This is a genomic window from Bradyrhizobium sp. LVM 105 (genome assembly GCF_003957705.1).
Classification (GTDB): Bacteria; Pseudomonadota; Alphaproteobacteria; order Rhizobiales; family Xanthobacteraceae; genus Bradyrhizobium; species Bradyrhizobium frederickii.
Map to the genome: position 1 here is coordinate 112576 of NZ_QZMV01000013.1, position 115343 is coordinate 227918.

At 64.3% G+C, this 115343-nt stretch carries 100 protein-coding genes (2 of these 100 only partly in view); 42 read left to right on the forward strand and 58 right to left on the reverse strand.

Going from position 1 to position 115343, the window contains the following annotated elements; all coding sequences use genetic code 11:
- From D6B98_RS29140 to D6B98_RS29155, 4 genes are all read left to right on the forward strand, one after another.
- Nucleotides 1–578 carry the end of a DUF4159 domain-containing protein gene (locus D6B98_RS29140; protein WP_126260478.1) on the forward strand. 2227 nt of this gene lie to the left of the window's left edge, so 578 of the gene's 2805 nt are visible here — the last part of the coding sequence; its start codon lies beyond the left edge, outside the window; the stop codon is at nt 576–578.
- 124 nt (nt 579–702) lie between these two features.
- The gene (locus D6B98_RS29145; RefSeq protein ID WP_126260479.1) at nt 703–2766 is read left to right on the forward strand and encodes a hypothetical protein; all 2064 of its coding nucleotides are present in this window, start codon (nt 703–705) and stop codon (nt 2764–2766) included.
- Between the two features lie 154 nt (nt 2767–2920).
- Nucleotides 2921–3337: a DUF2946 family protein gene (locus D6B98_RS29150; protein WP_126260480.1), complete on the forward strand. Its 417-nt coding sequence runs from the start codon at nt 2921–2923 to the stop codon at nt 3335–3337.
- 149 nt (nt 3338–3486) lie between these two features.
- The gene (locus D6B98_RS29155; protein ID WP_126260481.1) at nt 3487–5865 is read left to right on the forward strand and encodes a TonB-dependent receptor; all 2379 of its coding nucleotides are present in this window, start codon (nt 3487–3489) and stop codon (nt 5863–5865) included.
- A 54-nt stretch (nt 5866–5919) separates the two neighbouring features.
- Here the strand turns inward: D6B98_RS29155 and D6B98_RS29160 are convergent, their stop codons facing one another.
- Entirely contained in the window at nt 5920–6435 is a 516-nt protein-coding gene (locus D6B98_RS29160; protein ID WP_126260482.1) for a GNAT family N-acetyltransferase, read from the reverse strand.
- 149 nt (nt 6436–6584) lie between these two features.
- Nucleotides 6585–7076 carry an NUDIX domain-containing protein gene (locus D6B98_RS29165; protein ID WP_126260483.1) on the reverse strand — a complete coding sequence of 164 codons (492 nt, stop codon included), beginning with the start codon at nt 7074–7076 and terminating at the stop codon, nt 6585–6587.
- 107 nt (nt 7077–7183) lie between these two features.
- Here D6B98_RS29165 and D6B98_RS29170 point away from each other — a divergent pair, with 107 nt between their 5' ends.
- Nucleotides 7184–8065: a metallophosphoesterase family protein gene (locus D6B98_RS29170; RefSeq protein ID WP_126260575.1), complete on the forward strand. Its 882-nt coding sequence runs from the start codon at nt 7184–7186 to the stop codon at nt 8063–8065.
- Nucleotides 8066–8184: 119 nt separating this feature from the next.
- Here the strand turns inward: D6B98_RS29170 and D6B98_RS29180 are convergent, their stop codons facing one another.
- From D6B98_RS29180 to D6B98_RS29190, 3 genes are all read right to left on the reverse strand, one after another.
- Nucleotides 8185–8739, reverse strand: coding sequence for a hypothetical protein (locus tag D6B98_RS29180; protein ID WP_126260484.1), 555 nt, complete (start codon nt 8737–8739; stop codon nt 8185–8187).
- Nucleotides 8740–8922: 183 nt separating this feature from the next.
- Nucleotides 8923–9132, reverse strand: coding sequence for a DUF4170 domain-containing protein (locus D6B98_RS29185; RefSeq protein WP_100176335.1), 210 nt, complete (start codon nt 9130–9132; stop codon nt 8923–8925).
- Between the two features lie 30 nt (nt 9133–9162).
- The gene (locus D6B98_RS29190; RefSeq protein ID WP_126260485.1) at nt 9163–10797 is read right to left on the reverse strand and encodes an isocitrate lyase; all 1635 of its coding nucleotides are present in this window, start codon (nt 10795–10797) and stop codon (nt 9163–9165) included.
- Nucleotides 10798–11199: 402 nt separating this feature from the next.
- Between D6B98_RS29190 and D6B98_RS29195 the strand changes: the two genes are divergently transcribed.
- The gene (locus D6B98_RS29195) at nt 11200–12645 is read left to right on the forward strand and encodes a helix-turn-helix domain-containing protein (RefSeq protein ID WP_126260486.1); all 1446 of its coding nucleotides are present in this window, start codon (nt 11200–11202) and stop codon (nt 12643–12645) included.
- A 163-nt stretch (nt 12646–12808) separates the two neighbouring features.
- Here D6B98_RS29195 and D6B98_RS40165 read toward each other — a convergent pair whose 3' ends face one another.
- Entirely contained in the window at nt 12809–13102 is a 294-nt protein-coding gene (locus tag D6B98_RS40165) for an antibiotic biosynthesis monooxygenase (RefSeq protein WP_035676462.1), read from the reverse strand.
- A 216-nt stretch (nt 13103–13318) separates the two neighbouring features.
- Between D6B98_RS40165 and D6B98_RS29210 the strand changes: the two genes are divergently transcribed.
- A complete protein-coding gene (locus D6B98_RS29210; protein WP_126260487.1) occupies nt 13319–14119 on the forward strand; it encodes a hypothetical protein in 801 nt (266 codons plus the stop codon).
- Between the two features lie 165 nt (nt 14120–14284).
- Nucleotides 14285–14632 carry a hypothetical protein gene (locus tag D6B98_RS29215; protein WP_126260488.1) on the forward strand — a complete coding sequence of 116 codons (348 nt, stop codon included), beginning with the start codon at nt 14285–14287 and terminating at the stop codon, nt 14630–14632.
- Nucleotides 14633–14867: 235 nt separating this feature from the next.
- On the opposite strand, the gene D6B98_RS29220 is transcribed toward D6B98_RS29215, so the two are convergent.
- From D6B98_RS29220 to htpX, 3 genes are all read right to left on the reverse strand, one after another.
- On the reverse strand, nt 14868–15260 hold the full coding sequence (locus D6B98_RS29220; RefSeq protein ID WP_126260489.1) for a DUF3551 domain-containing protein: 393 nt from the start codon (nt 15258–15260) through the stop codon (nt 14868–14870).
- 211 nt (nt 15261–15471) lie between these two features.
- Complete coding sequence (locus D6B98_RS29225; protein WP_205680531.1) at nt 15472–16113, reverse strand: tetratricopeptide repeat protein; 642 nt, start codon at nt 16111–16113, stop codon at nt 15472–15474.
- Between the two features lie 135 nt (nt 16114–16248).
- Nucleotides 16249–17196, reverse strand: a complete 948-nt coding sequence (htpX, locus tag D6B98_RS29230) for a zinc metalloprotease HtpX (RefSeq protein WP_126260491.1) — start codon at nt 17194–17196, stop codon at nt 16249–16251.
- 286 nt (nt 17197–17482) lie between these two features.
- Here htpX and D6B98_RS29235 point away from each other — a divergent pair, with 286 nt between their 5' ends.
- From D6B98_RS29235 to D6B98_RS29260, 5 genes are all read left to right on the forward strand, one after another.
- Nucleotides 17483–18829, forward strand: coding sequence for an HlyD family secretion protein (locus D6B98_RS29235; RefSeq protein WP_126260492.1), 1347 nt, complete (start codon nt 17483–17485; stop codon nt 18827–18829).
- A complete protein-coding gene (locus D6B98_RS29240; RefSeq protein WP_126260493.1) occupies nt 18823–20763 on the forward strand; it encodes a glycosyltransferase in 1941 nt (646 codons plus the stop codon). Before D6B98_RS29235 ends, D6B98_RS29240 begins: the two co-directional genes overlap by 7 nt.
- 120 nt (nt 20764–20883) lie before the next feature.
- On the forward strand, nt 20884–22176 hold the full coding sequence (locus D6B98_RS29245) for a lytic murein transglycosylase (RefSeq protein WP_126260494.1): 1293 nt from the start codon (nt 20884–20886) through the stop codon (nt 22174–22176).
- A 241-nt stretch (nt 22177–22417) separates the two neighbouring features.
- Entirely contained in the window at nt 22418–22921 is a 504-nt protein-coding gene (locus D6B98_RS29255) for a DUF1993 domain-containing protein (protein WP_126260496.1), read from the forward strand.
- A 174-nt stretch (nt 22922–23095) separates the two neighbouring features.
- Nucleotides 23096–24196: an alkene reductase gene (locus D6B98_RS29260; protein WP_126260497.1), complete on the forward strand. Its 1101-nt coding sequence runs from the start codon at nt 23096–23098 to the stop codon at nt 24194–24196.
- Between the two features lie 231 nt (nt 24197–24427).
- Here D6B98_RS29260 and D6B98_RS29265 read toward each other — a convergent pair whose 3' ends face one another.
- The 7 genes from D6B98_RS29265 to glpD form a co-directional block, all read right to left on the reverse strand.
- Entirely contained in the window at nt 24428–26170 is a 1743-nt protein-coding gene (locus D6B98_RS29265; protein ID WP_164718948.1) for an ABC transporter substrate-binding protein, read from the reverse strand.
- A 130-nt stretch (nt 26171–26300) separates the two neighbouring features.
- Nucleotides 26301–26630 carry a DUF2160 domain-containing protein gene (locus tag D6B98_RS29270; RefSeq protein WP_126260499.1) on the reverse strand — a complete coding sequence of 110 codons (330 nt, stop codon included), beginning with the start codon at nt 26628–26630 and terminating at the stop codon, nt 26301–26303.
- Between the two features lie 13 nt (nt 26631–26643).
- Nucleotides 26644–27450 carry a carbohydrate ABC transporter permease gene (locus D6B98_RS29275; RefSeq protein ID WP_126260500.1) on the reverse strand — a complete coding sequence of 269 codons (807 nt, stop codon included), beginning with the start codon at nt 27448–27450 and terminating at the stop codon, nt 26644–26646.
- Nucleotides 27450–28424 (reverse strand): carbohydrate ABC transporter permease, encoded by a 975-nt coding sequence (locus tag D6B98_RS29280; protein WP_126260501.1) that lies wholly within the window; start codon nt 28422–28424, stop codon nt 27450–27452. The genes D6B98_RS29275 and D6B98_RS29280 overlap by 1 nt, the downstream gene beginning before the upstream one ends.
- Nucleotides 28424–29509 (reverse strand): ABC transporter ATP-binding protein, encoded by a 1086-nt coding sequence (locus D6B98_RS29285; RefSeq protein WP_126260502.1) that lies wholly within the window; start codon nt 29507–29509, stop codon nt 28424–28426. The genes D6B98_RS29280 and D6B98_RS29285 overlap by 1 nt, the downstream gene beginning before the upstream one ends.
- Nucleotides 29510–29519: 10 nt before the next feature.
- On the reverse strand, nt 29520–30596 hold the full coding sequence (locus D6B98_RS29290) for an ABC transporter ATP-binding protein (RefSeq protein ID WP_126260503.1): 1077 nt from the start codon (nt 30594–30596) through the stop codon (nt 29520–29522).
- Nucleotides 30593–32143 (reverse strand): glycerol-3-phosphate dehydrogenase, encoded by a 1551-nt coding sequence (glpD, locus tag D6B98_RS29295; protein ID WP_126260504.1) that lies wholly within the window; start codon nt 32141–32143, stop codon nt 30593–30595. The genes D6B98_RS29290 and glpD overlap by 4 nt, the downstream gene beginning before the upstream one ends.
- A gap of 291 nt (nt 32144–32434) precedes the next feature.
- On the opposite strand from glpD, the gene D6B98_RS29300 reads away from it, so the two are divergent.
- Both D6B98_RS29300 and D6B98_RS29305 read left to right on the forward strand, forming a co-directional pair.
- A complete protein-coding gene (locus D6B98_RS29300) occupies nt 32435–32686 on the forward strand; it encodes a type II toxin-antitoxin system prevent-host-death family antitoxin (RefSeq protein WP_126260505.1) in 252 nt (83 codons plus the stop codon).
- On the forward strand, nt 32686–33102 hold the full coding sequence (locus tag D6B98_RS29305; RefSeq protein WP_126260506.1) for a type II toxin-antitoxin system VapC family toxin: 417 nt from the start codon (nt 32686–32688) through the stop codon (nt 33100–33102). The genes D6B98_RS29300 and D6B98_RS29305 overlap by 1 nt, the downstream gene beginning before the upstream one ends.
- A 3-nt stretch (nt 33103–33105) precedes the next feature.
- Here the strand turns inward: D6B98_RS29305 and D6B98_RS29310 are convergent, their stop codons facing one another.
- On the reverse strand, nt 33106–33951 hold the full coding sequence (locus tag D6B98_RS29310; protein ID WP_126260507.1) for a DeoR/GlpR family DNA-binding transcription regulator: 846 nt from the start codon (nt 33949–33951) through the stop codon (nt 33106–33108).
- A 93-nt stretch (nt 33952–34044) separates the two neighbouring features.
- A complete protein-coding gene (locus tag D6B98_RS29315) occupies nt 34045–34719 on the reverse strand; it encodes an HAD family hydrolase (protein ID WP_126260508.1) in 675 nt (224 codons plus the stop codon).
- A 154-nt stretch (nt 34720–34873) separates the two neighbouring features.
- Between D6B98_RS29315 and D6B98_RS29320 the strand changes: the two genes are divergently transcribed.
- On the forward strand, nt 34874–35323 hold the full coding sequence (locus D6B98_RS29320; RefSeq protein WP_126260509.1) for a nuclear transport factor 2 family protein: 450 nt from the start codon (nt 34874–34876) through the stop codon (nt 35321–35323).
- A gap of 122 nt (nt 35324–35445) precedes the next feature.
- On the opposite strand, the gene D6B98_RS29325 is transcribed toward D6B98_RS29320, so the two are convergent.
- From D6B98_RS29325 to D6B98_RS29370, 10 genes are all read right to left on the reverse strand, one after another.
- On the reverse strand, nt 35446–35637 hold the full coding sequence (locus tag D6B98_RS29325; RefSeq protein ID WP_028134810.1) for a hypothetical protein: 192 nt from the start codon (nt 35635–35637) through the stop codon (nt 35446–35448).
- Nucleotides 35638–35870: 233 nt separating this feature from the next.
- A complete protein-coding gene (locus tag D6B98_RS29330; protein ID WP_126260510.1) occupies nt 35871–36281 on the reverse strand; it encodes an acyl-CoA thioesterase in 411 nt (136 codons plus the stop codon).
- Between the two features lie 7 nt (nt 36282–36288).
- Nucleotides 36289–38385, reverse strand: a complete 2097-nt coding sequence (locus D6B98_RS29335) for a 3-hydroxyacyl-CoA dehydrogenase NAD-binding domain-containing protein (protein ID WP_164718939.1) — start codon at nt 38383–38385, stop codon at nt 36289–36291.
- Between the two features lie 2 nt (nt 38386–38387).
- A complete protein-coding gene (locus D6B98_RS29340; protein ID WP_126260512.1) occupies nt 38388–39671 on the reverse strand; it encodes an acetyl-CoA C-acetyltransferase in 1284 nt (427 codons plus the stop codon).
- Nucleotides 39671–41938 (reverse strand): acyl-CoA dehydrogenase, encoded by a 2268-nt coding sequence (locus tag D6B98_RS29345; RefSeq protein ID WP_164718940.1) that lies wholly within the window; start codon nt 41936–41938, stop codon nt 39671–39673. The genes D6B98_RS29340 and D6B98_RS29345 overlap by 1 nt, the downstream gene beginning before the upstream one ends.
- A gap of 277 nt (nt 41939–42215) precedes the next feature.
- Nucleotides 42216–42839 (reverse strand): flavin reductase family protein, encoded by a 624-nt coding sequence (locus D6B98_RS29350; RefSeq protein WP_126260514.1) that lies wholly within the window; start codon nt 42837–42839, stop codon nt 42216–42218.
- A gap of 177 nt (nt 42840–43016) precedes the next feature.
- On the reverse strand, nt 43017–43616 hold the full coding sequence (locus tag D6B98_RS29355) for a TetR/AcrR family transcriptional regulator (protein WP_126260515.1): 600 nt from the start codon (nt 43614–43616) through the stop codon (nt 43017–43019).
- A 34-nt stretch (nt 43617–43650) separates the two neighbouring features.
- Nucleotides 43651–46788, reverse strand: coding sequence for an efflux RND transporter permease subunit (locus tag D6B98_RS29360; RefSeq protein ID WP_126260516.1), 3138 nt, complete (start codon nt 46786–46788; stop codon nt 43651–43653).
- Between the two features lie 265 nt (nt 46789–47053).
- On the reverse strand, nt 47054–48160 hold the full coding sequence (locus tag D6B98_RS29365) for an efflux RND transporter periplasmic adaptor subunit (protein WP_126260517.1): 1107 nt from the start codon (nt 48158–48160) through the stop codon (nt 47054–47056).
- A gap of 243 nt (nt 48161–48403) precedes the next feature.
- Complete coding sequence (locus tag D6B98_RS29370) at nt 48404–49741, reverse strand: MFS transporter (protein WP_126260518.1); 1338 nt, start codon at nt 49739–49741, stop codon at nt 48404–48406.
- Nucleotides 49742–49871: 130 nt separating this feature from the next.
- Between D6B98_RS29370 and D6B98_RS29375 the strand changes: the two genes are divergently transcribed.
- Nucleotides 49872–50303 carry a ribosomal maturation YjgA family protein gene (locus D6B98_RS29375; protein ID WP_126260519.1) on the forward strand — a complete coding sequence of 144 codons (432 nt, stop codon included), beginning with the start codon at nt 49872–49874 and terminating at the stop codon, nt 50301–50303.
- 37 nt (nt 50304–50340) lie between these two features.
- On the opposite strand, the gene D6B98_RS29380 is transcribed toward D6B98_RS29375, so the two are convergent.
- From D6B98_RS29380 to D6B98_RS29390, 3 genes are all read right to left on the reverse strand, one after another.
- Nucleotides 50341–51507, reverse strand: coding sequence for a winged helix-turn-helix domain-containing protein (locus tag D6B98_RS29380; protein ID WP_126260520.1), 1167 nt, complete (start codon nt 51505–51507; stop codon nt 50341–50343).
- A 104-nt stretch (nt 51508–51611) separates the two neighbouring features.
- Nucleotides 51612–51857 carry a hypothetical protein gene (locus D6B98_RS29385; RefSeq protein WP_126260521.1) on the reverse strand — a complete coding sequence of 82 codons (246 nt, stop codon included), beginning with the start codon at nt 51855–51857 and terminating at the stop codon, nt 51612–51614.
- Between the two features lie 119 nt (nt 51858–51976).
- Nucleotides 51977–52213 (reverse strand): hypothetical protein, encoded by a 237-nt coding sequence (locus tag D6B98_RS29390; protein ID WP_126260576.1) that lies wholly within the window; start codon nt 52211–52213, stop codon nt 51977–51979.
- A gap of 370 nt (nt 52214–52583) precedes the next feature.
- Here D6B98_RS29390 and D6B98_RS29395 point away from each other — a divergent pair, with 370 nt between their 5' ends.
- On the forward strand, nt 52584–53225 hold the full coding sequence (locus tag D6B98_RS29395; protein WP_126260522.1) for an OmpA family protein: 642 nt from the start codon (nt 52584–52586) through the stop codon (nt 53223–53225).
- Nucleotides 53226–53279: 54 nt separating this feature from the next.
- Here the strand turns inward: D6B98_RS29395 and D6B98_RS29400 are convergent, their stop codons facing one another.
- Nucleotides 53280–54710: a phospholipid carrier-dependent glycosyltransferase gene (locus tag D6B98_RS29400; protein WP_126260523.1), complete on the reverse strand. Its 1431-nt coding sequence runs from the start codon at nt 54708–54710 to the stop codon at nt 53280–53282.
- Nucleotides 54711–54761: 51 nt separating this feature from the next.
- Here D6B98_RS29400 and D6B98_RS29405 point away from each other — a divergent pair, with 51 nt between their 5' ends.
- Nucleotides 54762–55463, forward strand: a complete 702-nt coding sequence (locus D6B98_RS29405; RefSeq protein ID WP_164718941.1) for a FecR family protein — start codon at nt 54762–54764, stop codon at nt 55461–55463.
- Between the two features lie 2 nt (nt 55464–55465).
- Entirely contained in the window at nt 55466–56638 is a 1173-nt protein-coding gene (locus tag D6B98_RS29410; protein ID WP_164718942.1) for a hypothetical protein, read from the forward strand.
- Nucleotides 56639–56787: 149 nt separating this feature from the next.
- Here D6B98_RS29410 and D6B98_RS29415 read toward each other — a convergent pair whose 3' ends face one another.
- From D6B98_RS29415 to D6B98_RS29425, 3 genes are all read right to left on the reverse strand, one after another.
- Entirely contained in the window at nt 56788–57276 is a 489-nt protein-coding gene (locus D6B98_RS29415) for a VOC family protein (protein WP_126260526.1), read from the reverse strand.
- A 40-nt stretch (nt 57277–57316) separates the two neighbouring features.
- Nucleotides 57317–57745: a VOC family protein gene (locus tag D6B98_RS29420; RefSeq protein WP_126260527.1), complete on the reverse strand. Its 429-nt coding sequence runs from the start codon at nt 57743–57745 to the stop codon at nt 57317–57319.
- 127 nt (nt 57746–57872) lie between these two features.
- Nucleotides 57873–58385, reverse strand: a complete 513-nt coding sequence (locus D6B98_RS29425) for a cupin domain-containing protein (protein ID WP_126260528.1) — start codon at nt 58383–58385, stop codon at nt 57873–57875.
- A 129-nt stretch (nt 58386–58514) separates the two neighbouring features.
- Here D6B98_RS29425 and D6B98_RS29430 point away from each other — a divergent pair, with 129 nt between their 5' ends.
- Nucleotides 58515–58733 carry a CsbD family protein gene (locus D6B98_RS29430; protein ID WP_126260529.1) on the forward strand — a complete coding sequence of 73 codons (219 nt, stop codon included), beginning with the start codon at nt 58515–58517 and terminating at the stop codon, nt 58731–58733.
- 166 nt (nt 58734–58899) lie between these two features.
- Here D6B98_RS29430 and D6B98_RS29435 read toward each other — a convergent pair whose 3' ends face one another.
- From D6B98_RS29435 to ggt, 5 genes are all read right to left on the reverse strand, one after another.
- Nucleotides 58900–59364 (reverse strand): FKBP-type peptidyl-prolyl cis-trans isomerase, encoded by a 465-nt coding sequence (locus D6B98_RS29435; protein ID WP_018323238.1) that lies wholly within the window; start codon nt 59362–59364, stop codon nt 58900–58902.
- 60 nt (nt 59365–59424) lie between these two features.
- Nucleotides 59425–61716, reverse strand: a complete 2292-nt coding sequence (locus D6B98_RS29440; protein WP_126260530.1) for a xanthine dehydrogenase family protein molybdopterin-binding subunit — start codon at nt 61714–61716, stop codon at nt 59425–59427.
- A 2-nt stretch (nt 61717–61718) separates the two neighbouring features.
- A complete protein-coding gene (locus D6B98_RS29445; protein ID WP_126260531.1) occupies nt 61719–62735 on the reverse strand; it encodes an FAD binding domain-containing protein in 1017 nt (338 codons plus the stop codon).
- Nucleotides 62736–62739: 4 nt separating this feature from the next.
- On the reverse strand, nt 62740–63303 hold the full coding sequence (locus D6B98_RS29450; RefSeq protein ID WP_126260577.1) for a (2Fe-2S)-binding protein: 564 nt from the start codon (nt 63301–63303) through the stop codon (nt 62740–62742).
- Nucleotides 63304–63520: 217 nt separating this feature from the next.
- Nucleotides 63521–65107, reverse strand: a complete 1587-nt coding sequence (ggt, locus tag D6B98_RS29455; protein ID WP_126260532.1) for a gamma-glutamyltransferase — start codon at nt 65105–65107, stop codon at nt 63521–63523.
- A 196-nt stretch (nt 65108–65303) separates the two neighbouring features.
- On the opposite strand from ggt, the gene trhO reads away from it, so the two are divergent.
- Complete coding sequence (gene trhO / locus D6B98_RS29460) at nt 65304–66071, forward strand: oxygen-dependent tRNA uridine(34) hydroxylase TrhO (RefSeq protein WP_126260533.1); 768 nt, start codon at nt 65304–65306, stop codon at nt 66069–66071.
- The gene (locus D6B98_RS29465) at nt 66061–66279 is read left to right on the forward strand and encodes a SlyX family protein (RefSeq protein ID WP_126260534.1); all 219 of its coding nucleotides are present in this window, start codon (nt 66061–66063) and stop codon (nt 66277–66279) included. Before trhO ends, D6B98_RS29465 begins: the two co-directional genes overlap by 11 nt.
- A 5-nt stretch (nt 66280–66284) precedes the next feature.
- On the opposite strand, the gene D6B98_RS29470 is transcribed toward D6B98_RS29465, so the two are convergent.
- Nucleotides 66285–68189, reverse strand: a complete 1905-nt coding sequence (locus D6B98_RS29470) for a diguanylate cyclase (RefSeq protein WP_126260535.1) — start codon at nt 68187–68189, stop codon at nt 66285–66287.
- 174 nt (nt 68190–68363) lie between these two features.
- Nucleotides 68364–68579, reverse strand: a complete 216-nt coding sequence (locus D6B98_RS29475) for a hypothetical protein (protein WP_164718943.1) — start codon at nt 68577–68579, stop codon at nt 68364–68366.
- 107 nt (nt 68580–68686) lie between these two features.
- Here D6B98_RS29475 and hemE point away from each other — a divergent pair, with 107 nt between their 5' ends.
- On the forward strand, nt 68687–69721 hold the full coding sequence (hemE, locus tag D6B98_RS29480) for a uroporphyrinogen decarboxylase (protein WP_126260536.1): 1035 nt from the start codon (nt 68687–68689) through the stop codon (nt 69719–69721).
- Between the two features lie 254 nt (nt 69722–69975).
- Here hemE and hemC read toward each other — a convergent pair whose 3' ends face one another.
- Genes hemC through D6B98_RS29495 form a run of 3 tightly spaced genes read right to left on the reverse strand, consistent with a single transcriptional unit; the run spans nt 69976 to nt 73249 of the window.
- Nucleotides 69976–70956: a hydroxymethylbilane synthase gene (gene hemC / locus D6B98_RS29485; protein ID WP_126260537.1), complete on the reverse strand. Its 981-nt coding sequence runs from the start codon at nt 70954–70956 to the stop codon at nt 69976–69978.
- Nucleotides 70957–70980: 24 nt separating this feature from the next.
- On the reverse strand, nt 70981–72606 hold the full coding sequence (locus tag D6B98_RS29490) for a GMC family oxidoreductase (protein ID WP_126260538.1): 1626 nt from the start codon (nt 72604–72606) through the stop codon (nt 70981–70983).
- A 52-nt stretch (nt 72607–72658) separates the two neighbouring features.
- Complete coding sequence (locus tag D6B98_RS29495; protein WP_126260539.1) at nt 72659–73249, reverse strand: TetR/AcrR family transcriptional regulator; 591 nt, start codon at nt 73247–73249, stop codon at nt 72659–72661.
- Nucleotides 73250–73349: 100 nt separating this feature from the next.
- Between D6B98_RS29495 and D6B98_RS29500 the strand changes: the two genes are divergently transcribed.
- Nucleotides 73350–73715, forward strand: a complete 366-nt coding sequence (locus D6B98_RS29500; protein ID WP_126260540.1) for a nuclear transport factor 2 family protein — start codon at nt 73350–73352, stop codon at nt 73713–73715.
- A gap of 19 nt (nt 73716–73734) precedes the next feature.
- Here D6B98_RS29500 and D6B98_RS29505 read toward each other — a convergent pair whose 3' ends face one another.
- Nucleotides 73735–74727: a hypothetical protein gene (locus tag D6B98_RS29505; protein WP_245481482.1), complete on the reverse strand. Its 993-nt coding sequence runs from the start codon at nt 74725–74727 to the stop codon at nt 73735–73737.
- Between the two features lie 703 nt (nt 74728–75430).
- Between D6B98_RS29505 and D6B98_RS29510 the strand changes: the two genes are divergently transcribed.
- Nucleotides 75431–77392, forward strand: a complete 1962-nt coding sequence (locus D6B98_RS29510; protein ID WP_126260541.1) for a putative bifunctional diguanylate cyclase/phosphodiesterase — start codon at nt 75431–75433, stop codon at nt 77390–77392.
- A gap of 202 nt (nt 77393–77594) precedes the next feature.
- On the opposite strand, the gene D6B98_RS29515 is transcribed toward D6B98_RS29510, so the two are convergent.
- The 4 genes from D6B98_RS29515 to pgm form a co-directional block, all read right to left on the reverse strand.
- Nucleotides 77595–78575, reverse strand: coding sequence for a PDR/VanB family oxidoreductase (locus D6B98_RS29515; RefSeq protein ID WP_126260542.1), 981 nt, complete (start codon nt 78573–78575; stop codon nt 77595–77597).
- A gap of 11 nt (nt 78576–78586) precedes the next feature.
- The gene (locus D6B98_RS29520; protein WP_126260543.1) at nt 78587–79339 is read right to left on the reverse strand and encodes a GntR family transcriptional regulator; all 753 of its coding nucleotides are present in this window, start codon (nt 79337–79339) and stop codon (nt 78587–78589) included.
- 3 nt (nt 79340–79342) lie between these two features.
- Complete coding sequence (locus D6B98_RS29525) at nt 79343–80392, reverse strand: aromatic ring-hydroxylating dioxygenase subunit alpha (protein ID WP_126260544.1); 1050 nt, start codon at nt 80390–80392, stop codon at nt 79343–79345.
- A 319-nt stretch (nt 80393–80711) separates the two neighbouring features.
- The gene (gene pgm / locus D6B98_RS29535; protein ID WP_126260545.1) at nt 80712–82358 is read right to left on the reverse strand and encodes a phosphoglucomutase (alpha-D-glucose-1,6-bisphosphate-dependent); all 1647 of its coding nucleotides are present in this window, start codon (nt 82356–82358) and stop codon (nt 80712–80714) included.
- 221 nt (nt 82359–82579) lie between these two features.
- Here pgm and D6B98_RS29540 point away from each other — a divergent pair, with 221 nt between their 5' ends.
- Together D6B98_RS29540 and D6B98_RS29545 are read left to right on the forward strand one after the other, a co-directional pair.
- Nucleotides 82580–83716 carry an alpha/beta hydrolase family protein gene (locus D6B98_RS29540; protein ID WP_126260546.1) on the forward strand — a complete coding sequence of 379 codons (1137 nt, stop codon included), beginning with the start codon at nt 82580–82582 and terminating at the stop codon, nt 83714–83716.
- A gap of 49 nt (nt 83717–83765) precedes the next feature.
- Nucleotides 83766–84518, forward strand: a complete 753-nt coding sequence (locus D6B98_RS29545; protein ID WP_126260547.1) for a transglycosylase SLT domain-containing protein — start codon at nt 83766–83768, stop codon at nt 84516–84518.
- 9 nt (nt 84519–84527) lie between these two features.
- Here the strand turns inward: D6B98_RS29545 and D6B98_RS29550 are convergent, their stop codons facing one another.
- Nucleotides 84528–85364: a response regulator transcription factor gene (locus D6B98_RS29550; protein WP_126260548.1), complete on the reverse strand. Its 837-nt coding sequence runs from the start codon at nt 85362–85364 to the stop codon at nt 84528–84530.
- A gap of 275 nt (nt 85365–85639) precedes the next feature.
- On the opposite strand from D6B98_RS29550, the gene D6B98_RS29555 reads away from it, so the two are divergent.
- Complete coding sequence (locus D6B98_RS29555) at nt 85640–86800, forward strand: acyltransferase family protein (protein ID WP_126260549.1); 1161 nt, start codon at nt 85640–85642, stop codon at nt 86798–86800.
- Between the two features lie 308 nt (nt 86801–87108).
- Nucleotides 87109–87957 carry an MBL fold metallo-hydrolase gene (locus tag D6B98_RS29560; RefSeq protein ID WP_126260550.1) on the forward strand — a complete coding sequence of 283 codons (849 nt, stop codon included), beginning with the start codon at nt 87109–87111 and terminating at the stop codon, nt 87955–87957.
- A gap of 48 nt (nt 87958–88005) precedes the next feature.
- Here the strand turns inward: D6B98_RS29560 and D6B98_RS29565 are convergent, their stop codons facing one another.
- Nucleotides 88006–88881: an aldose 1-epimerase family protein gene (locus D6B98_RS29565; RefSeq protein ID WP_126260551.1), complete on the reverse strand. Its 876-nt coding sequence runs from the start codon at nt 88879–88881 to the stop codon at nt 88006–88008.
- 164 nt (nt 88882–89045) lie between these two features.
- On the opposite strand from D6B98_RS29565, the gene D6B98_RS29570 reads away from it, so the two are divergent.
- The 7 genes from D6B98_RS29570 (at nt 89046) to D6B98_RS29600 (ending at nt 101439) form a co-directional block, all read left to right on the forward strand.
- Nucleotides 89046–90149, forward strand: a complete 1104-nt coding sequence (locus tag D6B98_RS29570) for a glycosyltransferase family 4 protein (RefSeq protein ID WP_126260552.1) — start codon at nt 89046–89048, stop codon at nt 90147–90149.
- Nucleotides 90150–90409: 260 nt separating this feature from the next.
- A complete protein-coding gene (locus D6B98_RS29575; protein WP_126260553.1) occupies nt 90410–91549 on the forward strand; it encodes a glycosyltransferase in 1140 nt (379 codons plus the stop codon).
- Nucleotides 91549–92889 carry a hypothetical protein gene (locus tag D6B98_RS29580; RefSeq protein WP_126260554.1) on the forward strand — a complete coding sequence of 447 codons (1341 nt, stop codon included), beginning with the start codon at nt 91549–91551 and terminating at the stop codon, nt 92887–92889. The genes D6B98_RS29575 and D6B98_RS29580 overlap by 1 nt, the downstream gene beginning before the upstream one ends.
- A gap of 31 nt (nt 92890–92920) precedes the next feature.
- Nucleotides 92921–94198: a glycosyltransferase family 4 protein gene (locus D6B98_RS29585; protein ID WP_126260555.1), complete on the forward strand. Its 1278-nt coding sequence runs from the start codon at nt 92921–92923 to the stop codon at nt 94196–94198.
- Nucleotides 94195–95586, forward strand: coding sequence for a hypothetical protein (locus D6B98_RS29590; protein ID WP_126260556.1), 1392 nt, complete (start codon nt 94195–94197; stop codon nt 95584–95586). The genes D6B98_RS29585 and D6B98_RS29590 overlap by 4 nt, the downstream gene beginning before the upstream one ends.
- 568 nt (nt 95587–96154) lie before the next feature.
- Complete coding sequence (locus tag D6B98_RS29595; RefSeq protein ID WP_126260557.1) at nt 96155–100063, forward strand: RHS repeat domain-containing protein; 3909 nt, start codon at nt 96155–96157, stop codon at nt 100061–100063.
- A 251-nt stretch (nt 100064–100314) separates the two neighbouring features.
- Complete coding sequence (locus tag D6B98_RS29600) at nt 100315–101439, forward strand: acyltransferase family protein (RefSeq protein ID WP_126260558.1); 1125 nt, start codon at nt 100315–100317, stop codon at nt 101437–101439.
- A 25-nt stretch (nt 101440–101464) separates the two neighbouring features.
- Here D6B98_RS29600 and D6B98_RS29605 read toward each other — a convergent pair whose 3' ends face one another.
- Nucleotides 101465–102931 (reverse strand): lipopolysaccharide biosynthesis protein, encoded by a 1467-nt coding sequence (locus D6B98_RS29605; protein ID WP_164718944.1) that lies wholly within the window; start codon nt 102929–102931, stop codon nt 101465–101467.
- A gap of 124 nt (nt 102932–103055) precedes the next feature.
- Between D6B98_RS29605 and D6B98_RS29610 the strand changes: the two genes are divergently transcribed.
- Both D6B98_RS29610 and D6B98_RS29615 read left to right on the forward strand, forming a co-directional pair.
- Nucleotides 103056–103889, forward strand: a complete 834-nt coding sequence (locus tag D6B98_RS29610) for a polysaccharide pyruvyl transferase family protein (RefSeq protein ID WP_126260560.1) — start codon at nt 103056–103058, stop codon at nt 103887–103889.
- Between the two features lies 1 nt (nt 103890).
- Nucleotides 103891–105006 carry a glycosyltransferase family 4 protein gene (locus D6B98_RS29615; RefSeq protein ID WP_235884988.1) on the forward strand — a complete coding sequence of 372 codons (1116 nt, stop codon included), beginning with the start codon at nt 103891–103893 and terminating at the stop codon, nt 105004–105006.
- Nucleotides 105007–105023: 17 nt separating this feature from the next.
- On the opposite strand, the gene D6B98_RS29620 is transcribed toward D6B98_RS29615, so the two are convergent.
- From D6B98_RS29620 to D6B98_RS29635, 4 genes are read right to left on the reverse strand one after another with little or no spacing between them, the layout of a single operon-like run.
- On the reverse strand, nt 105024–106115 hold the full coding sequence (locus tag D6B98_RS29620; RefSeq protein WP_126260562.1) for an acyltransferase family protein: 1092 nt from the start codon (nt 106113–106115) through the stop codon (nt 105024–105026).
- The gene (locus D6B98_RS29625) at nt 106112–107218 is read right to left on the reverse strand and encodes an acyltransferase family protein (protein ID WP_126260563.1); all 1107 of its coding nucleotides are present in this window, start codon (nt 107216–107218) and stop codon (nt 106112–106114) included. The genes D6B98_RS29620 and D6B98_RS29625 overlap by 4 nt, the downstream gene beginning before the upstream one ends.
- Nucleotides 107219–107227: 9 nt before the next feature.
- Nucleotides 107228–108565 (reverse strand): hypothetical protein, encoded by a 1338-nt coding sequence (locus D6B98_RS29630; RefSeq protein ID WP_126260564.1) that lies wholly within the window; start codon nt 108563–108565, stop codon nt 107228–107230.
- A 7-nt stretch (nt 108566–108572) separates the two neighbouring features.
- Complete coding sequence (locus D6B98_RS29635; protein WP_235884987.1) at nt 108573–109784, reverse strand: acyltransferase family protein; 1212 nt, start codon at nt 109782–109784, stop codon at nt 108573–108575.
- 651 nt (nt 109785–110435) lie between these two features.
- Here D6B98_RS29635 and D6B98_RS29640 point away from each other — a divergent pair.
- The 3 genes from D6B98_RS29640 (at nt 110436) to D6B98_RS29650 (ending at nt 113899) form a co-directional block, all read left to right on the forward strand.
- Nucleotides 110436–110948: a hypothetical protein gene (locus tag D6B98_RS29640; protein WP_235884986.1), complete on the forward strand. Its 513-nt coding sequence runs from the start codon at nt 110436–110438 to the stop codon at nt 110946–110948.
- Nucleotides 110949–110979: 31 nt separating this feature from the next.
- Nucleotides 110980–113211, forward strand: coding sequence for a Wzz/FepE/Etk N-terminal domain-containing protein (locus D6B98_RS29645; RefSeq protein WP_126260565.1), 2232 nt, complete (start codon nt 110980–110982; stop codon nt 113209–113211).
- Nucleotides 113212–113608: 397 nt separating this feature from the next.
- Nucleotides 113609–113899, forward strand: coding sequence for a hypothetical protein (locus tag D6B98_RS29650; RefSeq protein WP_126260566.1), 291 nt, complete (start codon nt 113609–113611; stop codon nt 113897–113899).
- Nucleotides 113900–113943: 44 nt separating this feature from the next.
- Here D6B98_RS29650 and D6B98_RS29655 read toward each other — a convergent pair whose 3' ends face one another.
- On the reverse strand, nt 113944–115343 hold the 3' portion of the coding sequence (locus D6B98_RS29655) for an undecaprenyl-phosphate glucose phosphotransferase (protein WP_126260567.1). 31 nt of this gene lie beyond the right edge of the window; only the last 1400 of its 1431 coding nucleotides appear in the window; the start codon falls outside the window, past its right edge; its stop codon occupies nt 113944–113946.

The window sequence follows — 115343 nt, forward strand, 5'->3', positions numbered from 1 at the left end:
TCCCGCTGATCTACTGGCCGATCGTGCCGGGCGCGCGCAAGCCGCCGCAGGATGCCATCAACAAGATCGACGCCTACATGAAGCAGGGCGGCACCGTGCTGTTCGACACCCGCGACGCGATCGAAGCGCCGCCCGGCGCGAACGGCGCCGCGCAGACCCCCGCCATGCAGACGCTGCGCGAGATCCTGTCCTCGCTCGACGTGCCCGAGCTCGAGCCGGTGCCGCGCGAGCACGTGCTGACCAAGACCTTCTATCTGCTGCGCGACTTCCCCGGCCGCTTCGTCACCGGCCAGACCTGGGTCGAGACCCTGCCGCGCGACGAGGACGAGGACAGCGCGCAGCGGCCGGCGCGCGGCGGCGACGGTGTCTCGCCGATCATCATCACCTCGAACGATCTTGCCGGCGCCTGGGCGGTGCGGCCCGACGGCCAGGCCATGCTGCCGGTGACCGGCGGCGACACCCGCCAGCGCGAATTCGCCTACCGCGCCGGCGCCAACATCGTGATGTACACCCTGACCGGCAATTACAAGGCCGACCAGGTGCACGCACCGGCCCTGATCGAACGGTTGGGGCAGTGATGCGAGTAAGCCTGAGCCATACGCTCCGTCATTCCGGGATGGTCCAAAGGACCAGACCCGGAATCTCGAGATTCCGGATTCGGTCCTGCGGACCGCTCCGGAATGACGTTGATAGGTTGGTCTGATGAATTACGGCATCGCCTTCACGCCGCTTGTTCCCGCGATCGTGCTGTGGCTCGCGCTGGCCGCGATCGTCATTGTCGCACTGGTGCTGCTGGTTGCGCGCGCGCGCGGCGCTGCCGTGCGCGTGGCCGCGCTGGCGCTGTTCCTGCTCGCGCTCGCCAATCCCTCCTTCACCCGCGAGGACCGCGAGCCGCTCACCTCGGTCGCCGCAATCGTCGTCGACAAGAGCCCGAGCCAGAATTTCGGCAACCGCAATCGCGAGGCCGCAGCTGCGCAGGAGGCGCTGGTCGACAGCCTGAAGAAGATCAAGGGGCTGGAGGTGCGCGTCGTCGATGCCGGACAGGCCGATGGCGAGACCGACGGCACCAGGCTGTTCGGCGCCCTCGCCTCGGCCTTGGCGGACGTGCCGGTCGACCGCGTCGCCGGCGCGTTCCTGATCACCGACGGCCGCGTCCACGACATCCCAGCGAACGCCGCCGCGCTCGGCTTCCAGGCGCCGGTGCATGCGCTTGTTACCGGGCAGAAGGACGAGCGCGACCGCCGCATCGCGATCACGGCCGCACCGCGCTTCGGCATCGTCGGACAGACCCAGACCATCAGCTACCGCCTCGACGACCAGGGCGTCACCGGCGAGCGCGCCAGGGTCACGATCCGCAGGGACGGCGAGGTCATCAACGAGCGCACGCTGGGAAGCGGCCAGGCCGCGAGCGTCGACGTCGACATCAAGCACGCCGGTCCGAACATCGTCGAGATCGAGGCCTCCCCGCTCGAGCGCGAGCTGACGCCGGTGAACAACCGCGCCGTCGTCGCCATCGACGGCGTGCGCGACAAGCTGCGCGTGCTCCTGGTCTCCGGCGAGCCGCATTCCGGCGAGCGCACCTGGCGCAACCTCTTGAAGTCCGACGCCAGCGTCGACCTCGTGCACTTCACCATCCTGCGTCCGCCGGAGAAGCAGGACGGCACGCCGATCAACGAATTGTCGCTGATCGCGTTTCCGACCCGCGAATTGTTCCAGCAGAAGATCAACGAATTCCAGCTGATCATCTTCGACCGCTACGCCCGTCAGGGCGTGCTGCCGATCGCGTATTTCGACAACATCGCGCGCTATGTCCGCGCGGGCGGCGCGGTGCTGGTCTCGGCCGGCCCCGACTACGCCTCCAACACCAGCATCTGGCGCACGCCGCTGGATACGGTGCTGCCGGCCGAGCCGGTCGGCGTGACCGAAAAGCCGTTCTATGCGCATCTGTCCGACCTCGGCAAACGCCATCCCGTCACGCGCGCCCTGGAGGGCTCGGCCTCCGAGCCGCCGCGCTGGAGCCGTTTCTTCCGCACCGTTGACACCCGCAATTCCGTCAACCCGCCGGTGATGACGGGCGCCGACGGCAAGCCGCTTCTGTTCCTGTCGCGCTTCGGCGAGGGCCGCGTCGCGCTGCTGCTCTCCGACCACATCTGGCTGTGGGCGCGCGGCTATGAGGGCGGCGGCCCGCATCTGGACCTGCTCCGGCGGATGTCGCACTGGCTGATGAAGCAGCCCGACCTCGACGAGGAGGCGCTGCGCCTCCAGGTGCAGGGCAAGAATCTGGTGGTGGTGCGCCAGACCATGGCGGACAGCGTCCAGCCGGTGAACGTGACCTCGCCGTCCGGCGTGTCGCAGGATCTGACGCTGAGCCAGGGGGAGCCCGGCGAATGGCGCGCCAGCCTGCCGGCGAGCGAGCTCGGCCTGTGGCAGGCCACCGACGGCACGCTGAAGGCGTTGATCAATGTCGGCCCGACCAATCCGAAGGAGTTTTCGGAAGTCACCTCCACGGTCGAGACCTTGAAGCCGCTGACGCAGGCGACCGGCGGCAACGCCGTGCGCGTGGCGAATGGCGCCAGCATCGAGCTGCCGCGCATCCTGCCCGTGCGTTCGGCCAGCGTCTTTGCCGGCGACGGCTGGATGGGAGTGCGGATGCGCGATGCCAGCGTCGTCAAGGGCGTCGGCGTGCTGCCGATCTTTGCCGGCCTGATCGGCCTGTTGCTGCTGCTCGGCGCGTTTGCGGCGACGTGGGTGCGCGAGGGGCGCTGAACGCTCCGTTGCTCGAACGCCACATCGGGCTGCCACGCGTGCTGGGCGGGTTGGAGCGCCGTTGACATCGGCTGACGATTAGAGCGATGTTACATTATAACATCGCGACGCCCTCGGACTTGGCGCCTCGCGGTGTTGGGGGTGGCATTTTCCGATGAAGTGGTTCCGGTCGAATCTCAGGCACGGTGCCCGGCTCGCGTTGCTCGCGATGCTGGTGCAGTTCGCGCTGACATTCGGTCACAGCCATTGGTTTGCCCAGGCCGCACCGCTGGCCCAGGCCACGCTCCACCAGACCGACGGCCCCAAAGACAGTGCCAAGGATCAAGCTGCGGGCGACCGCGCGGCGGTTCACAAGCAATCGCCCTCAAGCCCAGATCGCGAGCAGCCGGGCGAGGACAATTGCGCGATCTGCGCCGTGGTCGCGATGGCAGGCACGATCCTGTTCGCGACGCCGCCTCTGTTGCAGCTGCCGCAGGCGATCGACCTGCTCTACCGCACCACCGATGCCGAATTCCTCCATCTGAAATCGGCCGCCACGGCGTTCCAGCCGCGCGCCCCTCCCGCGTCCTGACTCCCGACACCACTTGATCACGCCCGCCCCTCGCCGCTTTCAGGCGATCGGCCGGAAAAAGTTGAAGTCGAATTCCGTCGCGCCGCGACGGCAGGCCGCCTCCGATCAGCAAACCATCATGCGGACGGCGCCTGACTGGAATCAGGACCATGTCATTTCAATCGCGACACGCGCAGCGTCTTGGTGGAGCAAGCCTGCTCCTGCTCGGTGCCGCCGCCACGCCCGCTTTCGCCCAAACGCCTGCACAGGGCCAATCGTCGACCGAGATTCCCGCCGTCACGGTGACGGCACCAAGCCCGATCGTGCGCAGGGCGGTGGTGCCGTCCCGCAACGCAGGCCGCGGTGCACGGACCGCACGGGTGCGCAGCCGCGAGCAAGCGGCGGAAGCAACGCCGGCAGCTCCGGTGCCTGCCGCGCCTCAGCAGGGCGTGCTGCCTGTTGTGACCGATCAGTTCGCGACCGTCACCGTGGTGCCGAACGAGGAGATCCGGCGTAACGGCGGCGGCACGCTCGGCGATCTGCTGTTCTCCAAGCCCGGCATCACCGGCTCCGAATACGCTCCCGGCGCATCCAGCCGCCCCATCATTCGCGGGCTAGACACCAACCGTGTCGGCATCGTCGAGAACGGGACCGGCAGCAACGGCGCGTCCGATCTCGGCGAGGATCACTTCGTGCCAATTGATCCGCTGGCAGCCAACCAGGTCGAGGTCATCCGCGGACCGGCGACGCTGCGCTACGGCTCCACCGCGATTGGCGGCGTGGTCAGCGCAACCAACAATCGAATTCCGGATGCCTTGCCGTCCTGCACGGTGCCCTTTGCGACTTACGGACTCCCGACCAAGGCGCCGCTGGCAAACGTCGGATCGCCGGGCTGCATCACCGCGGAAACACGGACGGCCGTGACTTCGGTCGATCGCGGGGCCGAAGGTGCCGTGCTGCTCGACGCCGGCGGCGGTAACTTTGCCGTGCACGCCGATGCCTTTGGCCGCAAGGCCGGCGACTACAGCATCCCGAGCTACCCGTTTTTGACCGACCCGACGCTGCCGTTCAACGGTCGCCAGCCGAATTCGGCATCGCAGGCCTACGGCGGATCTGTCGGCGGCTCCTACATCTTCGATGGCGGATACGTTGGCGCGGCGATCACGCAGCACAACGCGCTCTACCACATTCCCGGTATCGAGGGCAGCGAGTTCCTGACGCGGATCGACGGACGACAGACAAAGTTCACGACAAAAGGCGAATATCGGCCGGACGCTGCGGCAATCGATGCGATCCGGTTCTGGGCTGGGGCCACCGACTATAAGCACGATGAGGTCGGGCTCGCCGACTCTGCCGATCTCACCTCCCTCGGCGTGAGACAAACCTTCACCAGCAAGGAACAGGAAGGCCGCGTCGAGGTGCAGCTTGCGCCGTTCGACGTCCGCTTTGCTGCGCTGACCACCGCCGTAGGCGTTCAGGCGTCGCACCAGAAGCTCACCGCGCCGAGTCCGGACGATCCAGGCAGCCCGATCAACGGTCTGTTCGATCCGAACAAGAACACGAAGGTCGCCGGGTACATCTTCAACGAGTTCAAGTTCAGCGAAGCGACCAAGGCTCAGATCGCCGGACGCGTCGAGAGCGCAAGGTTGAGCGGCACGGCGCCAGCCTTCGTCCCCGATGTGTTCGACCTCACCGTCGATCCCGCCGCGATCGGCCCCGCAACGGCGGTCAACCGCAACTTCACGCCGGTGAGCGGGAGCGTCGGCCTGATTCACAACCTTCCTTGGGATCTGGTCGCGAGCATTACCGGCCAATATGTCGAGCGTGCGCCGAAACCGGCGGAGTTGTTTTCGCGCGGCGGCCACGATGCCACCACCACTTTCGACATAGGCAATCCCAATCTCGGCATCGAGACCGCCAAGTCGGTCGAGGCGGGACTGCGGCGGGCGGTAGGGCCGCTTCGCTTCGAAATCACCGGCTACTACACCAAGTTCAACGGTTTTATCTACCGGCGCCTGACCGGCAACACGTGTGAGGACGGCGCTTGCCAGCTCGGCCCGGGCCTCGAACTGAATCAGGCGGTCTATTCGCAGCGCGACGCGACATTTCGTGGCGGCGAATTCCAGTTCCAGTACGACGTGATGCCGGTCTGGAACGGGATCTGGGGCATCGAGGGTCAATACGACATCGTGCGCGCGACCTTCGACGACGGCACCAACGTGCCGCGCATTCCGCCCCAGCGGCTGGGCGGTGGTCTGTACTATCGCGACGCCGACTGGTTTGCGCGGATCAACCTGCTGCACGCGTTCGCGCAAAACGACATCGCACCGATCGCGGAGACGCCGACGCCTGGCTACAACCTGCTAAGGGCCGAGGTCAGCTACAAGACGAAGCTCGATCAAAGTTGGTTCGGCGCGCGCGAGATGCATGTTGGGCTCGTCGGCAACAACCTGCTGAACGAGAACATCCGCAATGCCGTCTCCTTCAACAAGGACCAGGTGCTGTTACCCGGCATCGGCGTGCGGGCGTTCGCGAACTTCAAGTTCTGAGCGTCGCTTGTGTCGGGGTCTGAAGGCCCCGGCACACACCGTCTTTGCGAGTGCCTAGCCCCGCGCCTTGCTCCAGTCGGGCGCAACCTGACCTGACACGCCCTCGAAGGCGCCGTCGACGAGCTCGAATACCAGGATACGGGCGGCGTCGACCGGGCCCGGCATGGTGACTCGTCCCTTCGGCACCTGCTTGAAGCCGACGCGGCTGTAATAGGGCTCGTCGCCGACCAGCAGCACGATGGCGTGGCCCTTCGCTTTCGCGTCCTTGAGCGCGCGCTCCATCAACAACCGTCCGATGCCGCGGTCGCGGAACGGCGGCTCGACGGTGAGCGGGCCGAGCAGCAGTGCCGGTGTCTCGCCGATCAGGATCGGCAATTGCCGGACCGAGCCGACCAGCAGCGTGCCGATGCGGGCGGTGAACGACAATTCGAGCAGATGGTCGACGTGCTCGCGAATCCGATAGGCGCTGAGCACGAAACGGCCTGGACCGAAGGTGCGTTCATGCAGCCGCTCGATCGACTGGGCGTCGCCGGCGGCCTCGGGAAGGACGGTGAGTGAAAGGTCGGTCATGTCAATCGCGGGATAGCATTGGAACGCGGCGCGGTCCATTGGGCAGCGAAGCCGCTCAGGTCCATTTTTGGGTGCCGATCCGACAGGTTTCCGAGACCTCGGCTTGCTCGTGTCGAATGACAATGCTCAGGCGCAAGCACAGCCCGCCCTCACCGCCACGTCGCAATCAGGGGCCGGCCGTCGAGCACTTCCGCGATCCGCAGCCGCGTACCGGGCGTGGTCCCTTCGGGCAGCGCATTGATCGCGAAGAACCCGCATTCCACGATCTCGCGGTTGGGCGCAGGCAGCCGGTCCAGGCTGAATCGCCTGACCACGTAGACGGCGACATGGTCGCGGCGGGAGACGTGACTGTTGAGGAAGATGCCATGCAGCTCGGCTGCACCGGTGAGGTCGATATCGCCCTCCTCCTTGAGCTCGCGCCGCATCGCCTGTTCCAAGCTCTCGCCGTGGTCGACGCCGCCGCCGGGCAGGTACCAGCCGCTGACGTAGCTATGCCTGACCAGGAACACCCGGTTGTCGGCATCCAGCACCACGGCGCGGACGCCGAGCGTCATGCCGCGGACGATCAGGAAATAGGCGTGGAAGATTCGCCGCAGCAGCGGCTCGCATGCCCGTCGGATCCGATTCAGACGTTCTCCCATCAGGCTTCCTCGACGCCGCGGCCCAGGCTGCGCTTGCGCGTTCCTTGCGAGCTTGCCATTACAGCGGAGCAATAGCGAGGCAATCGCGCCCCATGACGCACAACAGGCTGGCTCCCTTCACGCTCGCCCATCTGTCCGATCCGCATCTCGCGCCCCTGCCGAAGCCGCGGCTGATCGAGCTCGCGGGCAAGCGCGCGTTCGGCTACGTCAACTGGACGCGCAACCGCCACAAGTACCAGCGCCGCGAGGTGCTCGACGCGCTGGTCGCCGACATGAAGGCGCAGGCGCCCGACCATATCGCGGTGACCGGCGACCTCGTCAACCTCGCGCTGGAGGCCGAGTTCGCGCCTGCCCGCGCCTGGCTCGACGATGTCGGTCCGCCCGACCGCGTCACAACTATTCCCGGCAATCACGACGCCTATGTCCGCGCCACCTCGCACCGCTTCGGCGAGACCTTTGCACCCTATCTTACGGGCGACGACGGCAGCATCGGTTTTCCCTCGGTGCGCCGGCGCGGGCCGCTCGCGCTGATCAGCCTGTCGACGGCGGTGCCGACGCTGCCGTTGATGGCAACGGGCACGCTCGGACGCGATCAGCTCGCCTCGCTCGAAGGAATCCTCGAACGGCTCGCGACCGAGGACGTCTTCCGCGTGCTGCTGGTGCATCATCCACTGAAATCCGACGCTCGTCAGAAGCGGATGACCGACGCAGCCGCGCTGCTGGCGCTGCTCAAGCGCCACGGCGTCGAGCTGATCCTGCACGGGCACGACCACGTTCATTCGACCGTGTGGGTCGAGGGTCCCAACGGCGACATTCCCGCCCTCGGCGTACCCTCGGCCTCCGCGCTTGCGCACGGACGCTATCCGGCGGCGGCGTATAATCTGTTGAGTATCGAGAAGGACAATGCCGGCTGGCGCTGCGAGCAGACGGTGCGAAGCCTTGGGGCGGGTTTTCAGGTCGGGCAGATCAAGCATGTGCGGTTGATTTAGACGCTGTCATTCCGGGGCATACGAAGCATGAACCCGGAATCTATCGGGCCGCAGCACGTGACGATGAATGGATTCCGGGTTCGCGCTTCGCGCGCCCCGGAATGACGGCGGAGGATGCTTCACCAGCTTCGCAAGGCCGCCACTACGGCAACCCCGAACAGCGCGGCCGCACCCAGCACGAAGCCGAACACGAACGGCCAGAAGCGCGAGCGTCGCGGTGGCGCGACGACCGGTGCCTGCGGTTCCGGAGGAACGACCATGGCACGCTCGCGCTCGACCATGCGGCGCGCGACATAATCGGTGACGGCCTCGACGATTGCCGCGGTGTCGTGCGATTCGGCGAGCACGATGCGGCCGAAACGGGTATCCTGCACGAAGCGGTACATCCGCTTGTCGCGCCCCATCACGATGTGGGCGACGACGTCGATCCAGAGCCTCGGCGTATCGCCCTGGCTGACGCCGCGGTCAAACAGGTCGATCTGATCAGGCACCTGCGCGAACAGGGGATCGAGCGCATCATTGAGGATCTCGAGCCGCGCCACCTCGGCGTCCCTGAGATCGACGACGACGCCGGTCCGGTCGGCGGCCTCGATCCGCGCACGCAGCAGCGCATCGCGCAGCCGCACCGGGCGCGGCTGGCCGGGATGGGTCCCGCTGGTCTCGGGCTCTGACATTGTCGGCCTCGTCCTCGACTTTCCGCCATTAACCTATCAGCAACCAAACCCTCCGCAAAGGCCTACAATTCCAGATACTTACGGCGCCCACACCCTTTCACCTGTGCCAAAAACAGACGATCCCACCCAGGCAGAGCCTGGATGGGACCGTCCGTCCTTGGACGTCTTCTTAAGTGAGGGCGATCAGGCCGAGACCCGCGCGGGCTCTTCCACGATCGAGAAGCGGACGCCGGCCTTGTGGCGGCTCTCTTCCGAGACTTCCTTCCAGCAGTCCTCGGCTTCCTTGCGGGTCTTGAACGGACCCTTGACCTGGGCGGAGCCTTCCACGAGCTTGTGGAAGTTCATCGACCCGAACTCGCCGCCGATCACCCAGAAATTGCTGCCTTTGGTCATTGTCAGTCTCCTGTCGAATGGCGTGATGCGTTAGCCGAACTGGTTCATCGTGTTGTGGGCACCGCCCGCCTTCAGGGCGGCTTCACCCGCGAAGTACTCCTTGTGGTCGTCGCCGATGTCGGAGCCGGCCATGTTCTGGTGCTTCACGCAGGCGATGCCCTGACGGATCTCGGCGCGCTGGACGTTCTTGACGTAGCCCAGCATGCCCTGTTCGCCGAAATACTCGCGAGCGAGATTGTCGGTGGAGAGCGCCGCCGTGTGATAGGTCGGCAACGTGATCAGGTGGTGGAAGATGCCGGCGCGCTTGGCCGAATCCGCCTGGAAGGTACGGATGCGCTCGTCGGCTTCCTGCGCCAGCGGCGTCTCGTCGTACTCCGCCTTCATCAGCTCGGCACGGTTGTACTTGCTGACGTCCTTGCCGGCGTCCTTCCAGGCGTCATAGACCTGCCAGCGGAAGTTGAGGGTCCAGTTGAAGGACGGCGAGTTGTTGTAGGCGAGCTTGGCGTTCGGCACGACCTTGCGGATGCGGTCGACCATGCTGGCGATCTGCTCGATATGCGGCTTCTCGGTCTCGATCCAGAGCAGGTCGGCGCCGTTCTGCAGCGAGGTGATGCAGTCGAGCACGCAGCGGTCCGCGCCGGTGCCGGGGCGGAACTGGTAGAGGTTCGACGGCAGCCGCTTCGGACGCATCATCTTGCCGTTGCGGTTGATGATGACGTCACCGTTGCGGGCGTTCTCCGCCGTCACTTCCTCGCAATCCAGGAAGCTGTTGTACTGGTCGCCGATATCACCGGGCTTGTGGCTGACGGCGATCTGCTGCGTCAGGCCGGCACCGAGCGAGTCGGTGCGGGTCACGATGATGCCGTCTTCAACGCCGAGCTCGAGGAAGGCATGGCGGCAGGCGCGGATCTTCGCGAGGAAGACCTCGTGCGGCACGGTGACCTTGCCGTCCTGGTGACCGCACTGCTTCTCGTCCGAGACCTGGTTCTCGATCTGCAGGGCGCAGGCGCCCGCCTCGATCATCTTCTTGGCGAGCAGATAGGTCGCTTCCGCGTTGCCGAAGCCGGCATCGATGTCGGCGATGACGGGGACGACATGGGTCTGGAAGTTGTCGATCTTCGCGATCAGCTCCTGCTCGCGGGTCTTGTCGCCTTCCTTGCGCGCCTTGTCGAGCAGCCGGAAGATGTCGTTGAGCTCACGGGAGTCCGCCTGACGCAGGAAGGTGTAGAGCTCCTCGATCAGCGCCGGCACCGAGGTCTTCTCGTGCATCGACTGGTCGGGCAGCGGGCCGAACTCGGAGCGCAGCGCCGCGATCATCCAGCCCGAGAGGTACAGATAGGTGCGATCGGTCTTGCCGCCGAAGTGCTTCTTGACCGAGATCAGCTTCTGCTGGGCGATGAAGCCGTGCCAGCAGCCCAGCGACTGGGTGTACTTGGTCGGATCCTTGTCATAGGCCGCCATGTCGGCCCGCATCAGCGCCGCGGTGTAGCGGGCGACGTCGAGGCCGGTCTTGAAGCGGTTCTGCAGGCGCATGCGGGCGACGGCCTCGGCCGACACGCCGTTCCAGGTCGGCTGGGTCTCGAGAAGCGCCTGGGCCGCCTTGACCTCGTCCTGATACGAGGACGGGCCCTGGAGGGTGCTGATGCCGCGCGGCTGGTAGTTCATGTGCCTGATTCCTTTCGCTGACGATGGCGATGGCAGCCATCGACATTCTTGACACTGCATTGCGAGATGCGTGTCAGGAGCTAAACGCGAAAACGGAAACTTCGTATAGATGGCTTGTTTTTTATTGGTGATGTCATGTAACATCAGAACATGTAATAGATGTTATTTTGTAAAGTTTGTAAATAATAGGTCAGCAAGACTGTCCTGATGGAGATCGAAAGACATGGCCGCCGAAACCGACCTTTTCTCCCTCTCCCCGTTCTTACGGGGAGAGGGTCGGGGTGAGGGGCTCTCTCCTCGACTTCGGCACTCACCTCCCCTGCGGAGGCTCCCCCTCACCCGCCACGCTTCGCGTGTCGGCCTCTCCCCGCAAGCGGGGAGAGGCAAAGAGAGGAGCCGCTGATGGCCGCCGAGTCCGGGAAGAAACTGTTCGTCGGCCCGCGTTTCCGGAGAATCCGGCAGCAATTGGGGCTGTCGCAGACCCAGATCGCCGAAGGGCTCGGAATCTCGCCGAGCTATGTCAACCTGATCGAGCGCAACCAGCGCCCGGTGACGGCGCAGATCCTGCTGCGGCTGGCCGAGACCTATGACCTCGATCTGCGCGATCTCGCCACGGCCGACGAGGACCGCTTCTTCGCCGAGCTCAACGAGATCTTCTCCGATCCCCTGTTCCGCCAGATCGACGTGCCCAAGCAGGAGCTGCGCGATCTCGCCGAGCTCTGCCCCGGCGTTACCCATGCGCTGCAGCGGCTCTACGCGGCCTATGCCGAGGCGCGCCAGGGCGAGACGATGGCCGCGGCCCAGATGGCCGACCGCGACGTCGGCACGCGCTATGAGGCCAATCCGGTCGAGCGCGTGCGCGAGCTGATCGAGGCCAATCGCAACTATTTTCCGGAGCTGGAGCAGGCCGCGGAGAATCTCCGCGACGAGCTGAACGTGCCGGCCGAAGGGCTCTATGCGGCGCTGGCCGCGCGGCTGCGGGAAAAGCATTCGATCCAGACCCGCATCATGCCTGTCGACGTGATGCGCGAGACGCTCCGGCGTTTCGATCGCCACCGCCGCCAATTGCTGATCTCGGAGCTGGTCGACCCGCCGGGCCGCGCCTTCCAGCTCGCCTTCCAGCTTGGCTTGGGCGAATGCGCGCAAGCCCTGGAGAGCATCATCGGCCGTGCCGGACCGCTCGACGATACGCCGCGCCGCCTGTTCCGCATCACGCTCGGCAATTACTTTGCAGCGGCGGTGATGATGCCCTATCCCTCTTTTCTCGCCGCGGCCGAAGCGCTCAATTACGACATCCACGTGCTGGCGCAGCGCTTCAATTCCGGGTTCGAGCAGGTCTGCCATCGCCTCACCACCCTGCAGCGGCCGAACGCGCGCGGCATTCCGTTCTTCCTGCTGCGCGTCGACAATGCCGGCAACGTCTCCAAGCGCTTCTCCTCCGGCACGTTCCCGTTCTCGAAGTTCGGCGGCACCTGCCCGCTGTGGAACGTGCATTCGACCTTCGACACGCCGGACCGCCTGCTCAAGCAGGTGATCGAGCTGTCCGACGGAACGCGCTATTTCTCGATCGCACAGATGGTGCGCCGCCCGGTCGCGCCGCACCCGCTGCCGCAACCGCGCTTCGCCATCGGCCTCGGCTGCGAGATCCGTCACGCCGCGCGCCTGACCTATGCTGCCGGCATGGACCTCGAGAAGGCCGAAGGCACGCCGATCGGCGTTAATTGCCGCCTGTGCGAGCGCGAAAACTGCGCCCAGCGCGCCGAGCCGCCGATCACGCGCACGCTGATCCTGGACGAGACGACGAGAAGGGTGTCGAGCTTCGCGTTCTCGAATGCGCGGGAGTTGTGACGTTTGACGGAAGGCACATGCCACTCGTTCCGCTGTCATGCTCCGCGAAAGCGGGGCATCCAGTACGCCGCGGCCTATCGGCTCCATCACTGCCGCCACGGAGTACTGGATCGCCCGGTCAAGCCGGGCGATGACAGTTGAATGCGTGGCGACAGCCAGCGCCTCACGCCAGCGTATGCACGATCACCGGCCCCGCCACGGCGCGCGCGTCGCCGGCCAGCAGCGGGCCCAGATTCTTCTCGATCCAGGCAATGGCGCGTCGGTTCGCCTCCTCGGCCTGCTCGAACTTGTCGAAGATCGAGATCGCAGTGACGGTGTCGTCGCCGGCATAGACGACGTAGTAGGCGCGAAAACCGTCGACGTCGCTGATGATCGGAACGGCGCCGTCCTTGATGCGACGCGCCAACTCCTCCGCGCTCCCGCTCTTCGCCTTGGCCTGACGGATGGCGGCATACATGGCGTCCTCCCTTGTGGGCCCGGTGCCCGGAGAGGATGTTACGCCGAAGCGCGCCGCCGATCCATGCTTGGTTAACCCGGCCCTAATCCGCGCGCACGATCTGCAACCAGCGGTTAAGCACGCCTCAACGTCGGCGCCTTAGTCTTGCCCCACTCACTTTTCGCAAACAACGGTGGCCTATTCTGCCGGGCGAAGTGACATCAGGGGGTTTTCATCATGCGCATTGCGTTGCTGCTGACCGCAACCATCGTCGGCGCGCTCTTCGCCAGTCCATCCGGTGCCGGATCGCTCGATGCCGACGCGGCGCAGCCGCTGCCGCCGGGCTTCCAGAGCTATCGCGGCTACATGTTCGACCTCTCGGAGAATTCCGAGCGCAAGGACGTCGACAAGCTCACCGACAATCTGAAGCAGCAGATCGACCTCGTCGAAGGCGCCGGCCTGTCGCCGCGCGTGTTGCGCTTCTTCCATACCGTGCCGATCGTCGCGAGCGAGCTGGCCTGCCTCGACGAAGGCGCCGCGACCGCGTGCTACGGCCGGGTCACGCCGGACATCCGCCGCACCGCGCCGCGAACCCTCACGGTGTGGGATCCGGACAAGCAGCGCTGGACCAATCCGAACGCCGTCGACCTCGCGGTCGATTCGGGGCTCGGCGTGATCATGCTGCGCCCGGACATGATGCGCTACGAAAAGGAGGCCGTGCTGCTGCACGAGCTGCTGCACGCCTATCATGCGCGGCTGCTGCCGGACGGCTATGCCAACAAGGGCGTGATCGCCTATTACGCCCTTGCCAAGTCCAAGGATCTGTTGCCCAAGGACAGCTATGCGATGAAGAATCCCATGGAGTTCTTTGCGGTGACCGCCAGCATCTTCCTGGCCGGAAAGAGCGAATTCCACGACCCGAAGTCGCGCGAGACGCTCAAGGAGAAGATGCCGGACTATTACAAATACCTGGTCGGCGTGTTCGGATTCGACCCCGAGCCGGCGGCGGCGAACGGTCCGGTTGCCTCGCTGAAGTGAGGCGCCTCGCCGAGACGTTCAAAGAGCCGCGCGACATGCGCGGCTTTTTCAGTTTTGGCCCGCTGGAAGCTGCGGATGACGTACAGCCGGGAATTGCCAAGGCGGGGTCCGATCTGCATAGTCCGGCCCGCATCGATAGCGTTTTTTCGAAGGGGATAAGAGAACATGGCGGACGCCGACCTGGATGTCGTGATCCGGCAACTGGCCAGACAGCTGCATACGGGCCTGATGACCCGCGCCAAGGAGCGGCGGGATCGCTTCAACGGCCTGGCGGCCAAGGCCAAGAGCAAGGAGACCGCCGACCGCTTCAAGATGATGGCCAAGGCCACCCTTGAGCAGGCCACCGCCGCCGCCAAGCGCCTCCAGATGTCCGCCGACAACGTCGCCGACAGCTACGCGCGGTCGATGCGGATTGCCGCCAGCACGCCGGTTGCGGTGAAGGTGGCGAAAACGGCGAAGGAAAAGCCGGAGAAGAAGGCCGCGAAGAAAGCCAAAGCGAAGAAGACGAAGTAGCCGTTGCTCGTCCCGGCTCCCGCTGCTCGTCGTCCGGAAGAACTCGTCCGGTTTGTCGGGTCATCTCCGGCGTAATCGGCTCGCGGGCCTCCACCGCAGCAATGTTCGCGTACGATCTTGCCATCCGGACGACGTGCTCTCGAAGTGCGATAGGGTCGGCCAAGACGTGCGAAGCGGCGGCCCCATCCCCCGGGGCTGGCACACGTGCGCTAATACGTGGTCGATTCCTCATCCGTCACATGTAGCGCCTCACACTTTCGAGAAACCGTTGTTTCTCGCCCGGCGCGTAGCCTTGGGACGCTCCATAGTACGGTTCATAGAACTGATTGTACGGTGAGGCCCGGTAGTGGACCGGCGGCCGTGGTGGCACGAAGGTTTGACGGTGCTGACGCCGTTTGTTTCCTCTGGCCGCCGCACTAACGTAGTAGGGATTGAGGACGCACATCTGACCGTTCGCCGACGCCCTGCATTGGTCCATCGTCATGTAGTTGCATCGGTAGTATGGGGTCGTTCCGTAAGAAACGACGTTCAGGCAAACCGGAAAAGCCGGGTCGTATCTTTGGGCCCGGGCGTGCCCCGCTGTCAGGGCGAGACTCAAGGTCAAGATCGTTAAAGCCCATTTCCGCATTGGAACCTCCTCCTAGTCCGCACGACACCGGTGCACTCTGGCCGCGGTCGGCGTTGATCCAAATCAATTCCGGGAGATTGGTTCGAAAGCGCGCCGTGAGTTGGCCGCGACATTATTGATCGGCGGCCGTATCAGTCACAATTCTACGGCGAGCCACCTCTCTCAGACACGGAGCGGGAAGGTGCGGGCGGCGACCGCTGCTCCAGACCCGTCACCTTCTCGACGCGGCAATCGGTGCCGGCTCGGCGCTCGCGAGTTCGGCGAGCTTGGCGCGCGCGGCTTCGCGCGCGCGACTGTCCTTCCCGGGGGGCAGCGCCAGCGCCGCCTCGAAATCGGCGCGCGCGTCATCGGCCTGGCCACGGGCGAGGAACGCCAGGCCACGGTCGAGACGGGCCTCGGCATCCCTGGGATCGAGGCGGACCGCCGTGTTGTAGCTCAGGATGGCGCGATCGAGATCGCCGGTGGCGGCGAGCGCGAGACCGCGCTGGTGATAGGGCGCAGCGACCTTGGGATCATGCGCGATCGCCTCGTCATAATCGGCGATGGCGAGCTCGAAGTCGCCGTTCAGGCGGCGCGCGAGCGCACGGTCGCGATAGAGCGCAGCGCGGTTGGGATTGAGGTGAAGGGCTTCGTTGAAATCGGCGATCGCCCGCCTGAAGTCGCCACGGCGCAGCGCGATCCGTCCGCGCCCTTCATAGGCAAAGGCGATCAGCGAGCCGCGCAGCGGCGAGAAGCCGATCACGGCCGAGCAGATGTCGGGATCGTCCTCGTCACCGCAATTGACGACCATGTGCGTGGACAGTCCGACGAGCACAGCCAGGACGATCAGCAATGGCACGGCAGTTCTGGTCATCTTCGACGGCGGCCGACACTGGGCCGGCCACGCATCCCCTTTCGAAGAAAGCATCATCCGTGCGTGTTAGCACCGGCTCTGGCGATCCTGTGTGCGCCAGGTCACAAAGCCGGTCTCGAATTCTGGCCGGTTCCGTCAGCCCCAAGGACCAGGAGAAGGGCGGCGCGGGGATGAGCGCCCCCACGGGCTGCGAGCGGGATAATTCTCGTTGGCGCCGACCGACGGCGCGGCCCGCGTGCCAAGCTCGGCCGCCAGCTGCTGAAGCGCGGCGATGCGGTTCTGCGTCGACGGATGGGTGGCGAACAGATTGTCCACGCCATGGCCCGACAGCGGATTGATGATGAACATGTGCGCGGTCGCGGGGTTCCGCTCGGCCTCGTAGTTCGGGACCTGGTGCGCGGCGCCCTCGATCTTCACCAGCGCGGAGGCCAGCCACATCGGTTGTCCCGCGATGCGCGCGCCGAGATTGTCCGCGGCGTATTCACGCGTGCGGCTGATCGCCATCTGCACCAGCATGGCGCCGAGCGGGGCCAGGATCATCATCAGGATCGAGCCGACGACGCCGAGACCATTGTTGTTGTCGCGATTGCCGCCGAAGAACATGCCGAACTGCGCCAGCATCGAGATCGCGCCGGCGATGGTCGCGGTGATCGTCATCAGCAGCGTGTCGTGATTCTTGATATGGGCGAGCTCGTGCGCGATCACGCCGGCGAGCTCCTCGCGGCTGAGCTGGCGCATCAGGCCGGTGGTAACGGCGACCGCGGCATTTTCCGGGTTGCGGCCGGTCGCAAACGCGTTGGGCTGCGGCTCATCCATCAGGAAGACCCGCGGCATCGGCAGGCCCGCACGGCCGGCAAGCTCGGCGACGAGCCCGACCAGCTCCGGCGCGCTCGAACGGTCGACCTCATGGGCGCCGTACATCGAGAGCACCATGCGGTCGGAGTTCCAATAGGTGAAGAGATTGGTCGCGGCGGCAATGACGAGCGCGATCATGGCGCCCGAGGCGCCGCCGATCAGATAGCCCACGCCCATGAACAGGGCGGTCAGGCCTGCGAGCAGCATTGCGGTACGAAAATAGTTCATGGCCGTCTCCCGAGACCGGCCGCGGGCGAACCTCCGGCCGGCGTCCACGAGGTATGAATGCGGTGGGAGACCGCAAGGTTCGTGCGTCGCCCCGCCGCACACCTCTGGCGAAGGGCCAGTCTTTCGGCCCTCGCTAAAGCTTGACGGGGATTTGCGCGAAAACATGCGCGGAAGCTTAGCAACCTGGAAAGCGCAATTTCGGATTGAGCCATAGTACCCCGGCACGCAGCACGGTTCCGGCGCATTGACCCCCTCTCGTCGGCATTCCGTCCGCAAGGTGACCATTATGATGGACCGCTCGCGCGCCGCCTCCGTCGATCCCGCACCTGCCCCCTCCCTTGGCCAGACGGCTGATGCGAAAGGCTTGCAGGAGGCGTTGCACGAGCAGCTGTTCGCCAATGACGAGCCCAGCCATGCGCCGGACGGGCAGACGGCGCCGGAATCCGGACGTCGCTGGTCGTATCTGCGGCGCGGTGCCAAGATCGCCATCGGGCTCGCCATCGTCGCCGTGTTCGGCTGGCTGCCGCTGCGCGCGATCTGGGAGAATTCGAGCGTCGAGGCGGTGCTGAATTCCCGCCTCGTCACCTTGCGCACACCCATCGGTGGGCGCGTCGCGGCCGCCCAGCGCCTCACCGACCAGACCGAGTTGGATGCCGGAACCGTCGTCCTGCGCGTCGTCAACTCGCGCGGCGATCGCACCCTGCTCGACAATCTCCGGCGGCAGAAATCGCGCCTGGAGAACGAGCGGCCGAGTCTTGCCGCCAAGCTTGTCTCGGCGCAGGCCGCGCAAAAAGACCTGGCGCGGCAGGCTGCGCAATTCCGCGACGGACGCGTGCTCCAGCTCGAGGCCCGCATCGCCGAGATCCAGACCTCGATCGAGGCGGCGGCGGCGCGGCGCGAGGAGGCCAGCGCCGCCGTCGAACGGGCCTCGTCGCTGGCCAAATCCGGCAATGTCTCGACCGTCGAGCTGTCACGGCTGACGCGCGAGCTCTCCGTGTCGCAGCAGACCGAGCTCGGCGCGCGCAAGCGGCTGGATGCCGCCAGGGTCGAGCTCGCCGCGGCGCAGAACGGCTCGTTCCTCGGCGACAGCTATAACGACCGGCCGAGTTCGGTGCAGCGCGAAGAGGAGATGCGTCAGCGCGCCGGCGACCTCGAAGCCGATCTCGCCCGCACCGACACCGACATCGCCTGGCTTGCCAACGAGATCATCGTCGAGGAGGTCCGCTTCGCCGATCTGTCCGAAGCCAACATCACGACACCCGTCGCGGGGCGCGTCTGGGAGATGATGACCTCGCCCGGCGAGGACGTACAGGCCGGCCAGCCCCTGCTCAAGGTGCTCGATTGCAGCGGCACCGTCATCACCGCCAACGTCACCGAGGCCGTCTACAACCGCCTGCAGCTCGGCGATCGCGCGACCTTCGAGCCGAATGACGGCGGCAAGCCGATCTCCGGGACCGTGGTCAATCTGACAGGCGCCGCCGGCGCACCCGCCAATCTCGCCATCAATCCGGATGCGCTGAGCAAGGAGCCCTATCGGGTGACCGTGGCATCGCGCGATGCCGCGGCCCGCGCCTGCACCGTGGGACGCACCGGCCGCGTCGTATTTGCCCGGCACGAGACAGCGCCGTGGTGATGGCGCTGACGCCCGGCCTGATAGCGCTCGGCGCCTTCATGGCGATCGTGCCGCTGCTCAGGCGCGACAGCACGATGGCGCGCTCGTTCCTGACCATCATGTCGGTGGCCCTGCTGCTGCGTTATCTCTATTGGCGTGTCACGTCGACGCTCCCGCCGCCGCAGCTGACCCTCGATGCCATGGTCGGCTACCCGTTCCTGCTGCTGGAAGCGGCCTCGCTCGTCGGGGTCGCGTTGTCGCTGCTGTTCCTGAGCCGGACGCTCGACCGCACCGGCGCAGCGAGAGTCGACGGCCGTGCCACCGATCCGCGTGCGCCGTTGATCGACGTCTTCATCTGCACCTACAACGAGGAACGGTCGATTCTGGAGCGCACCATCATCGGCGCGACCGGCATGGCCTACGGCCACTACCGCGTCTGGGTCCTGGACGACGGACGGCGGCCCTGGCTGCGGCGCCTTTCGGGCGAGCTCGGCTGCCATTATCTCACGCGGCCCGACAACCTCCACGCCAAGGCCGGCAACATCAACCATGCACTCAGGCATGTCGGCGCGCTGTCGGAGCGGCCGGAATTCGTCGCCATTCTCGATGCGGACTTCGTGCCGCGGCCCGATTTCCTTGCGCGTACCACCTCGCTCATGGACGACGAGTCGATCGGCGTGGTGCAGACGCCGCAGCACTTCATCAATCCAGATCCGATCCAGACAAACCTTGCCGCGACCGATGTCTGGCCCGACGAGCAGCGCTTCTTCTTCGACATCCTGCTGCCGGCCAAGGACGCCTGGGGCGTCGCGTTTTGCTGCGGCACCTCGTCTCTCATTCGCTATGCCGGGCTGATGCAGATCGGCGGATTTCCGACCGACTCGGTGACCGAGGACTACCTGGTCACGCTGCGCCTCAAGGAATGCGGCCTCAACACGATCTATCTCAACGAGCGCCTGACGATCGGGCTCGCGCCGGAGGGGCTGAAGGAATACATCACCCAGCGCGCCCGCTGGTGCCTCGGCTTGATGCAGATCGTGCGCGGTCGCAGCGGACCGTTGTCGCGAGACTCGAAGCTGTCCTTCATCGACCGGCTCTCGCTGACCGACGCCTTCATGAGCTGGTCGGCGGTGTACGCGTCGAAGGTGGCGGGCCTCGTCGTGCCCTGGTTGTTCCTGCTGTTCGGCATCAAGGCGGTTCAGGCCGACCTCACCGAGCTGTTGCGCTTCTTTCTGCCCTTCTATGTCTGGCATAGTCTCAGCATGGCCTGGCTGTCGCGCGGCCGCTCGCTCGCGATGATGACGGACGTCTCGCAGCTCATCGCGGCGCCTGCGGTGCTCCAGGCGGTGGCGGCCGGCCTGTTGAATCCGACAGGACACAAGTTCAAGGTCACCGCGAAAGGCGGCGACCGCAACAGGCGATTCGTCGAATGGCCCCTGCTGCGGCTCTATGGCGGCGCGCTCGTCATCACGCTCGCAGCCATCGCCTATGCCTTCATCCTGCACCTGCGCGGCGAGAACATCGCCTATGGCGGACTGGCCCTGGCCTGGAGCCTCTACAACGCGGTCATCCTCACCGTGGTCTGCTTCGTCTGCATCGAGCAGCCGCGCAAGCGAAAGGCGGAGCGGTTCAGCCGCAATGAGACCGTCCTGCTGCGCCACGACGGCAGGTCGCATCTCGCGCGGCTCGCCGACATCTCCATCACGGGCGCGCGCCTGATCGACCCCGATCCGCCGGCGCCGGGCAGCACAATCGAATGCCGGATCTACGGCCGCCCGATCGCGGCCATCGTGGTGCGGCGGACCGCGGACGGATTCGCCGTGCGGTTCGAGGAAGGCATGGACACGCGCGTGCACGCGATCAGGGCATTCTATGCCGGCGAGTATGTTCGCGCCTTTCAGGGAGTGAGGGCGCTCCCGGTCGGGAAAGCGCTGCTGATGCGGCTGTTCGGCTAGGCCGATGCAGCATCACCCGCATTCCCTCTGCTGGCGGAGCATCGAAAGGATGGCTTGAGGCCGTCACTTCACCTAAACTTCGGGCGAATCCACGCCCGTCCTTTCCCCGCCGGAACTCCCATGGTCCAGACCCGATTTCTGATCGCGGCCGTCACGCTTGTCGCGTGCACCGCCACCGCTTCCGCCCAGATGCTTCCACCTCCCGCCAGGCCCGCAGCGCCCAAGGCCCCCTCGCCGCGCGCCGCCTCGTGCCACAATGGCGCGAGCTTCGATCGCTTCCTGGCCGAGGTGAAGCAACAGGCGGTGGCGGCCGGCGTGTCGCAGCGGACGATCGCGGAAGCTTCGCCCTACCTCGTCTACGACCAGGGCATCGTCAACCGCGACCGCGGCCAGCGCGTGTTCGGCCAGCTCTTCACCGAATTCGCCGGCCGCATGGCCGCGCCCTATCGCATGCAGAACGGCCAGCAGCACACCAAGCAATACGCGCCTGCGTTCGCGCGCGCGGAGAAGGAATATGGCGTGCCGCCGGCGGTAATCGCCGCGTTCTGGGGGCTGGAGAGCGACTTCGGCGCCAACATGGGCAATCTGCCGACGCTGAAATCGCTGGTGTCGCTCGCCTATGACTGCCGCCGCTCCGAGATGTTCGTGGGCGAGACCATCGCCGCACTGAAGATCATCGACCGCGGCGATCTGCATCCCGACGAGATGATCGGCTCCTGGGCCGGCGAGCTCGGGCAGACCCAGTTCCTGCCCGTGCATTACGTCAACTACGCCGTCGACTATGATGGCGACGGTCGACGCGATCTGTTGCGGTCGCCAGCCGACGTGATCGGTTCGACCGCGAACTACATCGCCAACGGCTTGAAGTGGCGGCGCGGCGAGCCGTGGCTGGAGGAGATCAGGGTGCCGCCAAACCTGCCGTGGGAGAAGACCGATCTCACGGTGCGGGAGCCGCGCTCGACCTGGGCGCAGCTGGGGGTGACCTATCCCGACGGACGGCCGCTGCCGAATGACAATCTTGCGGCTTCCGTGCTGCTGCCGATGGGCCGCTTTGGTCCCGCCTTCCTCGCCTATCCGAATTTCGCGGCCTACACCGAATGGAACAACTCGCTGATCTATTCGACCACCGCCGGCTATCTCGCCTCGCGCATCGCCGGCGCCGCGCCGATGCGCAAGCCCTCCACGCCGGTCGCGCAGCTGCCGTTCAACGAGCTGAAGGAATTGCAGCAACTGCTGGTGCGTGCCGGATACAATGTCGGCAAGGTCGACGGCGTGCTCGGCCAGCAGAGCCGCACTGCCGTGAAGGCGATGCAGATCAAGTACGGCCTGCCGGCCGATTCCTGGCCGACCGCCGAGCTGCTCGCCCGCATGCGCGGCAGCACGGCGCAGGCGCCCCAGGCGACGATCCGCTAAACCCTCCTCTGTCATGCCCCGGCTTGACCGGGGCATCCAGTACGCCGCGGCCTATCGGTTCAACCAAAACTGTCTCGGCGTACTGGATCGCCCGGTCAAGCCGGGCGATGACAGCGAGGATGACGCCGTAGAGAACTTTCGCATCGCACAAGCCGCTTTCGCGATTGAAGTTTTCCACGAGGCTCCCATGTGAGTGGCTCAGGTTTTCTCCTGAGATTTCCCATTCACAAGCGAGCATCACATGTCCTTCTACGACGCGGTCGTCCCCGCCTATTTGCAAATGCTGAACAGCGTAACCGGGCTGCTGACCAAAGCCGAGGCGCATTGCGCGGCCAAGAAGATCGATCCCAGCGTCCTGCTCGGCTCGCGCCTCTTTCCGGACATGCTGCCGCTGTCGAAGCAGGTCCAGCTCGTCAGCGATTTCGCCGCCAAGGGCTGTGCCCGGCTGACCCATAGCGAGGTCCCCTCAACGCCCGACACCGAGACGAGCTTTGCGGAGTTGAAGCAGCGGCTGGCGAGGACGATCGACTACGTGAAGTCGTTCAAGCCCGAGCAATTTGAGGGCGCCGATGCCAAGGACGTCACCTTCCCGACCGGCCCCGACAAGACCACGACCTTGAAGGGCCAGCAATTCCTCAGCGCGTTCTCGCTGCCGAACTTCTATTTCCACTGCGCGACCGCCCACGGCATCCTGCGTCACAACGGCGTCGAGATCGGCAAGCGCGATTTCATGGGCTTGAGCTGACTTGCCAATCGCAAGCGGCAGTCGAAGTCTGCTGCCGCGGCCGGAATTGCACATGAATTATGCTACGCGGGACTTGCCGCGTAGCTCGCCTGCACTTTCCGTATGGCTCGTCTCTTGCGCATGATGCCGCGATGCACAAGTGTTCCTGACCTTTCACTGTCTGGAACATCCCAAATGAGCCGTTCGACCAAATTGTTTGAGACCTACAAGCTCGGCCCGATCACGCTTGCGAACCGTTTCGTGATGGCGCCGCTGACGCGCAACCGCGCCGTTCCCGGCACGTTCGTCCCCGGCGCGCTCGCCGCCGAATATTACAGCCAGCGCGCCTCCGCCGGCCTTCTGATCACCGAAGCAAGCCAGGTTTCGCAACAAGGGCAAGGCTACCAGGACACTCCCGGTATCTACAGCAAGGACCAGGTCGCCGGCTGGCGCAAGGTCACCGACAAGGTGCATGAGCGCGGCGGCAAGATCTTCATCCAGCTCTGGCATGTCGGCCGCATCTCGCACGTCGATCTGCAGGAAGGTGGCGCAGCGCCGGTGGCGCCGAGCGCGATCCGCGCCAAGGGCAAGACCTTCGTGAACGGCGGCTTCGCCGACGTCTCCGAGCCGCGCGCACTCGAGCTTTCCGAGATTCCAGGCATCATCGACGATTTCAAGCGCGCCACGAAGAATGCGCTCGAAGCGGGCTTCGACGGCGTCGAGATTCACGGCGCCAATGGCTACCTGCTCGACCAGTTCGCCAAGGACGGCGCCAATAAGCGCAGCGATGCCTATGGCGGCTCGATCGAGAACCGCGCGCGGTTGATGCTGGAAGTGTCCAAGGCCGTCGCCGCCGAGGCCGGCGCGGACCGCACCGGCATCCGCATCTCGCCAGTGACGCCGGCCAACGACATCTCCGACAGCAACCCGCAGCCGCTGTTCGATCACATCGTCGACGGGCTCAGCGCGCTCAAGCTGGTCTATCTTCACGTCGTCGAGGGCGCCACCGGCGGGCCGCGCGACATTGCGCCGTTCGACTATGCGTCCTTGCGCAAGCGCTTCTCCGGCGCCTACGTCGCCAACAACGGCTATGATTTCGAGCTTGCCACCAAGGTGCTGGACGCGAACGCGGCCGATCTCATCGCCTTCGGCAAGCCGTTCATCTCCAACCCCGACCTCGTCGAACGGCTGAAGCAGGGCGCGCCTCTGAACGACTGGGACAAGAACACCTTCTACGGCGGCGGCGCCAAGGGCTACACGGACTACCCGACGCTGGCGGCCGAGCCGGCGGAGTGAGGGACCATCCACCCACGACGCTGTCATGCTCCGCGAAAGCGGGGCATCCAGTACGCCGCGGCCCCTCGTTCAATCACGACCGCCTCTGGAATACTGGATTGCCCGCCTTCGCGGGCAATGACACCGGGTATGTGGGACGCGCGTCCCCACAAGCTCGTCACCACAAGCACAAAACAAAAAGGCCGGGATCGCTCCCGGCCTTTCATCGTGATGATGCGCTCTGCGCGAGGTTTACTTCGCTTCCGCGCGCTTCGGGGGCTGCGCCGGCCACGACTTGATCAGGGTGTCGTAGTCCACCGTCTCGCCCTTCGGCTTCTCGTTGGCGAGCTTGCGCTGGGGCGCGATGGTGCCGTCCTTCTCGGCCTTCGCGAACCAGTATTCCGGCTTCTCCTTCTTGTGCAGCTTCGGACCGCAGGCGCCCTGCACGCCGGACTTCTCGAGGCGCTCCATGACGGAGTCCTGAGCGGCCGCGAGGGCATCCATCGCCTGTTGCGGCGTCTTCGCACCGGACGACGCATCGCCGATGTTCTGCCACCACAGCTGCGCGAGCTTCGGATAGTCGGGCACGTTGTTGCCGGTCGGGGTCCACTGCACGCGGGCGGGCGAGCGGTAGAACTCGACCAGGCCGCCGAGCTTCGGCGCACGTTCCGTGAACGACTTGTCCCAGATGTCGGATTCACGGACGAAGGTGAGACCGACATGGCTCTTCTTCAGCGACACCGACTTGGAGACGATGAACTGGAGATACAGCCACGCTGCCTTGCGACGATCCGGCGGGGTGGACTTCAGCAGCGTGAGCGATCCGGCGTCCTGATAGCCGAGCTTCATGCCTTCCTTCCAGTACGAGCCGTGCGGCGACGGAGCCATACGCCATTTCGGCGTACCGTCCGCGTTCATCACGGCGATGCCCGGCTTCACCATGTCGGCGGTGAAGGCGGTGTACCAGAACATCTGCTGGGCGATGTTGCCCTGCGCCGGCACGGGGCCGGACTCGGAGAACGTCATGCCCTGGGCCTGCGGCGGAGCATACTTCTTCATCCACTCGAGGTATTTGGTGATCGAGTAGACCGCGGCCGGTCCATTGGTGTCGCCGCCGCGTTCGACCGAGGAGCCGACGGGGCGGCAGCCTTCCATGCGGATGCCCCATTCGTCGACCGGCAGACCGTTCGGAATGCCCTTGTCGCCATTGCCGGCCATCGACAGCCAGGCGTCGGTGAAGCGCCAGCCGAGCGAGGGGTCTTTCTTGCCATAGTCCATATGGCCATAGACCTTGACGCCGTTGATCTCCTTGATGTCGTTGGTGAAGAACTCGGCGATGTCCTCATAGGCGGACCAGTTCACGGGCACGCCGAGCTCGTAGCCATACTTGGCCTTGAACTTGGCCTTGAAGTCGGGGTTAGTGAACCAGTCGTAGCGGAACCAGTAGAGGTTGGCGAACTGCTGGTCGGGCAGCTGATAGAGCTTGCCGTCCGGCCCGGTGCCGAACGACTTGCCGATGAAGTCGTTGACGTCGAGCATGGGGTCGGTGACGTCCTTGCCCTCACCGGTCATGTAGTCCGACAGCGCGATGGTCTGGCCGTAGCGGAAGTGGGTACCGATCAGGTCGGAATCGTTGATCCAGCCGTCATAGACGTTCTTCCCGGACTGCATCTGGGTCTGCAGCTTCTCGACGACGTCACCTTCCTGGATGAGGTCGTGCTTGAGCTTGATGCCGGTCAGCTCGGAGAACGCCTTGGCGAGCGTCTGCGCCTCGTATTCGTGGGTCGTGATGGTCTCGGAGACGACGTTGATCTCCATGCCCTTGAAGGGCTCGGCGGCCTTGGCGAACCACTCCAGCTCCTTCTTCTGGTCCTCCTTCGACAGCGTCGAGGGCTGGAACTCGGCGATCCACTTCTGGATCGTGGCCTCGTCGGCGGCGCGAACCGGAGCCGAGAGGGCGAACGAGACCGCAACAATCGCGGCAGCGCTCGACATGGTCAGAAAACTGCTCTTGGTCAATGGACCTTTCCTTCTCCTAAACTGTCGCATGGTGTTCCTCCGTTGCAGCGACAAACTTTTATACAGGTCCGGGTTGTCCCCGGATCTGGCCGTCCCTTCGCCAGCTTCAGACCGTGCGAAAAATAAGCACGGCCGTGGCCAGCGAAATTCCACTTGCGAGCCACAGGCTCGAGATCTCAAACCCCTCCTCGCCGATCGGCAGCGTGGCGAGCGGATCAGTACCGACGAGACCGATCCACACGAGGTGGATGACGGCAGCCACGATCAACGAGACGAAAAGGCGATCGCCGCGCGTGGTCGGGATGCGCAGCACGCCGACGCGCTCGGCCTCGGGATAGACCGCGGCGAGCCAGGTCATCACCGCAAGCGTGCAGGCGAGCGCGGCGAAGAAGATCGCAGTCGGCAGCGTCCAGGCCATCCATGCGATTGATTCCATCCTCGCCTCCCCCTCAGACCCGGCCGAGCGCGAAGCCGCGCGCGATGTAGTTGCGGACGAACCAGATCACCAGCGCACCCGGAATGATGGTGAGCACGCCGGCGGCCGCGAGCAGGCCCCAATCCATGCCGGCCGCCGACACCGTGCGCGTCATGATCGCGGCGATCGGCTTGGCATGCACCGACGTCAGCGTGCGCGCGAGCAGGAGCTCGACCCAGGAGAACATGAAGCAGAAGAAGGCGGCGACACCGATGCCGCTCGCGATCAACGGCACCAGGATCTTGATGAAGAAGCGCGGGAAAGAATAGCCGTCGAGGAAGGCGGTTTCGTCGATCTCGCGCGGCACGCCGGAGACGAAGCCTTCGAGGATCCACACCGCCAGCGGCACGTTGAAGATGCAGTGCGCGAGCGCAACGGCCCACGGCGTATCGAACAGCCCGATCGCCGAATAAAGGTTGAAGAACGGCAGCGCATAAACCGCGGCCGGCGCCATGCGGTTCGACAAGAGCCAGAAGAACAGGTGCTTGTCGCCGAGGAAGCGGTAGCGCGAGAAGGCGTAGGCCGCGGGCAGCGCCACCGAGATCGAGATGACGGTGTTGAGGATGACGTATTGGAGCGAGTTGATGTAGCCGGAATACCAGCTCTCGTCGGTGAAGATGCGCTTGTAGTGCTGCAGCGTCGGGGTGTGCGGCCACAGCGTCATCGTCGAAACGATCTCGCTGTTGGTCTTGAAGCTCATGTTGACGAGCCAGTAGATCGGCAGCAGCAGGAAGATCAGGAACAGCCCCATGATGAGGCGGCGGCCGGGGATCGAATGCATCAGGCCACTCCTTCCTTTGGCTTGAGCGCGGGCACGGTGTTGAGCGCGGCCGCAGGCTTCGGCTCCGCCGCCGGTTCACTTTCCGCCTGAACCTTCCGTTCGACACCGGCATTGGTCATGACGGTGTAGAAGATCCAGCAGACGATCAGGATGATGAGGTTGTAGACCAGCGACAGCGCGGCGGCCTTGCCGAGATCGAACTGGCCGAGTGCGATCTTGACGAGCTCGATCGACACGAAGGTCGTCGAGTTGCCGGGTCCGCCGCCGGTGACGACGAACGGCTCTGTGTAGATCATAAAGCTGTCCATGAAGCGGAGCAGAACGGCGATCAGCAGCACGCGATTCATCTTCGGCAGCTGGATCGCCTTGAACACGGCCCAGCGCGAGGCGCCGTCGATCTGCGCGGCCTGGTAATAGGCCTCGGGAATCGACTTCAGGCCGGCGTAGCAGAGCAGCGCGACGAGACTGGTCCAGTGCCAGACGTCCATCACGATGACGGTGACCCAGGCATCGAACTCGTTGGCGACGTAGTTGTAGTCGATGCCGATGGCGTTGAGGGTATAGCCGAGCAGGCCGATGTCGGGCCGGCCGAAAATCTGCCAGATCGTGCCGACCACGTTCCAGGGAATCAGCAGCGGTAGCGCGAGGATGATCAGGCAGGCTGCAACCGTCCAGCCCTCGCGCGGCATCGACAGCGCGACGACGATGCCGAGCGGCACCTCGATCGCGAGGATCACCAGCGAGAAGAACAGGTTGCGACCGAGCGAGGCGAGAAAACGGCCGCCGAGATCGGTCGAGGGATCGAGCAATTCCTTGAACCAGCCGACGCCGTTCCAGAAGAACTGGTTGTTGCCGAAGGTGTCCTGCATCGAATAGTTCACCACCGTCATCAGCGGCAGCACCGCCGAGAAGGCGACCACCAGGAACACCGGCAGCACCAGGAACCAGGCTTTTTGGTTGATGGTCTTGTCCATCAGGCGGCTCCCTCCACCAGAAGGCTGTCGGCATAGACGTGGACGTGCGACGGATCGAATTTCAGTCCGGCCATGCCATCCGAACTGGCGAAGCCCGCCGGCGCGCGCGCTGCGAGCTTGGCGTCGCCGAAGCGCGCGCGCGCAAAACGGATGCGGCCGAGATCGTCGAGGCGCTCGATCTTCGCCGTGAGCAGGCCGGGCGCTGGCGCGACGACCTCGACGAATTCGGGTCGGACGCCGATCTCGATCTTCGCGCCGGCCGGCAGGTTGTCGTAAGCGCGGTTGAGCGCGATGACGTTGCCGCCGACCCTGGCCTCGCGTCCCCTCACCTCGGCCGGCAGGATGTTCATGCCGGGCGAGCCGATGAAATAGCCAACGAAGGTATGCGCCGGCTTGTCGAACAGCTCGGCCGGCGTGCCGCTCTGCACCACGCGGCCGTCATGCATGACGACGACGGTGTCGGCAAAGGTCAGCGCCTCGGTCTGGTCGTGGGTGACGTAGATCATGGTGAGGTCGAGCTCGCGATGCAGCGCCTTCAGCTTGGAGCGCAGCTGCCATTTCAGCTCAGGATCGATCACCGTCAGCGGCTCGTCGAACAGCACGGCGGCGACGTCGGAACGGACAAGGCCGCGGCCGAGCGAGATCTTCTGCTTGGCGTCGGCGGTCAGCCGCGTCGCCTTGCGGTTCAGATAGGGCTCGAGGTCGAGCAGGCGGCCGATCTCGGCCACGCGCTTGTCGATCTCGGCCTTCGGCACGCCGCGATTCTTCAGCGGAAACGCCAGGTTCTGCCCCACCGTCATGGTGTCGTAGATCACCGGAAACTGGAACACCTGGGCGATGTTGCGCTTCTGGGTTGACAGCGGTGTGATGTCCTTGCCGTCGAACAGGATTTTCCCCCGCGACGGGGTGATGATCCCGGAGATGACGTTGAGCAGCGTGGTCTTGCCGCAGCCGCTCGGCCCGAGCAGCGCATAGGCGCCGCCCTGCCGCCAGGTCATCGTCACCGGCTTCAGCGCGAAAGTCTCCTGCGGCGCGTTGTTGCCAGCGTAGGAATGGGCGAGATCAACGAGGTCAATGCGGGCCATGGCGCACTCCTCAGGAGCTCGGTGCTGCGACGAGGCGATCCGCCGCGTCGAACACGAAGACATCGTTGGGATCGAGCACGGCGTCGAGCGTCTGGCCGGGCTCGAACTCGTGCACGCCATGCAGCACCGCCACCCAGTTCGATCCGTCGCGGGTCAGATGCACGAAACTCTCCGAACCGGTGATCTCGGTCACCGTGACAGTGGCGTGGAACGCATGGCGGTCGGCCTCGCCATTGGCGAGTGCCAGCTGATGCGCGCGGAAGCCGACACGATAGGCCCCGTCGGCGAGGCCGGAATAGAGACCGGAGGCCGGCGAAGCCGTGCCGCCGGCATATTGCACGGAGCCGTTCTTCTTCTCGATGCCGACGAGGTTGAGCGGCGGATCGGAAAACACCTGCGCGACGCGCAGCGTCTGCGGCCGGCGATAGACACTGGTCGTCTCGCCCATCTGCAGCGCCTGGCCTTCCCACATGCAGACCGTGTTGCCGCCGAGCAGCAGCGCCTCGGTCGGCTCGGTGGTGGCATAGACGAAGATCGCACCCGAGGCCTCGAAGATGCGCGGCAGCTCGGCGCGCAGCTCCTCGCGGAGCTTGTAGTCGAGATTGGCGAGCGGTTCGTCGAGCAGCACGAGATCGGCGCCCTTGACCAGGGCGCGCGCGATCGCGGTGCGCTGCTGCTGGCCGCCGGAAAGTTGCAGCGGGGTGCGCTTCAGGAACGGCTCGAGCCGCAGCAGCTTTGCGGCCTCCGCCACCCGCGCCTCGATCTCGCTGCGGGGCTTGCCCTGCACGCGCAGGGGCGAAGCGATGTTCTCATAGACCGTGAGCGAGGGGTAATTGATGAACTGCTGGTAGACCATGGCGACCGAACGCTGACGCACGTCGGCGCCGGTGACGTCCTTGCCGTTCACCACCACCTTGCCCGTGGTCGGCTTGTCGAGACCGGCGAGCAACCGCATGATCGAGGTCTTGCCCGATAGCGTCGGCCCGAGCAGCACGTTCAGCGTGCCGCTCTCGAACGTCAGCGAGACATCGCGGATGTGGGGAATTCCATCGACGGTCCGGGTCACGCGGTCGAGTGTCACGGTCATGAGCGTCCTCCCGCTTCCAGCAGGGGACTTTGCGGCACGGCGTGGGTCCTGATCCAGTCGTCAAGCGCGGCGATCTCGTCGGCAGATAGTCGCAGGCCGAGCTTGGAACGGCGCCAGACCACGTCCTCGGCGGTCACGGCCCATTCATTGGCCATGAGGTAGCGAACCTCGCGCTCGGTCAGCGTCGCGCCAAAGGACTGGCCGAGATCGGCCGCCGATTTCGCGTCGCCGAGCAGCTTGACGGCCATCGTGCCATAGGCGCGCGCGAGCCGCCGCGCATGCTCGTGGCTGAGGAAGGGATAGCCACGCTGGAGCTCGGCGATCAGCCCGTCGATATCGGACACGTTCATGTCACCGCCGGGCAGCGGCCATTTGCCGGTCCAGCCCTCGCGCGCCTTCGCGCTGCGCAAGTAAGGCGCGAGCCGCTCCAGCGCCTCTTCGGCGAGGCGGCGATAGGTCGTGATCTTGCCGCCATAGATCGACAGCAGCGGCACCCCGCCGGGCGTGTCGAGCTCGAACACATAGTCGCGCGTCGCGGCCTTGGCTTCGCTGGCACCGTCGTCATAGAGCGGGCGCACGCCGGAATAGGTCCAGACCACGTCATCCGGCCTTACCGGCTTGGCCAGATATTCGCTCGCCGCCGTGCAGAGATACTGAATCTCCTCGGTCGTCGCCTTCACCTTGGCGGGATCGCCGTCATAGTCGCGGTCTGTGGTGCCGATCAGCGTGAAATCATCCTGATAGGGGATCACGAAGATGATGCGGCCGTCGGCATTCTGGAACATGTAGGCGCGGTCGTGGTCGTAGAGCTTCCTGACAACGATGTGCGAGCCTTGCACCAGGCGCACCTTGGCCTTGGCGTTGACGCCGGCGCCGCGGCCGAGCACGTCCTCGACCCAGGGGCCGCCGGCATTGATCAGCGCCTTGGCCTGGATCTGCGAGCGCTCGCCGGTCAGCGTGTTGACCATGCCGACGGTCCAGAGGCCGCCGGACTGGCGGATCTCGGTGGCGCGGGTGCGGGTGCGAATCTCGGCGCCCTTGTCGGCAGCATCGCGCGCATTGAGCACGACGAGACGGGCGTCATCGACGAAGCAATCCGAATATTCGAAGGCGCGGCTGTAGCGATTCGGGATCAGCGGCTTGCCGACCTCGTCACGCCCGAGATCGACCGAGCGGGTCGCCGGCAACAGATGGCGGCCGCCAATGTGGTCGTAGAGGAAGAGGCCGAGGCGCAGCAGCCAGGCCGGCCGCAGGCCGGCATGATGCGGCAGAACGAAACGTAGCGGGCGGATGATGTGGGGGGCGATGCCCCAGAGAACCTCGCGCTCGATCAGCGCCTCCCGGACCAGGCGAAACTCGTAATATTCGAGATAGCGCAGGCCGCCGTGCACAAGCTTGGTCGACCAGGACGATGTCCCGCTCGCCAAATCGTTCATTTCGCACAGGAAAACGGTATTGCCGCGGCCTACCGCGTCGCGCGCGATGCCGCAGCCGTTAACACCGCCTCCAATGATGGCGAGATCGAAAATACGCTCCAACAGACGCATCCCCCGGCGACCGCCCGTTCCTTCGAGCGGCTACTTTCGCTTTTGATTAGATCATACCGGAAAACGAAAGCAAGATGAAAGAGAAGCGAAAGGAAGCGAAAGCAGACATTTTTCCACGGCATGACGGCGTAAAAATCGGCAGCAAAACCGACAGATTTTAAGGCACCCGGCTCCATCGAGGCGCACGGAACCCGTTTCCCCGCACTCTCTCCATGCCAAGAGCTTGCATGTAGCAACATATCTACATATGCTTACGAGCGATGTGGCGCTGCGACCAATGAGACGCTGACGATGGTGACCACCCTAACCAGCCGAGAGTTCAATCAGGATACGAGCGGCGCCAAGAAGGCGGCGTCGAAGGGGCCTGTCTTCATCACCGATCGTGGCCGCCCGGCCCATGTCCTGCTGACAATCGAAGACTATCTACGCCTGAGCGGCGGGCACATGAGCCTCGCCGAAGCTCTGGCACAAGCGAATGCGGCGTTCGATTTCGATCCACCTCGCATCGCCGGCGGAATCTCCAGGCCCGCCGATCTCGACTGATGTTTCTGCTGGACACCAATGTCATTTCCGAACTGAGGCGGCCGGACAAGGCCGATCGCAAGGTCCTCGCTTGGGCCAATGCGCTGCCCGCGGCAAATTTCTTCATATCCGCCATCTCGATCCTTGAAATTGAACTTGGCGCACGACTGATCCAGCGCAAGGACGCGGCGCAAGGTGCCGTCCTGCGCGCCTGGATCGACGATCACATTCTGGTCCACTTCGAGGGGCGAATCCTGGCGATTGATACGGCTGTGGCGCAGCGTTGCGCGCAATTGCACGTTCCCAACCCGAGGGCTGAGCGCGATTCACTTATTGCAGCAACCGCGCTTGTTCACGGCCTGACCGTCGCCACGCGTAATGTGGGGGATTTCGAACCAACTGGCGTGGCACTGCTTAACCCATGGAGCAGTCCGTAAGCCTCAGCGCAGCCGCACCACCGGCGCGGCTTCAGGCACCGCATCCTGGGCGTCGGCCGGCGCATCGTCGATGTCCGCGTCCTTCGGCATCGCCGCGACCACTTCGATGCCCTTGCTGTGGCAGATGGTGGCGAGGCGCTCGGGAAGCTCCTGATCAGTGACGAAGGTCTGGATCTGCGTGATATGGGCGATGCGCACCGGCGCGCTGCGACGCAGCTTGGTGGAATCGGCGACCAGCATGACGCTGCGGGCGTTGGCGATGATGGCCTGCGCGACCTGGACCTCGCGATAGTCGAAGTCGAGCAGCGCGCCCTCCTCGTCGATCGCGGACGCGCCGATGATGGCGTAGTCGACCTTGAACTGGCCGATCAGCTGCGTCGCGGTCGAGCCGACCACCGCGCCGTCGGCGCGCCGGACCGTGCCGCCGGCCACGACCACCTCGATGCGGGGATGGCGGTAGAGCAGCATCGCGACATTGAGATTGTTGGTGATGACGAGGAGATCCTCGTGCGAGGTCAACGCGCTCGCGACCTCCTCCGTCGTGGTGCCGATATTGATGAAGAGCGAGCAGCCGTTCGGGATCAGCGAGGCGGCTGCAGCTCCGATCGCCTTCTTCTCGTCGGCGGCGACGAAGCGCCGCGCCTCATAGGCGAGATTCTCGACGCCGGAGGCGATGATGGCGCCGCCATGGATGCGGGTGAGCGATCTGCGCTCGCAGAGATCGTTGAGATCCTTCCGGATGGTCTGCGCCGAGACCTCGAAGCGGCGCGCGAGCTCCTCCACCATGACGCGGCCCGAGGCGCGCGCGATGTTGAGGATTTCGGCTTGGCGATGGGTCAGTCCGGTCACGGCAAGGGCCTCAAATCAGGAAGCTGCATGGTGCGGCGGTTCGCAGCTGCGGTCAATGCGCGCGCCGATCACGGTTAACGGATGAGGCGGAGCTCACCACGCCATCGCGGCGGCAAGGCGCGCGAGCAGATCCGGGTCGTCGAAGGCGCTTGCAGAGGCAACGGCCCCGGCACCGACAAGATCGTCATGACTGAGGCTGGTCCGGATTCCGATCGTCGGAATGCCGGCGGCGGCGGCCGATTGCACGCCGGAGCGGGAATCCTCGAACGCTATCGAGGATTCGGCACTGGCCCCGACGAAGCGCAACCCTTCCTGATAGGGCAGCGGATGCGGTTTGCCGTAGGGCAGCTCGTCGCCGATCACGATGGCCTTGAACCGCTCGGCGATGCCGAGGCCCGACAGCAGCAGCTCGGCGTTGAGACGCGGCGCATTGGTCACGGCAACCATGGGAACGCCGGCCGCGTCCGCGCGGTCGAGCAGCGCCAACAGCCCCGGCAACGGTTCGACCTGTCCGGCCACGAGCGTGCGGAAGATCTCTTCTTTCTCGGCGAGAATCGCGGCGCGCCGCGCCGGCGTTTCGTCGGGCAGAAAGCGGTCGCCGATCGACACATTGGCGAAACCCTGCAGCTCCCTGGAGAATCGCGCGTGGTCGAACACATGGCCGCGCGGCCCCAGCACCTGGTTGAAGGCCTTGAGATGCAGCGGGTCGGTGTTGGCGAGCGTGCCGTCGATGTCGAACAACAATGCCCTGCCGATTGCCTCGATCATTTCCCTACTTTCCCAAATCCGCGACGCATCAATGCGGAAGACGTATCAATACGGGTTCGAACGCGCAATGACGCATCGACATGACGACAATGCACCACTCGACAAAGCCGGGCGCGGCTGCAACACTCCTTGCAAGATCAAAAAGGAGGAAACGATGATCAACCGACGCGACCTTGCTCTTTCGGCTCTCGCGGTCTCCGCGCTTGCGCTCGCGGCACCGGCGCTCGCCGCCTCGGCAGACGAAGAGGCGGTGGCGAAAAAGGTCGAGGCCTTCCGTCTCGCCCAGATCGCGGCCGACCCGAAGGCGCTCGCGGGGCTGTGCTGGGACGATCTCAGTTACAGCCATTCCAGCGGCAAGGTCGAGGACAAGGCGACCTTCATCGCCAACGCCACCGACGGCAAGTCGAAGTTCCTCTCGATCGAATACAAGGACCCCACCCTCAAGATCGTCGGCCCCGCCGCCATCGTGCGCTTCCATTGGCTCGGCGAGCAGGAAATGGCGGCCGACGGGAAGAAAGTGTCGACCAATCTTCACATCCTGATGAACTGGCAGAAGCAAGGCGACGAGTGGAAGCTTCTGTCGCGGGCGGCGACAAAGCTGTGATGAATGGCGTCATTCCGGGACGCGCCGAAAGGCGCGGGCCCGGAATCCATTGGTCGGCAATTTCTGCAGCATGATAGATTCCGGGTTCGCGCTTCGCGCGCCCCGGAATGACCGGCAGGCGCCTACGCCGCCTCCTTCACGTCGCCGTTCACCAGCTTGCGCGCAGCGCGCTCGGCTTCGCGGGCGTTGCGAAAGAGCTGGCCTTCGAGACGGTTGAAGCGGTGCGATGAGGCGAAGAAGCAGTAGCCTCCCTGAGAACGAACGACGATACCTGCGGTCTGCGAATCGACTTCGATAATGTAGCTGTCCGGCATGGTCCGTGGTTTCCTCAGTGCGGGCAAATAACGGTGCTCCTGCCCAATGGTTCCCAGGCATTTGAGGCCGTTTCCACCCCGAATCGACACGCAATGGAGTACGCTGGGACCTCATCCGTTTTATGACTGGTTCTTGACTGGTTCTTGGCGAAGCCGCGACGAAGATGACCTGCTGGCGCCGCGTTTGGCGGCGGGGCACACATTCGCGAGATGAGGCAGCGCGTCGCGCGCGATTACGTCGCGATCGTCGTCTCGGTCGCGCGGACCGCTTGCGGACGGCCGTGCTCGTCGATCGAGACATAGGTAAAATTGCCGTCGGTGACGAGGAACGGATGCTCCTCGCCGCGACGCAGCGCCCAGGCTTCCAGATGCACGGTGAGGGAGGTCCGTCCGACGCGGACGAGATTGGCATAGACCGAGACGAGATCGCCGACATAGACCGCCTTGCGAAAATTCATCGCCTCGATCGCGACTGTCACGGTACGCGACTTCGCGACCTTCGAGGCAAACACGCCGCCGCCGACGTCCATCTGGCTCAGCAGCCAGCCGCCGAAGATATCACCATTGGCATTGGTGTCGGCCGGCATCGCCAGCGTGCGGATGCAGAGATCGCCGCGCGGCACGGTATTCGGCTGTTCGTTCATGTCTCTCTCACTTGAAACTGTCCCAGCCCGGATCGGGCGCGAACCGCTGGCCGAACCTTTCGGCGAGCCCGCGCAAGGCGGATACGACATTCTCCACACCACGGGTGCGCGCATAGTTCAGCGGACCGCCACGGAACGGTGCATAACCCGTGCCGAAGATCATGGCACCGTCGACCGCGTCGGCGTCGTCGACGATGCCTTCGCGAAGCGCAGCAACGCAGACGTTGGACATCGGCAGCACCAGGCGGTCGATCATCTGGTCGGTGACGCGCGGACCGGTCTCGGGGAGCGGCGCCTTTTCCGCCTTGCCATCCTTCCAGGTGTAGAAGCCCTTGCCGGTCTTGCGGCCGAGCTCGCCCCTGGCGACCTTGTCGCGCAGCCAGGCCGGCGTCGGCGGCAAGAGATCGCCGAACTTGGTGCGCAGCATGTCGCCGACGTCGAGGCAGATGTCGAGCCCGACCTGGTCGGCGAGCTCGATCGGCCCCATCGGCATGCCGAACTGCTCGGCCGCGGCGTCGATCAGGCGCTGGTCGATCTTCTCGTCCAGCATCACCATGGCTTCCAGCATGTAGGGCGTCAGCGCCCGGTTGACGAGGAAGCCGGGCGAGCTCTTCACAGGCAACGGCAGGCGGTCGATCGCACCGACGAAGGCGAGCGCGTCCTTCAATACCTGCGCGTCGTTGCCGTCGTGACTGACGACTTCGACTAATTGGAGCCGCGACACCGGATTGAAGAAGTGCAAACCGACCAGCCGCTCCGGCCGCGCCAGTGTGGTGCGCAGGTCCTGAAGCGGAATGCTCGACGTGTTGGTGGCAAGGATCGCACTCGGCTTCATCCGCGGCTCGAGCCCCGCATAGACCTTCTGCTTGAGCTCGAGCTTTTCCGGGACCGCCTCGATGATGAGATCGGCGTTGCGGACGCTCTCCCCGTCCATGTCGGGGATGAGGCGATCGAGTGCGTCGCGTACCTCGATCGGCTGGCGGATGATCTTGCCGTAAAGCTCGGCGGCGCGCTTCACCGCGCCCGCGATCGGCTCGGCCTTCATGTCGGCGAGCGAGACGCGCAGCCCCTGCCCCGCTACCCAAGCCGCGATATCGCCGCCCATGGCGCCGGCGCCGATGACGTGGACATGCTTGATGGTGTTGCCGGAGCCTGCCGCCTTCTTCATCTGCTCGCGCAGGAAGAACACGCGGATCAGGTTCTGCGCGGTCGGCGTCACCATCAGCCTGGCGAAGGACGCCTGCTCTGCCTTCAGCATCGCGGCCTTGCTGCCGCCATGGCTCTCCCAGAGGTCGATCAGTGCATAAGGCGCGGGATAGTGCTCGCGGGAAGCGGCCTTTGCCGCCTCGGAGCGCATGCGCTTTGCCAGGAGCCCGCGCACTGGGCCGAGTTTGGCGGCGCGCGTCAGAAGACCTGGACGCGCGCGCTTCAGGCGTCCGAACAGCGCATCCTTCACCGCGCCCGAGACATGACGCTCCTGCGTGACGGCGTCGACGAGGCCGAGCGACTTGGCGCGGCGCGCATCGATGGTGCGGCCGGTCAGCATCAAGGCCATCGATTGGGTCGGATTGACCAGCGCCGTGAACCGCGCGGTGCCGCCGAGGCCGGGGTGCAGACCGAGCAACACCTCCGGGAAGCCGAAGCGCGCGCCGTCGATCGCGATGCGCGATTGGCAGGCCAGCGCAACCTCGAGCCCCCCGCCGAGGCAGAAGCCGTGGATCACCGCGACCGTCGGCAGCTTCAACGCCTCCAGATGATCGACCACAGCGTGCGCGGCGCGGATACGGCTCTCGACCATGCCGGGGTCGGAGGCACCGCGGAATTCGTTGACGTCGGCGCCGGCAATGAAGCCCGACGATTTTGCGGAGCGGATCACGAGGCCGGCCGGACGCTCGGTCTCGATCGCCGCGAGCACCGCGTCGAACTCCTCCATGACGTCGGAGGACAGCGTGTTGGCACTTGCGTCAGTGCGGTCGAACAGCAGCCAGGCGACGCCGTCGGCGTCGCGCGTCAGCTTGAAGTGCTTGTACGGGCTGTCCGGCGCGGGCTGGGGCCCGAGCGTCAGGACGCGACCGGCGAGTGCGGTCATGATCTTGGAATCCATGGTCACACCGCCTCGATCAGCATGGCCCCGCCGAGCCCGCCACCGATGCATTCGGTGGCGACGCCGCGCCGCGTACCAAGCCGCTTCATCGCGTTGACGAGATGCAGCACGATGCGGTTGCCGGACGTGCCGACGGGATGACCGAGCGAGATCGCCCCGCCATCGACGTTGAGCTTGTCGCGGTCGATCTCACCGGCCGCGCCGTCGAGTCCAAGGATTTCGCGGCAGAATTTGTCGTCGTTCCAGGCCGCGAGACAGCCGAGCACCTGGGTGGCAAAGGCCTCGTTGAGCTCCCAGGTCTCGACATCCTTGATGGTGAGGCCATTGCGTTGCAGCAGCGGCGTCACTGACATCACCGGACCGAGCCCCATGATGCCAGGATCGAGCGCGGCCCAATGGCTGTCGACGATCGCGGCTTTCGGCGTGAGCTTGTACTTTGCCACCGCCGCGTCGGAGGCGAGGATCACCCAGGAGGCGCCGTCCGTGATCTGCGAGGAATTGCCGGCCGTGACCTGGCCCCACGGCCGCTCGAACACCGGCCGGAGTTTCGCGAGCGTCTCCGTCGTGGAGTCTGGCCGCACGCCATCGTCATGGTCGAAGAACTTGCCGTCGCGCGCGAACGCTGTCTCGACCTCGCCCTTGAGAAACCCAGCACCTTGCGCATGCGCGAGCCGGCGATGGCTCTCGGCTGCGTAGGCATCGGATTGTGCGCGCGTAATGCCGAAGAGATGGCCGACGACCTCGGCGGTCTGGCCCATGTTCAGATCGGTGATCGGATCGGTCAGCCCGCGCTCCAGGCCGATGATCGGCTTGAGATCGCGCGGGCGGAGCCTGAAGGCCGCGGCGAGCTTCGCGGCGACGCCCCTGGCGGTGGCAAGGCCGGCGAACCAGCGCACGCCGGAATTGGGCCAGACCAGCGGCGCGTGGCTCAGCGCCTCGGTCCCCCCGGCGAGGATCATGTCGGCATGGCCTTCGCGAATGTACCGGTAGGCGGTGTCGATCGACTGCATGCCCGAGCCGCAATTGATCTGCACGGTGAAAGCGACCATGTCCTCGCCCATGCCGAGCCGGAGCGCGGCGACCCGGGCCGGGTTCATCTCGTCGGCGATGACGTTGACGCAGCCGAGAATGACCTGGTCGAAGCTATCGGGCGCAAACGGCTGACGCGCCAGCAGCGGCCGGCCGCATTGCACGGCGAGATCGACCGGCGTGAACGGTCCGGGCCCCGAGCGCGCCTTCAGGAACGGCGTCCGGCTGCCGTCGATAATGAATACCGGTCGTGCCATCAGCCCGCCGCCCTCTGTTCACCGAGTTCCTGGAAGAACTGATGCACATTGACGGTTTTCTTGTAAATCGGCGACAGCGCCTCCGGCGCAAAATCGTCGACTTCGATCACTTTTGTGACGGCTTCATGAGCAGCGGCCAGTTGCTCGCCCTCGGCCTGCGTGATCACGCCCTTGGCGACGGCATCCTTCCAGTCGCGGATATGAGCGGCGCGCATGCGCTTGGCGATAGCCTCAGTGCCGGTGACCAATTTGAAAGCACGCTCCAGCCGGGCAAAGCCGCCGTCGTCATCGACATGAGCCAGATCCGGCGTGAGGCGGTCGCGCGCGGCAGAGGGCTCCAGCACGATGCTTGCGCACTGATGCACGACGCGGTCGGACGGGCCGAGCACGCGGGCGCCGAACGGCTGGACCACGAGCTTGAGAAACATTGCGACGAAGCGGTTGGGCAGATTGGCGAGGATTTCGGCGAGCCGGTTCTCGATCGTCCTGAAGCCGCTCGCCATGCACCATTCCAGAGCGGCAAAGTCCTCCTTCTGCCGACCCTCATCCTGCCAGCGCTTCAGCGCGGCGGAGAGCAGATACAGCTCGGACAGGATGTCCCCGAAGCGCGCCGACAGCATCTCCTTGCGCTTGAGCGCGCCGCCGAGCGTCAGCAGCGCCATGTCGGCGCAGAGCGCAAACGCCGCCGAATAGCGCGAGAGCTGCCGATAGAACGGCGTGGCGTCGCCCGCATCCGGCGCAAGCGCGAAGGCGCCAAACGTCCAGCTCCGGCCGAAGGCACGAAACAGTGTCTGAAAACTGTGGCCGACATGCTTCCAGAAGGCTTTGTCGAACGCGGTGAGACCACGCTCGCGGTCGGTATCGGCGAGTGCATTCATCTCGTCGAGCAGATAGGGATGCGCGCGGATCGCGCCCTGCCCGAACACGATGAGATTGCGCGTCAGGATGTTGGCACCCTCGACCGTAATCCCGACCGGAACGGCGCGGTGCAGATTGCCGAGATAGTTTTGCGGGCCGTCGATCACGGCCTTGCCGCCGTGGATGTCCATGGCATCGTCGATCGCGGTGCGCATCCGTTCGGTCGCATGCAGCTTCATGATGCCGGAGATGACGGCGGGATGGACGCCGGCATTCAGCGCCGCGCAGGTCAGCCGGCGCGCCGCATCGAGTTGGTAGGCGGTCGCGACGATGCGCGCGAGCGGCTCTTCGACGCCTTCGAATTTCGAAATGGAGATGCCGAACTGCTCGCGGATGCGGGCGTAGGCGCCGGTGGTGCGCGCCGCATAGGCGGCCCCCGCGGCAGAGAGCGACGGCAGCGAGATGCCGCGGCCGGCGGCAAGCGCGGTCATCAGCATCTTCCAGCCCTGCCCGAGCCGCTCCTTGCCGCCGATGACATAGTCGAGCGGAATGAAAACGTCGCGGCCCCGGTTTGGGCCGTTCTGGAACACCTGCATCGACGGCAGATGGCGCTGGCCGATCTCGACGCCGGGCAGATCGGTCGGGATCAGCGCGACGGTGATGCCGAGCTCTTCCTGAGGGCCGACGAGATGATCAGGATCATAGGCCTTGAAGGCAAGGCCGAGCAGCGTCGCGACCGGGCCGAGCGTGATGTAGCGCTTGTGCCAGTTGAGCCTGAGCCCGACGACCTCGCGGCCCTCGAACTCGCCCTTGCAGATGATGCCGCTGTCGACCATCGAGGCGGCATCGGAGCCTGCCTCCGGACTGGTGAGGCCGAAGCAGGGAATGTCGCGGCCGTCGGCGAGCCGCGGCAGCCAGCGCTCCTGCTGCTCTGTGGTGCCAAAGCGCATCAGGAGCTCGCCGGGGCCGAGCGAGTTCGGCACCATCACCGTGACCGCGGCTGCGATTGAGCGGGTCGAGATCTTGCGCACCACCTCGGAATGGGCATAGGGGGAGAAGCCGAGGCCACCGAACTCCTTCGGGATGATCATGCCGAAGAATTTCTCGCGCTTGACGAAGTGCCAGACGTCCTGCGGCAGGTCCCGCCATTCCCAAAAGATCTTCCACTCGTCGAGCATGGCGCAGAGCTCGTCGACGGGTCCGTTGAGAAAGGCCCGCTCCTCCTCGGTCAATTTGGCTGGCGCAATTTTCAGCAGCTTCGACCAATCGGGATCGCCGGTGAAGAGATCGGCGTCCCACCAGACATCGCCCGGCTCCAGCGCCTCGCGCTCGGTGTCGGACATCGCCGGCAGCACGCCGCGCGCCCAGGAAAAGATCGGCTTTGTCAGGGTGTCGCGGCGGAAGCTCATGGCTGACCTCATGCATCGGCGCGGTTCGCGGGTATTTTAGCGGAAAGTGGGTGGCGGATGTGAAGACTTCGGCTGCGATATTGACGCGGCCGGGCGGCCCCGGACCATAACGGCCAGGGTGCTGGGGCGGTTCCGGAGGGGCAATGGGGAGATATCATTCCGGGGCACGCGAAGCGTGAGCCCGGAATCCATCGTGCGGCAGCGTCGGCGGATGAATGGATTCCGGGCTCGACGCTACGCGTCGCCCGGAATGACATGTGGAGAGAGAAGCGCCGGCCTAATCTGGCCGGATCATCTCGAACATGTTTTCCGGCTTGATCTCGAAATAATCGCCGCGGCGGCCGGCGCGGACGATCGGGCGAGCAGCGGCGGTCTGGTAGACGCCGTCCTTGATCATGGCCTTGTCGATGTGCACGGCGACGACCTCCCCTAACGTCAGCCAGGCGTCGGCCTCTTTGCCATCGGCGCCCTTGAGGCGGACGATGTCCGACACCTTGCATTCGAAGGCGACCGGACTTTCGCCGACGCGCGGCACGTTGACGAGCTTGCCGGGCACGGCGGTGAGCCCCGCAAGCTTGAACTCGTCGACCTCGGGCGCGACATGCGCGGCGGTCGCGTTCATGTGCTTGGCGAGGTCCATCGTGGTGAGATTCCAGACGAACTCGCGGGTCTGCTCCATGTTCGACACCGTGTCCTTCCAGTTGGTGGAGGAGAAGCCGATGATCGGCGGCACGTAGCAGAAGGCGTTGAAGAAGCTGTAGGGCGCGAGGTTGACGTGGCCCTTGCTATCGCGAGAGGAGATCCAGCCGATCGGCCGCGGCGCGATGATGGCGTTGAAGGGATCGTGCTTGAGGCCGTGGCCCTTGGAGGGCTCGTAGAAGTACAGATCTTTGTCGGTCACGCGGGTGCTTCCTTTTCGTCATTGCGAGCGCAGCGAAGCAATCCAGAATCCCTCCGCGGAGACAGTCTGGATTGCTTCGCTGCGCTCGCAATGAGGAGTTTGTTGGTCCGTCCTGTCCGCCTCCAGCCGGTCAGCCCGGGGCGGCCGGCTGCTTATAGAAGGAAACCCGCCGCCTCGTCAGTGGCGCGGCGACAGACCCGCGATGACGAAATCGATCATCTGGTCGATGGTCGGGCCCGGCTTGGTGGCGCACTGGGCGATCATCTGGGGGTGGAAGAACCGCATCATCGCGGTGCAGGCGCACAGCGAGGCCAGCTGGAGGTCGGGAGCCTCGAACTCGCCAGAGGCGACGCCTTGCGCGATCATCTGGCCGACCACGCCGGCGATACACTCCATATGATTGACGCAGACCTCCCAATCCTCCTGCATCGCGATCTCGACCATCTCGTGCAGCTTGTTGTCGCCGACATAGCGCTCGGTGTTCATGCGATGGATGGTGGTGAGCAGCTCGCGGAAGCGCTCCGGCACCGGGCCCGGCCTTGCCACGATCCGCTGCGCCTCGAGCTCGACCTCGCCCATGAGCGAGCGGGCCACCGCCTGATGGATCGCCTTCTTCGATTCGAAGAAGCGATACACGTTGGCGGGGCTCATCCTGAGCTCCTTGGCGATGTCGCCGACCGTGGTCTTCTGGTAGCCGATCTGGCGGAACAGCCGCTCGGCCACCTCGAGGATACGATCCCGGGTGTCGCCTTCGATATGTTCCGAAATAAGGGCCATCAGTCAGGACTCATCGATCAGCACTTCATCTCACTTATTCAGCCGCTTCAGCAAGCGGAATTGCTGGATGGTCATCGCTGCCATGCTGCGGCGCGGCAGGCTGCTCGGGGTTACCCGCCTCGTCCAGGCTCTTCCTGAACCACAGCGCATAGAGGCCCGGCAGGTACAAGAGGGTGAGGAAGGTCGCAACGAACAGGCCGCCCATGATGGTGATCGCCATCGGGCCCCAGAACGCCGAGCGCGACAGCGGGATCATGGCAAGGATGGCGGCGAGCGCCGTCAGCACCACCGGACGGGCGCGGCGGACGGTGGCCTCCACGATCGCCTCGCGCCGGGTCAGGCCGTGGGAGACGTCGGTCTCGATCTGGTCGACCAGGATGACCGTGTTGCGCATGATCATGCCGGCGAGCGCGATCAGGCCGAGCAGCGCCACGAAGCCGAACGGGGCATTGGCGACGTTGAGGCCGAGCGAGGCGCCGACGATGCCGAGCGGCGCGGTCAGGAACACCAGGATCAGGCGCGAGAAGCTCTGCAGCTGGATCATCAGCAGCGTCAGCATCACCATGACCATCACCGGGAAGAGGATGAAGATCGAGGCGTTGCCCTTGGCGGATTCCTCGAACGCGCCGCCCGCCTCGATGCGGTAGGCCGGCTCGAGGTGGTCAATGATCGGCTTGAGCTTCGGCGTGATCTGGCTGGTGACATCAGGGGCCTGCACGCCATCGACGACGTCGGAGCGCACGGTGATGGCCATGTCGCGGTTGCGCCGCCACATAATCGGGTCCTCGTGGGCGTACTCGATCTTGGCAATCTGCTGGAGCGGCACAGCGACGCCGTTCCGCGAGGTGATGGTGAGATCGCCGACTGAGCCGAGGTCGAGACGCTCGGACGAGACGGCGCGGGCGACCACGGCCACCTTCTCGATGCCGTCGCGGATGGTCGTGACCTGCGCGCCGGAGATCAGCATCGCCAGCGCCTGTGAAACGTCCTGCGGCGTCAGGCCCATGGCACGGGCGCGGTCCTGGTCGACGACGAGCTTGAGGTAAGGCGACTGCTCGTTCCAGTCGAGCTGGACGTCCTTGACGCTCTTGTTCTGCCGCATGACGTCGCGGACCTGATAGGCGATCTCGCGCACCGTATTGGCGTCGGGCCCGATCACGCGGAACTGGACGGGGAAGCCGACCGGAGGACCGAAATTGAAGCGGTCGACGCGGACGCGCGCCTCGGTCAGCATGCCGTCGGCGACCGCGTTCTCGATCTTGGCCTTGATGCGCTCGCGCGCCTCGACCCCCTTGGCGACGATGACGATCTCGGCAAAGGCCTCGTTCGGCAGCTGCGGATTGAGGCCGAGCCAGAAACGCGGCGAGCCCTGGCCGACATAGGACGTATAGGTCTCGATGTCCTTGTCGTCCTTGAGCAGCGTCTCGGCCTTCTTCACCGTTTTTTCGGTGACGTTGAAGGCGGTGCCCTCGGGCAGGCGGAGCTGGAGGAACAGCTCGGGCCGCTCCGACAGCGGGAAGAATTGCTGCTGGACCTGGCCGAACCCGACGATCGAGGCGATGAAGACGCCGACGGTCGCGGCCACCACGGTGATGCGGTGGTTGACGCACCATTGCACCATGGCGCGCAGGCCGCGGTACATGCGGGTCTCGTAGACCGCGTGCGGATCGTGGTTGTGGTGCGCCTTCATGTCAGGCAGCAACATGACGCCGATATAGGGCGTGAAGATCACCGCGACGAACCAGGAGGCGACCAGCGCGATCGCCACGATCCAGAAGATGCTGCCGGCATATTCGCCGACCGCGGAATTGGCAAAGCCGATGGGGAGGAAGCCAGCGGCCGTGACCAGCGTTCCCGTGAGCATCGGAAACGCAGTTGATTCCCAGGCAAAGGACGCCGCGCGCATGCGGTCCCAGCCCTGCTCCATCTTCACCACCATCATCTCGACCGCGATGATGGCGTCGTCGACGAGCAGGCCGAGCGCGATGATCAGCGCGCCGAGCGTGATGCGATGCAGGTCGAGCGACATCGTGTTCATGACGATGAAGACGATGCCGAGCACCAAGGGCACCGACAGCGCGACCACGATGCCGGTGCGCCAGCCGAGCGCCAGGAACGAGACGAACAGCACGATGACGAGCGCTTCCATGAAGGAGTGCACGAACTCGCCGACGGCGTGCTCGACCACCTTGGGCTGGTCGGCGATCAGCTTGACGTCGATGCCCTGCGGCACCGCCTTCATGAAGTCAGCCGTCGCCTTCTCGACCTCCTTGCCGAGCTCGAGGATATTGGCGCCCTTGGCGGTGACGACGCCGACGCCGATCGCCGCCTTGCCTTCCTGGCGGACGACGAAGCTCGGCGGATCGACGTAGCCATGCGTGACAGTGGCGATATCACCCAGGCGGAACACGCGGCCATTGCTCTCGACCGGCGTCTCGGCAACCGCCTTGACGCCGTCGAGCGCGCCGGTGACACGCAGCGGCACGCGCTGCGAGGAGGTCTCGACCGTGCCGGCCGGCGTCACGTTGTTCTGCTTGGCGAGCGAATCGAACAGCGCCTGCGGCGTGATGCCGAGGGTGGCGAGCTTGGCATGGCTGAACTCGACGAAGATGCGCTCGTCCTGGTTGCCGTAGACGTCGACCTTGGTCACGCCAGGCACCTTGAGCAGGCGCTGACGGAAGCCTTCCGAGACCTTCTTGAGCTGGGCGTAATCGGCGCCGTCGCCGGTCATCATGTAGAGGATGGAATCGACGTCGGAGAACTCGTCGTTGACGACAGGTCCCAGAATGCCCGACGGCAGCTGGCCCTGCACGTCGACCAGCTTCTTGCGCAGCAGATAGAACAGATAAGGCACCTCCTTCGGCGGCGTGTTGTCGCGGAAGGTGACCTGGAGCGCGGTGAAGGCGGGCTTGGAATAGGTCTGCACCTTCTCGAAATAGGGCAGCTCCTGGATCTTCTTCTCGATGGGATCGGCGACCTGGGTCTGCATCTCCTGCGCGGTCGCGCCCGGCCAGATCACGGAGACGTTGACCACCTTCACCGTGAAGAACGGATCCTCGGCGCGTCCGAGCTTCTCATAGGAGAAGAAGCCGGCGACGCCGAGAATGATCATGAGGAAGAGAACCAGCGTCGGATGGCTGACGGCCCAGGCCGAAAGGTTGAAGCGCTTCATCGCTCTCTCCGAAAAGACGATCCAATTGCCAAAGACACGACAGCCACTCTGTTCAACCCATCATCGCGAGGCAGCGAAGCAATCCAGGGGGCTGGGCAGGTTCTGGATCGCTTCGCCGCTTCAGCCCAAGCATTTGCGCCGGGGCCGAAACTCGCCTTGCAACGAGGAACTCGATTTCTCCAGTCATTCCGGGGCGCCCGCAGGGCGAACCCGGAATCTCGAGATTCCGGGTCTGGTCCTTCGGACCATCCCGGAATGACGGGAATTAGAAAGTCAGTGACGACACGACCCGCACCCTCTGGCCCGGATCGAGCTTCTGCACACCGAGGGCAACGATCTTGGCGCCCTCTTCGACGCCGCCGGTGATGACGACGTCGTTGCTCTCGTAGGACTTCACCGTCACCGGCTTCAAGGTGAGCGCGCCGTTGTCGTCGACGACGTAAAAGGACGGCTTGCCGCCTTCGTTGAACAGCGCCGACAGTGGCAGTCGCGCGACGCGCTCGGTCGCGGCATCCGACAGTGTCAGCGTCGCGGTCATGCCGAGCGAGACCTTGTCGTCGGCCTCGGGCAGCGAGAATTTCGCAAGATAGGTGCGCGTGGCCGGATCGGCCGTCGGCGCGATCTCGCGCAGCTTGGCCGTGTACTTCTTGCCCGGCTCGGACCAAAGAGTGACGCTGGCGGCGCCCGACTTGGCACGTCCGACCAGCGTCTCAGGGATCGCGACGACCGCTTCCTTCTCGGCAAAGCGGGCGACACGGATCGAAGCCTGGCCCGCGGCGACCACCTGGCCGGGCTCGATCAGCGTTGCGGTGACGACGCCACGGGCATCGGCAACGAGCGTCGCGTAGGAAAGGGAGTTCTTGGTCAGTTCGACCGAGCGCTCGGCGCGGTTCAGGCGGGCGCGGGCTTCGTCCGCCGCAGCGCGGCTCGAATCCATCTGCGCGTCCGTCGTCCAGCCCTTCGCCTTCAAATCCTTGGCGCGCTGCTCGGCAGCGGCAGCCTGGGCCAGCACGCCGGTCGCAGCCGTCTGTTCGGCAACCGCCTGCTCGGCCTGGAGCTTCAAATCGACCTCGTCGAGGGTGGCGAGCGGCTGGCCGATTTCGACGGTCTGCCCGACTTCCACGAGGCGCCTGGCGACCTTGCCGGCGACGCGGAAGCCGAGGTCACTCTCGATCCGGGGCCTGATGGTGCCGACGAAGCTCCGCTCCGGCGTCTCGGCATCATAATGCGCGGTTGCGACCAGAACCGGCCGCGGCGGCTCGGCCTTCTCGGCGACGGTGTCATTGCACCCGGCCAGGGTCGCGGCCATCAGGGCCAGCGACGCCCCTGCCAACAGCCTGGAATAGCTCGATAAAACCGACCGGACGAACATCGAAGGACACTCCTGCATCTCGAATGAGAGGAATATCGACTAATCACTGATGAAAGTCAATAATCGTCAGTCATCAGAAATCCGTGATCGTTAGAGATGGTGAGGATGGGAATGGCGGAATGGCGGGGCTCTAAGGGTGCTATTGTAGGGTAGGCAAAGCGGCAGCGTGCCCACCAACCTGGCCAGCGTAGGGAAAGATGGTGGGCACAGCGCGCAAGGGCGCGCCTTGCCCACCCTACAAGACTAATGCCCTACCCGCTCCTGCCCGGCGAACTCGTGCTTGCTGTCGTGGCCGCCGACGAAGACCAAAATACCGGCAAGCAGCGGCAGCACGGCGAGCACGAGCAGGCCGGTCGAGGTCTGGCCCGTGGCTTCCTTGACCCAGCCGATCAGATACGGCCCGCCGAAGCCGGCAAGGTTGCCGATCGAGTTGATCAGGGCGATGGCGCCAGCGGCCGCGGTGCCGGAGAGCCAGGCGGTCGGCAGGGTCCAGAACACGCCGAAGCAGCAGAACACGCCAATGGCCGCGATCGTCAGCACCACCATCGTCAGGGCGGGATCGGAAAGAGAGGAGGACACGCCGAGTGCGACCGCCGTCAGCAGCAGCGGCGCGCCGACATGCATGACGCGTTCGCGCGTCGCATCGGAGTGCCGCGCCCACAGGATCATGGCGATGGTGCCGAACAGATAGGGAATCGCAGTGACGAAGCCGGTCTGGGTGTTGGTCAGCCCGAACGCCTTGACGATCTGCGGCAGCCAGAACTGCATGCCGTAGAGCGCCCCGACGAAGCCGAAATAGATCAGGCTGAGCGCAATCACCTTGGGCGAGGACAGCGCTTCGCCGAGCGAGACATGCTTCACCGCCTGCTTGGCAGCAATCTCCGAATCGAGCTTCGCCTTGAGCCAGGCCTTTTGCTCGGCCGAGAGCCAGTCCGCCTTCTCCGGCCTGTCGGTGAGATAGAACCAGGTGACGATGCCGAGCAGCACGGAGGGGATGCCCTCGATGATGAACAGCCACTGCCAGCCCTTCAGGCCCATCCAGCCGTCGAGCCCGAGCAGCAGGCCTGAGATCGGCGCACCGATCACGGTCGAGACCGGCACCGCGATGGCGAAGGCCGCGAGGAAGCGGGCACGATATTCGGCCGGATACCAGTAGGTGAGATAGAGGATGATGCCGGGGAAGAAGCCGGCCTCGGCGACGCCGAGCAGGAAGCGTAGGACGTAGAAGCTCGTCACGCCGCTGACCATCGCCATCAGCGCCGAGATGATGCCCCAAGTCACCATGATGCGGGCGATCCAGCGGCTGGCGCCGAATTTCTCCAGCGCCAGATTGCTCGGCACCTCGAAGATGAAATAGCCGATGAAGAAGATGCCGGCGCCCCAGGAGAAGATCAACGGCGTGAACTTCAGGTCGGCATTCATGGTCAGAGCTGCGAAGCCGAGATTGACGCGGTCGAGATAGGAGAAGAAGTAGGCCAGCACCAGGAAGGGAATCAGGCGCCAGGAGATGGCGCGAATGGTCGAGGTTTCGATCTCCGACTTGATGGCTCCGGCGGAACCGGCATAGGTGGTCTGGCTCATGTCATCTTCCCGGGGTTGTTGCTTTTTTTCGGGTCAGCGGCCGTTTTCAGCATCGCGGGCAAAGAGTCAATGGAGCGAGCAATGCACGGGACGCAGCCGGATCAAGCCATTGCGCCGATGCAGAAGGGCGATGATCCGCGCCGCTCTCGCCCTGATCGTCATCGCCTGCGGACTTTCCTTGCGCTGGTACGGCTTTCCGCTCGGGCTGCCTGCGTTCGTGGTGAAGTATGGCGGCTCGCTGCTATGGGCGACCATGGTGCTTCTGCTGGTCGGAGCTTTGCTGCCACGACTGACGCGTGCGCAGATCGCGGCGATTGCGGTAGCGATCGCGGCGGCGGTCGAATTCTCCCGGCTGGTGCACACGCCATGGCTCGATGCGTTCCGGCTGACGACGGCCGGCGCGCTGCTGCTGGGGCGCATCTTCTCGCTGTGGAATCTGGTGGCGTATGCTGTGGGGATTGCGTTCGGCATCTGGATCGATCGGCTCGCCACGACGCACGCTCTCGTGTGGTGGGCAAAGCGAAACGCGCCCACCACAAGCAGATGGTGGGCACGGCGCTAACGCGCCTTTGCCCACCCTACGAGACCGATGCCAAGCCTCACTCCGCGAGCTGAAACCGCTCGAACCGATCGAGCTCCTCCTCGATCCCCTGCTTCAACTCCTTGCGGCCCGCGGACTTCTTCCCCTGCCCGACCCAGGTCCATTTCTGCATCAAGAGCTTCTTGGCCTGCCGGTCGGTCTTCAGATCGAGCGCGGCGACGATCTCGTCGCCGACCAGCACCGGCAGCGCGAAATAGCCGAGCTTGCGCTTGGCCTTCGGCACATAGGCCTCGAACAGATGGTTGTAGCCGAAGAAGAGATTGGTGCGCTTGCGCTGGATGATCAGCGGATCGAACGGCGAGAGGATGTGGACCAGATCGGGCGAGACCGCCTCACTGTTCGGCTCGAGCACGGCGGGCGCGGCCCAATGCTCCTGCTTGCCGGCGCCGTCGATCGCAACGGGCACGAGCTCGCCGCGGCGGACGCGGGAGGCAATCAGACCGGCCACCGCCTTCTTGCGCGGCGCGTCGAGGTGGCAGATCGAATCGAGGCTCACCACGCCTTGCGAGCGCAATGCGCGGTCGAGCAGATAGGTCGTGATCTCCCTTGCCGAGGCTGGCCTCGGCAGCCTGTCCCAGCCGAAATGGCGCGCCATCAACTCGTAGGTCTTGAGCATGCCCTGCCGTTCGCTGACGGTGACGGCGCCGGTATAGAAGGCCAGCTGCAACGCCCGCTTGGAGGGCTTGCGGCTCTGCCACAGGTGTTCCTTCTCGACGAGCACGTCATCCTCGATGTCGCGGATCGTCAGCGGACCGGCCCGCAGCAGCCGCATCACCTTGCGCATGTCGGCGGGCTTCACCGAGGCGAACCATCTGTGCCCCTCGCGCCGATGCTCGCGCATCGCCGGCAGGAACATGCGGAAGTCGCCGGTCGGCACGTAGGAGAGCGCATGGGTCCAATACTCGAACACGCTTTTGTCGATGCTCTGGGCATGACGCAGATCGGCCCGGCGATAGGACGGGATCCGGCTGAACAGGATGTGATGATGGCAGCGTTCGATGACGTGGATGGTGTCGATCTGCACATAGCCGAGATGAGCGACCGCATCCGCGACGGCCTGTGCTCCCTGGCCGAACGGGGTGCGCTGATCCAGCCGCTGGGCGTGCAGCCAGATCTGCCGGGCCTGTTTCGTGGTGAGGGGATGGGGTTTGGGCGTGCGTGACATTGCAGAATGCAATGTAGCGAGATTCGCGCCAAGGCAAAGAAGCGGGAACGAAAAAGCCGCGCTGCCATCTGCTGCCAGCGCGGCCATGTGTGAGACGGCGGAGATTACTTCATCGCCATCGCCTTCTCGGCGTTCAGATAGTGCTTGCAGGCGCCGCGCATGTTGCCTTTGCTCATGTCAGAATTGGCCGAGGCCATCGACTTCCTCGCTGCGATCTTGCCCGGCGTGTCTTCGCCACCCATCCCGGCAACGAGCTTTGCCATGTTTGCACTGGTGCACGCCATCTTGGCAGCCGACGCGGGAGTCAGAGCGAGTGCCACGAATGCCGTCGCAAGCAACAGGGTCTTCATCAAATTTTCTCCTCAAGAAAGGAAGCCGGCTTGATGCCGGCCACGCACGGACATTCTTCAGCGACAAATTTATCAAGGAGAAGACATTTTCCTTGCTGCGCCGCAGCGCCAGCGCATCATCAGCGTGCGGCTTTTGGGCGCTCCCCGACGCTACCGGTCGCGACATCTGGCTCACAGGAGGCCTTGCCGCGTCCCTCGGACTGGCAGCGATAGACCTCGCCGGTGAGCCGGTCGACCAGCCACATATTTTCCTCGGTCGGCGCTTCCAGCCCGACATAGCGGGAGGTCAGCCCCGCGATCAGCGTCGAAAGCAGAATCGCCACCGCGATCATCGCTGCGCCGATATAGATCGGCATTGAGCTCACGAACACCGTCCGATCCGGCGGGCCGCTGCGATGAGACTGGTTGTCACGTTGATAGTCGCGCGGCCTCAGCACTGGATGGAACTCAGCCCCTCTCACCAACAAAATGTCGAGTGATCGAAACGTGCTAGGCGGCCATCTGGACGAATTCTTGTTCGCGGGCCGGCCGCGAGGCGTCGCCTTTGCGACGATGGGGCAGTGCAGCTTCGAGGTTCCCAGCTGCGAATCAGGCCGCAGACGATCCAACCGGATCGGAGTCTTCGCCCGTAATCTCGAATGTGACGAACATCACATCGAGGCCTTTGAACCTGCTCTAGGCTCGCAGCATCAAATCGCCAACAGGCGTAACAGCGAGGATACGACAATGACCCGTTTTGATAAGTTTTTTGGACTGAAGGCGATTACTTTCTCCGCCGCCCTGTCGATGACGGCGGGGCTGGCTCTGGCCGGCGACAACAACGTCTCCACTGGCCAGATCCTGGATGCACTGAAGCCGAAGCCGGCGACCCGCGGCCTGTCCGTCGGTCCGCAGACCGATACGACCGCACAAGCCAAGGAAGCGACCTTCCTGAATACCGTGCGCAACCGCTCGACCCGGTCGCTCTCGACGGGCGAACGCGAGCAGATCGCCGAGCTCGCGGCGACCAAGCCGAAGATCGATCTGGAAATCCAGTTCGATTACAACTCGGCCGATATCGCCAAGACCTCGATGCCGTCGGTGCAGGCGCTCGGCAAGGCGCTGTCCGATCCGGCGCTCAAGGGCTCGACCTTCGTGGTCGCCGGCCACACCGACGCGACCGGCGGCGAAGTGTACAATCAAGGCCTCTCCGAACGGCGCGCCGACACCATCAAGAAGTACCTGGTGCAGAACTACGGCCTCAACGGCAACGATCTCGTCACGGTCGGCTACGGCGAGACCAAGCTGAAGGACGCAGCCAACGGCGCCGACCCGATCAACCGCCGCGTCCAGGTCGTGAACATGGACACCAAGACCGCGTCGAAATAACTCGCCATCATCGCGCGAAACACGCCGCCTGCCGCAGCCCGGCAGGCGGCGATGTCATATCCAGCTCTGGAACAGCATCAGCCGGTTGAAGCTCCGCATCGAGGTGCCGATAAAGGCCGCCGAGATCGGCAGCATGACCGCAAAGCCGATCGCCGCAACCCCGACATAGGCCCAGAGCAGCCAGCGCGGCAGGCCGTCCCGGCGCAGCACATAGACCAGCGCGAGCGAGGCCGCGGTGGCGGCCGGCAGATAATAGTAGATGAAGCCCAGCGTGCGCGGCAACAACGCCCAGGCGAGCCAGGGACCGAAATAGAACGCGGCGATCAGAAACGCATCCCAGCGGCGCTCGACGACGAAATCGCGCAGCACGAGCGCGAGCGCGAGAAGCGCCGGCCACAATACCAGCGGATTGCCGAGGAAGACGACAGCGGAGACATTGTCCTCCGCGGTCTTGTCGAACAGAAACCACACCGGCCGCGCGAGCAGCGGCCAGGACGGCCATGAACTCATGTAGGTGTGCCCGGCAATCGCGGTCGTGGTGTTGTCGGCGAAGATCCGGCGCTGCGCCTCGACCAGCTCCGGCACCGACACCCCATAGAGCGGAACGAAGGCGGCGAGATAAGCCACGGCTGGCAAGATGGCAAAGCACAGCGCGACATGATGCAACCGAAGGCCGGGCCAAAGGTCCGGCCGATACCAGTCGTCCGGCTTCGCGTCGGCGAACAGCGTGCGCCAGCCCTGCATCAGGCGGACCACGGCAACGATGACGATGCAGACGCCGAGCGGAAACAGGCCGCTCCATTTGCAGGCAGCAGCACAGCCGAACAGGCTGCCCGCGAGCGCGAACAGCGCCTGCGGCCGTTCTCGTCGAAACCCATGCATGAAGGCGGCGGTCGCGAGCAGACCGAACCCGAGCGCAAAGATGTCGAGCATGGCGATGCGCGCCTGCACGTACAGCATCTGGTTCAGCCCCGCGATCAGCGCCGCGGCGATCGCGGGGCCTTGCGCCGAGAACAGCGCGAGGCCGCATAGATAGATCGCGACGATCGCCAATGCGCCAAACAATGTCGCGGGATAGCGCCAGCCGAGCGCGTTGTCGCCGAAGGCCACCATCGAGATCGCGATCAGCTCCTTGGCCAGCGGCGGATGCATCGGATTGAGCATCGGCTGCGACATCGCCGGGGCCAGCATCTGCCGCGCCGCCGGCACGTAATGCACCTCGTCGAAGACGAATTTTTCCGGCGTCGTCAGACCGATCAACAGCGCGAGATGCGCGACCAGGAAAATCGCGACAGCAATGACTGCGCTCCGCGACACCTTGGGAACTGCGGATGATTGAAGCGGCTGCTGAAGGGCTGTTTTGCGTGGCAAATTTGCGTCACCGCGGACAAAAGTGAAAGCTTCGTTTTTCATTGAACGCATTCTGCCGCAACTGTCACTAAGCATGACGCACGTCCCGCGCCGCTTGTGATAATTCCGCCACATCACAAGCAAGCGCGATCCGGTACGATCAGGGACATATCGATCGGTTGCGAAATGAATCTGCGTTTCTGGCTTTTCCCCATTCTGTTGTCGGCCGCATTGTGCGCAGGTCCTTCCGCGCTGGCACAGACGCGCGTCGGCGAAGCCGTCGTGATCCAGAACGAGGTGGTGCGCGTCGCTGCGACCACGACGCCGATCAATGTCGGCGACAGCATGCTGCGCGACGAGACCGTGCGCACCGGCGCCGACAGCGCCGCGCGTTTCGTGATGGCCGACAGCACCAATCTGTCGCTCGGGCCGAGCGCGACGCTGAAGCTCGACCGCACCGTCTTCAACGACGAGCACAGCTATCGCGACGTCGCGATCCGCATGACCACCGGCGCCTTCCGCTTCGTTACCGGCAGCTCCGACAAGTCCGCCTACAAGATCACGACCCCGCTCGCGACCATCGGTGTACGCGGCACCACGCTCGACATCCTCTCGCAGCGCGGACGCTCCGTGGTCGTGCTTCAGGACGGCGCGGCCAGCGTCTGCACGAGAAGCGGCCAATGCCTGCAGCTCACCCAACCCGGCGACACCGCGATCATCACCTCGACCGGCGGCAAGGTCGGCATCACCAAGTCCAACACGCCGCCCTGGACCTTTGCCGCCAATTGTGCAGCGAGTGCCGGGCTGTGCGCGGTCAACCAATACGCCGGCGCCTCGCCGACCCTGACGCCTGCCGTCCAGGACGACGGCATGCTGTGCGGACGCTGACGATGGCAAAATTCACCGTCCGGCGCCTCATCCTTGCCGCTGCGCTGGCCGCAATCGCGGCGTTTGCGCTCGTCACTTTCAACGCCCGCCCGGCGGCTGCGCAGAATTCGGAGTGCGGGTCCGAGTGCGGTGAACCAGAGCCCACTCCGTCCCCCACCTATTCTCCGTCGCCAAATCCGTCACCCACTCCGACCCCCTCCCCGTCGCCCAGCCCTTATCCGTCGCCTTCGCCGAGCCCGTCCCCTTCGCCGAGCCCGTATCCTCCGCCGTCGGGACCCACGGGCGCAGATTCCAGCGGCAATTCGATCGGCGGTCTCGCCAATCAGCGCTTCAACCAGATGATCACCAACCGGGTGCTCGGCACGGTGCTGCTCGGCGTCAACGAGCAGGTCAATTGCGGCGACTGCGTCAGCGCGTTCGGCTCGGCCGGCTCGTTCTCGGCCGGCATCCACGGCCGCAAGCAACTGACTAACAATCTCTCGCTGCTCGCCGGCATCGCTTACACGCACTACGAAGGGGGCGGCTACGAGATCACGAGCGCACCGATCGGCGCTTTTGCGTTACGCTATGACTTCACCGATTGGGGCTCGTCGCGCCCGTTCTTCGACGTCGGGACGATCCTGACGCCGTGGGAGAAGGCGCGCTACACCCGCAGCTACGACACCAGCCTCGGCCCGGTGAGCGTGACCAGTTCGACCAACGCCTCGAACTACGCCGTCTATGGCCGGGCCGGCTGGATCAGCCGCCTCTCGCCGCGCGACGAGGTCGCGGCCTCGATCGAGGTCTGGCAGCTCTGGCAGCGCGTGTCCGGCTACAGCGACAGTGCAGTGGCATTCAATCCATTCGACGCCAGCATCGCTGATGGCACCGACCGCACCAGCCTGGTCAAGATCGGCGGCCAGTGGACGCATCTGTTCGGCAGCAACGTCGAGACCAACATCAATGGCGGCTGGGTGCAGTCGTTTGCAAGTCACAGCGGCATCGTGGCAACCGTGACCGGCCAGGGCACCGTGGTGCCGACCATGGGCAACCAGGGCTGGTTCGAATATGGCGGCCGCCTCGGCTTCCGCGTGCAAAAGGGCTGGATCGTCGACCTGTTCGCCAACGGCACGCTCGGCCCGCAGCCGGTGGGCAACACCATCCACGGCGGCGTTGGGCTCAGGATCAATTATTAGCGGCGGCCAGCTCTCTTAGGGTGGGCAAAGCGACTTGTCCGCCGTAGCTCAAAGAGCGAAGGCGGAAGCGTGCCCACGACTTTTCTAACCAGGGATGGTGGGCACGGCGCAAGAGCGCCTTTGCCCACCCTACCGCACCGGCGCTGATGTCACGCCGCCGACTTGCCCTCGAACGCGCGGCGCAACGCGTCGACATCCAGCTTCACCATCTTCATCATCGCCTGCATCGCACGCGCGGCGGCGGCCTTGTCGGGGCTCGACAGGAATTCGAACATCACCTTCGGCACCACCTGCCAGGCCACGCCCCAGCGATCCCTGAGCCAGCCGCACTGCTCTTCCTTGCCGCCATGAGCGAGAAAGGCATTCCAGACGCCGTCGACCTGGGCCTGGTCGTCGCAATGGATCATCAGCGAGATGGCGTGAGTGTACTCCATCTTCATGCCGCCGTTGAGCGCGACCAGCGGCTGCCCGGCCACCGTAAACTCGACGACCAGCACGGAGCCCTCCTTGCCGGAAGGACCATCCGAGACGTTGCGCTGAACGTGCGTGATTGCCGAGTTTGGCACCAGTGAGGTGTAGAACTTCGCGGCTTCCTCGGCATCGCCGTTGAACCACATGCAGGGTACGACCTTGGACATCGTGAATGCTCCTCTAGGATTTGGCGTCGGGGTACGGCGATCAGGCATTCGCCATGGCGGGCTGCGGAGGGACAGCCGCCATATCCAGCCAGTTCACACCCCACATATGGCCATCCGGATCCTCGAAGCTGCGGCCGTACATGAAGCTGTATTCGTCCTTGGGGCTGGGATCGGCCACCCCACCCGCGGCCTCGGCCCTGCCGACGATATCATCGACCTCGTGGCGGGTGTCGGCGGAGAGGCAGAACAGGGCCTGGTTCGAGGTCCTTGCATCGGCGATCGGCTTGGGCGTGAACTGCCGGAATTTGTCGTGAGTCGTCAGCATCGCGTAGATGGTCTCGGAGAAGACCATGCAGCTCGCCGTGTCGTCACTGAATTGCGGGTTCCGGGTCGCCCCGATCGCCTCATAAAAGGCGGTCGCACGCTTGAGGTCGGTCACGGGCAGATTGAGGAAAATCATCCTGGGCATCGGAAGCTCCTTGGGCGGGGTTCTGCCCAAGGACGGATGGGCCGACAGCCATCCGACAGCGCTTCCGGATATTTTTTAAGGCCGCCTGCCGCGTCTGCGCATAGAACCGGCAGGCGGCCCGTCAGGCTTATTTCTTCTCGTTCGGATCCCGATGCACCGGATCGATCCACAGCACGGTCTCGGGCTTCTCGACGGGCTCGATGTCGAGATTGATCGCCACGGCCTCGCCGTCGCTGCGCACCAGCACGCATTCCAGCACCTCGTCCGGGCTGGCGTTGATCTCCTGATGCGGCACGTATGGCGGGACGAAGATGAAATCGCCGGGACCGGCCTCCGCAGTGAATTGCAGGCGCTCGCCCCACCTCATCCGCGCCTTGCCCTTCACGACGTAGATCACGCTTTCGAGATGGCCGTGGTGATGCGCGCCTGTCTTGGCATCGGGCTTGATGCTGACCGTGCCCGCCCACAATTTCTGCGCGCCGACGCGCGCGAAATTGATCGCGGCCGCACGATCCATGCCGGCCGTGGACGGCACGTTGGTATCGAGCTGGTTGCCGGGAATGACACGCACGCCGTCATGTTTCCAGCGATCGTCATGATCGTGATCATGGTGGGAATGCGAGTGGTCATGGCCGGTCATTGGGCTTGCTTTCTGTTGGTTCCGTGCGCGGCAAACTAACCCGAAGCCGCGCCCGCGAGCCATACCAAAATCGGAACTCTCTTAGCTGCGGGACGTTGTCCTCGCGAGCAAAATGAAAAGGAGAGTTTCATGGGCAGCACGACCGACAAGATCAAAGGTAACGCCAACGAGGCGATCGGCAAGGCCAAGCAGGGCATCGGTGAAGCCACCGGTTCCGACCGCCTGAAGGGCGAAGGCGCGGTGCAGGAAGTGAAGGGCAAGGGCCAGCAGGCCATGGGCGACGCCAAGGACGCCGCCAAGGATGCGATCGACCGCGCCGCGGCAGCCGCAAGGCGCGCGGCCGAGTGACGGCCCGGCAATCTGAATGCGAAAAGACCGGCCTTTGGGCCGGTCTTTTTGTTTCGACTGCTCTCTACGTCATGGCCGGGCTTGTCCCGGCCATCCACGTCTTTGCATGCGGTTCGAAGAACGTGGATGCCCGGGACAAGCCCGGGCATGACGTCCGGCTACGCCGTCACTTCACCGCGAGCAATTCCACATCGAACATCAGCGTCGCATTCGGCGGGATCACGCCGCCGGCGCCGCGCGCGCCGTAGCCGAGCTGCGGCGGGATGATCAGCGTGCGCTTGCCGCCGACCTTCATGGAGGCGACGCCCTCGTCCCAGCCGGCGATGACGCGGCCCTTGCCGATCGGGAATTCGAACGGCTCCTTGCGATCGACGGAGCTGTCGAATTTCTTGCCCTTCTGGCCGTTCTCATAGAGCCAGCCGGTATAGTGCATCACGCAGATCTGGCCGGGCTGCGGCGAGGCACCGGTGCCGACGGTGGAATCGATGATCTGCAAGCCTGAAGCTGTGGTCATGGTCTTTCCTGCGGTCTGGGCCGAGGCCGTGGTGGAAACGAAATGCGACACGCCGGCGATCACGGTGATCGCGAGCGCCGACATCAGGGTGAGGAGCGCGCGCTGGAAACGCTGCATAAGGCACCTTCCGTTTGAGGCGGAAGGTGTCTAGCGCAACGCGGGTGGGGTTTCCACCCCTCACACCTCGATATTTTCCAGCCGGACCGGGAGCTTGCGGATGCGCTGGCCCGTAGCGTGATAGATCGCATTGCAGATCGCCGCATTGGTGCCGACATTGGCGAGCTCGCCGACGCCCTTCACGCCGACGGGATTGATACGGTCATCCTGCTCGGACAGCAGAATGACCTCGACGTTTGCGACGTCCGCATTCACGGGCACGAGGTAGTCGGCGAGATTGTCGTTGACGTAGCGCGCATTGCGCTCGTCGATCTCGGTCGCCTCCAGCAAAGCCGAGGACATGCCCCAGATCAGTCCGCCCATCAGCTGGCTGCGCGCGGTGCGCGGGTTCATGATGCGGCCCGCGGCGAAGGCGCCGACCAGGCGGGGGCAGCGGATCTCATGCGTGAAGCGATTGACCCGGACCTCGACGAACTCCGCGCCGAACGCATAGGCGATCTGGTCCTTCATCTGGTGACCGCCCACGAGCCGCACCTGCCCGCTATGCATGGCGCGGAAGGAATCCAGCGGCGCGCCTTCCGGCTTCCACTCGCCATATTCCTCGACGACGCCGACCCCGAGGGCGTCGAACGCCTTCTCCAAATCCAGCGGCCGGTCGCCCTTCGCTGCCTGCGTGGCCGGCGTCTGGCCGATACCAACAGTCTCCTTGGCCTTGTCCGTCAGGCTTTGGCCCGGCATTACCGCCTTGAACAGGCGCTGCCGGATCTGGTCGCATACCATCGTCACCACGGAGCAGGTGCTGGCAGTGGAGTTCGAGCCTCCGGCAACGGGGGCCGGCGGCAAATCGCTGTCGCCGATGAAGACCGCGACCTTCTCCAGCGGCACGCCGAGCCTTTCGGCCGCAGTCTGGGCAATGACGGTGTAAGCGCCAGTGCCGATCTCGTGGCCGGCGATCTCGACCCGGGTGCGGCCGTCGCGCTGCAGCCGTACGCGCGCTGCGGCGGGTCCCATATGCGCCGGATAGCAGGTTGCGGCACAGCCATAGCCGATCAGCCAGTCTCCGTCCGACATCGATTTCGGCTGAGGCGAGCGCTCCGCCCAGCCAAACGCCTTGGCGGCCTCGTCGAAACAGGCCATCAGCGAGCGCGAGGTGTAGGGCTTGCCGCCGATGGGCTCGTTGGTGGTGTCGTTGATGCGGCGAAGCTCGACCGGATCCATGTTCAGCTTGACCGCGAGCTCGTCCATCGCGCTTTCCAGCGCGAACAGATACGGCACTTCCGGTGGCGAGCGCATGAAGCCGGGCGTATTGCGGTCGGCCCGCACGATCGAGACGAGGCTGTCGACATTCGGACAGGCATAGAGTCGCGTCGTCGTCTTGGTGCCGCCGACGCAATAGGCGTCGGGGCGCGACGACACCTCGGCGCCCTCATGTCTGAGCGCGACCAGCTTGCCGTCAGGGCGCGCGCCAAGCTTGATCTCGTGGCGGGTCTCAGCACGGTGAGTGGTGATGGTAAAGCCCTGGTCGCGGGTCGGGACCAGCTTGACCGGCCGGTTCAGGCGCTTGGCAATAGCCGCGATGATGGCGGTGCGCGGCGTCATCGAGCCGCGCGCGCCGAAGCCGCCACCGACATAGGGGTTAACCACGCGCACCTTGTCGGCGTCGATGCCGAGCTGTTCGGCGACCCCATACTTCAGGCCGTAGACGAACTGGCTCGGCTCGTAGATGACGAGCTCGTCGCCCATCCAGGAGCAGCTCGTCGAGAACAGCTCCATCGGATTGTGATGCTGCGTCGGCGTCTCGTAGGAGGCGGTCAGCTTGACCTCGGCCTCGTCGAATGCCTTGGCGAAATCGCCGACTTTCGGGTCTTCCTTGAACTGGGCATTCTGCCCCTTCGCAGCCGCGATGGTCGTCCCGGGCGAGTCGAAGGTCGCGCTTGGCGTGGTGGCGGTGTAGCTGACCTTGACGCGGTTGGCGGCATCGCGCGCGGACTCGTAGGTCTCGGCAACGACAACCGCGATGATCTGGCCGTCATGGGCGATATCGGCCGATTTCAGCGGCTGGATCGTCGTGCCCGCATATCCGCCGTTGCTGAAGAGCTTGGAGTCCTTCAGCTTCGGTGCGTTTTCGTGGGTGACGATATCGATCACGCCGCGGACACGCCTGGCCTCATCGAGATCGAGGCTGTCGATCCGCCCCCTGGCGATGGCGCTGGTGACGAGGAAGGCATAGGCGGGGTCGGAGAGCGGCATGTCGGACGCATAGGTTGCGCGTCCCGTCACCTTTACGACCGCGTCATAGCGCGGCACGGGCTGGCCCATATTCGTCTTCGGCTGGGGAGCAGCAGCGGTCATGATCAGATCTCCATCGTTACGGCCTGCTGGAGCGCACGTGCCACGACGCGCTTGCCGAGCGCGATCTTGAAGCTGTTGTGCCGCCGCCCCTTGGCCTCCGCGAAGGCGGCATCGGCAACACGCTGCGCCAGGCCGTCATCGAATCTCTGTCCCTTCAACAGCGCCTCCGCCTCGCGCGCCCGCCAGGGCACGGTGGCGACACCGCCAAGCGCGACGCGCGCATCGCGGATCGTGCCGTTCTGCACGTCGAGCGCGACCGCAGCCGACGACAGCGCAAACTCGTAGGACTGCCGGTCGCGCGCCTTGAGATACACCGAACGGGGCCAGCGTCCGGAAATGGAGAACGCCGAGATCAGCTCACCCGGTTGCAGCGTGGTCTCGATCTCGGGTGTGTTGCCGGGCGCCTTGTGCAGCTGGGCAAACGGCAGGGTGCGGGCACCGGATTTTCCGGTGATTTCGACACTTGCATCCAGGGCGATCAGCGCCTGCGCGAAATCGCCGGGATAGGTCGCGATGCACTGGTCGGAGACGCCGAGCACCGCATGCATGCGGTTGACGCCGTCCATGGCGGCGCAGCCGGAGCCGGGATTGCGCTTGTTGCAATTCTCGTAGGACACGTCGCGGAAATAGCTGCAACGCGTTCGCTGCATCACGTTGCCGCCGAGCGTCGCCATGTTGCGCAGCTGGGCGCTGGCCGCGAGCTTCAGCGAATTGGCGATCACCGGATAATTGCGCTGAATTTCGTCGTGCGCGGCGACATCCGACATCTTCGCCAGGGCGCCGAGGCGCACGCCATCGCCCTTGGGCTCGATTGCAGACCAGTGGCTTGCGAGCGGATTAATGTCGACGATCGCGGCGGGCCGCATCACGTCGAGCTTCATCAAATCGATCAGCGTGGTGCCGCCGGCAAGCGGCTGCGCGCGGGCTTGGGTCAGCGGATTGTTCGCGGCCGCAGCGGCGCCGAGCGCCCGCACGGCCGCATCAGGGTCTGTTGCCCTTTGGTACGAAAACGGTCGCATGCGCCTAGCCTTTCATGATCTCGGGCGCGGCCTGCTTCACCGCGGCGACGATGTTTGGATAGGCGGCGCAGCGGCAGATGTTTCCGCTCATATATTCGCGGATGTCGGCCTCGCTGCCCGCATGCCCCTCCTTGACGCAGGCAATTGCGGACATGATCTGGCCGGGCGTGCAATAGCCGCACTGGAACGCGTCGTTGTCGATGAAGGCCTGCTGCATCGGATGCAGGCGATCGTCGGTGGCGAGGCCCTCGATCGTCGTGACCTCCTGCCCCTCGGCCGCAAGCGCGAGCGTCAGGCACGATACCACCCGCCGGTCGTCGATCAGCACCGTGCAGGCGCCGCATTGGCCGTGATCGCAGCCCTTCTTGCTGCCGGTGAGCTTGAGATGATCGCGCAGCGCATCGAGCACCGTGGTTCGCGCATCGATGTGCAGGCGCTTGTCCTTGCCGTTGACCCGCAGGGTGACGTCGACGGGAAGTGCCGGATCCTGAGCCGCCGGGACCCTGGCCTCCTCTGCGGCCGCGCGCGCCGTGATCGGGACGAGCGCGCTGCCGGCCGCGCCGGCCATGAAGGCGCGCCGATCGAATGCTGATTGTCTGGAACTTGGTGTGTCGGACATCGACGCCTCCGCCGCTGATCTCTCAAAGCAGCGCACGCCTGCACCGCTCATCGCCCCTTAACCTGAAGCAATGAGGTCCGTTCCGAACGGGAAAGGGCGATGCGGCAAATGCGTCATCGCCCTTCGTCAACTTTTCCTGATGTCGCGCGGGGAACTCGCGCTGCGATCAATAACCCAGTGCGCAGCCGTCCTTACGCGGATCGGAACCGCCGGTGAGCGTGCCCTTGTCCCAATCGATCCAGATCGCTTGCGCGCCGCCGAGCGGACCGACCACGCTGGTGGTCTTGTGGCCGAGCTTCTTCAAGCCCTCGACGATTGCGGCCGGCACGCTATCCTCGAGCTGATACTGGCCCTCGTAGTGCAGGCCGCGCGGCATGTCGATCGCTTCCTGCACGTCGCAGCCGTAATCGAGGATGTTGGTCAAAACATGGGTCTGGCCGGTCGGCTGATACTGTCCGCCCATCACGGCGAACGGCATCACGGAGCGTCCACCCTTGGTGAGCAAGCCCGGCATGATCGTATGCAGCGGGCGCTTGCCGCCTTCGATGCAGTTGGGATGGCCGGGCTGGATGCGGAAGCCGCCGGCGCGATTCTGCAACAAGATGCCGCTCTTGTTCGAGACGATGGCCGAACCGAAGGAATGCGCGATCGAGTTGATGAACGAGCAGACGTTGCGGTCCTTGTCCACGACCGTGATGTAGATCGTCGACGGATTCATCGGCGGTGCGACGTTCGGCAGGTCGAGCATGCCGTCCATGCGGATCTTGCTGATGTGTTCGTCGGCAAAGCCCTTCTCGAGCATCTCGGCGACGTTGATCTTCATGTGCTCGGGAGAGGCGACGTGCATCTCGCGGTTCATGTAGGCGATGCGGGCGGCTTCCGCTTCGAGATGGAAACGCTCGACGCTGACGGGCGCGTACTTGGTCAGATCGAAGCGCGACAGGATGTTGAGCATCAGGAGCGCGGTGACGCCCGGGCCGTTCGGCGGGCACTGCCAGAAGTCATAGCCCTTGTACATGGTGCCGATCGGCGTCGTCGTCTCGGTGGTGTGCGCGGCGAAGTCGTCGAGCGTGTGCAGGCCGCCGATTGCCCTGAGGGTCTCGACCATGTCTTCCGCGATCGGGCCCTTGTAGAAGGCGTCGCGGCCGTCCTTGGCAATCGCCCGCAGGGTCTTGCCGAGCTCCGCCTGGCGGATGACGTCGCCGGCCACCGGCGGCTTGCCGCCCGGCAACAGGTAGCGGACGGTGTTGGTGCCGGCCTTCAGCTTCTCGAACTGGTTCTTCCAGTCGAAGGCGATGCGGGGCGCGACCACGTAGCCCTCCTCGGCGGCCTTGATCGCGGGCTGGAGCAGCCGGTCGAAGCCGAACTTGCCGTGATCGCGCAAGACGGTGGCGAAGGCATCCACCACGCCGGGGATCGAGACCGCATGGGCCGAGGTCAACGGCACGGAGTGGATCTTGCGTTCGAGATACCAGTCGGCATTCGCCGCCTTCGGCGCGCGGCCGGAGCCGTTATAGGCGATGATTTTGCCTTCGCCGCGCGGCTGGACCAGCGCGAAACAGTCGCCGCCGATACCGGTCGATTGCGGCTCGATCACACCGAGCACCGCCGAGCCCGCCACGGCCGCGTCCACCGCGGTGCCGCCCTCGCGCAGCACCTCGATCGCCGCGAGCGAGGCCTGCGGGTGCGAGGTCGCGACCATCGCGTTGGTGGCGTGGACCGTGGACCTGCCGGGGAAATGGAAGTTTCTCATCGAATTTCTTGCTCTCTTGGCCGTGGGCGCAGGTGGCGCGCCATCTCGGAAAACCGGGTCTACATGGCACATTCCCGCGGCCCTCGGCAATGCTGGCATGCCAGCAAAATGGCTGCCATCCGCTGGACGTATAGAGCTTCGAGGCCGGCGGCCATGTGGGTTTTCCGGGCGGCGGGCGCCTGCTAAACGAGCCGCCATGTCTGATCCGCATTCGGCCACCAAGGTCGCCGCCTTCTACCAATTCGCCGCCCTCCCGGATTACCGCGAGCTGCGCGAGCCCCTGCGCGCGTTCTGCGCCGGCCTGAAGCTGAAGGGCAGCGTGCTGCTGGCGCAGGAGGGCATCAACGGCACGCTCGCCGGCGCGCCGAACGCGATCGACGCCCTCGCCCATGAGCTGGCGCACGGCGACATGTTCGACGGCAGGCTCGACAATCTCGAAATGAAATTCTCGACCGCCGGGGCGATGCCGTTCGGGCGGCTCAAGGTGCGGCTGAAGAAGGAGATCGTCACCCTTGGCGATAAGGCTGCCGATCCGACCCGCCAGGTCGGCACCTATGTCGATGCGAGCGAATGGAACGCACTGATCTCCGCGCCCGACACGCTGCTGCTCGACACCCGCAACGCCTTCGAGGTGGCGATGGGGACGTTCGAGGGCGCGGTCGACCCCGGCATCAGGAGCTTCGGCCAGTTCAAGGATTTTGCCGCCGAGCGGCTCGATCCGGCAAGGCATCGCAGGATCGCGATGTTCTGCACCGGCGGCATCCGCTGCGAAAAGGCGAGCGCGCATCTACTCGCGCGCGGCTTCGCCGAGGTCTATCACCTCAAGGGCGGCATCCTCAGATATCTGGAAGAGGTGCCGGAGGCGCAGAGCCGCTGGCGCGGTGAATGCTTCGTGTTCGACGAGCGCGTCGCGCTCGGCCACGGTCTGCGCGAACGGAATAAGGACGCAACGCGTGACGAATGAGATCAGGACGCTGAGCGAGCGCATCGACACGCTGGAGACGCGGCTCGCCTATCAGGACGACACGATCGAGACGCTGAACCAGACCATCACCGCGCAGTGGAAGCAGATCGACATGCTGACGCGGAAGATCGCGGAGCTCGGCCAGCGGCTGCAGGAGGCCGAGGCCAATGCGCCTGGACCTGCCAACGAGCCTCCGCCGCATTATTGAGCGGCTTACTGGCCAGACGCCTTGGGCATCAGATTCATGAGTTCGCCGGACATCATCAGGCGGTTGCGGCCTGCGTCCTTGGCGGCGTAGAGCGCGCGGTCGGCCGCTTCGACCAGCGAGCTCACGCCCGCCGTGCGCTCCAGCGCGGGCCGGCACGTCGCGCCGCCGACCGAGGCGGTGACGCACCCGGCAGCCCGATTGCCGCCATGAACGAGGCCGGCCTCGCGAATGGCCTTGAGGATCCGTTCGCCGACCTGGCCGCAGCCGGCGGCATCGGTGCTCGGCAGCAGCATGGCGAACTCCTCGCCGCCATAGCGCGCCGCCAGATCGCCGGCGCGCTGCGTCTCGGCCGCGATGATTTGCGCGACCAGGCGCAGGCAGGCATCGCCCGCGGGGTGGCCGTATTCGTCGTTATAGGCCTTGAAGTGATCGACATCGATCATCAGCAAAGCGAGGCTGGAGCGGTCGCGATAGGCGCGCGCCCATTCCTCCTTCAGCCGCTCGTCGAAGCGGCGGCGATTGGCAAGGCCGGTGAGGCTGTCCTCGATCGCCAGCGTCTCGAGCCTGGTTTCCAGCTTCTTGTGCTCGGAGATGTCGCGGGAGATCGCGACCACGCCGTCAACGCGGCCATTGTCCTTGCGCGTCACCCGCATGGTCGATTCCAGCCAGACTTCGCCGTTCTGCCGGTGCGAGTTGCGGTAGGTGAGGCGCGCCTCCTCCCGCTCGCCACGCTTCATGGCGTCGACGATGGCCTGGACCGCCGGCAGATCCTCCGGATTGATGCCCGCCAGTGCCGGCGTGCCGATCAATTGATTGGGGCGCCATCCGACGACGCGCACGGACGAGGGCGAGACATAGCGCAGGCGCTCGTCGAGCCCGATGCGGGTCACCATGTCGCTGGAGCCTTCGGCGAGCAGGCGGAAATGCGCCTCCTTCTCGACCAGCGCTGCGGCCATGCGCTGGCCGCGCTGCAGCTGCCGCACCAGCACGGCGCCGATGACCGCGATCAGCATCACGAGCGCGACGACGTAGAGCATGCGGGAGATTGCCGCGGCACGCCAGGGCGCGAGCAACTCGTCCTTGTCGACTGTCGCAAGCAGAAGCAGCGGGAAGCGGCTGCTGCGCTTGAAGAAGCTGACGCGCTCGGCACCGTCCAGCGGCGACTTGAAATGATAGGCGCCGCTCGGCCGTTGCAGGCTGGCGTCGCGGAACAACGGCGTGTCGGAAACGCTGCGTCCGACAAACGCCTCGTTGCTGGGATTGCGCGCGATCATCAGGCCGTCGCCATGCGTGAGCGACACCGAGCTGTTGCGGCCGATCTCGAACTGCTCGTAGAAATGCGAGAGATACCTTGAGCTGATGGTCGCGAGCACCACGCCGCCGAAGCTGCCGTCCGGCTTGTTGAAGCGGCGCGACAGCGTGACCACCCATTCTCCGTCCAGGAGGCTCTTTACGGGACGGCCGACATGGGGCTCTCGCTTCGGAGAGAGCTGATGATAGCGGAAGAACGCATCATCGCTGAGCGTTGAGCCGATCGTACCGGGCGAGGTCAGCCAGTTGCCCTGATCGTCGATGATGGCGAGGCTGTGAATGCGCTCGATTGCCTTCTTGCGCGCTTCCAACAGGGTGCGCAGCTTCGCGATCGTGACCGGTGCGGTGCCGTCCATCTCGAGCCGGCTGACGACGCCGACAACGCCGGAATCCAGGAGATCGAGGCTGTCCTCGGCATGCTGGGTCAGCGACCGGGCGACGTTCGCCATTTCGGCCTCGGCCTCCCTGAGCACCGCCTCCCGCGCGGCCCATTCACGCCAGCCGCTGACGCCAAGGATGGCCACGCAGGTCAGCGCGACGAAAGCCGCCGCACGCAACGGCAGGTGGCTCCATCCGGTTCGATGGGTCGCAGGGCTCATGCGGCAGAATTCTCCGATGTTTCGGAACCTCTGCCGCTTCTATTAGTGAACTCTGAAATCGCTACGAAAATACGGGCGATCTACCCGTTTCCCGGTAGTCCTACGGACACCGCAATCATCGCATCGCTAACAACATATTAGCGAGCCTATCGGAAACCGGCGTGCCTCCGCCCGCTAGCTGAAGATCGCCTTGACCTTGTCCCAGAGCGAGGGATGGTCGGCCTCAGCATCGGCCTTCGAGGGCGTCGGCTGCGCCGCGCTCACGGGATCGGACGCGGGGAAGGTGTCCTTCAGCCCGGCGTCGAGCTTGGATTGCTGATCGGCGGCCAGCGCCTCATGCAGATCGTCGGCATGCTTGTCGTGCGGCGCGGGATTGAATGTCTCAGCCATGATGTCCTCCATCGGCTGGGTCAACGCGGCCCTGTTGCGCTGGTTCCCCTGTTCCGCTGAGGGCCGAGGCGGTGTATCAGGGGCGATAACCCCGTTCAGGACCATTCGTGCCCCAATCTGCAAGAAAGCCCTTCATCGACGTGCTCTCCGGCCAGCGCCAGAGCATCCCGCCCATGTGGATGATGCGGCAGGCCGGCCGCTATCTGCCGGAATATCGCGAGGTGCGTGCCAAGGCCGGCGGCTTCCTTGACCTCTGCTTCAACCCGGAGCTTGCGGCCGAGGTGACGCTGCAGCCGATTCGACGGTTCGGTTTCGACGCCGCGATCATCTTCTCGGACATTCTCGTCATCCCCTACGCGCTCGGGCGCTCGGTGCGGTTCGAGGTCGGCGAGGGCCCGCGGCTGGATCCGCTGGATGATCCCGCCAAGGTCGCAACGCTGGCGCCGCGCGCCGATTTCGGCAAGCTCCAGCCGGTGTTCGATGCGCTCAGGCTCGTGCGCGGCGCGCTGGACCCGAAGGTCGCCCTGATCGGCTTCTGCGGCGCGCCGTGGACGGTCGCGACCTACATGGTCGCCGGCCAGGGCACGCCCGACCAGGCGCCCGCGCGGATGATGGCCTACCGGCATCCGGAGGCGTTCGCGACAATCATCGACGTGCTGGTCGAGAACTCGGTTCAATATCTGCTGGCGCAGCTCGAGGCCGGCGCCAATGCCTTGCAGATCTTCGACACCTGGGCAGGCGTGCTGCCACCGGCCGAATTCGCACGCTGGTCGGTCGAGCCGACGCGGCGCATCGTCGAGGGCGTGCGGGCCAAGGTGCCGGATGCCAAGATCATCGGCTTTCCCCGCGGCGCCGGCGCGCTGCTGCCCGCTTATGTCGAGGCGACCGGCGTCAATGCAGTCAGCATCGACTGGACCGCGGAGCCGGCCTTCATCCGCGAACGCGTGCAGAGCAAGGTCGCCGTGCAGGGCAATCTCGATCCGCTGGTGTTGATCGCGGGCGGCGCCGCGCTCGACCGCGCGGTCGACAACGTGCTGGCAAATTTTGCGCAAGGGCGCCTGATCTTCAATCTCGGCCACGGCATCCAGCCGGAAACGCCGATCGCCCATGTCGAGCAGATGATCAAGCGCGTGCGGGGATGATCGGCGAGCGGTCTCTCCGCATCGTCATGGCCGGGCTCGTCCCGGCCATCCACGCCTTGCCACGCTGCACGAAGAACGTGGATGCCCGGGACGAGCCCGGGCATGACGAGCTGTTGTGGTCGGCCCAAACAAAAACGCGAAAACAACCCCATGCACAGTAGACAAGTCATTGATAAAGCTGGGCCGGCATGACGCCGCTCAGACGCGCATTTGACGCGTCGGGCAAAACAGGCGCGGTGCTTGCGCAATGAGGCTCAGCGCGGCCGGCTGCGCTCGATGATCTCGCCGGCGCCCTTGATCAGCAGATCCAGACCCACCGCACGGCCGAGCTCGCGCGGGCGATCGGCGGGGCCTTCGCGCGAAGCCTCGATGATGGTGTTGCCGGAGAGGTCGAGCACGGATGCGGTGAGCGACATCCGATCGCCCGCGATGGTCGAGAAGCCCGCCACCGGCGAATTGCAGTGACCGTTCAGCACCCACAGCACCTCGCGCTCGGCATCGGCAGAGGCGTGCGCGGCGGGATCGTCGATCGATGACAGGATTTTTCGCGTTTGCCAGTCCTGCGCCGCGCATTCGACGGCGACGATGCCTTGCCCCGCCGCGGGCAGCATTTCGGCCGCGGTGAACTCATAGGCGATGCGATGAGACAGGCCGACGCGATCAAGGCCGGAGCGTGCCATGATCAGCGCGTCCGCCGGCCCCACCTCGCCACCATCGGGCAGACGCTGCTTCGTCTTGTTATCGAGCTTGCGCACTCGCGTATCGGCCGCACCGCGAAAATGAATGATATCGGCCTCCGGAAAGAGCCGGCGCGCATACGCTGCGCGCCGCACGGCATTGGTACCGATCTTGAAACCTCGGCCGCGCGCTTGCCGGAACGCCTCCAGCGTCACGCCATCGCGCAGTACCAGCGCATCGCCGGGGGGATCGCGCGACAAGGTCGCGCCGATGACGAGGCCGGGCGTGTCCTCGTTGCCCGGCATGTCCTTCAGCGAATGCATCGCCGCCTGGAGCTCGCCCGACCGCACGGCGGCCCGGATCTGCGCCACGAAGGCACCGCCCTTGCCGCCATGCGGCAATAGCTTGCTGGTCTGGTCGAGATCGCCCGTGGTGTCGAACTTGACGATCTCGACGTCGAGACCGGGCACGGCGGCGGTCAGGCGGCGCGCGATCTCTTCCGTCTGTGCCAGCGCCATCGCGCTCTTGCGGGTGCCGATCTTCAGTCGCGTAGCCAAGCCGTTGTCCTTTCGAGCCGCGAATTAACGCGCATCCTCCAATATCATGTCGGAGGCCTTTTCGGCGATCATGATGATCGGCGCATTGGTGTTCCCCGACACGAGGTCCGGCATGATCGAGCCGTCGACGACCCGAATGCCTTCGAGCCCTCTCACCTTCAGCCGCTGATCGACCACCGCGAGCGGGTCGTTGCCCATACGACAGGTCGAGGTTGGATGGTAGATGGTGCTGCCGCGCTCGCGGCAATAATCCAATATTTCGGCATCCGTAGATACCTTCGCGCCGGGATCGTATTCACTGATCACGAACGGCTTCAGCGCCGGCGCGTTCAGGATCTTGCGCAAAATCTTGATGCCTTCGACGTTGGTGGTGCGGTCGGTCTCGGTCGACATGTAGTTGATGCGGATTTCCGGCGGCACCGTCGGGTCCGCGCTCTTGATGCGCAGGGAACCCCGGCTCTCGGGGCGAAGCTGGCATACCGACGCCGTAAAGCCGGAGAAGTCGTGCAGCTTCTCGCCCATCTTGTCGGTCGAGAACGGCAGGAAATGCACCTGGATGTCGGGCGAGGCGAGCCGCGGGCTGGTCTTGAAGAACGCACCCGCGGTGCCGGCCGCAATCGTCAGCCATCCCTTCCGGAACAACGCATAGCGCGCGCCGGCCATGGTGCGGCGAAGCGGATGATTGATGGTATCGTTGAGCGTGATCTTCTGCGAGCAGCGCATCACGATGCGGACCTGCATGTGGTCCTGGAGGTCGTGACCGACGCCCGGCGCGTCCAGTACGACATCGATGCCGTGCTTGCGCAGGAGATCGGCCGGACCGACGCCGGAGAGCTGGAGCAGCTGCGGCGAGTTGTAGGCGCCGCTCGACAGCACGATCTCTCTTCGCGCGCGGGCCCGGCGGATTTGCGCGCCTTGCCGATATTCGACGCCGACGGCGCGGCGGCCCTCGAACAGCACGCGCTGGCCGAGCGCGCCAGTTTCGATCTTGAGATTGCTGCGCGCCTTGGCCGGGCCGAGATAGGCCACCGAGGTCGAGGCGCGGCGGCCGTTGCGCGTCGTGGTCTGGAACAGCCCGACACCCTCCTGCGTGGCGCCGTTGAAATCAGGGTTGTAGGGCAGACCGCTCTCGACCGCGGCGTCGATGAAGGCCTTTGACAGCGGGTCGGTGACGACCATGTTGGAGACCGACAGCGGTCCGCCCGTGCCGTGATATTGATCGGCGCCGCGCGACTGGTTCTCGGCCTTCTTGAAATAGGGCAGCACGTCGTCATAGCCCCAGCCGGTATTGCCGAGCTGGCGCCAGCGATCGTAATCCTCGTGCTGGCCGCGGACATAAAGCAGGCCGTTGATCGAGCTCGAGCCGCCCAACGTCTTGCCGCGCGGCTGGAACACCTGGCGGCCCTTCAGCTCGGGCTCCGGCTCGGTCTGGTACATCCAGTTGACGCTCTTCTCCTTGAACAGCTTGCCGTAGCCCAGCGGCACATGGATCCAGATGTTGGAATCCTTTGGCCCGGCCTCGAGCAGCAGCACGGTGTGCTGACCGTTCGCCGACAGCCTGTTGGCCAGCACGCAGCCGGCAGAGCCGGCGCCGACGATGATGTAATCGAATTCGGGATCGGACGGCATAAGGGCGGAGTTTGCGTTCATGCGCTGCTATTCTTCTTGTTGGAGCGGGCGTTCCGGTTCGTCACTAGCACGATCATGCCTTGGCGCGCAGCGCCTCGATCAGCGACTTGAACGCACGGGCATATTCCGCGCCGGCCCTTGCGATATCGGCGCGCCCGGCGCAGGCGACGGCGGCCTCGGTCACCGCGCCAAGCAGCAGCCGCGCCAAGGGCTCGACCGGCTGCCGCGCGATCAGGCCCGCGTCCATCGCCGCCGACAGTGCTCGCGGCAGTTTGCCGCCAAAATGCCTGGCGTCGATCTCGCGCCAGCGTTCCCAGCCGAGCACCGCCGGGCCGTCGCGCAGGATGATCTGGCCGGTCGGCCCCTGCGCGGTCGCGGCAAAGTAATGCTGGGTGCCGGCGACCATCGCGGCGAGCACGTCCTTCTCCGCGCGCGCGGCCCCATCGATCTCCACGACGAGGTCGCGCGAGACCTGGTCGAACACGGCTTCGAACACCGCCTCCTTGGTCTTGAAGTGATGATAGACCGCACCCTTGGCGATGCGGGCTGCCTCCGCGATCTCGTCCATGGTGGTGGCGGCAAAGCCTTGCGTCCCGAACAGGCGGCGCGCCGCCGCCAGGATCGCTTCCGATGTCGCCGCCCGCCGCTCCGCCTGTTTCGCCATGGCTCTCGTCTAATCCAACCATCTGCCGACCGCCAGTTGACTTTTCGACCGTCAGTCGGTATTTACCGACTAACAGTCGGTTTTATTCCAGAGGTGCCTCGTGCCGAGTCGTGAGATCGTCGAAGCTTTCGCAAAGAGGCTGGAGGATGGCGACTTCGTCGGAGCCATCCTCGACTACTACACGCCGGATGCCGCGACCTACGAGAATCTCGCCGAGCCGGTGGTCGGGCGCGACAAGCTCGCGGACAAGGAGCGTGGCGTGCTGGCGGCATTCAAGACTGTGACTGCCGTGCGCATCGGCCCAAGCCTGATCGATGGCGACATTGTCGCCAGCCGTTGGAAATTCTCCTTCACCAACACTGACGGCGTGACGCGGACACTGGAGGAGATCGCCTGGCAGACCTGGCGAGGCAACGAGATCATCGAGGAGCGCTTCTTCTACGATCCGAAACAGCTCGGACGCTGAGTGTTTGCGGAAATTGCCACTACCGGTACAGCATAACCACGGCCATGCCGATGAGAGGCGCAAGAAACCAGACGGCCTGCCACGCAGAGCCAGTGATCGACCACCGTCCATAGACGATGGTGCCGCCGTTCCGGGATGACGACCCGGGTTGATCCCGGAATGCTTTCCATCGCGCCTCGGCAGGCCCGAGAAAATCTTCCGGCTTGACCGTCATGTCGCCGCCGCTCAGCACCACCTGCATCATCTCGCCTTTCGGCTGGAACATGGCTTCAGACCCGGGCGGCGCGAAGAAGCTGCGCTTCGGGGCGATATGCTGCTCATAGAAATCCTGACCGACCGTGACGGCCGCAGCGTATGGACTGACGTACGGCACCCCCGAGATGCCGGGAACGACGAGATGGCCCACCCCGCGCACCTCGTGCCAGGGAATGAAGAGACCCTTGAGCCAAGGCCTGTGAAACCGGATGCCGGCGGCGGACATGGAGACGACCGCCTGGTCGGCGTAGAGGTGCCGGTAAGCTGAAAACGCGATCCATCCCAAGCCCAGATAGAGCAGCATCCAGCCGAAGACATTCAGCGATGGATTCACGAGACGGCTCCAATAGAGACTGGGCACGACGCCGCCATAGCTGGAGCGTCCGCTTGGCCCGCCGACCAACACGCTGATCACACCGATCACGCCGGCGACGATGCTCAGGACAAGGACGCCGATCAACAATTCCAGAAGCAATGGCAGCCCTGACCGTCCAATCAGGGTCGTCAGTGCATAGCCTGCGAACGCCAGACCCAGGAGAGCCAGATAGACGGCGGCCAAGGCCGCTCCGCTCTGGCCGCGGCTCTCGGCGTGAAGCGCGATCGCAAGGCCGGCGACGCAAGCCCACATCGCCCAGGGAAGGCGATCCATCCGCCATTTGTCCATCGTGTATTCGACCGTTGCCGAAACATCGGCTGAAGGCTCGCTCATGGACAGGCCCTTGGGAGCGCAAACGTATCCGTTGCCGACGCGGCGCACGCTTGGCCTGGTCGGTCCACGAAACGTATCACGCGAGCGAGGAGAACGTCTCCCCCCCGGCCGAGCAGGGCTATCGCATATGATGTGCAGGATGCAGCGGCATCGGCAGTGGGCTCCCTCCCCCGCTTGCGGGGCGCGACGAGCTTCGCTCGCGCTGAGAGGGTTGGGGAGAGGCTGTCTCCGCGCAGCGATTGTTGAGAATAAGTGAGGGCGTCCCTACGCGGCGAGAGCCCTCACCCGCCGCGCTCTGCGAGCGCGTCGGCCTCTCCCGCAAGCGGGAGAGGCGGAGCAAGCCTAGACAGTCCCCGTGTCAATCACATGCGATAGCCCTGCCCGGCCGAGGGTGCGGCAAAAGGCCGATCGAGGAGCGGGCGCATGACTATCCGAAGAAGCTGAGGCGCCAAGATGCTTCCCCAACTTCGGTGTCATCGCCCGGCTGGACCGGGCGATCCGGTACGCCTGTGAACTGGACCGAGAAGCCGCGGCGTACTGGATGCCGCTTTCGCAGAACATGACAGCGGAGTTGGACGCCAGCCTTGCTCAGCCATCTCGCATTTGTATCGATTTTGTTATCGATACTCTTGCACGAACACGCAGAAGTGGTCGCGCCGGCCCCCGCAGCCGAGGATAATTCATAGTTCGTCAAAGGTTTGCGGCGAATTCTCCGCACCGAGCCGGACCAACGGCGTATGCAGGCTCTGGAATGCGGACCCAACTGACCACCTATTTCGCGCGGCTGTTTGCCGGCGATCTGTCGGCGTTCGGCGCTCCCGCGACCGACGAAGCCGTGGCCGGTCATATCCGCGCCGAGCAGATGTCGCTCGTGCTCGGCTATTCGGTCGGCATCATGCTCGGCAATGCCTGCAACGCCATCGTGCTCGCCATCGCGCTGTGGCAGTCGCCGGACCGGATCTCCGCCCTGGTCTGGGCCGCCGCCGTGGCCAGCGCGGCGATCGCGTTCGGCCTGCAATCCCGCGCCGCGCGCCGCATCACCAAGCCGCAATTCGTCTCGCGCCGCGCCATGCACCGGCTGGTGCGAAATGCCTTCGTCCTTGGCGCCGCCTGGGGCATCGTCCCCGTCGCCTTCTTTGCCGACGCCTCGGCCGGCGGCCAGCTCGTCATCACCTGCCTGTGCTCGGGCATGCTGGCCGGCGGCGCGCTCGCCTTCGCCACCATCCCGATCGCAGCCATCGCCTTCACGGCCCCGATCTTCGTCGGGATCGCCATCTGCCTCGGCAGGAACGGCGATCTGGCCTTTGTCCTGATCGCCTTCCTCGTCGTTGTCTACGGCAGCGTGCTGTTGCGCGGCGTGTTCGTCAATTCGTTCTCGTTCGCGCGGCGCGTCACGCGGCAGATCGAGGCGGAGCGCACGGTGCGGCTGGATCCCCTGACCCGCCTGCCCAACCGCGTCGCCTTCAACGAGACGCTCGAGGCCGCGCTCAAGCGACTGGCGCTGTCCGGCGAGGAATTTGCAGTGCTCCTGCTCGATCTCGATCGCTTCAAGGAGGTCAACGACAAGTTCGGCCATCCCGCCGGCGACGAATTCCTGATCCAGGTCGCAAGCCGCCTGCAACGCTGCACACGCGCCGCCGAGCATGTCGCGCGCATCGGCGGCGACGAGTTCGCGCTGGTGATGGCCAATCTGGCGCGCCCGGAAGACGCCCTCGAGATCGCCGAGCGCTTCGTCGCGGCCTTCGACGAGCCGTTCCGCATCGAGGGCCGCCAGATCGTGGGCGCCACCAGCGTCGGCATCGTGCTGGCGCCACGCGACGGCAGTGCGCCGCTCGACATCATGAAGAACGCCGATACAGCGCTCTACCGCGCCAAGAAGGCAGGGCCCGGCACGATCTGCTTCTTCGAGGCCAACGACGACAAGGTGTCACGCGATCGCAAGGCGCTGCAATCGGACCTCGAGGGCGCGATTGCGCGAAACGAGCTGTTCCTGGTGTTCCAGCCGTTCCTCGACCTCGACCAAAGCCGGATCACCGGCTTCGAGGCGCTGCTGCGCTGGCAACATCCCGAGCGCGGACTGATACCGCCGAGCGAATTCATCCCGATCGCGGAGGAGACCGGCCTGATCCACGAGATCGGCGAATGGGTCATCCGCCGCGCCTGCGCGACGGTCGCCAAATGGCCCGACGAGATCAGGGTCGCCGTGAACTTCTCCGCGGCACAGTTTCACAACGCCGGCATCCTCCAGATCATCGTGCAGGCGCTCCGCGAGGCGAAGATCGCCCCGCACCGGCTCGAGATCGAGATCACGGAATCGATGCTGCTGTCGAAATACGGCTTGGCCGAGCCGGTCCTGAACGCGCTGCTGCAGCTCGGCGTCACCGTGGCGCTGGACGATTTCGGGACGGGGTTCTCCTCCCTCACCTATCTGCGCAAGCTGCCGTTCAGCCGTATCAAGGTCGACCAGTCCTTCATCCGCGACATGCTGGTGCAGCGCGACTGCGCGGCAATCGTGAAATCGGTGATCGGCCTTGCGCGCGACCTCGACATCGGCGTGGTCGCCGAAGGCGTCGAGACCGCCGACCAGCTGGAATATCTCACGCAGATCGGCTGCGAGGAGATTCAGGGCTACCTGATCAGCCGCCCGGTGTCGGCGGACGGCGTGCTGGCGCTGCTCGAGAGGAGTAAGCTTCGGGCGACCTTCGCGGCGTAGGCAAATTATGTGGCCCGCGTGCAGCAAGGCGGGAGGTGCGCTCCCTCCCCCGCTTGCGGGGGAGGGTCGGGGAGAGGGTGCCTCCACAGTGGGGCTGCCCCAGAGGAGAGAGCCCTCACCCGCGCCTTCGGCGCGACCTCTCCCGCAAGCGGGAGAGGCTAGGAGCCTGCGGCGCCGTCCATTTCTTGCAACAAGCTCTCGCTCAAATCGCGTCCGCCCGGAGCAGCGTGTCCACGGTGATCGTCCCTCGCGCGCGGGAGACGCAGGCGCAGATCTTCTGGTTGCTCTCTTTCTGATGGTCGCTGAAGAAGACGTCGCGATGGTCGATCTCGCCGTCGACCTCGACCACGTCGATGGCGCAGAGGCCGCATTCGCCGCGCTTGCAGTCGTACATCACGTCGTGACCGCTGGCGTTGAGCACGTCCAGCATCGAACGCTCGCGCGGGATTTCCAGCTCGACATTCGAGCCCTTCAAGCGCACACGGAACGCCTCGGTCGGGAGCGTGCCGCTGGAGCCGAAGGTTTCGTAGCGCAGGTCGGGCAGCGGATGGCCGGCGCCGATCCAGGCATGGCGCGCGGCATCGAGCAGCCGCATCGGGCCGCAGAACAGCGCAAGTGCACCTTTGGGGACGGAGGCGAACAGCGCGTCGAGATCGAGCCGCTTGCCTTCGTCGCTCGCATGGACGACGAGGCGATCCCCAAGCATCGCGGCGAGCTCGTCGAGATAGGCGGCCTCGCTGCGCGAGCGCACCGCATAGTGCAGCATGACATCCGACCCGCGGCGCGCCAGCGCCTGCGCCGCGCCGAGGATCGGGGTGATGCCGATGCCGCCGGCGATCAGGCAATAGTTCTGCCGCGTCCAGTCCACGGCGAGCAGCGAGGCGGGTTGCGTGATGTCGAGCCGCGCGCCCGGCTGCAACGACCACATGTAGCGGGAGCCGCCGCGGGAATCCTCGGCGCGGCGCACCGCAATTCTGAATCCATGCGACGAGGCCTCGCCGACCAGCGAATAGGACCGCGTCTCCGGCTGGCCGTCGATGGTGACGCTGACATTGATGTGGCTGCCGACCGGATAGGCCGTGACGTCGAGCTGATCCGGCCTGATCAGGAATTCGCGGATGCCGGGAGCGAGATCGCGCGTCGACACGAGCGTCGCCGGAATCCAGGTTTCGATGAAGCGCATGGTGACTGCCCTCAATCGGTTGCGGTCTTGATCAGCGCGAGCGCCGGCAAGAGGTCGAGATGGGTCCGGTTGCGCAGCGCGAGCCGCAGGTTTCGCACCGCGAGCCGCGCATGCTCGCGCATGACGGCCTCGGCGCGCGCGCCTTCGCGGTTCTCGATGGCGTCGATCACGACGCGATGGTGCTCCTGCCCGATGATCAGGATCTGCTGCGCCTCCGGCAGCGCCGATTGCGCCATCACGAAGCCGCTGGGGGATGCGAACGGCAGCGCCGAGGCGCGGTCGATCTGGCGGATCAAGGGCGGGCTGCGCGACAATTCGGTGAGCAGCGCGTGGAAGCGCGCGTTCAGCGTGACATAGGACGAGAACGCTTCGATCGAGATCGGCACCTGGCGCAGCAATTCGTCGATCGCGGCCAGGCACTCCTTCAGCGGCTCGAGCTCGCGCGCGGAGACGCCGCGCTCGGCCGAGAAGCGCGCGGCGAGACCTTCGAGCGTGCCGCGCAGCTCGATGGAATCGGAGATGTCGCGTTCGGAGAACGCCTTCACCATGAAGCCGCCGGAGGGAATCGCCTCCAGCAGGCCTTCCTCTTCCAGCCGCACCAGCGCCATGCGCACCGGGGTGCGCGAGGCGCCGGTGGTCTCCACCGCCTGCAGCTCGGAGATGCGCTCGCCCGGACGCAAGGCGCCGGACAGGATCTGGTCGCGCAGCGCGAGCTGCGCCTTCACGGTCTGCGAGACGGAGCGGTCGACCTCACGCTCGGCCATGACCTACTCCGCGGCCTGAAGGCGCTGCGGCGCGCTTTCCTTCGCCACCATCTTGTCGATCAGCTTGCGCGACCACATCGCGCCGGCGTCGATGTTGAGGTTGTAGAAGATGCGGTCCGGGTTCTCGTCCATGGCGCGCTGCTGCGCTTCGAGGATCAATTCGTCCTCGCGGAAGATGCCGGAGACGCCCTCGCGGATCTCGGACGTGATGCGCTGCTCACCGAGCTGGTAGTTGCGCACGAAGGCCCAGAAATAGTGGCAGGTCTTCTCGGTCTCCGGCGTGATGGTGTTGAGCACGAAGCCGTTGACGCCCTGCGAGCGGTCGCCTTCCGGCGCGCCGGTGCCGGCGGGCGCCACGCCGACGTCGATCGCGATGGTGCACGGCGCCTCGAAACGGATGATCTGCCAGCGGTCGACGAGGCCGGGCTTGCCGAGCTGCTTGGCCCAGAACGGCGGCGGCTCGATGTTCCGCATCCACCGCGTCACCGTGACGGTCTTCTCGCCATGGGTGACGTCGAACGGGGCCTCGGCGACCGCCTCGTTGCCGATCGATGAGCCGTGCACGAAGGTCTCGTGGGTGAGGTCCATCAGATTGTCGAGCACGAGGCGGTAGTCGCATTTGACGTGGATGGTCTTGCCGTCGCCGGCCCAGGCCGGATCGTGATTCCAGTGCAGGTCGGGGACGAGCGCGGGATCGGCCAGCGCGGGATCGCCCATCCAGAGCCAGATGTAGCGGTGGCGCTCGACCACAGGATAGGAGCGCACGCAGGCCGACGGGTTGATGGTCTCCTGCGAGGGCATGAAGGTGCAGCGGCCCTGCGCATTGAACTTCAGGCCGTGATAGCCGCAGACGACGGTGTCGCCTTCGAGCCGGCCTTTGGACAGCGGCACCAGGCGATGCCAGCAGGCATCCTCCAGCGCGGCCACCGAGCCGTCGGCCTTGCGATACATCACGACATGCTTGCCGCAGATCGTCCGCGGCAACAGCGCCGGCTTCACCTCGGCATCCCAGGCAGCGGCGTACCAGGCGTTCATCGGGAAGGGCTTTGTCATCGGTCTCACTCCCACGGCTTATGTATGCGTTATGTATACAATAGCTGAGAAGTGAGATGTTTCAAGGCCAAAATAGGCGTATCATAATACCTTAAAGCGATTCCGTGTATACATCCTTCACTCCGGCGTCATCGCCCGCGAAGGCGGGCGATCCAGTACTCCGCAGCGGAAATTGTCTGAGCAAATGACCGCCGCGGCGTACTGGATTCCCCGCCTTCGCGGGGAATGACAGCGGTGAGTGCGGCCCCGGCGGTGAGTGCGCCCAAGCGGAGGATGCGGCCCACCAGCCGGGAGACTAGGAAAGGCTTGCGCCCCGCAGCTACGCGCCGAACACCTTCGCCAGCCCCGCCTTCGCCTCTTCCTGGATCTTCTTCAGGTGCTCGGGACTGCGGAAACTCTCGGCGTAGATCTTGTAGACGTCCTCGGTGCCCGACGGCCTTGCCGCGAACCAGCCGAAATCGGTCTCGACCTTGATGCCGCCGAAGGGCTGGCCGTTGCCGGGCGCCTTGCTCAAGGTGGCGCGGACGGGATCGCCGGCGAGGTCCTTGAGGCCGAGCTGCTCGGGCGTGACGGACTTCAGGATGGTCTTCTGCGGCCCCGTCGCGGCGACGTCGATGCGGGCGTAATGCGGCACGCCGAACTCGGCGGTGAGATCGCCGAACAGCTGGCTAGGATCGCGGCCGGTCTTGGCCATGATCTCGGCGGCGAGCAGGCCGAGGATGACGCCGTCCTTGTCGGTGGTCCACACCGTGCCGTCGCGGCGCAGGAACGAGGCGCCCGCACTCTCCTCGCCGCCGAAGCCGAAGCCGCCGGTGAGCAGGCCGTCGACGAACCATTTGAAGCCGACCGGCGTCTCGACCAGCTTGCGGCCGAGCTTCCCGGCGACGCGGTCGATGATCGAGCTCGACACCACGGTCTTGCCGATCGCGGCATCCCTGCTCCAGTTCGGACGGTGCGCGAACAGGTAGGAGATCGCGGTCGCCAGATAATGGTTCGGATTCATCAGGCCGCCGGATCGGGTCACGATGCCGTGGCGGTCGGCATCGGTGTCGTTGGCAAAGGCGACGTCGAAGCGGTCGCGCATCCCGATCAGGCTCGCCATCGCGTAAGGAGAGGAGCAGTCCATGCGGATCTTGCCGTCCCAATCCACCGTCATGAAGCGGAAGGTCGGATCGATCGCCTCGTTCACCACCGTGGCCTTCAGGCCGTAGCGCTCGATGATCGGATGCCAATAGTGCACGGCGGCGCCGCCGAGCGGATCGATGCCGATCTTGATGCCGGCGGATTTGATGAGCTCGAGATCGACGACGTTGCCGAGATCGGCGACATAGGGTGTGATGAAGTCGCTGGCGCGGACGTTCGATGATTTCAGCGCCTTGGCATAGTCCATGCGCTTGACGCCCTTGAGAGCGTCGGCGAGATAGGCATTGGCGCGCTTCTCGACCACGCCCGTGACATCGGTATCGGCCGGGCCGCCATGCGGCGGATTGTATTTGTAGCCGCCATCGTCCGGCGGGTTGTGCGAGGGCGTAATGACGACGCCGTCGGCAAGGCCGCCAGTGCGGCCCTTGTTGTAGGTGAGGATCGCGTGCGAGATCACCGGCGTCGGCGTGTAGCCGCCGTCCTTGTCGATCATGACGTCGACGCCGTTGGCGGCGAACACCTCGACGGCACTGACCAGCGCCGGCTCGGCCAGCGCATGGGTGTCAATGCCGATGAAGAGCGGGCCGGTCAGCCCCTTTTCCTTTCGATAGTCGCAGATCGCCTGCGTGGTCGCGAGAATATGGCCTTCGTTGAAAGTGTTCTTGAACGAGGTGCCGCGATGGCCGGAGGTGCCGAACGCCACGCGCTGCGCGGGATCGGAGGCATCGGGCTTGCCGGCGAAATAGGCCGTCACCAGCCGCGGAATATTGGTGAGCGCGTCCGGCGAAGCCTGTTTGCCCGCCGCGGGATGAACATCAGCCACTGGAAGATCCTCGTTCTGTCGCAACAGAGATAGCGGAGCACCATAACCGGGCTCGCGCCGAGGGCTCAACACGCGCGACCGGGCAGGCGTTCCTTTGAGCGAGTACCGTAGCCCGCATGAGCGAAGCGACATGCGGGACCATCTACCCGGATGTCGCTTCGCTCATCCGGGCTACGGGATCATGCTATGCTCCACGGCATCGAAGCCCGTCGAATCGTCCCATGGCTCTCCTGCGCAAGCTGCTTCTGCTGATCGCCGGCCTCGTCGCGGCGGTGGCGCCGGCGCGCGCCGCGGAGTTCTACACCGAGGACCTGCGCATCCCCATGGCGGAGGCGGGGCCGCAGGGGCTCGAGGCCTTTCTGGTCCGCCCGGCAGGAGCGAAGCGCTATCCGCTGGCGCTGCTGAGCCACGGCTCGCCGCGCAGCTTCGACGACCGCGCGACGATGTCCGCGCACAAATATTACGGCATCGCGCTGGAATATGCCCGGCGCGGCTTTGCGGCGCTGATCGTGATGCGGCGCGGCTACGGCACCTCGCCCGGCGGACGCGTCGACAGCGTCGGCGGTTGCGCGAAGGCCGCCTACTTGCCCGCAGCCGCGGTCGCGGTTGCCGATCTGCGCGCCGCGATCGATGCGATGGCGCGCCGGGCCGATGTGACGACGTCGGGCATGATCGCGGCCGGCCATTCCGCCGGCGGACTCGCAACCATCGCGCTCACCGCGCAGGCCCCGTCCGGTCTGGTCGCCGCGATCAACTTCGCCGGCGGCCGCGGCTCGCGCGACGACGACGACGTCTGCAATCCGAACGGGCTGGTGCAGGCTTTCACCGCCTTCGGCAAGACCTCGCGCGTGCCGACGCTCTGGGTCTATGCGGCGAACGATTCCTACTTCGGCCCCGAGCTCGCGCGCCGCCTCCATGACGGGTTTCGCGCCGGTGGCGGCAACGCGACATTCATCGCGGCGCCGGCTTACGGCGACGACGGTCACTATCTCTATTCAGTGGCGGGCCGTCCGCAATGGACGCCCTATGTCGACGCCTTCCTGCGCGAGCGCGCCCTCGTTGGCCGCGACATCCTGAGCCCGCCCGATTCCTTGCCGCCGCCGCGCCAGCTCAACGAGGCCGCGCGGGCCGAGTTCGCGCGCTATCTCGCCAACATGCAGCCGCACAAGGCTTTCGCGGTGTCCCCGAACGGCGGCTACGGCTGGCGCGCGGGACGCAGCACGGCCGACGAGGCCCAGCGCGACTCGCTCGCCGCCTGCCTGAAATGGTCGCCTACATGCACGCTCTATGCGATCGACGACCACTTGGCCGACCCGTCGCAGACGATCCCCACGGATCAGAGTGCCCGCGCGCGCTAGCCGCCGCGCGGGAGCCGTTTTGTTAACTCCGGCGCACTATGACGGAGCGATGTTGTGGGATCGGGCAGGCTTGCATCTTTGCGCGGCGTGGCGGACCGTGGCGGTCGCCCTGCTGGTGTCGGCCCCGCTCTGCGCGCACGCCGCAGACGGCAACACGGAGCTCGGCGCAGGCGAAACGCCGTCATCCCGGGCCCTGATCCGGAAGATCATCGAGAGAGAGACCGCAAGCACCAATTTGCCGGCCGATATCGCCGAAGCGGTCGTCTTCGTCGAAAGCGGCTACAATTCGGCCGTCATCGGCAGCGTCGGCGAGATCGGCCTGATGCAGGTCCGGCCCGAGACGGCGGCGATGCTGGGTTTTCGGGGCAGCGAGGCGGAACTCGCCGAACCCGACATCAACATCCATTATGGGGTGCTCTATCTCAGTCAGGCCTGGCGTCTGGCCGGCGGGGACATCTGCCGCGCTCTCATGAAGTACCGGGCAGGCCATGGCGAGGAAGCGATGACGCCGCGGTCGCAGGTCTATTGCAACCGGGCCCGCAACCGCCTTGCCGCCATGAATTCGACCTTGGCCGGAGCCGAAGCGACGGCTGTTCCGGATCCGGCGCCCCCGATCGCGGCTGCGGCTCCGGCAAAGCCGGCGAGCCGCCCGAAGGTGTCGGTGCAGCCCAAAGCCGTCTATGCCCGCTATCGACAAGGCACCGCGGCCGCCAGCCGCGCCTATTGGGGAGCCCACGAGGCCAAGGTCAGCCAGATCAAGGCGCGCATCGCGGCGAAATGGAAGCGCGTCGCATCGCGTTGAAGCGATACCCTACAGCCGCTCGCTGAGCGCGAGCTTGTAGCCGACGCCGGTCACAGTCGCGATCACGGGCGTGCCGCTGCCGATCAGCTTGCGGCGCAGCCGCGCCACCAGCGCGTCGACCGTGCGGATGTCGACCTCGGCCTGGCGGTTGCTGACGACCTCGATCAGATAGTCGCGACTGAGCGGCCGTCCGTCGGCGCCGACGAGCGCGGCGAGCAGATCGAACTCGGCGCGCGTCAGCGCCACCGGCTTGCCGTCGCTGCCGAGCAATTCGCGCCGGGTCAGGTCGATGATCCAGTCGCCGAAGGCGATCGAATTGTGGTTGCGCGCCGCCTTGCGGTCGAGCGAGCGCCGCCGCAGCACGCTGCGGGCGCGCGCGAGCAGATCGCGCAGATTGATCGGCTTGGTGACGTAATGGTCGCCGGCGATCTCGAGGCCGAGGATGCGATCGACGTCGGTGTCGCGGCGCGTCACGAAGATGATGCCGGCGTTGCTGGTCGCCTGGATCTCCTTGGCGAGCTCGAAGCCGTCGCCGTCGGGCAGCTGCACGTCGAGGAAGATGAGATCGGTGCGCCCGCGCAGCACCTGCCGGCATTCCGCGCAGGAGCCGGCGCCGACGACGTCGAAATTGTTGTCGCTGAAATAGCCGACCAGCATGGTCCGCGTCACCGGATCGTCCTCGACGACGATCAGCCGCTCGCGGCCGGCCGGACGCAATTCCCGAGGTGCGGAGTCAACCACGGTCATGGGTGTCCTGTCTGCCTGCGGCCCGCCTTGGATGGCCTGCGGCCCGCCTTGGAAATTCAAGCCGCCGCGCAATGCGCTGTCATGTGAACGGACATTCACGACTTGCTCGAGCCCCCCGAAATGAGCCGCCTGAGTATTAGGCGCGTTGCGACGCGCAGACAATATTGGTCATGGTCTTGACGCATTAAGTATGAATTGGCCCACAATTCTCATTCGGCGCATCAAAGCGCAGGAGAGCCGCTGCCGTGGTGAGCGGTCCCGCACTTTCGCCGCAGGGCCCCCGCCGGTTAACGTAAAGAAAGCCTTCGGCTTCGGAAAGCCCTCCTGCGCCTCTATTGTCTGGCCTGCACAAAGAGAACCACGGAGCAGGCGTGATGCAGGAGCAGACCCGATTGGCTGCCGGCCGAACCGAACTGGACACCCCGCCGTTCGCTCGGTCGCACACGCTCGACCTGCTGCGCGGCCTCGCCATCGCCGGCGTGATGGCGATCCACGTCTCGCAGGCATTTCCGTCGAACATCCGCCCCGTCGATTTCGCCTTCATGTGCGGTTGGACCGGCGTCAACGTGTTCTACCTCGTCAGCGCCATGACGATGTGCCTGATGTGGACGCAGCGCAGCGGCGAGACGCATCCGACCCGCAAGTTCTATATCCGGCGCTTCCTTCGCATCGCGCCGCTGTTCTGGCTCGCGATCCCGATCTACCTCGCCATCAACGGCACCGGGCCGAACGACAATGCGCCTGGCGGTATCGGGCCGGTTCAAGTGATCCTGACCGCGACGTTCCTGCACGGCTTCTGGCCGGACAGCGTCAACAGCGTGGTGCCCGGCGACTGGTCGATAGCGGCGGAGATGACGTTCTATCTCGTCTTCCCGCTTCTGATCACCGCGTTCGGGTCGCGCCGTCATCTCTATCTCGCGCTGGCGATCGTGCTGCATCTCGTCAATGTCTGCCTGTTCAAACCGTGGGCCTTCGCGCTGTTCTCGGCCTATTACGGTCCCGGCCACGAGGGGTTCGTCTGGACCACGCTGCATCTCAGCTTTTTGAACCAGCTTCCGGTGTTCCTGATCGGATGCGCGCTGTACTTCTCGCTGCGCGACGGCTTCACCAGATCCGACGCCGCGATCTTCGCCGTCTTCATCGCGCTGTCCTTCGTCGCCGACCGCGCCACCGGCTCGCATGAATTCAACTATCTCATGATCAATCTCGTGCTCGCCGCGCTGGTGACAGGTTGCATCAAGCTTGCCGTCCGCTTCCAGCCGCTCGAAGCGCTCGGCCGCAATTCCTATTCGATGTACCTGTCGCACTTCGCGGTGATCTATGGCCTGCGTCAGCTCTGGCCGCTCGCGGACGGGCTGATCTCACTGCTCATCGCCTATGCCGTCACCGCCGCGCTGAGCTATCTCGTCGCCCGCGCGACATGGCATCTGGTCGAGCGGCGCGCGCAGGACCTGGCGCATCGCCTGACAATGGCGCCGTCGGGCCGGTCAAGCCTCCGGCCAGCCATCGCCGCCACTGCGGCCGGCATGAGCTGAACGAGGCCCCTACCTCACCCGCCCCAAGGCTATCGCTTATGGCGCTTTGAGGGATCTGTGGGCACGCCTCGTCCTTCGAGACGACCGCTTCGCGGTCTCCTCAGGATGAGGCTAACTATCATTGTGCTCGTTGAAACTGGCGCTGCGCACTCGGTCCTCATCCTGAGGGCCCGCCGAAGGCGGGCGTCTCGAAGGATGGCCACAGGCGAGATCGCTCCCATATGCGATTGCTCTGCCACTCCGGTGCGGCTTGCTTCATGGCCGCCTTCGTATCTACTGTGAAGAGTCTTCACGCTGGAGTGGGCATCATGGAGGTCATACTGCTCGGCACCGGCGGCCCGCGGCCGGACCCGCGCCGCATGGCGACGACCACGCTGATCAAGCTCGGTGACGAGAATATCCTGTTCGACGCTGGCCGCGGCGTCGTGCTGCAGCTCAGCAAGGCCGGCGTTCCCCTCGGCGCGATCAACACGGTCTTTCTCACGCACCATCACTTCGACCACATCGGCGACCTCTACGATGTGATGCTGAATTCATGGATGCACGGACGCAAGGACGCGCTGCGCGTCTATGGACCGCCGGATACCGAGCGGCTCGTCAACGCGCTGATCACGCAGGTCTACGACAAGGACATCGCCTGGCGGGATCAGGGCGAGCCGACCCTTGGCGGCTGGAAACCCGTCGTCGCGACGGACATCATACCGGGTCCCGTTCTCGACACCGGACGCTGGAAGATCAGCGCCGAGCTGGTCTCGCATGGCGATGGCCTCGACATGCAGCCGGCCTTCCTGGCGCGATGGATGTGTCTCGGCTACCGCTTCGAAGCGGAGGGCAAGGTGATTGCAATTTCCGGCGACACAGTCCCCTGCCCCGGGCTCGAGCGGCTGGCACAGGGGGCCGACCTGCTGGTCCAGTGCTGTTTCCTCGCAACGCCGGAGATCAACAACGAGCACCTTCGCCGCCTTGCGAAATTCACGATCGCCTGCGGCGACACCGTCGGCAAGGTGGCGGCCAAGGCCGGCGTCAAGAAGCTCGCGCTGACCCATCACCGGCCGCGCACCAACGATGCCATGCTGAACGCGCTGCTCGAAGATGTCAGGCAGGACTATTCGGGCCCTGTCGTGCTCGGCGAGGATCTCACGCGGATCGAAGTCTGAGGGCCGTCGCTCGGTCCGCAACGGATGCGCGCGGCCGCCTTCCGGGCATCAGGACGATCCGACCTCGATCCGGAACGACAATTGCTCTTCGGCTCCTGGTGCGATGTGCATCAGGCCGGGCTTGTCGCTGAACTCGCCGTCGAATCCGGCCGGACTGGCATAACCGCGCCAGGGCTCGATGCAGAGGAACGGCGCGCCAGATGGTTTCGACCAGACCCCAAGCTCGCGAAAGCCGCGCCAGGACATTTTGAGCCAGGGGCCGGTGGGCGCGGCATAGCGGACCGCGTTGCTCTCGATCCGGTCGAAAATGACGGCGTCGTCGGTGAACAGGGATTCGGACAAAGGGAGCACCGCACCTTTGACCGGGCTCGGCTCCGTTGCCACGCGCAGCAATCCGCCATCGAGGCGGCGGACGGGAGACGATTCCGCGCTCGTAAAGGTCAGCGAATAGCTCTCCTTGGCAAGTCCCGGCTGGAGCGGCCAGTTGAACGCGGGGTGACCGCCGATCGAAGCCGGCAATGTCTCCTTGCCGGTGTTGGCGATCGTGAGCGTCAGATCGAGGCCGGCGCTGTCGAGCGTATAGGTTGCGGTCAGCCGGAACGCGAACGGATAGAGCGCACGCGTCGTCTCGCTGTCCTCGAGCACCAGCGCGCAGCGGCTCTCGCCGCGCTCCGTCCACGCAAAGCGGCTGTCGCGCGCAAAGCCGTGCTGGGTCATCCGGTAGGTCTTGCCCCGATGCCGCAACTCGTCCTTGGCGAGGCGCCCGACGATCGGGAACAGCAATGGCGCATGGCGCAGCCATTCCGGTCCCGCCTGCCAGACGAATTCGGTGGTGGCGTCCCTCAACGAACACAGCTCGGCGCCGTACGCCTTGATGGTGGTGGTAAGTCCGCCGCTGCGGAGAGTGTGGGTATCGTCACTCATGGCCGACATCTACACCGCGCCCCCACACGCAGCAAGGCGGCGCCCCTCGTGCCATCGAAGCGTTTTGGCGCCCGGCGGAGCGCAGCGTCATATTTCCGTACCTAACGATTGCTCCTGTGGGGCCGGTCCACCACCCGAAAGCCGATGAACCCCATGGTAGCCAATTGAAGTTCTTCATCAACGGCCGGTTTCTGTCGCAAAAGCTCACTGGCGTTCAGCGTTATGCCGCTGAAATGGTCAAGGCGATCGACGCGCTCCTGGCGTCGGAGCAAACTGCTGCCTCGCTGCGGAACGCGGATTGGCAATTGCTGACACCAGCGGATGCAAGCGAGGGCCTCGATCTCCAACGAATCAAGATCCGCACCGTCGGCCGCTTGCATGGTCATGCCTGGGACCAAATCGATCTGGCGCGCGCCGCGGCAGGGGGCCGTCTGATCAGTCTGGCCAATTCCGGCCCCGTCCTCCATCGCGACCACATTGTCGTGATTCACGACGCTCAGGTCTTTCGCAGGCCGGATTTCTTCAACTGGCGCTATTTGACCGTCCATCGGACAATGGGTCGACTGCTCGCCCGCAACGCAGCCATCGCAACAGTGTCGGCCTTTTCCCGCCGAGAGCTTGCCCAAGTGCTGAATTTATCGGCATCGCGCATTCCGGTATTTCCCAACAGCGCCGAACACTTCGCGGCGACGAAGCCCGATCCCGGGATTCTTGCCAGACTGGGCGTTCGGCCGCAGAAGTTCTTCCTCTTCGTCGGCTCGAAGACCAAGAACAAGAATCTGGCCGTGGCGATCCGCGCTGTTCAGCTGCTCGATCGGGAAGACGTTCCGCTGGTCATCGTCGGAGGAGATAACAGCAAGGTCTTTCAGGATAATTCGGGTCACGGGGTTTCCGGGCTGCTGCTGGCCGGACGACTGACCGACAGCGAGATCGCCGCGCTCTATGCGCATGCATCGGCATTCGTGTTTCCCTCGCTCTATGAGGGTTTTGGCGTGCCGCCACTCGAGGCCATGATCTTCGGTTGCCCGGTCATCGCCTCGACGGCTGATGCGGTTGTAGAGACGTGCGGCGATGCGGCTGCGTATTTTGACGCCAATGATGCCGAAGCATTGAAGCAACTCATGCTCGAAAGATTGGCAGCCGGCGCAATCTCGGACCAGGAACGGCGACGGCAGCAGGAACGCGTCGCATTTTATTCGTGGCAAAAGTCGGCCAAGTCTCTGCTCGACCATCTCGCACCACCGGCTAGCGTTGCCAGTGCTGCTTGAAGTTCAATGCACTTCACCTATCGCGCGCATCGGTGTTCGCACAAACGATTTGCAACTGGGTGCAACGCGGACGCCCCAGCGTTGTTCCACGAAATGTTTCATTCCCGTGACAATCGCGCGCGCAATGGGCTTGGCGCAACATCACCACATCGCTGCCCCAATATCGCTACGTATTCGAGGAACTGTGTTTCGCACTAGCGAACACAGAACAGGGATACAGGATGTCCGGCTCTCCGACGCAGCCCTACGCAAGACAACCGATGAAAGTGCTGCACGTCGCAGAGACGATTCGGGGCGGGATTGCGAGCTATCTGAACGAGTTGCATCCTCAGCAACAGGCAAGCTTCGGCGCGGACAACGTGCACTACGTCGTGCCTTCGGATCATCGTCGCGATCTCCCCGGGATCGACGACAACCAGATTACGACGTTCGAGCGATCCGGCCGCAGTATCGCCGGACTATTCCAGATGTTTCGTGCGAGTATGCAGGCCCTGGATGCCTTCCGCCCTGATGTCGTGCATCTGCATTCCTCGTTCGCGGGCCTCGTGCTCCGCCCCGCGCTTGCAGCCCGCTCGGACGGACCACGCGTCGTCTATTGCCCGCACGGCTGGGCGTTTTCGCGCGAGACCGGCCGCCTCAGCCACGTGGTGACGAAGGCCGCAGAGAACCTTCTCGCACGAACGTCGGACCGGATCATCTGCATCTCTGGCGACGAGTTCAACGAAGCCGTCCGCGCCGGAATTCCCGCCGACCGCCTCACCCTCGTCCATAACGGCATCTCGAAGACGCGCTCGCCGCAGCCCGTCGCGGCAGACTGGACTTCCAAGAAGGTCAAGGTTCTGTTCATCGGACGCCTCGACCGTCAGAAGGGCTTTGATCTCCTGATCGAGGCGGCGCGCGCGCTCGAAGACGTGGTTGATATCCGCATGATCGGCGCCTCCGTCGTCAACAAATACGAAGGCCCGAGCGTACCGTCCAACGTGTCCCTGCTCGGCTGGCTAGACCGCCCGACCATCGAGACCCAGCTCGAGGCCGCCGATCTCGTCGTGATCCCGTCGCGATGGGAAGCCTTCGGCCTCGTTGCCCTGGAAGCGATGCGCGCAGCAAAGCCTATCCTGGCATTCCGCAGCGGAGCACTGCCCGAGATCGTGGTCGACGGCGTCACCGGCGTGCTTTGCGAGCCTGTCGCCGTTCAACCGCTGGTGGACGGCTTTCGGCGGGCGCTCGATTTCGATCTCAAGGTGCTGGGGCAGCGCGGCTACGACCGGTTCAAGCAGCTGTATGACGTTCAAAAGACGCATGGGCAGTTGCAGCAGGTCTATCTCGAGCTGCTGCAGAACGACCAGACACCGATCGAGGCCAAGGCGGGGCTGCAATCGGATCTCTCCAAGAATTTCTGATGGCTCCACTAGTCCCACGCACCTTGGTTCGCGACAGTCTCCGCCTCGCCAGCCTCATCGCATCGGTCCTTCTGCCGGCCTCGGTCTGCGCCCAGCAGGCGCAACCGCTCGATGCCCGATTCCTGCTGGGGGTCGGCACGCATCAGGGCCTGGGTGGCCCGGTGAGCGCGCGCGGATACGTGCCTTCGGAAAACGTCGCCCAGATCAAGCAACTCGGTCTCAATTCCTTTCGCGATGATTTTCCCTGGTCCGAGTTCGAGGTTGGGGGACGCCGGATGGGCTTCACACCCAGACTTGGCAGGCTCGAAGCGCAGGTCAAGTCCGGCGTCGCGCGCCCTCTCCTGATCCTCGCCTTCGGCCATCATCTCGTTCCGAATTCCTCGCCACCGACGACCGACGAGGCGCGGCAGCGGTTCGCCGATTATGCGGCGGCGGCCGCGCAATCGGTGGTGGCGCAGCATCCGCTGTTCGAGCTCTGGAACGAATGGAACCTGGCGGCGAAGAAAGATCCTGCGTTCTCGCCGGAAAACTACCGGGCGCTCGCCGAGGTCACGCGGCCGGTCGTCAAGCGGATGGCGCCAAATGCGCCGTTCTTGGTCGGCGCGCTCGGCGACGATCTGGGCTGGACATGGACCGAGAAGATGCTGCGGACCGGCATTCTTCAATATGCGGACGGCGCATCGATCCATCTCTACAATTTCTGCATGGGCCCGAGCAAACGCACCTCGGCCGAAATCATCGACAGGCTCACGGCGTTTCACCGGCTGGTCGGCCAGGCGAGCGGAAACCCCGATTTTCCGATCTATGTCACCGAGACCGGGTGGACCACGGCTGCCACCAATAAATGCGGCGTCAGCGAGCAAGCCCAGTCCGACAATAGTGCGCAGCTCATCTTGTGGGCATCGACCGCGGCGCGCTGGCTCAAAGGAATGTGGTTCTACGAACTCAAGGACAGTGGAAAGGACGCATCGGACCTGGAGCACAATTTCGGACTCTATCGTTTCGACAACTCGCCGAAGCCGGTCGCCTGCGCGGTCCAGGGCGCCTGGGCCTTCATCCGCTCCAGCCTGAGCGCCGAGAAACGCGATCTCGCCAGCGGCCTCGTGTCGATCAATGCAACGACGACGTCCGGCGCCAGAGTTGCGGTCTGGTCCGAGACTCCCGACCGGCGTTACGAGGTCCGGATCAAGGGCGATCAGGACGGCGCAACCTTTGCGATGCCGTGCGACTCGGCCGCAAGACCGGCGTCCGGTGCCTGGATTCCGGTTTCGACCACGCCTGTTCTCATTGCAGCGAGCAACGGTGCCATGCCCGCCCTGGAGATAAGGCCGGCACGGTAAGCGCTATTTTTGCAAAACATGAGGTTCAGTGATGAAAGTTCTTTTGACGTCCACGCTTTATCCGACGCCTCAGGCCCCCAAGATCGTCGGCGGTGCAGAGATCTTCGCGCGGCGCTTCGCCGAAGGCCTGGTGCAGCGCGGAGACGAGGTCGAGGTGATCCGGGCCGCACCGTCCCCTGGGCAGGAGCGCGAAAGCTGCAATGGCATCAACGTCCATTCCGCGCCGGTCCAGAACATCTATCGGCCCTTCACGGAGCAGAAGAACGCCGTCCTGCGCAGCATCTGGCATGCGGTCGACGACTGGCAGATGCAGGCGCCGCTGATCGCGGAGCGCATCCGGGCCTTCAAGCCGGACGTGCTGCACTCCAACAATCTGTCGGGTCTCACCACCGCGATCTGGCGCGTTGCCGCCCAGCTCGGCGTGCCGGTGCTGCATACGCTTCACGATTATTATCTGACCTGCCCGCGCTGCTCGCGCTTCGACAAGGGGCGCTCCTGCGAGCACACCTGCACGAGCTGCGGGATCCTGACCTTCCATCGCAAGCGGGCGACGCATTGGCTGAGCGCGGTGGTCGGCGTGAGCGAGCGCGTGCTGTCGATCCATACCGACATGGGCATGTTCGCGGAGACGCCGATCCGCACCGTGATCCGCAACGCCTCGACGGAGCCGCCGCGCGAACCCTATCCCCGTCCGGTCTGCACCACGGAGGTGACGTTCGGATTCATCGGCCGCCTCACCGAGGAAAAGGGCATCGACAATCTGATGCGGGCACTTGCCATGCTGCCCCGGGATCGCATCCGGATGCTGATCGCCGGTCGCGTCAGCGACGAGGAACAACGGCGCCTCAGGGCGCTCGCGCCGGATGCGCGTATCGAGTTCATGGGATTCGTGGTGCCGGACGATTTCTACAAGCAGGTCGACGTGGTGATTGCCCCCTCGATCTGGCACGACCCTGGTCCGCTCGTCGTCGCCGACGCCAAGGCGGCCGGCAGGCCGCTGCTCGGAACGCGCTTTGGCGGCATGCCCGAAGTGATCGAGCACGGCGTGACCGGCTGGCTGACCGAAGCCGACCCGAAATCGCTTGCCAAGAGCATGATGGAGGTCGCGGCGGATCCCCACAAGATCGACGAGATCAGCCGGCGCCTCATTGCGGATACCAGCAAGTGGATATTTGCCGACGTGCTGTCGTCATACAAGAATCTGTATGAACAATTGCGCGAGCAGCGGATGTCGCACGTGCGCGCAGCAACGACTGAAGCCTCAAAAGGTCCGGCCATCGTCGGCAAGGAGCGCCTCATTCCGCGATGACACGCCTGTTCGCGATGGCGGGCTATTTCTATCAAAGCGCCGCGGCGATCATCCTGATCTTCGCGGTCAGCCATCTCTTGCCCGCTGCCGACTACACCAGCTTTTCCCTCACGCTGGCCTCGAGCCAATTGCTCTGCGTCCTGATGTTCGAGTGGCTGCAGCTCGCCGGATTGCGTTTTCTCGCAGCAGCCCGGGAGGACGAGGCGGCCCGGCTGAGGTGGTCGCTCTTCGCAGCTGGCGTGTCGAGTGCGGGCGCGCTGATAGCGGTCGGAAGCTGCGCGTTCCTGGCCAGCACGCTGCCGGCAGGGATCATCGCGCTCGGCCTCGGCATATCCGTGCTCCAGGGGGTGACGGATCTGTATTTCCTGACGGTACGCCTGTCGGACCGGCTGGGGGTCGCCTCCTCTCTTCTCGCACTGCGTGCCACCGCGCTTCTGGCGGGAGCCGCGGTGGGAGGAAGGATTTGGGGAACGGCTGAGGCCGCGCTGCTCGGGATTGCGTTGGGACACACGCTGGGGCTCGTCGCGGGGCTCATCGCTTACCGCACGCCGCTGGAACGCGCCTCGTTGCAGACGATGCTCGCCGACTGGAAGACCTTCGCCCGCTACGGCATGCTCGCGGCGGGTGCATCCGTCATCCATCTGTCGGTGCCGGTGCTGCTCCGCTTCATCATCATCGGCCGGCTGGGCGCGACGGGCGCCGGCGCCGGGTTTTCGATCGCGCTCGACCTGCTGCAACGCCCGTTCTGGGTCCTCAATGCAGCGATCCACACCGTGAGCTATCCCGATGTCGTAAAGGATTTCGAGCGCGGAACCGTCACGAAGTCGGTGCAATCGACGCGGCGGATGTTCGAGTTCATGGTCTGCACGACCCTCGTGCTGCTCGGCGGACTGGTCGGCTTCATTCCGGATGCCGCTCGCATCCTGGTGCCGCGGGAGAGCCTGGACGGCTTCCTGACGACGGCGCCCATGGTGGCCGCCTTCTATTTCCTACACACGCATCTCCAGGCGACCGTCGCAGTCGTTCCGCACCTGGAGAAGCTCGCGACCAGGCTCGTAGTCGTTGCGGCCGGCCAGCTCGCGATCGTCGCGGCCGTCGCGCTAGCCGCGGTTTGGGCCGGCCTGTCGCCGCGACAAGCGGTCGGCTGCGCTTCGCTCGCCACGCTGGCAGCGATTCTGTTTGCGCTCGGTCCGACCCTGCGGTTCGAGGCATTCCCGCGCTGGTCACTGGTCGCGCAGGCGCTGGTGGCCGCCGTCCTGATCGGATCACTCGGCGCGATGCCGACCGAGCCCGCGACATGGCTTGCCGGCAAGATCTTGATCGCCGGAATCGCGACGGCCATCGTCGGTTGGCGCGGAGATTTTCTGATGCTGGCCCGCCGCGACTAATTCGCCGCACCGGCATGGATCGGAACACAGCGAGCGAGCAATTGAGCCGTTGGGCCACGGCGCTGATTCAGTTCCTGGACGGAACCATTGCGCCTCCCCGGTCCAACCAAGCGGTCATATCCGGGAAAATACGGACACAACTAACGCGATAAAATCTGTCAGATTGCTCGCCCATGAAAAAACGGCATCTGCCGACTCCCTGTGCAATCTGATGATGCAGACGAAAGAGTCGGACTCGGCAACGAGCCGCTTCACTTGGTCGCGACTCCCAGGCGCCGCGTTCGTATGACACGCTCTCAAGCCGAAGCGTTGGGTCGAACTCGCACGGCTTGCGCATATATTCAGCAGCGTAAATCGTGGAAATCTTGAAAGCGCCTTTCTCACGCCATCCTGCACGGGCATCGCATCAACATTCTGCTGCAACACGAGTCGAGCTGTTCCTGCACAAGGAACCGCATTTCACTCGCGATTTGTAGCTTCGATTTTTATCTGAAATTCACACTCGACAGAGAAGCTTCGACGCAAACCCCTGCGAGCAATTTCGTTCGCGCTGAAACTCGAGTGTGCAATGCCCGATCAAACCATCCTATCCGCCAGCGGCTTCACCAACTCCATCGGCGTCAACACGCATGCCGGTTTCGGATGGACCGGCTACAACAACCTCGCGCTGATGGCCGACAGCCTCGAATATATCGGCGTCACCCATCTCCGCGACGCGATGGGGACGAACCCCGCTGCGCAGCCAGTCGTCGAGGGCCTGGCCGCCGCCGGCTACAAGTTCGACTTTCTGGTATCGTCTGCGCTGCCCCAGTCCGGTACGGTCGGGTTGCAGAACTACATCGCCTCGCTCCATAAATTCGCGACGAGCTATTCGGGCAGCATCAGCGCCATCGAGGGGCTCAACGAGGCCAATCACCAGCCCTTCAGCTACAATGGCAGCTCGAGCCTCTCGGCCGCAGCCCAGTTCCAGAGTGCGCTCTATCAGGCCGTCAATGCCAACGCGACGCTCGCCAGCATCCCTGTCTACAATCTGTCACTGGCCTACAACGATCCCCAGGGCTACAGCCAGCTCGGCAACATGTCGGGCTCGGTCGACTATGCCAACGCCCACGCTTATGTCAGCACCGGCCTCAGTCCGAGCAACTCCATTGCGGCGACGCTGAGCGCCGTCATGGCCGCGGCTCCGGGAAAGCCTGTCGTCATCACGGAAACCGGCTACACCACGCAAAACAATACCCAGTATCTCGGCGCCAACGAGACGGTGCAGGCCAAGTCGATCCTGAACACGCTTGTCGTCGCCTACAAGGCCGGCGTGAGTGCAACTTACCTCTACGAGCTGTTCGACCGCGACTCGTCTGCAGCCAACACCAATCCCGAAGCCAATTTCGGCCTGTTCAACTCCGACGGCACGCCCAAGCTCGCCGCTACGGCGATTCACAACCTGACGACCATTCTGGCCGACGACGGCAAGGGCGGCCTGCAGCCGACTGACCCATTGAACTACACGTTGAGCAACATGCCGGCCACCGGCAACAGCATGGTGCTCGGCAAGAGCAATGGCGCCTACGAACTCGTCGTCTGGGCCGAGCCAAAGCTCTGGAACGACTCCACCGATACCGAGCTGACCAATGCGGCCCAGACGGTCACGGTGAACCTCGGCGCCGTCCATCACACCGTGAAGGTATACGACACGCTGACGGGAACCACGGCGATCGCCAGCTACACCGACGTCAGCACCATCACCATTCCGGTCAGCGATCACCCGGTGATCATCGAGATCGACGCGCCCCCGACCACGCCGCCCGCCCCGGACACAAGGACCAGCGTCACCGGGACGGCTGCGGAGATCGTGCCGCAACTGTCCGACCTGAGCGACTCGACGGCGCTGCAGACCATCACGCTGACCGACTCCCACGTCCTGCAGGTCGCCTCGAAAGCGACCATGGACTACATGATCGCCCATTACGGCAACGCGCTCTCGAAGATCCAGGGCGGATATACGTTCTCGGTGACGAACTCGGCGGCGACCTGGACCAGCACGAAGACTTACGATTCGAGCGGAAAGCTGCTCTCGAAATCCGACACCGGCCTCAATTCAAGCGGGCAGCCGACCTCGACCACCGTCGTCTACAGCGACGGCTCCAAGGACGTGATCAGCTACACCGGCGGCGTGCAGACGAAATTCGTTCATGTCGGAACCGACGCAACCCGGACAACCGACACCTACAACACGGCCGGCACCCTGCTGAGCGAAGTCGTCCAGAAGTCCGACGGCTATTACTCCACCACGCTCTACACGAACGGCGTGAAGACAGCCGCCTACGTCAAGAACGCAGACCGCTCGCAGGACAACTATACCTACAACATCACGGGCAAGAGCTTCACCACCCAGGTGCAGCATCTCGACGCTTCGGGGAAGGTCACTTCGGTGATCCGCAGCCATGCCGACGGCTCGCTGGACTCGACCCAAGTCTACAATAGTGACGGCAGCAGCGTGATCACGTTGTACAGCGCCACGGGAGTGAAACTGGTCGAGACCGCCTACCATGCCGATCGCAGCAAGGATGTCTGGACGTACAGCATCAAGGGCCAGAACTATACGACCCAGCACGACGTCTACGATTCGACCGGATTCCTCACGACCCTGACGCGCCTGCATGCCGACGGCAGCCTGGCCTTCGAGCTGATGCAGACCGCCGACGGCACCAAGTCGACCAACTGGTACAATGCCGCCGGCAGCCTCACCAGCGAGGTGGTCGAAAAGGCCGACGGCTTCGCCTCGACAACCCTCTACAGCAACGGCGTCAAGACGAAAGTTTACATCAAGAACGCCGACGGTAGTCTGGACAACTATGCCTATGGCATCACCGGCCAGAGCTACACCACGCTGATCCAGCACATCGATCCGTCCGGCAAGGTCACGTCCGTCACCCGCAAGCACGCGGATGGCACGCTCGACTATACCCAGGTCGTCAACAACGACGGGAGCAGCGTCGTCACCATCTATGACTCGACGGGAGTACGGACGAAACAATCCGAGTACCACGCTGATGGCAGCAAGGACGTCTACCTCTTCAACATCACCGGCCAAAACTACACGACCGAACACGACGTCTATGATGCAACCGGCTTCCTTACGACGCTGATCCGGAAGCACGCGGACGGCAGCATGGCGTTCAAGCTGGTGCAGAGCAAGGACGGGACCAAGACGACGGACTGGTACGATGCAAAGGGGGTCCTCACCAGCGAGGTGATCACGAAGGCCGACGGTTACAGCTCGACAACGGTCTATACCAACGGCCTGAAAACTGCGGCCTACATCACCAATGCCGACCTGAGCCAAGACAATTTCACCTACAACATCACCGGCCAGAGCTATGCCACGCAGCACCAGCATCTCGATCCGACCGGCAAGACGACGGAGGTGACCCGCTGGCACGCCGACGGCACGCTCGACTATACCCAGGTCGTCGGCAGCGACGGTGGCAGCGTCGTGACCAATTACGACGCTTCAGGCGTCAAGAAGACACAAACAGACTATCACTCCGACGGCTCGAGGGATGTCTATCTCTTCAACGTCATCGGTCAGAACTACACGAAAGAGCACGATACCTACGATACCACCGGTTTCCTTACGCACATCGTGCGGACCCATGCCGACGACAGCCTGGCATTCACCCTTGTGCAGAGCGCCGACGGCACCAAGACCTCGGGCTGGTATGACGCCAATGGAATTATCACCAGCGAGGTGACGACCAAGAGCGACGGCTACAATTCCACCACGCTCTACACCGGCGGTATCAAGACCGCTGCCTATATCAAGAACGCCGACGGCACGTCGGACAACTGGAACTACAACATCACAGGCCAGTCCTACACGACGCAGCACCAGCACCTCGATGCCTCGGGCAATATCGTCGAGATCACAAGGACCCACGCCGACGGCACTCTGGACTATACCCAGATCATCAACAATGACGGCAGCAAGCTGACCGACATCTATGACAGCGCCGGCATCAAGACCCAGGAGATCGCCAGCCACGCCGACGGCTCGAGGGACGTCTTCCTGTTCAACTTCAACGGACAGGCCGGCCTCACACAGCACGAGAACTACGACACCGCCAAGGCGCTGCAGTTCATCGATCAGACCAAGACCGATGGCACCCACAACGTCACGGCCGTCGCCAGCGGCGTGACGATCCAGGGCGGGGCCGGCAATGACGTGTTCTCGGCGGCGCCGAACTCGACGACCGTCGCGTACGACCACGGCCAGGACCAGATCCTCAACTTCCAGGCCGGCAGCGGGACGACGCACGACACGATCGCGATCTCGAAACTGCTGGCGGAAGACTACAGCCACCTCCAGATCACGCAGTCCGGCACGAACGCGCTCATCACGTTCTCGGCCACCGACTCGATTCTGCTGAAGAACGTCTACGTCTCCAGCCTGACCAGCCACGACTTCGTGTTCGTCTAAGCACGGCGAAATCTGCCCAAACGGGCGCCAACAGCGCTAAGGGAGCCGGGACCGTGCAGGGTCCCGGCTCTGTTCGTTTGTCGCGCGCCTGCCTCATCGATGAGCAGAGCTGACTGCCATTCGCAATTGGATAGGCCCCATGAATTCGGGCGGGCCGCCGCGAATGCTCCGCATCGGCCTGCGCGCTTGCGAACTTGCGTCACAATTCGACTCTAGAAGGGAAACGAACCGCGCAAGGACTCCGAGGCCCGATGGAAGCCAGTGAAGCAAGACGTTTTGTCGTTCTCGACTTCTACCGCTTCGTCGCCGCGCTCGGGGTCTTCATCTTCCACCTGAAGCTGATCGACAAGGGCATCTCACCGGCCTGGAACGGGTCCTATGGCCTGTTCGTGGACATGTTCTTCATCCTGTCCGGGTTCGTGATTTCCTACTCCTATCCTTCAACCTCGACAGGCCTGCGCTCCTATGCGCGCTTTCTCGTCAGGCGGATCGCGCGAATCTACCCCTTGCATCTGCTCACATTGTTGATATTCGCGGTCCTTGCTCTCATCGGCATATCCGGTCCGACCTCGCACGCGAGCTGGACGGATTTCCTTCAAAACCTCTTCCTCGTGCAGGCGTGGGGTATCACAGATCATCTCAGCTTCAACTCGCCGGCCTGGTCCATCAGCGCCGAGCTGTTCTGTTACCTATTATTCCCATTGTTCATGCTGCTGGCCGGGAGGATCTCGCCGCTGATGCTCGCGATCATCGTCGCGCTCTCTTATGGAATCCTTGCCCATGCTCACCTGCCGATCTGGCAGGAGCGCTCACAGATGTACGGGGCAACTTTCGATTTCGGGATGTTACGGGCGCTTCCGAGCTTCCTGAACGGGATTCTCCTGACTGTCCTGTTCAGGCTCTCGAGCGACTATCGCAAGAAGCCGGTCGCATTCGCCGGAATAGCGCTGTTTGCCGTCTCGATCCTGGTCCTCAACTTCTTTGCCAAGCCCGACCTTGCAATCATACTGTTCTCTCTCGCGATCCTCGTCACAGCCACGGGAGAAAGCGCCTTCGCGCGGTTTCCCGGTTCCGACTGGCTTGGCCGCCTCGGCAACACGTCATACGCGATCTACATGGTGCACGAAGTGCTGTTGATCCTGCTTTTCAAGCCGGCCTGGCACTATTTCGGACTTCAGCCAAGCATGTTTCCAGTGTTTGCATTGGTCTGCTGCATCGTTCTGACAGTCGTTGCCGACGTGACGTATCGCTATGTCGAAGATCCCGCTAGAAGATTGATCAACCGGCTTGCGCCTGGCGGGGCAAGATCAGCCCGCGTCCCGAAGCCCGAGCCGCTCGATCTTGCCGAGGCCAGACAGGCGGCCAACGCAAGCTAGCTGGTGCGTGCAGGCCGAATTCTGGCTAGGTCTTAGACGATCGCCGCACACGACCCAAGACTTCCTGCCAAATCCGCACCACCGCCGGCCGGGCGACCGCCATGACAACGGCAAGATAGACCGAAGAACCAAGCAGCACGAGCGCCGCGAGACGCAGCCATGGCGACGTGGCCGGCATGGTTACGGAGGCAGCAACGACTGCGCATGCCATCACCGCGGAGCCCGCAAGTGCGGGCATCAGCGCCGCGGCATAGGGCTTGACACCGAGCGCCAAGATCCGCATCGAGGCTCCGGCGGATAGTGGATACAGCAACAAGGCGCGAACGACGTAGCCGACAGCGATCGCGATAAGGCCAAACGGCGCAGCGACGATGAAGATCGCTATGTTCGAAACCGCGTATATCAGCGTCAGCCAAGTCTGCCAGTGCGGTTTGCCGAATGCCAGGATCACCGAGTGATTGTAGAGGCCGATCGTGGTCAAGAACCCGGTGATCGACATGATCGCGAGTAGAGGGGCGGCCTCGCCCCACTTGGATCCGAAGAAACCGACGATGAGATCCGGTGCCAGAGCCGCTATGCCCGCGAAAAGCGGGGCCGTCAGCAGTGACGTGTACTTGACGAAGTCGACCAGCGTCGAACGCGATGCTTCCCGGTCATGCTGGAGGCCCGCGATGGTCGAAAAGAACACGCGGTTCAGCGCATTCCCGATCACGGTACTCACGGCGTTGACCAGGCGCTTGGCAAGGCTGTAGAAGCCCGCGCCGGCGGCGCCGGTATACCAAGTGACGAAAATCAGATCGGAATTGGCATTGGCAAAGTTCGTGATTCCCGTCAGCGCCACGTAGCGCGCATAGCTCAGGAGATCGATAACAGCCTGCCGGCTGACCCGGAGCCGAGGGCGCCAGGGCGTCAGGATCCAAAGGCTGGCCAGCGAGATCAACGAAGTCGAGACGAGCTGTCCGACCAGCGCAAGGACCCCGTACCCCTGTATCGCCAGCGCGATCCCTACGGCTCCGCCAACCGAGATTGAAGAAATCGAACGGATGGCGAGGGATCGAAAGAGTTGATTGCGCGTCAGCCAGGCTTCGTGCGTCCGTGACAAGCCTTGCACGGCCACCACGATGCAAAATCCTTTGAGAACGATGGCAAGATCCGAAAGACCGGAGAATCGTTCGATGGCGCCGCTCGAGGCGAACAGTGCGAGTGCTGCAAACAAGGAGAGGCCCGCGATGAGCCAAAACGAGGCAGTGTAATCCTCATCCTTCGGATCGGGACGCGCCTGGACGGCAATCGCGATGCTCTCGATCAGGACTGCCCGACAGAACTCGAGCGCCAGCGCTCCCGTTGCCACGATGCCGAGAATCTGCGGCGACAGCAGCCGCGCCATGATCATGTAGATTGCGAGCGTGAGCGCCTGCCCGACCGCGGAATCGAGCGCCGACCAAATGACGCCCGAAACGATCGAGCGCGGCTTGATAATCTCGTGGCGCAATTGGAAGCCTGTCACAATTCGGGGTTAGGTCGACATTCGTCGATGAGCCATTGGCTGCTATGGTCCAATAGTCGCCTTGTTTACGAGGACACTACGGCAAGAAAGCAGCTACATCCGAGGCAGCATGAATTTTCGAGGCAATCTACGACGGCTGATCAACGAGGTCGGCTGCGACTTTATTCATCAACTGCCCTATCCGCACGTGGACTTGTTCTACTGGCGTCCCGACGACGGAACGATCAATTTCGGTGATCATCTTTCGATCGTTGTCGTTGACCATCTCTTGCGGCAATTCGGCTATACGCTCGCCGATGAGGTGCCGCGGCAAACGCGCTTGTTCGCGATCGGCTCCGTGCTCCACTACGCGCGAAATGGCGATGTGATCTGGGGAAGCGGCGTAAACGGGCGCGCCGGCCAAGGCGACCTCAACCATCGCGTGCAGAATTTGGACGTGCGAGCCGTGCGCGGCCCCCGTACCCGGGAGGTTCTGCAGCGCCGGGGCATCGCAGTCCCCGAAGTGTTCGGAGACCCGGCGTTGCTGCTTCCTCAGCTGTTCCCCAATCGCTTTCACCCCACAGCCAAGAAGCCGTGGGTGTTTGTTCCGAATTTGCACGATTTGAACCTCGTCGACCCTGCCGCCGATACGGTGGTCTCACCGCTGGGATCCTGGAACCGGCGAATTGACGCCATTCTCGAAGCTGAACTGGTTCTGGCCAGCTCGCTCCACGGCATCATCGTCGCCGAGGCATTCGGGATACCGGCTCGATACGTACGGCTGAGCAGCGGAGAGGCTGAGTTCAAGTATCATGACTATTATGAGGGCACCGGCCGGTTCGCCGTCGAGTTTGCGACGAGTATTGACGAAGGTCGCGAGATGGGGGGAGCTGCGCGCCTTAACTTTGATCATCGTGCCTTGATGAATGCATTCCCGATCGACCTCTGGAGCGGAAAGAACTAACATGGCCAAGCGCCTCCGCGTGGCCATCTACGCGCCGCATTTTGCGGAATATTCCTACCGCCTCGCATCGGGATTGGCGCATCATTGCGACGTTCGGCTTGTGCTCAATCGCAAAGACGCGAACCAGCAATGGGAACTTGCCGATATCGCCGTGACGGCGCCGTTCGAGACACGAATTCGCGACCTCAGCCTGCGGCGCGGCGGCGCAATTGGCATTCCTGCCTCGTTCATCGACATAATATCCTTTCGCCCGGACGTGATCCATTGTCACGAAGTTCCTGAGATCTACACGTCCAAGCTGATTCAGCTCCTGCGTCCGCTCGGCATTCCCCTGGTGCTGACCGTTCACGATGCTATCCCGCACTCGGAGGGCGGCTCCGGCACCTCGCCCCGTGAAGATGCCTGGCGCGGGCGCATGCGTGCGGCCGCCTCGATCGTCACGACGCACGGCGAGAGCTGCATTGCCGATTTTCATCGCGCCACGCCCGACTTCAAGGGCGAAACGGTTTCCAGCATGCACGGCGTGCTCATGGTTCCGTCGGACAAAAGCTCGTTCACTGAGCCGGAACCCGGGCGCATCCTGTTTTTTGGACGGATGTGGGCTTACAAGGGCCTCGACGTCTTCATCGACGCGATCGATATGTTGGCCCAGCGCGGTGTCGCGCATGAAGCGATCGTCGCCGGGCGCGGCCCCGAGATGACACGGCTCGGCGCCCGGATGGAGGCAATGCCGACGGTCAAGACCATCAATGCCTACATTTCACCTGCGGATACCGGACGTCTATTTCAATCTGCTACAGTGGTTGCCTTGCCCTACAAGGATGCATCACAAAGCGGAGTGCTCGCATCCGCCTATGGGAATGCGCGTCCCGTCGTCGCCAGCGCCACCGGTGGCATTCCCGACGTCGTGACGGACGGCGTCAATGGTCTCCTGGTTCCTCCCGGCGATGCCACTGCGCTCGCCGATGCACTCGAGCGCGTGCTGACGTCGAATTCACTCGCCGCAACGTTGGCTGACGGCGCGCGGCAGACCGCGGCCGGGCCCCTGAACTGGGATCACATTGCCGAACGGTTGCTTGGATCCTATCACAGGCTCGCCGGTCGTACCGTGAAGTGAGCGCGACACGCGCTCTCTCAAGCCGATTGCCCCACTTTCAGCGGTCGAAAGAACGTGCTGCGGAACGCGCCGTCCAGCAAGCGTCTCAGCCGGACTTCGATCAGTTCATAGCTGATCGCACTTGCAGCCAGTGACAACACCAGCCCGAGTCCGATGAAAGCCGCCCATAGCAGCCAGCGGTCGACGCCGGCGGCAACCAGCTTCAGGCCAACCACCTGCAAGGGGAAGAGCACGAAGGGGTGCACGAGATAGAGGCTGTAGCTGATCTTGCCGATGTATTGAAGCGCCGGCGTACTCAGGGCCTTCCCGAGGCCTGATTCCGGGGCGAGCACCATGGCGAACAGTAGAAATCCGGGAATGAGCCCTACGAACGGATGAAACAGCACCAGGCTCGCATACAGCGCGGCCCCGCAGACGAGCCCTGCGACCAGACCGAGCCGTCCGGGAATGGAAATGCGAAATCCCGTCGCGCTGAACAGCATCCCAATGCAAAAGAACGCGGTGATCGGCCAGCGCATCAGGCAGGCCACGCCCAGCAGGATGAGAGGCGCCGCCAGCAGCCTGCCCCCAGCGCGCCACATCGAGAATGTCAGCGCAAACCAGATGTAGAATGCCCACTCATAGGTCAACGTCCACGCATTCTGCTGGGCAATGGGCAACCCGAGCGCGTCCTGCACGAAGAACAGGTTGGCCGCAAAGATCCCGAGATAGCTGGTGAGATCGATCCCGCGGAAGAATTTGTAGGCCACGATCGGCCCGATCGCGAACAGCGCAAGATGCAGCACGACGAACACCGGCATGATGCGCAGGACGCGGTCGAAGAAGAACCGCGACAGCGAACCGTGGCGTATCAGACTGGCCGGGATCAGGAATCCGCTGATCATGAAGAACAGCTCGACGCCGTGCCCGCCGACATTGATCACCGATTGCAGCCAGGACCAGAGCGGCGGCAGGAAGCCGGGATCCGGGATGTCGTACATCCCGCCCTTCGGCATATCGTAGAAATGGTCCATCAGCACGCTCAGCGCCGCGATGGCGCGCAGGCCCTGGACCGACGGAATGAACGATCCGTCATAGGCGGCGCCCGGCTGGTGAGGTGCCTTGATCACTCTGCGGCACCCTGGGTGCTGAGCACTGGCTCGAGGACGACAGGCTTTCTTCGCGCGGAGCGGAATCTTTGCCCGAAGGAAATGCTGGGCTTCTCGATGAACGTGTATGTCATCCAACTGACGAGGATCGACAATGCCAGGATGACGACCAGGAAGATCGACCATCCGAGGGGTCCGTCGCCGAACCATACCAGGCGATGGACGTAGACAATCACGAACGGCGACATCAGATAGACCGAATAGCTGATCACGCCGACGAATGCCATCGGGCGCCAGGCCATCCGTTCGCCGAACACGGCAAAGCCGATGAAGACAAGCGCCGCGCAGATATAGGCCGATCCGATCGAATAACTGTAGAAGAAATTCTCGTGATACACGCCGCCGAACCGGCGGTCGGACAGGGTGGCGGCGAAGACCGCATACAGAAGCGTGCAGACGGTCACATGCGTCCACCGCAGCTTGCCGCCAATGACGGTGTCGCGGATGATCTTGCCCAGGAACATCGCCGAGAGGTTCAAGCCGACCTCCATCACCGAGGACACTGCCCTGCTCTCAACGAAAAGTGCAGCTGTGGTTCCCACCAGCGCGGCGGCAACGACGATGGTCACCGCCGTGAAGCGCCGGTTGAGCAGCCCCATCGCAAAGAGAATGGTGCATCCGACGTAGAACAAGAGTTCGATCGCCAGGGTCCAGTAGAACACCCAGAGATTCGGGACGTTCACGAAAGTCTGCAACATCGTCACGTTAGCGGCGATCTGCCCCAGCGGAAAACTCTTCGAATCCAGCAGCTGCACCGACACGAGCCCGACAACGATCGAAGTCCAATAAGCCGGATAGAGCCGGAAGAAGCGGCTGATCGTAAAATCGCGCACAGGCGTGGCGCTGTCCGGGAAGCTGAACGGAATGACGAAGCCGCTCACGAAGAAGAACAACACGACGCCGAACCGGCCAAAGTTCATGTAGTAGCCGAATATGTCGTGGAGGGGCCCGTAATAGACACCCGTCGGGTGCTTTTCCAGGATGACCTCGAATACGTGCTGGACCAGGACGGCCAGCACGGCAATGCCGCGCAGTGTGTCGATGAATGCGAGCCGTTTATGCATTGTTCGTTCTCACCTGCTTCCGCTCGCCGCCGGTACATCCGGGCGGAAGCCTTCTAATGACGGCATCGGTGGCCGTACGATGATTGGCACGGCGTCGCCCGCCCGCGCGGTGGCCGCGCGCCGCGAGAACACCTCGCTGAAGCTCAACGCGATGATCAGCAGGCCGGACGCGGGGCCGTAATTCAGCACGGTGATCGTGAACAAGTTGACGACGAAGATCAGCGTCAGCTTGTAGACGTCGGTCGTGCCGAACGTCGCCCGGAATACCATCACCATGAATGCGACGAACGGGAGTCCGAACATCAGATACGTGCCGATATAGAAATTGTCGACGGGAACCCAGAAGGGGGCGAGCGGCGAGAACAGCTTCTGCGGATAGTTGAAGCAGCCCACGCCGCAGCCGGTCACGAGACCAACGGGCATGAGCTGGCTCAGGTAGACGAACGGCAGTTGCCAGCTGTTGTTGATGCGGTCGACGATGCTGAACAGGGTCGTGTGCGGCACCGCGGCGGTACCCGAAGCAAGCACGATCATGAAGAACGGCACCAGGATCGCGGCAAACGACCACAATGCAATGTTCCGTATCGCGGAGAAGCGCGACTTCTCCGGCAGCATCCGCACGAACACCAGCAGAATCAAGTAGAGCACGAGGACGATCATGGTCGTCTTGCTGGTCGTCAGACGGATGATGTAGACCGCAAGAGAGCCGTACAGAAGGCACCAAATCGTGCTCTTACGGATCGACGTAATTGCGAAGGACACGAGTATGAAGAAGGCCGCCATGGTACTTTCGGCAGCAAAGCCCGTGAGACGCTGATCGTCACCGCCATAGGCCCACCATAAGCGACCCGCCTCACGAACGGCGCCGAAGGACTCATATTTGTATCCGACCCAGGGCATGAAGTAGAATTTCGTCAGCAGCACGCCGATCAGCGAGAGGTAGAACGTCGCGGCGATGACCGACAGCAACTTTTTGTAGGAGCCCAGACTGGTGTCGCAGAAACAAAATCCGACGAACACCGGGAGCATCATCTTAAACGACGACATCGCCGCGTTGACCGTCCCCAGCATGAAGTAGCCGAGCACCAGCGACAGCATGATCTGCACGAGGACAACTGCAGCCATGATACTGCGATTGCGCAAGATGCAATGCACGATGAACTGGACCAGGCACACAAGCGCAATGCCATCCGGCACGAACCAAAGCGCGTCCAAATGCATGATGCTGGTGTAGTACCGCATCATACCGCCGAAGGCATCCCGGACCAGATAGGCTGCGAGCGCGATCGCCTCGATATTGAGGCTGATCAGCATCATCCTGCGGGGTTGCAGCGCGAAGGTGCTCATGCGCGGCTCAGTTGCTCAGCCGCGCCGATCGGGCGGGGGATGGCGCAAAATCCGGGGGGCTTCCGAATGCATTTCGCAGGAACCTGCCGCCGGGAATTTCGACATAGAGATAGGTGAGGTGCGAAACCGCGAGCACGGCCGCCAGTGAAACGACGAGATTCAGCGTAGCCGGCAGGCCTGCCCAGATCGAATCCAGGGCGGCGATTCGCCCCGCTCCCACGCCCCGCACGAAATATTCAGCCAGCAGCACCACGAGCGCGTGCACCATATAGATGGAGTACGAGCGGCGCCCCAGCCAGATCAGCGGCTTGGCCACCAGGATCCGCGGCATTAGCAGCGCATCCGGAAAGGAGAGCAAGCTGCCGAGGAAGATCGCGAACATCACTGGTGCGAGGAAAGTCGCCGCAGGATTGGTCTCTGCCAGGGACACCAGGACGATGCTCGCGATCATGGCGACGAATTGCAGCACGCCCTGCACGGCAGCGCCCGGCTTTGCACGCAGGCGATCGACGATCTTCACCATCAACACGCCCAGGAAAAAGCCGACGAAGCAGCGTAGAAGGCCGAAATCCGTCTGAAGCTCGAGGCTCCTCTTTTCGAGCACGAAGATGATGAAGACCAGACTTCCGACCGCGATCAGCCCGGAGAGCACATAGAACCACGATAGCGAGCCCATGCGCAGGGCAAAGAGAACGATCAGACCAAACACGAAATAGGTGTAGAACTCGACGCTGATGCTCCAGCTCGGCGCATTCCAGCTGAGATAGTCGATGAAGCCCATCGAATGCAGCAGCAGAACATTGAGGCCGAACGAATAGGCGTTGTTCACCTCGAAAACCGTCGGGGCGGCGACCACGACGCCCGCCATGACCAGGCCGATGCGCAGCAGGCGAAAGACGAGGTTTGCGAGCAGCATGACGATATGCAGCGGATAGACTCGCGCCAGGCGCCGTATCATGAATTCGCGCAGCGAGAAGCGCGTGAAGTCGTTCTCGATGTAGCTCAACGCCATGACCATTCCGCTGAGAACAAAGAACAGATCGACCAGCAACCATGCACTCCTGAAGAAGGAGCAGTTGATCCAGGCGTTGTGCGGGAATGCCGCGAGAAAGGTCGGCATCAGCAGCAGATGGTGGATCACCACCGAAGTCGCGGCGATCCCCCGGATACTGTCGAGCGGCTGGACATGCGCCTTCTCACGATGAACCAACTCCGTCACATCAACATTCCGTCGCTGTTGCATCGCAGCAGTGTGTATCAGGTCTCGCGCGTGTTCAATCTCTGCGATCGCGGACTGGCATTCGATGCATGACGCCCGACGATATTTTCAAGGCTCGCAGATTTTTCGGACATGCGAGCGCCAAGTTCATGCCACTTTTCATCCGACGCGCCCCTGCTTCGGCGCGCAAGCCGATCCGGATGTGATGATTGCGAGCATTTGCGCGCAAAGTGTGCGCGAAATTCGGCACTGTTGCGATCGATGCTCTTCGCAGCACCATTGATCTGTCTGCGTGCAGATGTCGCACGAAAAACTCTCTCGCCCGGGGGAACAATAAGCGCGCGTCACGACTTGTGTCGGTTTTGCGACGAGCGGCCGTGCCGCGCGCCCGATATCTTTTCAGTTTGCAACATTCCTGAGCGCGACCTGCCGATCTCGCAGGCATTGTAAATCTTTCTTCTACAACCGGCGAGAAAGCAGACAACGCCGTCGGTTTGTCGACGGTTTTGCATCGGCTTTTGCGTCGCACAAAAAGATGACACAGTTACCTGCCAAGTTTCGCCTGTTCTCTTATTGCAACAGAAGCAAGGAACACGGATGGGCCGCGGACTAACACGTCGTCATGCACAGCCGCGATGGCTGGCGATTGTCTTGATCGGTTTTGCGCTGATTGTCTCGAGTGTCGAAGCTTGCCGCGCGCAGTGCGTCGAATTCTCGGACCGCGCCTCGCAACTCGAACTCGACACCTTCGTGAAGTCGCCCTCCTCGCTCCTGGAGCGGCTGCGCAATGACAAGGAGAAGTTGCGGTATTGGCTCGCGCGCTATGTCGCCACAAATCCGTCGGTGCTGCCGTCCGTGCAGACGCTCATCTCGGCCTCGACCTCAACCGATCGCTCGTCCATCGGCGCTGCGCTGCGCATTGCCGAAGCACGTTGCACGTCGACCAAGCCGGACGCCTCGCGCAAGATCAGGGATTTCGTGCAGCGGATCGGTGATCTCAACGTGCAGGCCGGTTATTCCGCCGCAGGAGACGACAGCTCCGGCGTCCAGGTCCAATCGCAAATCAAGACCTCGCCGCAGCCGGGCCGCGGCGGAGCACTGCTCGAAGGCGAGTGGAGAACCAAGCTGGCCAATCCATTCAAGCCCGTCCCCCTTCCGAATTGATCCATGATCGTCAAAGGCAGCGAATTAGCACATGTACCAGCCTAGGGAACATTTCCAGTCGGGGCACCGATTCGGCATCGAATTCGGCGGGGCGGTCCTCAGCTTCGAGCGCGTGGCCGACGTCCTTCGCCGCCAATGGCCGATCATCGCGGTGTGTACGGGAGCTTCGCTGGCCCTGGTGATCGTCTACCTGGCCATGGCGCAGCCCATGTTTACGGCAAATGCCCGCATCATGATGGATACGCGGCAGACGCAAGTTTTGGACAAGGACAGCAACGCCAGCAGCGCCCTGATCGACACGGGCTATGTCGACAGCCAGGTGGAGATCATCAACTCGGACGACCTCATTCTGTCCGTCGTCCGCCGCCTGAAGCTGACAGAAGACCCGGAGTTCAACGGCTCCAATCCCGGCCTGCTCTCTATCATCATCGGCAAGCTGACATCGCTATTCGGCTCCGGCGAACCAGCAAGCCAGGAGCGAATCGAACATGCGGTCGTCCAGCAGGTTCAGAAGAATCTGCGTACGGAGCGCGTGCTGACGACATATGTCCTGTCGCTGAGCTATAAAGCGCGGAGCCCCGACAAAGCCGCCAAGATCGCCAACGCGATCGCCAATGCCTATCTCGTCGGCGCCCTGGAGGCCAAATATCAGTCCACCAAGCGGGCCACCGAATGGCTGCAGCAGCGCAGCCTCGAGCTGAGCGAGCAGGCATCGGCCAGCGATCGCGCCGTCCAGACCTTCAAGGCCGAGAACAACATCGTCGGAACCAGCCGCGGCCTGATGTCCGAGCAGCAATTGTCCGACCTCAACACGCAACTAGTTCAGGCGCGGGCTGCGACCGCCGAAGCCAAGGCCCGGCTTGACCGGATCGACACGATTTCCGATCAGGATGTTGCGCAGTCGACCGTGACGGATGCCCTCAACAACTCGGTGATCACCCGTCTGCGCGCTCAATATCTCGACCTCCAGGCGCAATATGCCGACTGGTCCAGGCGCTACGGCAAGTCCCACCTTGCGGCGGTCAATCTGGCCAACAAGATGGAGGAGCTGCGCAAGAACATCGCCGACGAGCTGCGTCGGATCGCAGACGCCTATCGCAGCGACTACGAGATCGCGAAGAGCCGGGAGGCCTCGCTCGAGAAGAACGTGAAGGAGCTCGTCGCCCAGGCCGGCAACAAGGGCCAGGCCGAGGTCAAGCTGCGCGATCTCGAAAGTGCCGCCGACACCTACCGCAATCTCTACAACAACTTCCTGGAAAAGCTGCAGAGCGCGACGCAGAACCAGAGCTTTCCCCTCAGCGAGGCCCGCCTCATCAGCACCGCCACCAAGCCGGACCGCAAGAGCTCGCCGCGAACGGTCCTCGCCCTCGTGGGCGGCCTGGTCGGCGGCCTCTGCCTCGGCTTCGGCGCGGCATTTGCGCGTGAACTGCTGAGCGACGTGCTGCGGACCCCCGGCGAGGTCGAGGATGAGCTCGGCGTGAAATGCCTCGGCGTACTGCCGGACATACGTCCGCCGACGAAGGCCGGCGCGTTGCTCTCGACGTCAGCGAAGACCGGCCCTCCCGATCTCTCCCGCTACGTCGTCGATCATCCGTTCTCACGCTTTGCCGAGACCTTGCGCAACATCAAGGTTTCGATCGACGTCGCGCGTCTGACCCGCGAGATCAAGGTGATCGGCATCGTCTCTTCCCTTCCCAAGGAGGGCAAGACGACGGTGGCCGCCAATTTCGCGCAGCTGATCGCCCTCACCGGGCATCGCACGGTTCTGATCGACGGCGATCTGCACACGCGCTCGCTGACGCGGGAGCTCGCGCCCAACGCCAAGACCGGCCTCGTGGAGGCTCTCAACGATCCCGCGAACCTCGGCTACCACGTGCAGCGAAGCAAGGAGACGGGACTGGATTTCCTGCCCTCCGTAGTGGCCTCGCGCATGGTCAATTCGGCCGACGTCATCGGATCCAAGGCAATGGCCGAGCTGCTCAAGGTGCTGAGGGAGCACTACGAGTACATCGTGATCGATCTCGCCCCGGTGATGCCGGTGGCGGACTCCAAGGCCGTCAGCTTCCTGATCGACGCCATGGTCTACGTGATCGAATGGGGCCAGACCACGCGAACCGCTCTGCAGGAGTCGGTTTCGGGTTCGGAAGTTCTCCAGAAGAAGCTGATCGGCGCCGTGCTCAACCGCGCGAACCCGAAGATGCTCAAGCGCATCGAGGCCTACAAGGGCAAGCACCACAACAGCTACTACGTCGAGCATACCTAGGCGGCGGCGCCGCGCCCAGGCCGATCTGGAACGACCTCGGGCCCGTTGCCATTTGGCAGCGGGCCTTTTTCGTTCGCGCTTGGCGGAATTGTTGGGTGAAGGCGGTCGAGCGCACCTTCGCCTGCGCGAGCGGAGATTGCCCCAAGCCCCTGGGAGCTGCTCCGACCTCCGTATTCGCCCGGAATCCACAACTTGCGGTTATTGCTCTAGCCAAAAGCAAGGATTGACGAAGACGGTGACGGCTAGGACAGTGCGCCAGTCGGCCAACGTTCATCGATAAGACGAGACAATCCGGTCCTCGACGCCTCAAAATGCCGAAACTTTGGGCATCTTTCTTTCTGGGTTCCCTGAGGCTAATCTCGGCTCATACTTGTAGTTCCTTTCCGGCGGGCTCGGAATGCTGATCGTCCTGACGATTTTGACTATTTGGGTCCTGCTCAACATCCTGTTCGTGTTGATCGTGATTCCTCCACGCAAGGCGCGCCGGCAGCCGATGGCGGCGCCGACGCTCTCACCCGCGCCCATCGATCCGAGCCGACGGGACATCGAGCAGGACGAACCATTCTCGATCCGCCATGTTATCGTTTCCGTTGCGATGGGGGCTTTCTTCGTGCTCGTGCCGCCGTTGCTGGCCTTGCGGGATGCGATCATGCGGCTCTTCGGCAGGTCGACACGAGACGGAACCTGAGTTCCAGCGCCAGCACCTCAGATCATCGGGACATTGGGGTCGGGTCAGTAGGCTTCCTGGAACATCACGGCGGACGCGGTGCGGGCCATGATCTTCAGGTCGAGCCAGATACTCCAGTTGCTGACGTACCAGACGTCGTACTCGACCCGCTTTTCCATCAGATCGATGGTCGGCGTCTCCCCTCTGAACCCGTTCACCTGGGCCCAGCCCGTCAACCCCGGCTTCATGTGGTGCCGGTAAACATACTTGCTGATCAGCTCGTCATAATAATTGTCATGGGCCAACGCATGCGGTCGCGGCCCGACCAGTGACATATCCCCGCGCAGCACGTTCCAGAGCTGCGGCAGTTCGTCAATGCTCGTCATGCGCAGGAAGCGCCCGATCTTGGTGACCCGGGCATCCCGCTTGGTCGCCTGGGCGATGGTCTCGCCGTTCTCGCAAACGGTCATGGTCCGGAACTTCCAGATCTCGAACGGCCTGCCGTTGAAGCCGCGGCGCGATTGCCGGAATATGACGTTTCCGGGGGAATCCAGCTTGATCAGCACGGCAACGGTCAGGAGCAACGGCGTCAGCATCACCAGCGCGAACAAGGCCACGCCAACGTCGAGGCAGCGCTTTTGTAGCCGCTCCAGGATGGTGAGAGGCGGCCGCTGGATTTCAACCGCGACGGTTCCACTGACCGGCAGGAATGGACGGGCCACGAGATCAGCGACCGGGTCGTCCGGCAGCAGGCGTATGGGCTGTGGAACCGCGCGCAAATATGGCCCCAGCTTGCGAAGCATCGGCAATTCGTTCCAGTCGATCGCAAGCAGATATTCGTCGACGTCGGCCGAGCGCGACTGACGGATCACGTCACGAATCTGCCGCTCCCAATGGCCGTCATCCCGATCGGCTCCGAGCACGAAATGGCGCATCACGTCGAAGCCATTCCTCCGCAGGTCCTTGAAGCGGCTCGACGTGAAGTCGAGCGGCTTGAGGCTGAGCAGGATCACCTTGCGATCGACCAGCCGGCTTCTCGCAAAGCTGGTGCCGAACACCGCCTGCCAGACGAAGCGGAGGCTGATCAGGCCAAGTCCGCCGATCACAGCGAACACGATGACGGTGCCGCGCGATAGATTGTCCGTCGATTTCAGCAAGAAGGCCGCAACGGCAAGGACCGTCAGCGACGTCAGCCAGATCAGCACCGCCTTTCGAAGCTGCCAGACGACGTTGAGCAGACGGTGCGTGGCGTAGACGTCCCGGAAATAGGCGACCGCCACGAACACCACGCCGACGAACAACCCCGCTCCCACCGAAGCGCCATCATTGGGCGAAGCGACGGCTGCGCCGTACAACGAAGCCCCGGCGGCATAGCTCAACAAGATCAGCAGAAAGTCAGCCGCCATGACCACGATCTGAAATGGCCTCTGAAGAGAGCCACCGCGCGTCGATGACAGCGTGTGAG

Excerpts from the sequence above, each read along its gene's own strand:
- D6B98_RS29410 (WP_164718942.1), top strand. The coding sequence starts at position 55,466 with ATGGCAAAATTCACCGTCCGGCGCCTCATCCTTGCCGCTGCGCTGGCC.
- D6B98_RS29430 (WP_126260529.1), top strand. The coding sequence starts at position 58,515 with ATGGGCAGCACGACCGACAAGATCAAAGGTAACGCCAACGAGGCGATC.
- D6B98_RS29595 (WP_126260557.1), top strand. The coding sequence starts at position 96,155 with ATGCCCGATCAAACCATCCTATCCGCCAGCGGCTTCACCAACTCCATC.
- D6B98_RS29190 (WP_126260485.1), bottom strand. The coding sequence starts at position 10,797 with ATGAACTACCAGCCGCGCGGCATCAGCACCCTCCAGGGCCCGTCCTCG.
- D6B98_RS29320 (WP_126260509.1), top strand. The coding sequence starts at position 34,874 with ATGATCAACCGACGCGACCTTGCTCTTTCGGCTCTCGCGGTCTCCGCG.
- D6B98_RS29155 (WP_126260481.1), top strand. The coding sequence starts at position 3,487 with ATGTCATTTCAATCGCGACACGCGCAGCGTCTTGGTGGAGCAAGCCTG.
- D6B98_RS29360 (WP_126260516.1), bottom strand. The coding sequence starts at position 46,788 with ATGAAGCGCTTCAACCTTTCGGCCTGGGCCGTCAGCCATCCGACGCTG.
- D6B98_RS29265 (WP_164718948.1), bottom strand. The coding sequence starts at position 26,170 with ATGTCGAGCGCTGCCGCGATTGTTGCGGTCTCGTTCGCCCTCTCGGCT.
- D6B98_RS29305 (WP_126260506.1), top strand. The coding sequence starts at position 32,686 with ATGTTTCTGCTGGACACCAATGTCATTTCCGAACTGAGGCGGCCGGAC.
- D6B98_RS29275 (WP_126260500.1), bottom strand. The coding sequence starts at position 27,450 with ATGCATTCGATCCCCGGCCGCCGCCTCATCATGGGGCTGTTCCTGATC.
- D6B98_RS29185 (WP_100176335.1), bottom strand. The coding sequence starts at position 9,132 with ATGACCAAAGGCAGCAATTTCTGGGTGATCGGCGGCGAGTTCGGGTCG.
- D6B98_RS29210 (WP_126260487.1), top strand. The coding sequence starts at position 13,319 with ATGCGCATTGCGTTGCTGCTGACCGCAACCATCGTCGGCGCGCTCTTC.
- D6B98_RS29380 (WP_126260520.1), bottom strand. The coding sequence starts at position 51,507 with ATGTCACGCACGCCCAAACCCCATCCCCTCACCACGAAACAGGCCCGG.
- D6B98_RS29270 (WP_126260499.1), bottom strand. The coding sequence starts at position 26,630 with ATGGAATCAATCGCATGGATGGCCTGGACGCTGCCGACTGCGATCTTC.
- D6B98_RS29285 (WP_126260502.1), bottom strand. The coding sequence starts at position 29,509 with ATGGCCCGCATTGACCTCGTTGATCTCGCCCATTCCTACGCTGGCAAC.
- D6B98_RS29375 (WP_126260519.1), top strand. The coding sequence starts at position 49,872 with ATGATCCGCGCCGCTCTCGCCCTGATCGTCATCGCCTGCGGACTTTCC.
- D6B98_RS29450 (WP_126260577.1), bottom strand. The coding sequence starts at position 63,303 with ATGGCCGGCGCGGCCGGCAGCGCGCTCGTCCCGATCACGGCGCGCGCG.
- D6B98_RS29150 (WP_126260480.1), top strand. The coding sequence starts at position 2,921 with ATGAAGTGGTTCCGGTCGAATCTCAGGCACGGTGCCCGGCTCGCGTTG.
- D6B98_RS29625 (WP_126260563.1), bottom strand. The coding sequence starts at position 107,218 with ATGCATAAACGGCTCGCATTCATCGACACACTGCGCGGCATTGCCGTG.
- D6B98_RS29255 (WP_126260496.1), top strand. The coding sequence starts at position 22,418 with ATGTCCTTCTACGACGCGGTCGTCCCCGCCTATTTGCAAATGCTGAAC.
- D6B98_RS29345 (WP_164718940.1), bottom strand. The coding sequence starts at position 41,938 with ATGAGCTTCCGCCGCGACACCCTGACAAAGCCGATCTTTTCCTGGGCG.
- D6B98_RS29290 (WP_126260503.1), bottom strand. The coding sequence starts at position 30,596 with ATGACCGTGACACTCGACCGCGTGACCCGGACCGTCGATGGAATTCCC.
- D6B98_RS29400 (WP_126260523.1), bottom strand. The coding sequence starts at position 54,710 with ATGTGGCGGAATTATCACAAGCGGCGCGGGACGTGCGTCATGCTTAGT.
- D6B98_RS29420 (WP_126260527.1), bottom strand. The coding sequence starts at position 57,745 with ATGCCCAGGATGATTTTCCTCAATCTGCCCGTGACCGACCTCAAGCGT.
- D6B98_RS29470 (WP_126260535.1), bottom strand. The coding sequence starts at position 68,189 with ATGAGCCCTGCGACCCATCGAACCGGATGGAGCCACCTGCCGTTGCGT.
- D6B98_RS29540 (WP_126260546.1), top strand. The coding sequence starts at position 82,580 with ATGGCTCTCCTGCGCAAGCTGCTTCTGCTGATCGCCGGCCTCGTCGCG.
- D6B98_RS29260 (WP_126260497.1), top strand. The coding sequence starts at position 23,096 with ATGAGCCGTTCGACCAAATTGTTTGAGACCTACAAGCTCGGCCCGATC.
- D6B98_RS29510 (WP_126260541.1), top strand. The coding sequence starts at position 75,431 with ATGCGGACCCAACTGACCACCTATTTCGCGCGGCTGTTTGCCGGCGAT.
- D6B98_RS29220 (WP_126260489.1), bottom strand. The coding sequence starts at position 15,260 with ATGCGGAAATGGGCTTTAACGATCTTGACCTTGAGTCTCGCCCTGACA.
- D6B98_RS29490 (WP_126260538.1), bottom strand. The coding sequence starts at position 72,606 with ATGAACGCAAACTCCGCCCTTATGCCGTCCGATCCCGAATTCGATTAC.
- D6B98_RS29335 (WP_164718939.1), bottom strand. The coding sequence starts at position 38,385 with ATGGATTCCAAGATCATGACCGCACTCGCCGGTCGCGTCCTGACGCTC.
- D6B98_RS29645 (WP_126260565.1), top strand. The coding sequence starts at position 110,980 with ATGTACCAGCCTAGGGAACATTTCCAGTCGGGGCACCGATTCGGCATC.
- htpX (WP_126260491.1), bottom strand. The coding sequence starts at position 17,196 with ATGAACTATTTTCGTACCGCAATGCTGCTCGCAGGCCTGACCGCCCTG.
- D6B98_RS29630 (WP_126260564.1), bottom strand. The coding sequence starts at position 108,565 with ATGAGCACCTTCGCGCTGCAACCCCGCAGGATGATGCTGATCAGCCTC.
- D6B98_RS29565 (WP_126260551.1), bottom strand. The coding sequence starts at position 88,881 with ATGAGTGACGATACCCACACTCTCCGCAGCGGCGGACTTACCACCACC.
- glpD (WP_126260504.1), bottom strand. The coding sequence starts at position 32,143 with ATGCGTCTGTTGGAGCGTATTTTCGATCTCGCCATCATTGGAGGCGGT.
- D6B98_RS29545 (WP_126260547.1), top strand. The coding sequence starts at position 83,766 with ATGTTGTGGGATCGGGCAGGCTTGCATCTTTGCGCGGCGTGGCGGACC.
- D6B98_RS29615 (WP_235884988.1), top strand. The coding sequence starts at position 103,891 with ATGGCCAAGCGCCTCCGCGTGGCCATCTACGCGCCGCATTTTGCGGAA.
- D6B98_RS29445 (WP_126260531.1), bottom strand. The coding sequence starts at position 62,735 with ATGCGACCGTTTTCGTACCAAAGGGCAACAGACCCTGATGCGGCCGTG.
- D6B98_RS29575 (WP_126260553.1), top strand. The coding sequence starts at position 90,410 with ATGAAAGTGCTGCACGTCGCAGAGACGATTCGGGGCGGGATTGCGAGC.
- D6B98_RS29515 (WP_126260542.1), bottom strand. The coding sequence starts at position 78,575 with ATGCGCTTCATCGAAACCTGGATTCCGGCGACGCTCGTGTCGACGCGC.
- D6B98_RS29195 (WP_126260486.1), top strand. The coding sequence starts at position 11,200 with ATGGCCGCCGAGTCCGGGAAGAAACTGTTCGTCGGCCCGCGTTTCCGG.
- D6B98_RS29245 (WP_126260494.1), top strand. The coding sequence starts at position 20,884 with ATGGTCCAGACCCGATTTCTGATCGCGGCCGTCACGCTTGTCGCGTGC.
- D6B98_RS29165 (WP_126260483.1), bottom strand. The coding sequence starts at position 7,076 with ATGGGAGAACGTCTGAATCGGATCCGACGGGCATGCGAGCCGCTGCTG.
- D6B98_RS29580 (WP_126260554.1), top strand. The coding sequence starts at position 91,549 with ATGGCTCCACTAGTCCCACGCACCTTGGTTCGCGACAGTCTCCGCCTC.
- ggt (WP_126260532.1), bottom strand. The coding sequence starts at position 65,107 with ATGAGAAACTTCCATTTCCCCGGCAGGTCCACGGTCCACGCCACCAAC.
- D6B98_RS29225 (WP_205680531.1), bottom strand. The coding sequence starts at position 16,113 with ATGACCAGAACTGCCGTGCCATTGCTGATCGTCCTGGCTGTGCTCGTC.
- D6B98_RS29610 (WP_126260560.1), top strand. The coding sequence starts at position 103,056 with ATGAATTTTCGAGGCAATCTACGACGGCTGATCAACGAGGTCGGCTGC.
- D6B98_RS29525 (WP_126260544.1), bottom strand. The coding sequence starts at position 80,392 with ATGACAAAGCCCTTCCCGATGAACGCCTGGTACGCCGCTGCCTGGGAT.
- D6B98_RS29650 (WP_126260566.1), top strand. The coding sequence starts at position 113,609 with ATGCTGATCGTCCTGACGATTTTGACTATTTGGGTCCTGCTCAACATC.
- D6B98_RS29475 (WP_164718943.1), bottom strand. The coding sequence starts at position 68,579 with ATGGCTGAGACATTCAATCCCGCGCCGCACGACAAGCATGCCGACGAT.
- D6B98_RS29365 (WP_126260517.1), bottom strand. The coding sequence starts at position 48,160 with ATGTTCGTCCGGTCGGTTTTATCGAGCTATTCCAGGCTGTTGGCAGGG.
- D6B98_RS29415 (WP_126260526.1), bottom strand. The coding sequence starts at position 57,276 with ATGTCCAAGGTCGTACCCTGCATGTGGTTCAACGGCGATGCCGAGGAA.
- D6B98_RS29520 (WP_126260543.1), bottom strand. The coding sequence starts at position 79,339 with ATGGCCGAGCGTGAGGTCGACCGCTCCGTCTCGCAGACCGTGAAGGCG.
- D6B98_RS29590 (WP_126260556.1), top strand. The coding sequence starts at position 94,195 with ATGACACGCCTGTTCGCGATGGCGGGCTATTTCTATCAAAGCGCCGCG.
- trhO (WP_126260533.1), top strand. The coding sequence starts at position 65,304 with ATGTCTGATCCGCATTCGGCCACCAAGGTCGCCGCCTTCTACCAATTC.
- D6B98_RS29180 (WP_126260484.1), bottom strand. The coding sequence starts at position 8,739 with ATGTCAGAGCCCGAGACCAGCGGGACCCATCCCGGCCAGCCGCGCCCG.
- D6B98_RS29315 (WP_126260508.1), bottom strand. The coding sequence starts at position 34,719 with ATGATCGAGGCAATCGGCAGGGCATTGTTGTTCGACATCGACGGCACG.
- D6B98_RS29395 (WP_126260522.1), top strand. The coding sequence starts at position 52,584 with ATGACCCGTTTTGATAAGTTTTTTGGACTGAAGGCGATTACTTTCTCC.
- D6B98_RS29370 (WP_126260518.1), bottom strand. The coding sequence starts at position 49,741 with ATGAGCCAGACCACCTATGCCGGTTCCGCCGGAGCCATCAAGTCGGAG.
- D6B98_RS29555 (WP_126260549.1), top strand. The coding sequence starts at position 85,640 with ATGCAGGAGCAGACCCGATTGGCTGCCGGCCGAACCGAACTGGACACC.
- D6B98_RS29425 (WP_126260528.1), bottom strand. The coding sequence starts at position 58,385 with ATGACCGGCCATGACCACTCGCATTCCCACCATGATCACGATCATGAC.
- D6B98_RS29340 (WP_126260512.1), bottom strand. The coding sequence starts at position 39,671 with ATGGCACGACCGGTATTCATTATCGACGGCAGCCGGACGCCGTTCCTG.
- D6B98_RS29405 (WP_164718941.1), top strand. The coding sequence starts at position 54,762 with ATGAATCTGCGTTTCTGGCTTTTCCCCATTCTGTTGTCGGCCGCATTG.
- D6B98_RS29160 (WP_126260482.1), bottom strand. The coding sequence starts at position 6,435 with ATGACCGACCTTTCACTCACCGTCCTTCCCGAGGCCGCCGGCGACGCC.
- D6B98_RS29600 (WP_126260558.1), top strand. The coding sequence starts at position 100,315 with ATGGAAGCCAGTGAAGCAAGACGTTTTGTCGTTCTCGACTTCTACCGC.
- D6B98_RS29215 (WP_126260488.1), top strand. The coding sequence starts at position 14,285 with ATGGCGGACGCCGACCTGGATGTCGTGATCCGGCAACTGGCCAGACAG.
- D6B98_RS29385 (WP_126260521.1), bottom strand. The coding sequence starts at position 51,857 with ATGAAGACCCTGTTGCTTGCGACGGCATTCGTGGCACTCGCTCTGACT.
- D6B98_RS40165 (WP_035676462.1), bottom strand. The coding sequence starts at position 13,102 with ATGTATGCCGCCATCCGTCAGGCCAAGGCGAAGAGCGGGAGCGCGGAG.
- D6B98_RS29390 (WP_126260576.1), bottom strand. The coding sequence starts at position 52,213 with ATGCCGATCTATATCGGCGCAGCGATGATCGCGGTGGCGATTCTGCTT.
- D6B98_RS29585 (WP_126260555.1), top strand. The coding sequence starts at position 92,921 with ATGAAAGTTCTTTTGACGTCCACGCTTTATCCGACGCCTCAGGCCCCC.
- D6B98_RS29145 (WP_126260479.1), top strand. The coding sequence starts at position 703 with ATGAATTACGGCATCGCCTTCACGCCGCTTGTTCCCGCGATCGTGCTG.
- D6B98_RS29435 (WP_018323238.1), bottom strand. The coding sequence starts at position 59,364 with ATGCAGCGTTTCCAGCGCGCGCTCCTCACCCTGATGTCGGCGCTCGCG.
- D6B98_RS29560 (WP_126260550.1), top strand. The coding sequence starts at position 87,109 with ATGGAGGTCATACTGCTCGGCACCGGCGGCCCGCGGCCGGACCCGCGC.
- D6B98_RS29440 (WP_126260530.1), bottom strand. The coding sequence starts at position 61,716 with ATGACCGCTGCTGCTCCCCAGCCGAAGACGAATATGGGCCAGCCCGTG.
- D6B98_RS29280 (WP_126260501.1), bottom strand. The coding sequence starts at position 28,424 with ATGGACAAGACCATCAACCAAAAAGCCTGGTTCCTGGTGCTGCCGGTG.
- D6B98_RS29330 (WP_126260510.1), bottom strand. The coding sequence starts at position 36,281 with ATGAACGAACAGCCGAATACCGTGCCGCGCGGCGATCTCTGCATCCGC.
- D6B98_RS29300 (WP_126260505.1), top strand. The coding sequence starts at position 32,435 with ATGGTGACCACCCTAACCAGCCGAGAGTTCAATCAGGATACGAGCGGC.
- D6B98_RS29355 (WP_126260515.1), bottom strand. The coding sequence starts at position 43,616 with ATGGCCCTTATTTCGGAACATATCGAAGGCGACACCCGGGATCGTATC.
- D6B98_RS29235 (WP_126260492.1), top strand. The coding sequence starts at position 17,483 with ATGATGGACCGCTCGCGCGCCGCCTCCGTCGATCCCGCACCTGCCCCC.
- D6B98_RS29495 (WP_126260539.1), bottom strand. The coding sequence starts at position 73,249 with ATGGCGAAACAGGCGGAGCGGCGGGCGGCGACATCGGAAGCGATCCTG.
- D6B98_RS29325 (WP_028134810.1), bottom strand. The coding sequence starts at position 35,637 with ATGCCGGACAGCTACATTATCGAAGTCGATTCGCAGACCGCAGGTATC.